Origin of the sequence: Streptomyces netropsis (genome assembly GCF_014203545.1) — a bacterium.
Taxonomy (GTDB): domain Bacteria; phylum Actinomycetota; class Actinomycetes; order Streptomycetales; family Streptomycetaceae; genus Streptomyces; species Streptomyces netropsis.
This window is the reverse complement of sequence record NZ_JACHJG010000003.1, coordinates 341,424-455,633: the sequence shown is the minus strand read 5'-3', so window position 1 is coordinate 455,633 and position 114,210 is coordinate 341,424. Positions and strand designations below refer to the sequence as shown.

General features: G+C 72.2%; 105 protein-coding genes, 2 tRNA genes and 1 riboswitch (2 of these 108 running past the window's edge). Of the genes, 64 read left to right on the top strand and 43 right to left on the bottom strand.

Translation table 11 applies throughout. The features are described from left to right. From FHS38_RS09850 to FHS38_RS09840, 3 genes are all read left to right on the top strand, one after another. On the top strand, positions 1–341 hold the 3' portion of the coding sequence (locus tag FHS38_RS09850) for a DUF6758 family protein (RefSeq protein ID WP_184732903.1). 310 nt of this gene lie to the left of the window's left edge; the window shows 341 of its 651 coding nt (coding positions 311–651); its start codon lies beyond the left edge, outside the window; its stop codon occupies positions 339–341. Between the two features lie 173 nt (positions 342–514). After that, positions 515–1,390 carry a PHP domain-containing protein gene (locus tag FHS38_RS09845; protein WP_184732901.1) on the top strand — a complete coding sequence of 292 codons (876 nt, stop codon included), beginning with the start codon at positions 515–517 and terminating at the stop codon, positions 1,388–1,390. A 165-nt stretch (positions 1,391–1,555) separates the two neighbouring features. After that, complete coding sequence (locus FHS38_RS09840; RefSeq protein WP_184732899.1) at positions 1,556–2,161, top strand: MarC family protein; 606 nt, start codon at positions 1,556–1,558, stop codon at positions 2,159–2,161. Between the two features lie 86 nt (positions 2,162–2,247). Here FHS38_RS09840 and FHS38_RS09835 read toward each other — a convergent pair whose 3' ends face one another. After that, positions 2,248–2,400 carry a DUF8834 family protein gene (locus tag FHS38_RS09835; RefSeq protein ID WP_184732897.1) on the bottom strand — a complete coding sequence of 51 codons (153 nt, stop codon included), beginning with the start codon at positions 2,398–2,400 and terminating at the stop codon, positions 2,248–2,250. A gap of 206 nt (positions 2,401–2,606) precedes the next feature. On the opposite strand from FHS38_RS09835, the gene FHS38_RS09830 reads away from it, so the two are divergent. After that, on the top strand, positions 2,607–3,557 hold the full coding sequence (locus tag FHS38_RS09830) for an NYN domain-containing protein (protein ID WP_184732895.1): 951 nt from the start codon (positions 2,607–2,609) through the stop codon (positions 3,555–3,557). A gap of 193 nt (positions 3,558–3,750) precedes the next feature. Then, positions 3,751–4,533 carry a VOC family protein gene (locus tag FHS38_RS09825; protein ID WP_184732893.1) on the top strand — a complete coding sequence of 261 codons (783 nt, stop codon included), beginning with the start codon at positions 3,751–3,753 and terminating at the stop codon, positions 4,531–4,533. A 256-nt stretch (positions 4,534–4,789) separates the two neighbouring features. On the opposite strand, the gene FHS38_RS09820 is transcribed toward FHS38_RS09825, so the two are convergent. Then, positions 4,790–5,644 carry an alpha/beta fold hydrolase gene (locus FHS38_RS09820; RefSeq protein ID WP_184732891.1) on the bottom strand — a complete coding sequence of 285 codons (855 nt, stop codon included), beginning with the start codon at positions 5,642–5,644 and terminating at the stop codon, positions 4,790–4,792. A 67-nt stretch (positions 5,645–5,711) separates the two neighbouring features. Between FHS38_RS09820 and FHS38_RS09815 the strand changes: the two genes are divergently transcribed. Further along, on the top strand, positions 5,712–6,512 hold the full coding sequence (locus tag FHS38_RS09815; RefSeq protein WP_184732889.1) for a 3-oxoacyl-ACP reductase family protein: 801 nt from the start codon (positions 5,712–5,714) through the stop codon (positions 6,510–6,512). Positions 6,513–6,622: 110 nt separating this feature from the next. Here FHS38_RS09815 and FHS38_RS09810 read toward each other — a convergent pair whose 3' ends face one another. Next, positions 6,623–9,289 (bottom strand): DEAD/DEAH box helicase, encoded by a 2,667-nt coding sequence (locus FHS38_RS09810; RefSeq protein WP_184733392.1) that lies wholly within the window; start codon positions 9,287–9,289, stop codon positions 6,623–6,625. 518 nt (positions 9,290–9,807) lie between these two features. Between FHS38_RS09810 and FHS38_RS09805 the strand changes: the two genes are divergently transcribed. Then, a complete protein-coding gene (locus tag FHS38_RS09805; protein ID WP_184732887.1) occupies positions 9,808–10,548 on the top strand; it encodes a ferritin-like fold-containing protein in 741 nt (246 codons plus the stop codon). A gap of 66 nt (positions 10,549–10,614) precedes the next feature. Here the strand turns inward: FHS38_RS09805 and FHS38_RS09800 are convergent, their stop codons facing one another. The 4 genes from FHS38_RS09800 to FHS38_RS09785 all read right to left on the bottom strand — a co-directional run bounded on the left by FHS38_RS09800 (position 10,615) and on the right by FHS38_RS09785 (position 12,521). Further along, complete coding sequence (locus tag FHS38_RS09800) at positions 10,615–10,896, bottom strand: hypothetical protein (protein ID WP_184732885.1); 282 nt, start codon at positions 10,894–10,896, stop codon at positions 10,615–10,617. Between the two features lie 179 nt (positions 10,897–11,075). Beyond that, the gene (locus FHS38_RS09795) at positions 11,076–11,303 is read right to left on the bottom strand and encodes a DUF3107 domain-containing protein (RefSeq protein ID WP_130879759.1); all 228 of its coding nucleotides are present in this window, start codon (positions 11,301–11,303) and stop codon (positions 11,076–11,078) included. A gap of 173 nt (positions 11,304–11,476) precedes the next feature. Next, a complete protein-coding gene (locus FHS38_RS09790) occupies positions 11,477–12,112 on the bottom strand; it encodes a TetR/AcrR family transcriptional regulator (RefSeq protein ID WP_184732883.1) in 636 nt (211 codons plus the stop codon). 190 nt (positions 12,113–12,302) lie between these two features. Continuing rightward, the gene (locus FHS38_RS09785) at positions 12,303–12,521 is read right to left on the bottom strand and encodes an Rv3202a family protein (RefSeq protein WP_184732882.1); all 219 of its coding nucleotides are present in this window, start codon (positions 12,519–12,521) and stop codon (positions 12,303–12,305) included. Between the two features lie 257 nt (positions 12,522–12,778). Here FHS38_RS09785 and FHS38_RS09780 point away from each other — a divergent pair, with 257 nt between their 5' ends. The 12 genes from FHS38_RS09780 to moeZ all read left to right on the top strand — a co-directional run bounded on the left by FHS38_RS09780 (position 12,779) and on the right by moeZ (position 26,968). Next, positions 12,779–13,765 (top strand): alpha/beta fold hydrolase, encoded by a 987-nt coding sequence (locus FHS38_RS09780; RefSeq protein ID WP_184732880.1) that lies wholly within the window; start codon positions 12,779–12,781, stop codon positions 13,763–13,765. Between the two features lie 37 nt (positions 13,766–13,802). After that, the gene (locus FHS38_RS35210) at positions 13,803–15,167 is read left to right on the top strand and encodes a DUF3152 domain-containing protein (protein ID WP_422399171.1); all 1,365 of its coding nucleotides are present in this window, start codon (positions 13,803–13,805) and stop codon (positions 15,165–15,167) included. Between the two features lie 125 nt (positions 15,168–15,292). Beyond that, positions 15,293–15,385 (top strand): Ms4533A family Cys-rich leader peptide, encoded by a 93-nt coding sequence (locus FHS38_RS36035; RefSeq protein WP_311775271.1) that lies wholly within the window; start codon positions 15,293–15,295, stop codon positions 15,383–15,385. A 148-nt stretch (positions 15,386–15,533) separates the two neighbouring features. Then, a complete protein-coding gene (locus tag FHS38_RS09770) occupies positions 15,534–17,261 on the top strand; it encodes an ABC transporter substrate-binding protein (protein WP_184732879.1) in 1,728 nt (575 codons plus the stop codon). After that, positions 17,258–18,259: an ABC transporter permease gene (locus FHS38_RS09765; protein ID WP_184732877.1), complete on the top strand. Its 1,002-nt coding sequence runs from the start codon at positions 17,258–17,260 to the stop codon at positions 18,257–18,259. The genes FHS38_RS09770 and FHS38_RS09765 overlap by 4 nt, the downstream gene beginning before the upstream one ends. Further along, positions 18,256–19,245: an ABC transporter permease gene (locus FHS38_RS09760; protein ID WP_184732875.1), complete on the top strand. Its 990-nt coding sequence runs from the start codon at positions 18,256–18,258 to the stop codon at positions 19,243–19,245. The genes FHS38_RS09765 and FHS38_RS09760 overlap by 4 nt, the downstream gene beginning before the upstream one ends. Next, on the top strand, positions 19,242–20,900 hold the full coding sequence (locus tag FHS38_RS09755; RefSeq protein WP_184732873.1) for a dipeptide ABC transporter ATP-binding protein: 1,659 nt from the start codon (positions 19,242–19,244) through the stop codon (positions 20,898–20,900). Before FHS38_RS09760 ends, FHS38_RS09755 begins: the two co-directional genes overlap by 4 nt. Before the next feature lie 162 nt (positions 20,901–21,062). Then, positions 21,063–22,730 carry a DUF3492 domain-containing protein gene (locus FHS38_RS09750; protein ID WP_184732871.1) on the top strand — a complete coding sequence of 556 codons (1,668 nt, stop codon included), beginning with the start codon at positions 21,063–21,065 and terminating at the stop codon, positions 22,728–22,730. Continuing rightward, entirely contained in the window at positions 22,727–23,920 is a 1,194-nt protein-coding gene (locus FHS38_RS09745; protein ID WP_184732869.1) for a hypothetical protein, read from the top strand. Before FHS38_RS09750 ends, FHS38_RS09745 begins: the two co-directional genes overlap by 4 nt. A 127-nt stretch (positions 23,921–24,047) precedes the next feature. After that, positions 24,048–24,962, top strand: a complete 915-nt coding sequence (locus tag FHS38_RS09740) for an NAD-dependent epimerase/dehydratase family protein (RefSeq protein WP_130879769.1) — start codon at positions 24,048–24,050, stop codon at positions 24,960–24,962. Next, positions 24,950–25,702: a spherulation-specific family 4 protein gene (locus FHS38_RS09735; RefSeq protein ID WP_184732867.1), complete on the top strand. Its 753-nt coding sequence runs from the start codon at positions 24,950–24,952 to the stop codon at positions 25,700–25,702. Before FHS38_RS09740 ends, FHS38_RS09735 begins: the two co-directional genes overlap by 13 nt. A gap of 87 nt (positions 25,703–25,789) precedes the next feature. After that, positions 25,790–26,968, top strand: coding sequence for an adenylyltransferase/sulfurtransferase MoeZ (moeZ, locus tag FHS38_RS09730; RefSeq protein ID WP_184732865.1), 1,179 nt, complete (start codon positions 25,790–25,792; stop codon positions 26,966–26,968). A 62-nt stretch (positions 26,969–27,030) separates the two neighbouring features. Here the strand turns inward: moeZ and FHS38_RS09725 are convergent, their stop codons facing one another. The 7 genes from FHS38_RS09725 to FHS38_RS09695 form a co-directional block, all read right to left on the bottom strand. Continuing rightward, positions 27,031–28,566, bottom strand: a complete 1,536-nt coding sequence (locus tag FHS38_RS09725; protein WP_184732862.1) for an alpha/beta hydrolase — start codon at positions 28,564–28,566, stop codon at positions 27,031–27,033. A 92-nt stretch (positions 28,567–28,658) separates the two neighbouring features. Further along, positions 28,659–29,768, bottom strand: coding sequence for a hypothetical protein (locus tag FHS38_RS09720; RefSeq protein ID WP_184732860.1), 1,110 nt, complete (start codon positions 29,766–29,768; stop codon positions 28,659–28,661). Positions 29,769–29,889: 121 nt separating this feature from the next. After that, complete coding sequence (locus tag FHS38_RS09715; RefSeq protein WP_184732858.1) at positions 29,890–31,404, bottom strand: alpha/beta hydrolase; 1,515 nt, start codon at positions 31,402–31,404, stop codon at positions 29,890–29,892. Positions 31,405–31,532: 128 nt separating this feature from the next. After that, positions 31,533–33,458 (bottom strand): ABC transporter permease, encoded by a 1,926-nt coding sequence (locus FHS38_RS09710; protein ID WP_184733390.1) that lies wholly within the window; start codon positions 33,456–33,458, stop codon positions 31,533–31,535. An 11-nt stretch (positions 33,459–33,469) separates the two neighbouring features. Further along, entirely contained in the window at positions 33,470–34,261 is a 792-nt protein-coding gene (gene modA, locus FHS38_RS09705; protein ID WP_184732856.1) for a molybdate ABC transporter substrate-binding protein, read from the bottom strand. A gap of 25 nt (positions 34,262–34,286) precedes the next feature. Beyond that, positions 34,287–34,688: a TOBE domain-containing protein gene (locus FHS38_RS09700; RefSeq protein ID WP_184732854.1), complete on the bottom strand. Its 402-nt coding sequence runs from the start codon at positions 34,686–34,688 to the stop codon at positions 34,287–34,289. A 281-nt stretch (positions 34,689–34,969) separates the two neighbouring features. After that, the gene (locus tag FHS38_RS09695) at positions 34,970–37,759 is read right to left on the bottom strand and encodes a lysylphosphatidylglycerol synthase transmembrane domain-containing protein (RefSeq protein WP_184732851.1); all 2,790 of its coding nucleotides are present in this window, start codon (positions 37,757–37,759) and stop codon (positions 34,970–34,972) included. 187 nt (positions 37,760–37,946) lie between these two features. Here FHS38_RS09695 and FHS38_RS09690 point away from each other — a divergent pair, with 187 nt between their 5' ends. The 5 genes from FHS38_RS09690 (at position 37,947) to nudC (ending at position 48,029) form a co-directional block, all read left to right on the top strand. Further along, positions 37,947–38,342 (top strand): MGMT family protein, encoded by a 396-nt coding sequence (locus FHS38_RS09690; RefSeq protein WP_184732849.1) that lies wholly within the window; start codon positions 37,947–37,949, stop codon positions 38,340–38,342. Positions 38,343–38,581: 239 nt separating this feature from the next. Continuing rightward, on the top strand, positions 38,582–41,896 hold the full coding sequence (locus FHS38_RS09685) for an ATP-dependent helicase (RefSeq protein ID WP_184732847.1): 3,315 nt from the start codon (positions 38,582–38,584) through the stop codon (positions 41,894–41,896). A 73-nt stretch (positions 41,897–41,969) separates the two neighbouring features. Then, complete coding sequence (locus FHS38_RS09680) at positions 41,970–45,578, top strand: UvrD-helicase domain-containing protein (protein WP_184732845.1); 3,609 nt, start codon at positions 41,970–41,972, stop codon at positions 45,576–45,578. Between the two features lie 46 nt (positions 45,579–45,624). Then, entirely contained in the window at positions 45,625–47,025 is a 1,401-nt protein-coding gene (locus FHS38_RS09675) for a dipeptidase (RefSeq protein WP_184732843.1), read from the top strand. A 62-nt stretch (positions 47,026–47,087) separates the two neighbouring features. After that, complete coding sequence (gene nudC, locus FHS38_RS09670) at positions 47,088–48,029, top strand: NAD(+) diphosphatase (RefSeq protein WP_184732841.1); 942 nt, start codon at positions 47,088–47,090, stop codon at positions 48,027–48,029. A gap of 11 nt (positions 48,030–48,040) precedes the next feature. On the opposite strand, the gene FHS38_RS09665 is transcribed toward nudC, so the two are convergent. After that, complete coding sequence (locus tag FHS38_RS09665) at positions 48,041–48,298, bottom strand: glutaredoxin family protein (protein ID WP_130879783.1); 258 nt, start codon at positions 48,296–48,298, stop codon at positions 48,041–48,043. A gap of 146 nt (positions 48,299–48,444) precedes the next feature. Between FHS38_RS09665 and FHS38_RS09660 the strand changes: the two genes are divergently transcribed. The 5 genes from FHS38_RS09660 (at position 48,445) to FHS38_RS09640 (ending at position 52,245) form a co-directional block, all read left to right on the top strand. Further along, positions 48,445–50,652, top strand: coding sequence for an ATP-dependent DNA helicase UvrD2 (locus FHS38_RS09660; RefSeq protein ID WP_184732839.1), 2,208 nt, complete (start codon positions 48,445–48,447; stop codon positions 50,650–50,652). A gap of 143 nt (positions 50,653–50,795) precedes the next feature. Then, positions 50,796–51,089, top strand: coding sequence for a hypothetical protein (locus tag FHS38_RS09655; protein WP_184732837.1), 294 nt, complete (start codon positions 50,796–50,798; stop codon positions 51,087–51,089). A gap of 128 nt (positions 51,090–51,217) precedes the next feature. After that, complete coding sequence (locus FHS38_RS09650; protein WP_130879785.1) at positions 51,218–51,580, top strand: WhiB family transcriptional regulator; 363 nt, start codon at positions 51,218–51,220, stop codon at positions 51,578–51,580. Continuing rightward, positions 51,577–51,903, top strand: coding sequence for a putative WhiB-interacting protein (locus tag FHS38_RS09645; RefSeq protein WP_184732835.1), 327 nt, complete (start codon positions 51,577–51,579; stop codon positions 51,901–51,903). The genes FHS38_RS09650 and FHS38_RS09645 overlap by 4 nt, the downstream gene beginning before the upstream one ends. Positions 51,904–52,035: 132 nt before the next feature. Then, the gene (locus FHS38_RS09640; RefSeq protein WP_221494890.1) at positions 52,036–52,245 is read left to right on the top strand and encodes a hypothetical protein; all 210 of its coding nucleotides are present in this window, start codon (positions 52,036–52,038) and stop codon (positions 52,243–52,245) included. A 39-nt stretch (positions 52,246–52,284) separates the two neighbouring features. On the opposite strand, the gene FHS38_RS09635 is transcribed toward FHS38_RS09640, so the two are convergent. Then, positions 52,285–53,649: an ABC1 kinase family protein gene (locus FHS38_RS09635; RefSeq protein ID WP_184732833.1), complete on the bottom strand. Its 1,365-nt coding sequence runs from the start codon at positions 53,647–53,649 to the stop codon at positions 52,285–52,287. A gap of 42 nt (positions 53,650–53,691) precedes the next feature. Next, on the bottom strand, positions 53,692–54,864 hold the full coding sequence (locus tag FHS38_RS09630; RefSeq protein ID WP_184733388.1) for a ThiF family adenylyltransferase: 1,173 nt from the start codon (positions 54,862–54,864) through the stop codon (positions 53,692–53,694). A 301-nt stretch (positions 54,865–55,165) separates the two neighbouring features. Between FHS38_RS09630 and FHS38_RS09625 the strand changes: the two genes are divergently transcribed. The 4 genes from FHS38_RS09625 to FHS38_RS09610 all read left to right on the top strand — a co-directional run bounded on the left by FHS38_RS09625 (position 55,166) and on the right by FHS38_RS09610 (position 59,169). Then, on the top strand, positions 55,166–55,762 hold the full coding sequence (locus FHS38_RS09625) for a M48 metallopeptidase family protein (RefSeq protein WP_184732831.1): 597 nt from the start codon (positions 55,166–55,168) through the stop codon (positions 55,760–55,762). A 182-nt stretch (positions 55,763–55,944) separates the two neighbouring features. Further along, on the top strand, positions 55,945–57,690 hold the full coding sequence (locus tag FHS38_RS09620; RefSeq protein ID WP_184732829.1) for a TerD family protein: 1,746 nt from the start codon (positions 55,945–55,947) through the stop codon (positions 57,688–57,690). A 17-nt stretch (positions 57,691–57,707) separates the two neighbouring features. After that, on the top strand, positions 57,708–58,391 hold the full coding sequence (locus FHS38_RS09615; RefSeq protein WP_184733387.1) for an AIM24 family protein: 684 nt from the start codon (positions 57,708–57,710) through the stop codon (positions 58,389–58,391). A gap of 16 nt (positions 58,392–58,407) precedes the next feature. Further along, positions 58,408–59,169 (top strand): AIM24 family protein, encoded by a 762-nt coding sequence (locus FHS38_RS09610; protein ID WP_184732827.1) that lies wholly within the window; start codon positions 58,408–58,410, stop codon positions 59,167–59,169. 52 nt (positions 59,170–59,221) lie between these two features. Here FHS38_RS09610 and FHS38_RS09605 read toward each other — a convergent pair whose 3' ends face one another. Together FHS38_RS09605 and FHS38_RS09600 are read right to left on the bottom strand one after the other, a co-directional pair. Beyond that, complete coding sequence (locus FHS38_RS09605) at positions 59,222–59,743, bottom strand: NUDIX hydrolase (protein WP_184732825.1); 522 nt, start codon at positions 59,741–59,743, stop codon at positions 59,222–59,224. After that, positions 59,740–61,188 (bottom strand): zinc-dependent metalloprotease, encoded by a 1,449-nt coding sequence (locus FHS38_RS09600; RefSeq protein ID WP_184732823.1) that lies wholly within the window; start codon positions 61,186–61,188, stop codon positions 59,740–59,742. Before FHS38_RS09600 ends, FHS38_RS09605 begins: the two co-directional genes overlap by 4 nt. A 192-nt stretch (positions 61,189–61,380) precedes the next feature. Here FHS38_RS09600 and FHS38_RS09595 point away from each other — a divergent pair, with 192 nt between their 5' ends. The 4 genes from FHS38_RS09595 to FHS38_RS09580 all read left to right on the top strand — a co-directional run bounded on the left by FHS38_RS09595 (position 61,381) and on the right by FHS38_RS09580 (position 64,584). Next, positions 61,381–62,505: an SDR family oxidoreductase gene (locus FHS38_RS09595; RefSeq protein ID WP_130879793.1), complete on the top strand. Its 1,125-nt coding sequence runs from the start codon at positions 61,381–61,383 to the stop codon at positions 62,503–62,505. 90 nt (positions 62,506–62,595) lie between these two features. Beyond that, complete coding sequence (locus tag FHS38_RS09590) at positions 62,596–63,075, top strand: molybdenum cofactor biosynthesis protein MoaE (RefSeq protein ID WP_184732821.1); 480 nt, start codon at positions 62,596–62,598, stop codon at positions 63,073–63,075. 172 nt (positions 63,076–63,247) lie between these two features. Beyond that, positions 63,248–63,430, top strand: a complete 183-nt coding sequence (locus tag FHS38_RS09585; protein ID WP_184732819.1) for a hypothetical protein — start codon at positions 63,248–63,250, stop codon at positions 63,428–63,430. Between the two features lie 65 nt (positions 63,431–63,495). Beyond that, positions 63,496–64,584 (top strand): YlbL family protein, encoded by a 1,089-nt coding sequence (locus FHS38_RS09580; protein WP_184732817.1) that lies wholly within the window; start codon positions 63,496–63,498, stop codon positions 64,582–64,584. Positions 64,585–64,651: 67 nt separating this feature from the next. On the opposite strand, the gene FHS38_RS09575 is transcribed toward FHS38_RS09580, so the two are convergent. Next, the gene (locus tag FHS38_RS09575) at positions 64,652–65,230 is read right to left on the bottom strand and encodes a PPA1309 family protein (RefSeq protein ID WP_130879797.1); all 579 of its coding nucleotides are present in this window, start codon (positions 65,228–65,230) and stop codon (positions 64,652–64,654) included. A 179-nt stretch (positions 65,231–65,409) separates the two neighbouring features. Between FHS38_RS09575 and FHS38_RS09570 the strand changes: the two genes are divergently transcribed. The 4 genes from FHS38_RS09570 to FHS38_RS09555 all read left to right on the top strand — a co-directional run bounded on the left by FHS38_RS09570 (position 65,410) and on the right by FHS38_RS09555 (position 70,800). Beyond that, positions 65,410–68,256, top strand: coding sequence for a UPF0182 family membrane protein (locus FHS38_RS09570; protein ID WP_229822301.1), 2,847 nt, complete (start codon positions 65,410–65,412; stop codon positions 68,254–68,256). A 51-nt stretch (positions 68,257–68,307) separates the two neighbouring features. Further along, a tRNA-Met gene (locus FHS38_RS09565) sits at positions 68,308–68,381 on the top strand. A gap of 240 nt (positions 68,382–68,621) precedes the next feature. After that, complete coding sequence (locus FHS38_RS09560) at positions 68,622–70,589, top strand: tetratricopeptide repeat protein (RefSeq protein ID WP_184732815.1); 1,968 nt, start codon at positions 68,622–68,624, stop codon at positions 70,587–70,589. 137 nt (positions 70,590–70,726) lie between these two features. Beyond that, positions 70,727–70,800, top strand: a tRNA-Met gene (locus FHS38_RS09555). A 167-nt stretch (positions 70,801–70,967) separates the two neighbouring features. On the opposite strand, the gene FHS38_RS09550 is transcribed toward FHS38_RS09555, so the two are convergent. Further along, positions 70,968–71,384, bottom strand: a complete 417-nt coding sequence (locus FHS38_RS09550) for a Fur family transcriptional regulator (RefSeq protein ID WP_184732813.1) — start codon at positions 71,382–71,384, stop codon at positions 70,968–70,970. A gap of 181 nt (positions 71,385–71,565) precedes the next feature. Between FHS38_RS09550 and FHS38_RS09545 the strand changes: the two genes are divergently transcribed. Next, positions 71,566–73,041, top strand: a complete 1,476-nt coding sequence (locus FHS38_RS09545; RefSeq protein ID WP_184732811.1) for a catalase — start codon at positions 71,566–71,568, stop codon at positions 73,039–73,041. A 105-nt stretch (positions 73,042–73,146) separates the two neighbouring features. Here the strand turns inward: FHS38_RS09545 and FHS38_RS09540 are convergent, their stop codons facing one another. Then, the gene (locus FHS38_RS09540) at positions 73,147–73,557 is read right to left on the bottom strand and encodes a CBS domain-containing protein (RefSeq protein WP_184732809.1); all 411 of its coding nucleotides are present in this window, start codon (positions 73,555–73,557) and stop codon (positions 73,147–73,149) included. 199 nt (positions 73,558–73,756) lie between these two features. Beyond that, a complete protein-coding gene (hisN, locus tag FHS38_RS09535; protein ID WP_184732807.1) occupies positions 73,757–74,551 on the bottom strand; it encodes a histidinol-phosphatase in 795 nt (264 codons plus the stop codon). 123 nt (positions 74,552–74,674) lie between these two features. Here hisN and FHS38_RS09530 point away from each other — a divergent pair, with 123 nt between their 5' ends. After that, a complete protein-coding gene (locus tag FHS38_RS09530) occupies positions 74,675–75,289 on the top strand; it encodes a TetR/AcrR family transcriptional regulator (RefSeq protein WP_184732805.1) in 615 nt (204 codons plus the stop codon). 28 nt (positions 75,290–75,317) lie between these two features. Here the strand turns inward: FHS38_RS09530 and FHS38_RS09525 are convergent, their stop codons facing one another. The 4 genes from FHS38_RS09525 to FHS38_RS09510 form a co-directional block, all read right to left on the bottom strand. Continuing rightward, positions 75,318–75,641, bottom strand: coding sequence for a DMT family transporter (locus FHS38_RS09525; protein WP_184732802.1), 324 nt, complete (start codon positions 75,639–75,641; stop codon positions 75,318–75,320). A gap of 88 nt (positions 75,642–75,729) precedes the next feature. After that, positions 75,730–76,734: a ribosome small subunit-dependent GTPase A gene (gene rsgA / locus FHS38_RS09520; protein ID WP_184732800.1), complete on the bottom strand. Its 1,005-nt coding sequence runs from the start codon at positions 76,732–76,734 to the stop codon at positions 75,730–75,732. 17 nt (positions 76,735–76,751) lie between these two features. Beyond that, complete coding sequence (gene aroA, locus FHS38_RS09515; protein WP_184732798.1) at positions 76,752–78,107, bottom strand: 3-phosphoshikimate 1-carboxyvinyltransferase; 1,356 nt, start codon at positions 78,105–78,107, stop codon at positions 76,752–76,754. A gap of 26 nt (positions 78,108–78,133) precedes the next feature. Further along, positions 78,134–78,847, bottom strand: a complete 714-nt coding sequence (locus FHS38_RS09510; RefSeq protein ID WP_184732796.1) for a M50 family metallopeptidase — start codon at positions 78,845–78,847, stop codon at positions 78,134–78,136. A gap of 41 nt (positions 78,848–78,888) precedes the next feature. Here FHS38_RS09510 and FHS38_RS09505 point away from each other — a divergent pair, with 41 nt between their 5' ends. The 8 genes from FHS38_RS09505 to def all read left to right on the top strand — a co-directional run bounded on the left by FHS38_RS09505 (position 78,889) and on the right by def (position 87,037). Beyond that, positions 78,889–79,713, top strand: a complete 825-nt coding sequence (locus FHS38_RS09505; RefSeq protein WP_184732794.1) for an SOS response-associated peptidase — start codon at positions 78,889–78,891, stop codon at positions 79,711–79,713. Between the two features lie 196 nt (positions 79,714–79,909). Beyond that, a complete protein-coding gene (locus FHS38_RS09500; protein ID WP_229822304.1) occupies positions 79,910–80,548 on the top strand; it encodes an alpha/beta hydrolase family protein in 639 nt (212 codons plus the stop codon). A 323-nt stretch (positions 80,549–80,871) separates the two neighbouring features. Continuing rightward, positions 80,872–81,558, top strand: coding sequence for a sigma-70 family RNA polymerase sigma factor (locus FHS38_RS09495; RefSeq protein WP_184733384.1), 687 nt, complete (start codon positions 80,872–80,874; stop codon positions 81,556–81,558). Continuing rightward, on the top strand, positions 81,555–81,887 hold the full coding sequence (rsrA, locus tag FHS38_RS09490; protein WP_184732789.1) for a mycothiol system anti-sigma-R factor: 333 nt from the start codon (positions 81,555–81,557) through the stop codon (positions 81,885–81,887). Before FHS38_RS09495 ends, rsrA begins: the two co-directional genes overlap by 4 nt. 195 nt (positions 81,888–82,082) lie before the next feature. Then, positions 82,083–83,393 carry an HD-GYP domain-containing protein gene (locus FHS38_RS09485; protein WP_184732787.1) on the top strand — a complete coding sequence of 437 codons (1,311 nt, stop codon included), beginning with the start codon at positions 82,083–82,085 and terminating at the stop codon, positions 83,391–83,393. After that, entirely contained in the window at positions 83,390–85,066 is a 1,677-nt protein-coding gene (locus FHS38_RS09480; protein WP_229822305.1) for an HD-GYP domain-containing protein, read from the top strand. The genes FHS38_RS09485 and FHS38_RS09480 overlap by 4 nt, the downstream gene beginning before the upstream one ends. Before the next feature lie 249 nt (positions 85,067–85,315). Continuing rightward, positions 85,316–86,302 carry a tetratricopeptide repeat protein gene (locus FHS38_RS09475; protein ID WP_184732785.1) on the top strand — a complete coding sequence of 329 codons (987 nt, stop codon included), beginning with the start codon at positions 85,316–85,318 and terminating at the stop codon, positions 86,300–86,302. Between the two features lie 105 nt (positions 86,303–86,407). Then, positions 86,408–87,037, top strand: coding sequence for a peptide deformylase (gene def, locus FHS38_RS09470; protein WP_184732783.1), 630 nt, complete (start codon positions 86,408–86,410; stop codon positions 87,035–87,037). Between the two features lie 114 nt (positions 87,038–87,151). Here the strand turns inward: def and FHS38_RS09465 are convergent, their stop codons facing one another. The 5 genes from FHS38_RS09465 to FHS38_RS09445 form a co-directional block, all read right to left on the bottom strand. Beyond that, complete coding sequence (locus FHS38_RS09465; RefSeq protein ID WP_373301795.1) at positions 87,152–88,174, bottom strand: ribonucleotide-diphosphate reductase subunit beta; 1,023 nt, start codon at positions 88,172–88,174, stop codon at positions 87,152–87,154. Beyond that, positions 88,165–90,546 (bottom strand): ribonucleoside-diphosphate reductase subunit alpha, encoded by a 2,382-nt coding sequence (locus FHS38_RS09460; protein ID WP_184732779.1) that lies wholly within the window; start codon positions 90,544–90,546, stop codon positions 88,165–88,167. Before FHS38_RS09460 ends, FHS38_RS09465 begins: the two co-directional genes overlap by 10 nt. Before the next feature lie 169 nt (positions 90,547–90,715). After that, positions 90,716–90,813, bottom strand: a riboswitch (adenosylcobalamin-variant (AdoCbl-variant) riboswitch). Positions 90,814–91,088: 275 nt separating this feature from the next. Continuing rightward, a complete protein-coding gene (gene mctP, locus FHS38_RS09455; RefSeq protein ID WP_184732776.1) occupies positions 91,089–92,714 on the bottom strand; it encodes a monocarboxylate uptake permease MctP in 1,626 nt (541 codons plus the stop codon). Beyond that, entirely contained in the window at positions 92,711–93,055 is a 345-nt protein-coding gene (locus FHS38_RS36305; RefSeq protein ID WP_373301796.1) for a DUF3311 domain-containing protein, read from the bottom strand. Before FHS38_RS36305 ends, mctP begins: the two co-directional genes overlap by 4 nt. A gap of 471 nt (positions 93,056–93,526) precedes the next feature. After that, a complete protein-coding gene (locus FHS38_RS09445; protein ID WP_184733429.1) occupies positions 93,527–93,733 on the bottom strand; it encodes a hypothetical protein in 207 nt (68 codons plus the stop codon). A 313-nt stretch (positions 93,734–94,046) separates the two neighbouring features. On the opposite strand from FHS38_RS09445, the gene FHS38_RS09440 reads away from it, so the two are divergent. Both FHS38_RS09440 and FHS38_RS09435 read left to right on the top strand, forming a co-directional pair. Beyond that, positions 94,047–94,385 carry a MerR family transcriptional regulator gene (locus FHS38_RS09440; protein ID WP_130879818.1) on the top strand — a complete coding sequence of 113 codons (339 nt, stop codon included), beginning with the start codon at positions 94,047–94,049 and terminating at the stop codon, positions 94,383–94,385. A 338-nt stretch (positions 94,386–94,723) separates the two neighbouring features. After that, on the top strand, positions 94,724–94,927 hold the full coding sequence (locus FHS38_RS09435) for a cold-shock protein (protein ID WP_184732774.1): 204 nt from the start codon (positions 94,724–94,726) through the stop codon (positions 94,925–94,927). Between the two features lie 446 nt (positions 94,928–95,373). On the opposite strand, the gene FHS38_RS09430 is transcribed toward FHS38_RS09435, so the two are convergent. After that, entirely contained in the window at positions 95,374–96,912 is a 1,539-nt protein-coding gene (locus FHS38_RS09430; protein WP_184732772.1) for a glycoside hydrolase family 3 protein, read from the bottom strand. A gap of 238 nt (positions 96,913–97,150) precedes the next feature. Here FHS38_RS09430 and FHS38_RS09425 point away from each other — a divergent pair, with 238 nt between their 5' ends. The 4 genes from FHS38_RS09425 to FHS38_RS09410 all read left to right on the top strand — a co-directional run bounded on the left by FHS38_RS09425 (position 97,151) and on the right by FHS38_RS09410 (position 101,142). Continuing rightward, a complete protein-coding gene (locus FHS38_RS09425) occupies positions 97,151–98,563 on the top strand; it encodes an MFS transporter (RefSeq protein WP_184732770.1) in 1,413 nt (470 codons plus the stop codon). Continuing rightward, positions 98,550–99,551, top strand: coding sequence for a zinc-dependent alcohol dehydrogenase (locus FHS38_RS09420; RefSeq protein WP_184732768.1), 1,002 nt, complete (start codon positions 98,550–98,552; stop codon positions 99,549–99,551). The genes FHS38_RS09425 and FHS38_RS09420 overlap by 14 nt, the downstream gene beginning before the upstream one ends. Continuing rightward, positions 99,548–100,429, top strand: coding sequence for a Gfo/Idh/MocA family protein (locus FHS38_RS09415; protein ID WP_184732766.1), 882 nt, complete (start codon positions 99,548–99,550; stop codon positions 100,427–100,429). Before FHS38_RS09420 ends, FHS38_RS09415 begins: the two co-directional genes overlap by 4 nt. A 149-nt stretch (positions 100,430–100,578) precedes the next feature. Next, a complete protein-coding gene (locus FHS38_RS09410; RefSeq protein WP_229822308.1) occupies positions 100,579–101,142 on the top strand; it encodes a hypothetical protein in 564 nt (187 codons plus the stop codon). Here the strand turns inward: FHS38_RS09410 and FHS38_RS09405 are convergent. Then, positions 101,137–101,493: a DUF6191 domain-containing protein gene (locus tag FHS38_RS09405; protein WP_184732764.1), complete on the bottom strand. Its 357-nt coding sequence runs from the start codon at positions 101,491–101,493 to the stop codon at positions 101,137–101,139. The genes FHS38_RS09410 and FHS38_RS09405 overlap by 6 nt on opposite strands. Positions 101,494–102,185: 692 nt before the next feature. Between FHS38_RS09405 and FHS38_RS09400 the strand changes: the two genes are divergently transcribed. The 4 genes from FHS38_RS09400 to FHS38_RS09385 all read left to right on the top strand — a co-directional run bounded on the left by FHS38_RS09400 (position 102,186) and on the right by FHS38_RS09385 (position 105,100). Beyond that, positions 102,186–102,527 (top strand): hypothetical protein, encoded by a 342-nt coding sequence (locus FHS38_RS09400; protein WP_184732762.1) that lies wholly within the window; start codon positions 102,186–102,188, stop codon positions 102,525–102,527. Between the two features lie 23 nt (positions 102,528–102,550). Further along, positions 102,551–103,162: a DUF5819 family protein gene (locus FHS38_RS09395; RefSeq protein WP_184732760.1), complete on the top strand. Its 612-nt coding sequence runs from the start codon at positions 102,551–102,553 to the stop codon at positions 103,160–103,162. Next, positions 103,159–104,187: an HTTM domain-containing protein gene (locus FHS38_RS09390; protein ID WP_184732758.1), complete on the top strand. Its 1,029-nt coding sequence runs from the start codon at positions 103,159–103,161 to the stop codon at positions 104,185–104,187. The genes FHS38_RS09395 and FHS38_RS09390 overlap by 4 nt, the downstream gene beginning before the upstream one ends. 82 nt (positions 104,188–104,269) lie before the next feature. Next, a complete protein-coding gene (locus tag FHS38_RS09385; protein ID WP_229822309.1) occupies positions 104,270–105,100 on the top strand; it encodes a serine hydrolase domain-containing protein in 831 nt (276 codons plus the stop codon). A gap of 179 nt (positions 105,101–105,279) precedes the next feature. On the opposite strand, the gene FHS38_RS09380 is transcribed toward FHS38_RS09385, so the two are convergent. The 5 genes from FHS38_RS09380 to FHS38_RS09355 form a co-directional block, all read right to left on the bottom strand. Beyond that, on the bottom strand, positions 105,280–106,089 hold the full coding sequence (locus FHS38_RS09380; RefSeq protein ID WP_184732756.1) for an ABC transporter permease: 810 nt from the start codon (positions 106,087–106,089) through the stop codon (positions 105,280–105,282). Beyond that, entirely contained in the window at positions 106,086–107,078 is a 993-nt protein-coding gene (locus tag FHS38_RS09375; protein WP_184732754.1) for an efflux ABC transporter ATPase subunit, DrrA-related, read from the bottom strand. Before FHS38_RS09375 ends, FHS38_RS09380 begins: the two co-directional genes overlap by 4 nt. Positions 107,079–107,244: 166 nt before the next feature. Then, positions 107,245–107,895 carry a hypothetical protein gene (locus FHS38_RS09370; RefSeq protein WP_184732752.1) on the bottom strand — a complete coding sequence of 217 codons (651 nt, stop codon included), beginning with the start codon at positions 107,893–107,895 and terminating at the stop codon, positions 107,245–107,247. A gap of 574 nt (positions 107,896–108,469) precedes the next feature. Then, a complete protein-coding gene (locus tag FHS38_RS09360; protein WP_184732751.1) occupies positions 108,470–109,345 on the bottom strand; it encodes a hypothetical protein in 876 nt (291 codons plus the stop codon). Between the two features lie 228 nt (positions 109,346–109,573). Then, entirely contained in the window at positions 109,574–110,113 is a 540-nt protein-coding gene (locus FHS38_RS09355) for a flavoprotein (RefSeq protein WP_184732749.1), read from the bottom strand. Positions 110,114–110,283: 170 nt separating this feature from the next. Between FHS38_RS09355 and FHS38_RS09350 the strand changes: the two genes are divergently transcribed. Both FHS38_RS09350 and FHS38_RS09345 read left to right on the top strand, forming a co-directional pair. Then, a complete protein-coding gene (locus FHS38_RS09350; protein ID WP_184732747.1) occupies positions 110,284–110,502 on the top strand; it encodes a hypothetical protein in 219 nt (72 codons plus the stop codon). Positions 110,503–110,710: 208 nt separating this feature from the next. Continuing rightward, a complete protein-coding gene (locus tag FHS38_RS09345) occupies positions 110,711–111,253 on the top strand; it encodes a hypothetical protein (protein WP_184732745.1) in 543 nt (180 codons plus the stop codon). Between the two features lie 64 nt (positions 111,254–111,317). Here FHS38_RS09345 and FHS38_RS09340 read toward each other — a convergent pair whose 3' ends face one another. Together FHS38_RS09340 and FHS38_RS09335 are read right to left on the bottom strand one after the other, a co-directional pair. Then, the gene (locus FHS38_RS09340) at positions 111,318–111,644 is read right to left on the bottom strand and encodes a hypothetical protein (protein WP_184732743.1); all 327 of its coding nucleotides are present in this window, start codon (positions 111,642–111,644) and stop codon (positions 111,318–111,320) included. Between the two features lie 53 nt (positions 111,645–111,697). Further along, entirely contained in the window at positions 111,698–112,045 is a 348-nt protein-coding gene (locus tag FHS38_RS09335) for a hypothetical protein (protein ID WP_184732740.1), read from the bottom strand. Positions 112,046–112,249: 204 nt separating this feature from the next. Between FHS38_RS09335 and FHS38_RS09330 the strand changes: the two genes are divergently transcribed. Further along, positions 112,250–112,780, top strand: coding sequence for a GNAT family N-acetyltransferase (locus FHS38_RS09330; protein WP_184732738.1), 531 nt, complete (start codon positions 112,250–112,252; stop codon positions 112,778–112,780). Here FHS38_RS09330 and FHS38_RS09325 read toward each other — a convergent pair. Further along, the gene (locus FHS38_RS09325) at positions 112,767–113,534 is read right to left on the bottom strand and encodes a nucleotidyltransferase family protein (RefSeq protein WP_184732736.1); all 768 of its coding nucleotides are present in this window, start codon (positions 113,532–113,534) and stop codon (positions 112,767–112,769) included. The genes FHS38_RS09330 and FHS38_RS09325 overlap by 14 nt on opposite strands. A gap of 10 nt (positions 113,535–113,544) precedes the next feature. Continuing rightward, a protein-coding gene (locus FHS38_RS36030; RefSeq protein ID WP_184732734.1) for a glycosyltransferase family 2 protein crosses the window boundary here: on the bottom strand, positions 113,545–114,210 show its 3' portion. The gene runs 516 nt beyond the window's last position; only the last 666 of its 1,182 coding nucleotides appear in the window; its start codon lies off the right edge, out of view; the stop codon is at positions 113,545–113,547.

Here is a 114,210-nt window from a genome sequence, read left to right as displayed (position 1 = left end):
TCGCCGAGGAGCTGGGCGTCGGCCTCGGCGCGCGTTACGCGGGCATCGACGGCCCGGACCCCGGCCCCCACATGTGCGTGGACCGCCCGCCGGACGCCAAGGTGCACGCCGCCGGCCGTCCCACCGCCCTCTGGCACGTCGAGGGCGCGCCGCACGACCGGGCCGTGTTCGCGGGCGAGGCGCGCGGGCTGTGGCTGTGGGCCGTCGTCTGGCCGGAGCGGTCGGGGCTGCTGATGTACGACGAGCTGGTGCTCACCGATCTGCGGGACGCGGGCGCGGAGGTCGATCTGCTGCCGTGCGGCGCGCTCTCGCCGCGCATCCTGTCACCGGGCCCCCGCTGAGGCCCGTCCGGGCCGCGCCGAGGCGGTCCGGACGGTCGAGGCGCGCGTCAAGCGTCCGCAAGTGATCGCGCATGCCCCTTGACCGGGCCGGACCCGGTCGTATTCAGGCCGTATTCAAACGACGGCTATCCTGAACCGGTCCTGTCCGTACCGCTTGCCTGGGGAGCCGTGTCGTGCGCATCGATCTGCACACCCACTCCACGGCCTCGGACGGTACGGACACCCCCGCCGAGCTGGTCCGCAACGCGGCCGCCGCCGGGCTGGACGTCGTCGCGCTGACCGACCACGACGGTGTCGGCGGACACGCGGAGGCCATCGCGGCCCTCCCCGCGGGGCTGACCCTGGTCACCGGCGCCGAGCTCTCCTGCCGCCTGGCTCCCTCCCCGTCCGGGGAAGCCGCCGTCGGCCTGCACATGCTGGCCTACCTCTTCGACCCGCTGGAGCCGGAGCTGGCCCGCGAGCGCGAGCTGGTGCGCGACGACCGGGTGCCCCGGGCGCGCGGCATGGTCGCCAAGCTCCGTGAGCTGGGCGTGCCGGTCACCTGGGAGCGGGTGGCGGAGCTCGCCGCCGGCGGAGCCGTGGGCCGCCCGCACGTGGCCACCGCCATGGTCGAGCTCGGTGTGATCGACACCGTCTCGGACGCCTTCACCGCCGACTGGCTCGCCAATGACGGCCGCGCCTACGTCGACAAGCACGAACTCGACCCCTTCGAGGCCATCCGGCTGGTCAAGGCCGCCGGCGGGGTCACCGTCCTCGCGCACCCGCTGGCCGTCAAGCGCGGCCGGTGCGTGTCGGAGAGCGCGATAGCCGCCCTCGCCTCGGCGGGGCTGGACGGCATCGAGGTGGACCACATGGACCACGACGAGCCGACCCGCGCCCGGTTGCGCGGCCTCGCCGCCGACCTCGATCTGCTGACCACCGGTTCCAGCGACTACCACGGCAGCCGCAAGACCTGCCGGCTCGGCGAGTACACGACCGACCCGGAAATCTACGGCGAGATCACGCGCCGCGCGACGGGCGCGTTCCCCGTCCCCGGCGCGGGCGGCTGACCCACCCCGGGCTGCGCCGGTACCCCCGGCCCGCTTTCCTCCCCTCCGGGTTCCCGTACGGACGACCGTGCCCGTACGCCCGTACCCACCCCTACGCCCACCGGCACCCGCGCTCCTCCGCGCTCCCCACCTCCCCGCTCGCACCACTCCTGCAAGGCCCTCACTGTGTTCGACATCGCTGTCTTCGGATCCCTCTTTCTCACGCTTTTTGTGATCATGGACCCGCCCGGCATCACGCCGATCTTCCTCGCCCTCACCTCCGGCCGTCCCGCCAAGATCCAGCGGAAGATGGCCTGGCAGGCGGCGGCGGTCGCGTTCTGCGTCATCGCCGTGTTCGGCATCTGCGGTCAGCAGATCCTGGACTATCTGCACATCACGACGCCCGCGCTGATGATCGCCGGTGGTCTGCTCCTGCTGCTCATCGCCCTGGACCTGCTCACGGGCAAGTCGGAGGAGCCGACGCAGACCAAGGACGTCAACGTCGCGCTCGTGCCGCTGGGCATGCCGCTGCTCGCCGGCCCCGGTGCGATCGTCTCGGTGATCCTCGCGGTGCAGCACGCGGACGGCTTCGCCGCGCAGGTGTCGGTGTGGACCGCGATCGCGGCGATGCACCTCGTGCTCTGGCTCGTGATGCGCTACTCGCTGCTGATCATCCGCGTCATCAAGGACGGCGGCGTGGTGCTCGTGACGCGGCTCGCGGGCATGATGCTCTCCGCGCTCGCCGTGCAGCAGATCATCAACGGCATCACCCAGGTCATCCACGGCACCTGACGTCACGGCCGAACCGCCCCGGGCATACGAAACGCCCCCGTACGATCGAGCGTACGGGGGCGTCGGCCGTTGCCGAACGTAAAGCGTTACCGGACCGAGGTGTCGGCCGGGCGGATGTAGATGCGCTGGCCGATCTGGGCGGCCTGCTGCACGATCCGGTTGACGGAGGCGGCGTCCACGACGGTGCTGTCCACGGCGGAGCCGTCGACGTCGTCCAGGCGCATGATCTCGAAGCGCAAGGCTTCTCCCTTCGTCTGATCCTCCTGAGGAGAACTTCAGTGAGTAGTGACGCGCGCAGCGACAGTGCGGCGCGTTCCATATGTGTCCAACGAGGTGGTGCCTGCAAACATTCCCTACGCTAAGGAAATTTTTAACTTGGCTAATTACCGGTCAGTAGTGTGACGGCTTGTGTCCGCTGTGTGACCGCTACGACAATGAGATGTGTATGAATGACACGCAGGGCCTCACCGGCCCCCAAGAGCACCCCGGCCCCCTGGACCTCGCCACGATCGCCGCCGGCGTCGAGCGCACCAACGAGCTGCTCACCCGGGTGCTGGCCGAGGTCGCGACGACCCCGTCCACCCACGCGATCTTCGTCGATGCCGGCTACGTCTACGCCGCGGCGGGGCGGCTCGTCACCGGCACCGAGGACCGCCGCACCTTCGACCTCGACGCGGAAGGGCTGATCGAGGCCTTCATCGACCGGGCGCGCACGATCTTCCCCGACAGCCGACTGTTGCGGGTCTACTGGTACGACGGCGCCCGTCGCCGGATCCACACCACCGAGCAGCAGAGCATCGCCGAGCTCCCCGACGTCAAGGTCCGGCTCGGCAACCTCAACGCCAACAACCAGCAGAAGGGCGTCGACTCCCTCATCCGCACCGACCTCGAATCCCTCGCCCGGCACCGCGCCATCAGCGACGCGGCACTCATCGGCGGCGACGAGGACCTCGTCTCGGCGGTCGAGGCCGCACAGGGCTACGGCGCGCGCGTCCACCTCTGGGGCATCGAGGCCGTCGGCGGCCGGAACCAGGCCGAGCCGCTGCTGTGGGAGGTCGACAGCCAGCGCACCTTCGACCTCGACTTCTGCAAGCCGTACGTCACCCGGCGCGCCGTCTACGAACCCTTCGGCGACGCCCCCGTCCACCAGGGGCCCGCCCCCACCCGCGACGACGTACGGTTCGTCGGCGCCCGCGTCGCCGCCCAGTGGCTCGGCTCGCGCGGCCGCGCCTCGCTCGCCGAGCTGCTGCCCGGCCACCCCTATCTGCCGGGACCCGTCGACCAGGAGCTGCTGGTCGAGGCGGAGGCGCTGCTCGGCCTGTCGCTACGCGGCCACGCGGATCTGCGACGGGCGCTGCGGGACGGCTTCTGGGACCACCTGCGCACCCAGTACTGAACCGCGGCCGCCGGGAGACAGTCGTACGGTCGTACGTAGGGCCCCACGGCTCGATGACATCACTGTGTGTGTCCGCGCGTGCCGGAATGCGCGTGGGGGAAGCGAGTGGAACCCTGACTAGGGGCGTGGTCGCGGACGTCGCGGCCGCCCATGACCGTCGGCGAAGTGCGGAAGAGAAACGAGGCGATCGGCCATGTCGGCCTCCGACCGTGCCGGGCGCGGGGCGCCCTGCTGGGTGAGCCTGCTGACCAGCAACCTCACCGCGGCGCAGGACTTCTACAGTGCGGTGATGGGCTGGACCTTCCGGCCCGGCAGCCTGGGCGAGGCCTTCTCCGTGGCGCTCGCCGACGGGAAGCCGGTCGCCGGCATCGGCAACGTCGCCAAGTCCATGGGTGTCCCCGTCTCCTGGACCTCCTACTTCGCCGTCGACGACGCCGACGTCGTCGCGGCGCGGATCCGCGAGCGCGGCGCGACCGTCGCGGTCGGGCCGATCGCCGTCGGCCGCGGCCGCGCCGCGCTGGCGGCGGACCCGGCGGGCGCCGTGTTCGGCTTCTGGGAGGGCAAGCTCCTGCCCGGGTGGCACATCGGCAGCGGCGGCGCGCCCGCCTGGCTGGAGCTGCGCACCCGGGACGCCTTCGCCTCCGCCATGTTCTACGGCGAGGTCTTCGAATGGGCCACGGACCGGCCGGGCCGCATCGAGGTCCGCTACGAGGACGACGCGGTCATGGTGCTGACCGGCGGGCAGACGGTGGCCTGCCTGCGCGGCGGCGGCGTCGAGGCCGCCCCCGACCCCCGGGTGCGGCCGCGCTGGCACGTCTACTTCTGCGTCGACGACGTCGAGAAGGCCGTGGAGGCGGCCCTCGCGGCGGGCGGTACGGTCGCCGCCGAGCCGGGCCGGTCGCCGGTGGGCCGCGAGGCGACCCTGCGCGATCCCGAGGGCGGGCTCTTCACCGTGACGGCCCAGGCCGAGTGCTAGGGCCTGTCCGGCGGCTCTTCACGGGCTCCCGACGCCGGGCGCCGGGGGCGCCTCAGCGGTAGCCGGGGGGCTCGCCGCGCCTTGCGGTCGTACGTGCCGGACGCCGCTCGCCGATCCACGAGGGTCCGCCGGACAGGTCGCCCTGGCGCCGACCGCGGGATCGGTCCTGGGGCGCGGCGTGTCCGTGAAGCCGCGCCCGGCCCCGCGACGCGGGACACGCCGCGCCCGGTACGAGAGCCGCCCCTCCGCCGCGCTTTCAGCCCGCCAGGTCCCAGAAGCGGGTGAGGGCCTCCGCCGTGGCGGCCGGGCGTTCGGCGTTGGGGGAGTGGCCCGCGCCCTGGACGACCGTGCGCACCGCCGACAGCTCCTTCGCCATCGCGTCGATCGACGGCACCGGCCAGGCGTAGTCCAGCGCCCCGGAGATCACGTGCTTGGGCAGCGCCACCCCGGCCAGCTCCGATGTGCGGTCCGGCTCGCAGATCAACTGCCGCCCCGTCACGATGAGTTGCTCCGGCGTCGTGCCCATCCAGCGCCGGTGCAGGAACGCGTCCAGCTCCGGGGCCGCGTCCTCGGCGGGACCGTTCTCCGCGTCCACCCGCCGCATCTCCTGCCAGACGGCCTCCATGTCCAGCGTGGTCAGCGCGTGGATCAGCATCCGGGTCCGGTCCTGCTGCACCGCGGAGATCGCGGCGGGACCACAGCTCATGACGGTCAGTGAGCGGAACGGCGTCGCGTCCGCGAGCACGGTGGCGCGCGTGATCAGCCCGCCGAGGGAGTGGCCGAGCAAATGGACGTCACCGCCCAGGGCGGCTGTCTGCGCGAGGACGTCCCGGGCCAGCTCGCCCTGCTCGTACGCGCTCTCCTCACGCGGCCCGCCGCTCTCGTGCTGCCCCCGGCCGTCGACGGCGACGGCCCGGTACCCGGCGGCCGCGAGGGGCTCCAGCAGCGCGACGAAGTCCTCTTTGCTGCCCGTGAATCCGGGGACGAGCAACGCCGTGCCGCGCGTCCCCGAGGTGGGTCGCGCATCGTGTACGGCGAACTCTCCACGCGAGGTGGCGAGGCGGTACGCGCGTGCGCACGCGGGCAGGGTGAGGAAGGGCGGACGGCTCATGGCACGAGGCTAACGTGATGTCCGATGACCGCTGGACCTGTGGGCCTGGAGGGACGACGATCGAGTCATGTCCTTAGAAGCCACATCATTGGAGACCGCGGTGAACACGGTGGAGACGGCGAACACGGCACGCCCGCTCGACGGCAAGGTGGCCCTCGTGACCGGCGGCAGCCGGGGCATCGGCGCGGCCGTCGCGCTGCGGCTCGCGGAGGACGGGGCCGATGTCGCGATCACCTACCAGCACGGCGTGGAGCCGGCGGCGGAGATCGTCGCCAAGATCACCGCAATGGGCCGCCGGGCCACGGCCGTACGGGCCGAGGCCGCGGACGCGACGGCGGTGCGGGAGGCCGTGGAGACGGTCGTCGCGGAGCTCGGGCGGCTGGACATCCTGGTCAACAACGCGGGCACGGGGGCCATGGGCCCCATCGGGGAGTTGAGCCTGGAGGACGTCGACCGTGTCCTCGCGGTCAACGTCCGGGGTTCTTTCCTGGCGGCCCAGGCCGCGGTCGCCCACCTGGGCGAGGGCGGGCGGATCGTGACGATCGGCAGCTGCATCGCCGAACGGGTCGCGTTCCCCGGCGGCACGCTGTACGCGACGAGCAAGGCGGCCCTCACGGGGCTGACCAAGGCCCTCGCCCGTGAACTCGGGCCCCAGGGCATCACGGCCAACATCGTGCACCCCGGCCCCATCGACACCGACATGAACCCGGCCGACGGGCCGTTCGCCGCCGGGCAGGCCGCCTTCACCGCGGTGGGCCGCTACGGCCGACCCGAGGAAGTGGCCGACACGGTCGCCCACTTGGTGGGGCCGTCCGGCGCGTACATCACGGGGGCGTCCGTCGCGGTGGACGGGGGACTCACGGCCTGATCGCCGAGTGCGCCTGATTCCGGATACGCCTGGTTCCGGATAGGCCTGATTCCGGATACGCCGACGGCCGGCCACCCCGCGTGGGGTGACCGGCCGTCGGTGGTGGTGCGTCAGCCTTCGGTGGTGACCTTGGGCTTGGTGGTGCGCGTGCGCTTCGGCTTGGCCGGGGCCTCGTCCGTCACCTCGGCAGCGGGCTTCGCGGCACGGGTGCGCTTCGGCTTCGCCTCGGCGGCCGGGGCGGCCTCGGGCTCGGCGGCGACGGCCTTCTTCGCACGGGTGCGCTTCGGCTTCACCTCGGCGGCCTCGGCCGTGTCGACCACGGCTTCGGCGGCCGGGGCGACGGCCTTCTTCGCACGGGTCCGCTTGGGCTTGGCCTCGACCGCCTCGGCGGTCTCCACGGCGGCTTCCGCCTTCGCGGCGGCGGCCTTCGTGGTGCGCGTGCGCTTCGGCTTCTCCTCGACGACCGGGGCCGTCTCCAGGACGGGCTCGGCGGCGACGGCCTTCTTCGCACGGGTGCGCTTCGGCTTCACCTCGGCGGCCTCGACCGTCTCGACGACGGCTTCGGCGGCCGGGGCGACGGCCTTCTTGGCGCGGGTCCGCTTGGGCTTGACCTCGGCGGTCTCCTCGGCCACAGGGGCCTCGGTGACAGCAGCGGCCTCGACCGGGGCGACGGCCTTCTTGGCACGGGTGCGGCGGACCGGCTTGGCCTCCGCGACCTCGACGGCCGGGGCAGCGACGGTCTCCACCGCGGCCACGGCCTTCTTGGCCGTGCGGGTGCGCTTCGGCTTGGCCTCGGCGACCTCGGCGACCTCGGCGACCTCGACGGCCGGGGCCGTCTCCAGGACGGGCTCGGCGGCGACGGCCTTCTTCGCACGGGTGCGCTTCGGCTTGACCTCGACGGTCTCCACGACCGCGGGGGCCTCGACGACCTCGGCGACAGCCACGGTCTCCACCGCGGCGACAGCCTTCTTCGCACGGGTGCGACGGACCGGCTTGGACGGGGCGGTCTCGACGACCGGGGCCGGTGCGACCGTCTGGAAGTCGGCCTCGGGCTCGGCCACGACCGTCTTACGGGCGCGGGTCCGCTTCGGGGCGACCGGAGCCGCCTCGGTGGCCTGGGCCGGGATGACCGTGGTGGCGGCCGCCGCGACGACGGTCTGGACCGTCTGGAAGTCGGGCTCGGGGGCCTTCCGCACGGCCTCCAGCGGCGCGAGGGGCGCGAGCGCGCCCTGCGGCCGTGCGCCACGCGTACGACGACGGCGCGGCTGACGGTCGCCCTGCTGCTCCGACGCCGGGGCCTGGGCGGCCGGGGCCTCGGTGGACGGGGCCTCGGTCGTCACGGGCGTGACGGCGGGCGCGGAGCCGGAGCCGTTACGGGTGCGACGGCGACGGCGCGGCTTCGCGGGCGTCTCCGGAGCGGACTGCTCCGTACCGGTCGAGGTCGGCGTCGGGGCAGCCGTCTCGGCGACCGGGTCCGAGCCACCGCGGGTACGACGGCGCTGACGGGGGGTGCGGGTACGGGCCGGGCGCTCCTCCGCCACCGGCGCGGACGCCTGCTTCGGGCCGCGGCCGCGACCACGGCCACCGGTCTCGCCGAGGTCCTCGATCTCCTCGGCCGCGAGCCCGGCGCGCGTCCGCTCGGAACGCGGCAGGATGCCCTTGGTGCCGGCCGGGATGCCCAGCAGCTCGTAGAGGTGCGGGGAGGTGGAGTACGTCTCCTCCGGCTCGTCGAACGGCAGGTCGAGCGCCTTGTTGATCAGCTTCCAGCGCGGGATGTCGTCCCAGTCGACCAGCGTGACGGCCGTACCCGACTTGCCCGCGCGGCCGGTGCGACCGATGCGGTGCAGGTAGGTCTTCTCGTCCTCGGGGGTCTGGTAATTGATCACGTGGGTGACGTTGTCGACGTCGATACCGCGGGCGGCGACGTCGGTGCAGACCAGGACGTCGACCTTGCCGTTGCGGAACGCGCGCAGCGCCTGCTCACGGGCGCCCTGGCCGAGGTCGCCGTGGACGGCGCCGGAGGCGAAGCCGCGACGCGCGAGCTGGTCGGCGATGTCCGCCGCCGTCCGCTTCGTCCGACAGAAGATCATCGCGAGCGCGCGGCCCTCCGACTGGAGGATGCGCGAGACCATCTCCGGCTTGTCCATGTTGTGGGCGCGGAAGACGTGCTGCGTGATGTTGGCGACGGTCTGGCCCTCGTCGTCCGGCGCGGTGGCGCGGATGTGCGTGGGCTGCGACATGTAGCGGCGCGCGAGGTTGATGACCGCGCCCGGCATGGTCGCCGAGAACAGCATGGTCTGGCGCTTGGCCGGCAGCATCGTGATGATCCGCTCGACGTCGGGCAGGAAGCCCAGGTCGAGCATCTCGTCGGCCTCGTCCAGGACGAGGGCCTTCACGTGCGAGAGGTCGAGCTTGCGCTGGCCGGCGAGGTCGAGCAGTCGGCCGGGCGTACCGACGATCACGTCGACGCCCTTCTTGAGCGCCTCGACCTGCGGCTCGTAGGCCCGGCCGCCGTAGATCGCCAGGACCCGCACATTGCGGACCTTGCCGGCGGTGAGGAGGTCGTTGGTGACCTGCTGGCACAGCTCGCGGGTGGGGACGACCACGAGGGCCTGCGGGGCGTCGGTCAGCTGCTCGGGCTTGGCCCGGCCCGACTCGATGTCGGCGGGGACGACGACGCGCTCCAGCAGGGGCAGGCCGAAGCCCAGCGTCTTGCCGGTGCCGGTCTTGGCCTGGCCGATGACGTCGGAGCCCGAGAGGGCCACCGGGAGCGTCATCTCCTGGATCGGGAAGGGGTGCACGATGCCGACGGCTTCGAGGGCTTCGGCGATTTCGGGGAGAATCCCGAGGTCTCGGAAAGTGGGCTGAGATGTCAGCGGATTGCCTCTTCTGTGAGACGCGGCGCGAGGCGGCGAAGGGGGTCGTACGTACCGCGCCGGGGTACTGTCCGGCCTGGGGAAGCCGGAAGGCGCGGGACCACTGCCTTCGCTCGAGCTCTCGTGCCGCGAGCGGATCCCTCCAGATGTGCGTACGTCTCGTACGCACCGCGCGGAGGGCGGTCGGTTTTGTGGAAGCCGATCGGGCCACCGACCGGGCATCCGCTGGAACTCTGGGGACTGATGAGTGGCGTCTCCAGAAGACACAGCATTGGAACAGCCCACCGAATACTCGGCAGGCGCTTTACCACTGTACCCCGGAAACGCGCATGTGTGTCCGGACAATCCTTCGGACGGATGGGGATGAAGTGGCTGACCAGGGCCTTCCCCCTGTCGCGGGGCGGGCTAGGGTGCCTTTCATGGAGACGCCCGACAAGGCCAACGAGCCCGCCGACGAAGCACTGACCGGAATCGCCGCCCAGGACTGGGCCCAGGCCTCCGCCGACCCGCAGTACCGCGCCGCGGTGGTGGACCTGCTGGGCGCCCTCGCCTACGGCGAGCTGGCCGCCTTCGAGCGGCTCGCGGAGGACGCCAAGCTGGCGCCGACGCTCGACGACAAGGCCGAGCTGGCCAAGATGGCCGCCGCCGAGTTCCAGCACTTCCAGCGGCTGCGTGACCGGCTGGCCGCGATCGACGTGGAGCCGACCGGCGCGATGCAGCCCTTCGCGGCGGCGCTGGACGAGTTCCACCGCCAGACGGCGCCCTCGGACTGGCTGGAGGGCCTGGTCAAGGCCTACGTCGGCGACTCGATCGCCAGTGACTTCTACCGCGAGGTGGCGGCCCGGCTGGACTCCGACACCCGCGCCCTGGTGCTGACCGTGCTGGACGACACCGGCCACGCGACCTTCGCGGTCGAGAAGGTCCGGGCCGCGATCGAGGCCGAGCCGCGGGTCGGCGGCCGGCTGGCGCTGTGGGCCCGGCGGCTGATGGGCGAGGCGCTCTCGCAGGCGCAGCGCGTGGTCGCCGAGCGCGACTCGCTCTCCACGATGCTGGTCGGCGGGGTGGCCGACGGCTTCGACCTCGCGGAGGTCGGGAAGATGTTCTCCCGCATCACCGAGGCGCACACCAAGCGGATGGCCGCGCTCGGCCTCGCGGCGTAGCGGCGGCTTCGCGCACCACCGGCGCCCGCGCGCCGACCGGCGCGCGGGGATCCGGGCGGGCCCGCTTCAAGCGGTGGCTGATCGGCGGGGCGCCCGGTTCGCCGGGCGCAGCAGCAGGGACTGCAGCGCGACGGCCACGCAGAGGGAGGCGACCAGGGTGGCCACCGCGTGGCCGGACCCGAGGACCGAATGGGTCAGCAGGGCGCCGAACAGCGCGGAGACCGGTCCGGTGGTCAGCGCCAGGAGCCGGGAGCGGAACTGCCCGTAGCGCTCGGGCAGCCAGCGCAGGGCTCCGTAGGAGACGGCGAGGCCGATGAGGACCGAGCCGAGCGCTTCCCAGAGGATCATGGTCACTTCCCTCCCGAGCGGGGGCCGAGGAGCAGGTGCAAATCGGTCGTAGCGGTCTTACCCCATGCCCGTCCGCGGCAACCCTCGTCCCTGTAGCCGCGTCGGGTACGACGACGGCGGGGCCCCGGTGAATTCCGCACCGGGGCCCCGCCGTTCGTCACTGTCGTCCGACTGCGGACTCAGAGCGCGCTGAAACCGACCCTACGGGCGGTCGGCTCGCCGAGCTCCACGTACGCCAGTCGCTCGGAGGGCACCAGGACCTTGCGGCCGTGGTCGTCCACCAGGCTCAGCAGCGGCGTCTTGCCACCGAGTGCGTCGGCGACCAGGCGCTCGACCTCTTCGGCGGACTGCCCGCTCTCCAGAACGATCTCGCGGGGTGCGTGCTGCACGCCGATCTTGACCTCCACGGCTTATGTCCCTCCGAAGATGTGGGGTCCCCCATGGCGAAGCCCGGGGGACGGGTGCGCGGCCAGCCGCGCCGTACCTTCCACACACTAGCCCGGTACGGGGACGAGCCGAGCCGGTCTCCGCTCGCTCGCAGCGAACAGGGGCGGATCGCCGGAGACCGGCCGGAGCCGCCTCAGAGCTCGGGGGCGTTCTTCGGGAAGCCCGCGATGCCGCGCCATGCCAGCGAGGTGAGGAGCTGGACGGCCGTCTCGCGCGGGACCGTGCTCTCGCTGGAGAGCCAGTAGCGGGCGACGACCTGGGAGACGCCGCCGAGGCCCACGGCCAGCAGCATGGCCTCGTCCTTCGACAGGCCGGTGTCCTCGGCGATGACCTCGCTGATGGCCGTCGCGCACTCCAGGGAGACCTTGTCGACCCGCTCGCGCACGGCCGGCTCGTTGGTCAGGTCGGACTCGAAGACGAGCCGGAAGGCGCCGCCCTCGTCCTCCACGTACGCGAAGTAGGCGTCCATGGTGGCCGCCACGCGCAGCTTGTTGTCCGAGGTGGAGGCGAGCGCGGTGCGCACCGCGTGCAGCAGGGCCTCGCAGTGCTGGTCCAGCAGGGCGAGATAGAGGTCCAGCTTGCCGGGGAAGTGCTGGTACAGGACCGGCTTGCTGACGCCGGCGCGCTCGGCGATGTCGTCCATCGCCGCCGCGTGGTACCCCTGCGCCACGAAGACCTCCTGGGCCGCGCCCAGGAGCTGATTGCGTCGGGCTCGGCGCGGCAGGCGCGTGCCTCGCGGGCGCGCCTCGGTCTGCTCGATGGCTGTCACGCCGCCTCCCATGATTGTTCCGTGCACGGTGTGCACCGCGCCCGCCATCGTACTTTTGGGTAACCGGGCCGTGCGTGGTCGGAGCGGAGAATTTCACGTACCGGACGCTGTGGGAAGCCGACAAATACCCGACAATCGGTGCAGGTCACCCCATGTGTCCCCGGGTTACCTGGCGGTATCGCGGTTTCGGTCACCGGTAGTCGTCCTCGTCCTCCTCCACGATCCGGGCCTGCTCCAGGAGGTCCGCCTCGTCGGCGGACTCGGGGTCGGAGGGCGGCTGCGGTTCCTCCCGGCGGGGCGCGATGTCCGCGTGCTGTTCCGCGGCGTCGGCCTCCGGTGCCTCGACATCGAATTCCGTGACGTCCTCGTCGTCCTCGAACGTCGCGGGGTCGGACGGGTCGATGGTCATAGGGAGCCTCTTTCCCGGTCTGACTGATCGAGCCTTGTCGTTCGTGGTGTCCCGTGTGATGTTCCGCGCTGATCCGTGCTGTGCCGTTCCCGTGTTCTCCCGCGTTCTCCCGTGATTCTCCCGTGCATTTCCGGGCGTTTTCCGGGCCCCTCACACCCTTGTGGTTATGAGCCTAGGAGAGGCGGCTTCCCGCCGCCAGGCGATCTGTGACGGCCGCCATAGAGGGTCGGGCGTGATCGTCTCGTAACATTGCCCGCATGTCATCGACCCAGTCGCCGGACGCCCGCGCCGTACCCGTGGTGCCACCCACGCGGTCCTCGCAGGTCAGCGAGGGCGAGGAACTGCGCACGGTGACCCTGCCCGGGGTCACGCTCGCGGTGCGCTCCCGCCCCGCCGCGCGGCCGGGCCTGCCGCCCGCGCTCTACGTCCACGGACTCGGCGGTTCCTCGCAGAACTGGTCCGCGCTCATGGAGCGGCTCGCGGACACGGTCGACGGCGAGGCGCTGGACCTGCCGGGCTTCGGGGACTCGCCCCCGCCGGACGACGGCGACTACTCCATCACCGGGTACGCGCGCGTGGTCATCCGCCACCTCGACGCGGCCGGCCGCGGCCCGGTGCACCTGATCGGCAATTCGATGGGCGGCGCGATCGCCACCCGCGTCGCCGCGGTCCGGCCGGACCTCGTCCGCACGCTCACGCTCGTCTCGCCCGCCCTGCCCGAGCTCCGCCCGCAGCGCACGGCCGTGCCGACCGGGCTGCTCGCGGTGCCGGGCATCGTCTCGCTCTTCGCCCGGATGACCAAGGACTGGACACCCGAGCGACGTACCCGCGAGGTGCTGGCGCTCTGTTACGGCGACCCCGCGCGGGTGACGCCGGAAGGGTTCGCCCTGGCGGTCGCGGAGTACGAGCGCCGACTGGAGCTGCCGTACTTCTGGGACGTCATGGCGCGCTCGGCGCGCGGCATCGTCGACGCGTACACCCTGGGCGGCCAGCACTCGCTGTGGCGCCAGGCGGAGAAGGTCCTTGCCCCTACGCTGCTCGTGTACGGAACGCGCGACCAGCTCGTCTCCTACCGCATGGCTCACCGCGCGGGCAAGGCTTTCCGTGACTCGCGGTTGCTGACGCTGCTGGACGCGGGCCACGTCGCCATGATGGAGGATCCGGACGCGGTGGCCCGTGCCTTCCGCGAACTCCTCGCGGCCCCCGCGAACACCTCTGAACGGAGCGCCCCGCCCCGTGGGTAAACACAGTGCACGCGCCCCCCAGGCCGCACAGGAGCCCGTGGCGCCGACCGCCCCCGGTACGGGGCGCAGGCGCGCACCCGCCGGCCAGGGCCCGCCGGCCCAGCGCTCGGCGGCGCCGTCACCGGACCAGGTGCGCCACCGTGCCGTTCCCGGCCAGGACGGCCCGGGCGGCCGGCGCGATCAGGACGGCCAGGGTTACGCCGCGGGTGTGGCGGACCACGTCGGGGGCCCGGCGGGTGAGGCCATTCGGCCGTCCGCCAGGAGCGGGCATCCCGTTCCGGCGGAGCCGGGGCTCGGCTGGGGATTCATCGGCCCGCAGCGCGGAGAGAGCACCCGGAGCACGGGGCACGGCCATGCGCCTCCCGGGCACGGCGCCACTGTGTTCGACGGCCATGGCCATGGATCTTCCGGGCATGATCCAGATGTGTATGAGAATTCCGGGTCCGGCCCCTCCGGCCAGGCACCCGCTCCCGCCGCGTACGTCCCCCCGGTGTACGTCCCTTCCGGGGACTACGGCTCCGACGACCCCGACCGGACGCCGCTGCCCACGCCGCGCGGTACGGGCGGCGGTGGCAACCGGCGGGTCGCCGTACCGAGATCCGGCGGACCGGCGCGGACCGTGACCGGCGTGGCCGCCGCCGTGGTGACGGCCGTGCTGGCCGTCGTCGTCGGGGGACAGGTCGAGGACACCGCGGAGGGCAAGGCCCAGGCGCGGTCCGCGGACGTCGAGCGGCACAGATCCGACGCCGCCTCGCGTTCCGACAGCCGGCCCACGCCGAACGGCGGTGCGGCCGTCCCCCTCACGTACGACCAGAAGATGGCGAAGAAGTACCCGCTGGACGCCAAGGCGAAGGCGTCCGGCACGTTCGAGTCCGTGGGCGGCCACGACCGGGGCCCCGGTAAGGGTGAAGTCCTGCGCTACCGCGTTGACGTGGAGAAGGGGCTGCCGCTCGACGGGGCGCTCTTCGCCGAGGCCGTGCACAAGACCCTCAACGACGACCGCAGCTGGGGCCACGGCGGCAAGCGGACGTTCGAGCGCGTGCCCTCCGGGGACGCCGATTTCGTGGTCACCCTGGCCAGCCCCGGCACGACGCACACGTGGTGTGCCAAGTCGGGTCTGGACACCACCCAGGACAACGTCTCCTGCGACTCCGCCGCGACCGACCGCGTGATGATCAACGCCTATCGGTGGGCGCAGGGCGCGCAGACGTACGGCGACCAGATGCACGCCTACCGGCAGATGCTGATCAACCACGAGGTCGGTCACCGCCTCGGGCGCGACCACGAGTCCTGCGAGAAGCAGGGCGCCCTCGCGCCGGTGATGATGCAGCAGACCAAGTTCCTGACCACGGACGGCGTGACGTGCCGTCCCAACGCCTGGCCCTTCCCCAAGGGCGGGTGACGGGCCGGGAGCGATCGGGCGTACGCGGGTATACCGTCCCGTTATTTTCTCGCTCCGTGAGACATTCGGTCTCTGATTCTGAGACACCTTTGCCAGGGGCCGAAAATTCGTTCAATGTTCTGGCCATGTCGCACCACCACGCCTCCGAGATCGCCGGCTTCGAGCTGGCGCTGATCGGCGTGGCCGCGCACGCAGTCGCCGACATCCTCTGTCGCTGAGACCGCCCTTCCCCCGCGTACTTCCGCGTTGCCCTCCGGGGCCGCGCCCGCCGGGGGCGGTCCGCGCGCTCCGCTGCGCTCTTCCGACCGCCTTCCGTGGGTGCATTCCGCTCTCCTCTTCTCGCTTCCGCGAAAGGCGTACCCCGTCATGCGTCACATGTCCGTCATATCCCGCCGCGTGGCCGCGGCCGCCGTCAGTGTGGTCCTGATCGGAGGCGCGGCGGCGTGCGGCCCGGAGGGCAACGACGACGCCGCGGGCGACGGCGGAGCCCAGGGCTCCGCGAAGAAGGGCGGCACCCTTACCGTCCTCAACCGGCAGCCGCAGAAGCAGTTCGACCCCGCCCGCCTCTACACCTCCGGCGGCGGCAACATCCCCTCGCTCGTCTACCGCACCCTCACCACCCGCAACCGTGAGGACGGCGCCGAGGGCACCAAGGTCGTCCCCGACCTCGCCACGGACACCGGCACGCCGAGCGACGACGCGAAGTCGTGGACGTACAAGCTCAAGGACGGGCTGAAGTACGAGGACGGCTCGCCCATCACCTCCGCCGACGTGAAGTACGGCGTCGAGCGCTCCTTCGCGGCCGAACTCTCCGGCAGCGCGCCCTACTTGCGCGACTGGCTGATCGGCGGCGACACCTACCAGGGCCCGTACAAGGAGAAGAAGGGCCTCGACTCGATCGAGACGCCCGACGCGAGGACCATCGTCTTCAAGCTGAAGAAGTCCGAGGGCGACTTCCCCTACTTCGCCACCTCCACCCAGTTCGCGCCCGTGCCCAAGGCGAAGGACACCGGCGTCAAGTACGCCGAGCACCCGGTCTCCTCCGGCCCCTACAGGGTCGTGAAGAACGCCAACGACGGCGAGCAGATGGTGCTGGAGCGCAACACCCACTGGTCGGAGGAGACCGACAAGGAACGGCACGCCTACCCCGATCGGATCGAGGTCAAGTCCGGCCTCTCCTCGGCGGTCATCAACCAGCGCCTCTCCAGCGGCCAGGGCGCGGACGCCGCCGCCGTGACCACCGACACCAACCTCGGCCCCGCCGAACTCGCCCAGGTCACCGGCGACAAGAAGCTCGCCGGCCGGGTCGGCACCGGCCACTTCGGCTACACCAACTACCTGGCCTTCAACCCCAAGGCGAAGCACTTCGACGACCCGAAGGTGCGCGAGGCCATCTCCTACGCGATCAACCGCACGAGCGTGGTGAACGCGGCGGGCGGCTCCTCGCTGGCCGAGCCGGCGACGACCTTCCTGCCGAACCAGAAGTCCTTCGGCTTCACGCCGTACGACCACTTCCCGGCGGGGAAGACCGGCAACGCGGCCAAGGCCAAGGAGCTGCTGAAGGAGGCCGGTCACGAGGACGGCCTGGAGATCACGCTGACGCACTCCACCGCCCAGGACTTCGAGACCAGCCCCGAGATCGCCACCGCCGTCCAGGCGGCGCTCAAGGAGGCCGGGATCAAGGTCAAGCTCGAGGGCCTGGAGATCAACGACTACGACGAGAAGACCCACAGCCTCGACAAGCAGCCGGACCTCTTCCTCGCCCACTGGGGTGCCGACTGGCCCTCCGGCGGCCCCTTCCTCGCGCCGATCTTCGACGGCCGGCAGATCGTCAAGGAGGGCGCGGGCAACTACAACGCCTCCCGCCTCGACGACTCCAAGGTCAACGACGAGATCGACGAGATCAACAAGGTCACCGACCACGACGCCGCCGCCAAGCGCTGGGGCGCCCTCGACCGCAAGATCGGCGAGCAGTCGCTGACCGTGCCGCTCTTCCACCCGGTCTACAAGCGCCTCTACGGCAAGAGCGTCAAGAACGTCGTCATCAGCGACTGGACCGGCGTCCTCGACGTCTCGCAGGTCGCGGTCAAGTGACGGACCTCCTCATCACCCAGGAACCGGTGGCGGGAGACGCTCCCGCCACCGGCGCCCGGCAGGTCTGGCGGCGGCTGACAGCGCGCAAGTCCGCTGTCGCGGCCGCCGCCGTGCTGGGTCTCCTCGTCCTCCTCGCCCTCGCCGCGCCGCTGCTGGCCGCGCTGGAGGGCCAGGACCCGAACACTTACCACGACACGCTCGTCGACTCCGCACGCGGCGGAGTGCCGCTCGGCGACTTCGGCGGCATCAGCGCCGAGCACTGGCTCGGTGTCGAACCGGGCACCGGCCGCGACATGTTCGTACGGCTCCTCTACGGCGCCCGGGTCTCCCTGCTCGTCGCCCTCGGCGCCACCGTCGTCCAGGTGCTCATCGGCCTCGCGGTGGGCCTGACAGCCGCGCTCGGCAACCGGTTCGTCGACAGTGCGCTCAGCCACCTCACCGATGTCATGGTCGCGATGCCGCTGCTCGTCTTCGCCATCGCGCTGATGGCCGTCGTGCCCGCGGACTTCCCGCGGCCGCTGCTGCTCGTCTTCGCGATCGGCCTGCTCGCCTGGGGCCCCATGGCGCGGCTCGTGCGCGGTCAGACACTGAGCCTGAAGAAGCTCGACTACGTCTCGGCCGCCCGGCTGACCGGCGGTTCGTCCTGGCGGGTCGCACGGCGCGAGCTGCTGCCCGCGCTCGCCGCGCCCGTGATCACCTATGCGGCCATCCTGCTGCCGAGCAACATCGTCATCGAGGCGAGCATGTCCTTCCTCGGCGTGGGCGTGAAGCCGCCGACGCCCTCCTGGGGGCAGATGCTCTCGACGGCCACCACGTGGTTCCGCGCGGACCCCACGTACGTACTGCTGCCGGCGCTGCTGCTGTTCGTCACCACGCTCGCCTTCACCGTGCTCGCGGACGGGGTGCGCGTCGCGCTCGACCCGCGCGAGGCGTCCCGGCTGCGGGTCGGCAGAGGCGGCCGCGAATCCCGCAAGTCCCGTCCGGGAGGCACGGCGTGACCACCTACTTCCTGCGCCGCGCGCTGGGCGCGGTCGCCGTCGTCCTCGTGCTCTCGGCCGTCGTCTACGTGACGTTCTACGTCGCGCCCGGCGACCCCGCGCGCCTGGCGTGCGGCCCGCGCTGCAACCCCGAGCAGATCCGGCAGGTCCGCGAGCAGCTCGCGCTGGACGACCCCCTCCTGGTGCAGTACTGGCACTTCCTGCAGGGCGTGTTCACCGGACAGGACTACTCCGCCGGCACCGCCGTGCTGCACTGCGACGCGCCCTGCTTCGGCCTCTCGTACCAGAACAACCAGCAGGTCACCGACATGCTCGTCGAGCGCCTGCCCGCCACGGCCTCGCTGGCCGTCGGCGCCATGGTCGTCTGGCTCGCGGTGGGCATCGGCACCGGTCTGCTGTCCGCGCTGCGGCGCGGCGGGGCGACCGAGCGGGTCCTCACCTGGCTCACCCTCGCCGGCACCGCCACCCCGGTCTTCATCAGCGGCCTGGTGCTGCTGATGGTCTTCTGCGCGTACCTGGAATGGCTGCCCTTCCCGTCCTACGTACCGCTGACCGAGGACCCCGAGCAGTGGGCCTGGAACATGCTGCTGCCCTGGGTGGCGCTCGGCCTGCTCGAATCCGCCAAATACGCGCGCCTCACCCGCAGCTCCACGCTGGAGACGCTGGCCGAGGACCACATCCGCACCTTCCGCGCCTACGGTGTGCCCGAGCGGTCGCTGGTCGCGCGGCACGCCCTGCGGGGCGCGCTGGCCCCGGTCATCGCCCTGACCGCCGCCGACTTCGGGTCGATCTTCGGCGGCGCGGTGCTGACCGAGATGATGTTCGGCCTGCCCGGCATCGGCCAGCTGCTGGTGCGCTCCACACAGACCATCGACCTGCCGGTCGTCGTGGCCGTCGTGGTGATCACCGGTGCCGCCGTCGTGATCGCCAACATCGTGGCGGACGTGCTCTACGCCGTCGCCGACCGAAGGGTGGCCCTGCGATGACCGCCGACCTCCAGCCGCTGGTGTCCGTGACCGACCTGTCCGTCGCCTTCCCCTCCGAGGGCGGCGTCGTACGGGCCGTCGACGGTCTCTCCTTCGAGCTCGCCCCCGGCGGGGCGCTCGCCATCGTCGGCGAGTCCGGTTCGGGCAAGAGCACGGCCGCGTACGCGCTGCTCGGTCTGCACCGCGGTACGGGCGCCGAGGTCACCGGTTCGGTGCGGGTCGCCGGCCACGACGTGTCGGCCGCGGACGACGCCGAACTGCGCCGGGTGCGGGGCGGGGCGGCGGCCATGGTCTTCCAGGACCCGCTCTCCTCCCTCGACCCGTACCAGGCCATCGGCGACCAGATCGCCGAGGTCCACCGCGTCCACCGCCCGGGCGCCTCCCGGCGGGACGCCCGGGCGCGGGCGGTCGAGGTGCTGGGCCGGGTCGGCATCCCGGACGCGGCCCGCCGCGCCCGCTCCCGACCGCACGAGTTCAGCGGCGGCATGCGCCAGCGCGCCCTCATCGCCATGGCGCTCGCCTGCGAGCCCCGCCTCCTCGTCGCCGACGAGCCCACCACCGCCCTCGACGTCACCGTCCAGGCCCAGATCCTCGACCTGCTGCGCGAGCTGCGCGCGGAGACCGGCATGGGCCTGATCCTGGTCACCCACGACCTGGGCGTGGCGGCCGGCAGCGTCGACGACCTGCTGGTGATGAAGGACGGCCGCGCGGTCGAACGCGGCCCGGTCCGCACGGTGCTGGACGCCCCGGACGAGACGTACACGCGCGACCTGTTGGCGGCCGTGCCCCGGGTGAACGTACGGCGGACGGTCCTCCGCAAGCCGACCGGCGTCGGCTCTTCCGGCGGCCCTTCCGGCGGCCCTTCCGACAACACAGCCCTGCTCGAAGCCACCGGTCTGCGCCGGGAGTTCGGACGCGGCAAGCGGGCCGTCACCGCCGTGGACGGCGTGTCGCTGACCGTGCGGGCCGGGGAGACGGTCGGCGTCGTCGGCGAGTCCGGGAGCGGGAAGACGACGCTCGGCCGGATGCTGGTGCGGCTCCTGGAGCCCACCGGCGGGGAGCTGCGCTACCGGGGCCGTGACATCGGGACACTGCGCGAGCGGGAGCTGCGGGCCTTCCGCAGCGAGCTGCAGATGGTCTTCCAGGACCCGGTCTCCTCGCTCAACCCCCGGCGCAGCATCGGCGAGTCGATCGCCGACCCGCTGCGGGCCGCCGGGAAGCTGGGCGACGCCGAGATCGTCGCGCGGGTGCGGGAACTGCTGGAGCGGGTTGGGCTCGACCCCGGCGCGTACCACCGCTATCCGCACGAGTTCAGCGGCGGCCAGCGCCAGCGCGTGGGCATCGCCCGGGCGCTGGCGCCCGAGCCCAGGCTGATCGTCTGCGACGAGCCCGTCTCCGCCCTGGACGTCACCACCCAGGCACAGGTCGTACGGCTGCTCGGCGAGTTGCAGCGCGACCTGGGGCTGGCGCTCGTCTTCATCGCGCACGACCTCGCCGTGGTGCGGCAGGTCAGCGACCGGCTGGTCGTGATGCGCGGCGGGCGGATCGTCGAGGAGGGGCCCGCCGACTCCGTCTACGAGCAGCCCCGGGACCCCTACACCCAGGGTCTGCTGGCGGCCGTACCCCTGCTCGAACCGGCGGGAGCCGCCGCATAGCGCGGAGTAACGCCGCATCTCCCGGAAAGTCACGTGCGTTCACCCCTTCCGGTGGCGCGACGGACAACCGTCCATCGCGCCACCGGGGACCGCGCATAGCGTGCTCCCGCTGCCGTTCGGCGGTTGCCGACGTGGCCATCAGGGAGAGACGGGGGTGCACTCGTGCGCGTTGGACTGCTTACCGAGGGTGGGTACCCGTACACCGCGGGCGAGGGAGGCCGGTGGTGCGAGCGACTGGTCCGCGGGCTCGACCGGCACGACTTCGAGATCTACGCACTGAGCCGAGGCGCCGGTCAGGAGCGGGGCGGGCAGTGCGAACTCCCGGGCCATGTGCGGCGGGTGCGCACGGCCCCGCTGTGGGGCGAACCGGCCGCCCGGGCCGGGGCGCGCGCGTACGGCGCGTACGGTCGGCGTGAACGGCGCGCGTTCGACGAGCACTTCGGTGAACTGGTCGCGGCGATCAGCTCGCCGGGGCCGCTCGCGTCGACGGACCTGGCGTACCGTTTCGCCGACGGTCTGTACGGGCTCGCCGAGCTGGCCCGCGACATCGGCGGCCTGGCGGGCGCGCTCCGCTCCGAACAGGCCCTCCGTGCCCTGGAGCGAGCCTGCCGGGCACCGGGCGCGCACCCCGCCGCCTACGGCACCCGGGTCGCCGACCTCCTCCTCGTCTCCGCGCTCCTGGAGCGGGCGCTGCGCCCGCTGTCCCTGGACTGGTACGGCGCGTCCGGTGGCGCCACCGCCGGCGACGACCGGGGTCTGGCCGGCGTCGACCTGTGCCACGCGACCTCGGGCGGCGCCGCCGCGCTGCCGGGACTGCTGGCCAAACGCTTCTTCGGGACACCGCTCCTCGTCACCGAGTACGGGGTGCGGCTGCGGGCGCATTACCTGCTGGAGGGCGGTGCGGGGCTCGCCGCGGACAGGACGGGCGAGCCCGGCGGGGCAGTCGGTGCGGGTCTGTCCCTGGCCGTCCGCACGCTGCTCTCCGCCTTCCACCGGCGGCTGGCCGCCGAGATCTACGACCGGGCCGCGCTCGTCACCCACGGCGACGCCCGGGACCGGCGCTGGCAGGAGCGCTGCGGCGCGGACCACAAGCGGCTGCGCACGGTCCACCCCGGCATCGACCCGAGCCGCTACGACACGGTGGGCGAGGGCGTGGACCGGGCCGGTGCGGCCCGCACGGACGACGGCCGCACCCTGGTGTGGGTGGGCGGCCGCCCCGAACCCGCCCTGTGGCAGGCGCTCGCCGAGCTCCGCGAGGCCGAGCCCGATGTCCGCCTCCGTGTCGTCGGCCCCCCGGACCCGGGGCCGCCACCGGACTCCGGGCCCGCCGCGGACCTCGCCCCGGCCGTGTCGTTCGAGGAGACCGTCTCGTTCGAGGAAGCCGGCGACCCGGACGTCTACGCCTCGGCCAGCGTCGTGGTCCTCGCCGGGTCCGTGGACGGCTTTCCCGCCCCGCTCGTGGAGGCGATGCTCTGCGGCAGGGCCACGGTGTCGCCCGACGTCGGCGTGGTGCGGGACGTCATCGGCGGGACCGGCCCGGTCGTCGCGCCGGGTGACGCCAAGGCGCTCGCCGAGGCCTGTCTCGCGCTGCTGCGCGACCCCGAGCGGCGGGCACGGCTCGGGGCCGCCGCCCGGGCGCGGGCGCTCGAACTCTTCACCGTCGGGCAGAACGTGGCCGCGTACCACGGGATCTACCTCGAAGTCCTCTCCCGCGCCCCGGTGCGGCAGGAGCCCCCGGACCCCTCCGTGCCGTTCGCCCACGCCGCCGACGCCCACCCGCCGCTGCCCTGGAGCCGTTCCACCGCACCCACCTGGGCGGGCCGCCCATGACGACTTCCCTCACCGACGACAGCGCCCCGACCGCCGCCGCCGGCATACCCGCAGCCTCCGCGGATCCCGCCGGTCCCGCCGATCCGGTGAAGACCCTCATCCAACGGCACCACCTCCTGTGCGCCCGCGCCGCGGACCCCTTCGAGCTCGCCGCCGCCCTGGAGGCGCGCGGCATCACGGACCGGGTGGCGGCGGAGTGCCGGCACCGTGACGTGTTCTCCCTGGCGGAAGAGATCCACGCGCGCGTGGAGCGCGCGGACGGGCCGCTGCCGATCGAGCCCGCGGTCCCGGCCGCCGACGGATCGGACGCGCACGGGCCCGGTGCGTTCGACCTGCGGGCGTACGACCGCAGCCCGTACGGCTGGGGCCTCGTGGGCTGGCTCTGCTGCCTCTGGCTGGTCGCCTACGGCCTCGTCGGCGACCGCCTGCTCGTCGAACTGCTCGGCGGCCGCCAGGGGCTCGCCCTGCCCACCGTCACCGCGGCCGTCGCGCCGACCGCCGTCGCGCTGGCCTGCGCCGTCGCCCCGGCCGCCTGGTGCGGCTACTGGTTCGGCACGCGGGCGTGCCGCGCGCTCGCGACCAGCCGGGGACTCGCGGAATTCGGGGCGCGGGTACGGCCACTGCTCCTCGCCGCGGTCGGTCTGTTCCTCGCCCTGCTGCTCGCGCTCCTGTGGGCCGCGCGCACGGCGGTGTCCTCGGGAGCCCCGCCCACCCCGCCCGGCACCCGGCTGGGAGGCCCCTTCGCCGCCGCCCTGGAGTCCGCGGGCCAGCTCGCCGCCGCCCCGGCGCCCACCACACCACCCGTCCTCGCCTACGCCACCGTGGCGGCCCTCGGCGCGCTCCTCTTCGTCGGCCGGCTGCTGGCGGCGCACGGCTTCGGCAAGGCGGCCGTCACCGCCGTGCTCACCGCCTGCGCGGCGGAGGCGGCACCCCTCGGCGTGCTCCTCGCGGCACGGCTGCCCGGGTGCGGGGGCCTGGAGCGGCCCGTCGCCCGGGCGGCCGAGGCGTACGGGGCCGCCGCCCTCCCCCTCGTGGCGTGCGCCGTCCCCGCGCTCGCCCTGCTGGCCTACTCCCTCCCCGCCCTGTCCCGCGCCTGCGCCCATGGCCGCGGGGACCTCGCGTACGCGCCGGGTCACATCCGCCCAGGCCCCTCTCCCTGCGCCCCCTACGCCCCCGCGCCGGAGGCATAGGGGGAGGAGCCCTCGCCCGGTGACCACGATCCGCCGCCACGCGGCACGCCGCACACCCCGTTAGAGGAGCAAGAAAGATGACCGTTCACCCCCTCAGCACCGCCGGGCGAGAGCGAGGGCGCGACCGATGAGGGTCCTTCTCCTCGGCGCCAACGGCTACCTCGGCCGCTATGTGGCCGACCGGCTGCTCGCCGACCCCGCCGTCCAGCTCACCGCCCTCGGCCGGGGCGACGAAGCGGACGTCCGCTTCGACCTGGCCACCGGTAGCCCCGGTGCGCTCACCCGGTTCCTGAACGCCGTCCACCCCGGCGTGGTGATCAACTGCGCGGGCGCGACCCGCGGCGGCGCCCGCGACCTGGCGCGGCACAACACCGTCGCCGTCGCCACGGTCTGTGAGTCGCTGCGCCGCAGCGGCTGCGGCGCCCGCCTGGTGCAGGTGGGCTGCTCCTCGGAGTACGGGCCCTCGCAGCCCGGCTCCTCCACGGCCGAGGACGCCGTGCCGCGCCCCGGCGGCCCGTACGGGGTGAGCAAGCTCGCCGCCACCGAGCTGGTGCTCGGATCCGGTCTGGACGCGATCGTGCTGCGGGTCTTCTCCCCGGTGGGGCCCGGCACGCCCGCCGGCTCGCCCCTCGGCCGGCTCGCCGAGTCCATGCGCCGCGCGATGCAGAGCGGCGACAACGAACTCAAGCTCAGCGGCCTCGGCGTCCAGCGCGACTTCGTCGACGTGCGCGACATCGCCCGGGCCGTCCACGCGGCCTCCCTCTCGGCGGCCCAGGGCGCCGTCAACATCGGCACCGGCCGCGCCGTCCGGCTGCGGGACGCCGCGTCGCTCCTGGCCCGGGTCGCGGGCTTCGGCGGCGCCCTGCACGAGCTGGACGACCCGCACCTGGGCAGCCCGCCCGCGTACCCCTACCCCGACGGCTGCGGCACCTGGCAGCAGGCCGACGTGCGGACCGCCCGCGACCGGCTCGGCTGGCGGCCCCGCATCGGCCTGGAGGAGTCGCTCGCCGACATCTGGATGGAGGCGGCGTGTCGCATCTGATCTCCTCGGGGCGCCGCCGGTCCGCGCCGCCGGGGGAATCGCCGCTCCGCTTCGGCGTCCCCGGCTTCGCCCACCCCCTGGTCGCCCCCCTCGAATGGGGTGAACTGGCCCGCGCCGAAGTCCCCTTGGACTGGACCGTGCTCAACGTCGCGAGCGGCCCCGGCAGCCGCCCCGACCCGTACTGTCTGACCGCCGCCACCCGGCTGCGCGAGGCGGGGGTCCGCATCCTCGGTCACCTGGACGTGGGGTTCGGCTCGCGCCCCTTCGGTGAACTGGTGTCGGAGGCGCAGCGCTTCCTGAACTGGTACAAGGTCGACGGCTTCTCACTGGTCCGCGCCCCGACCGAGGCCGGCGCCCTCCCCGGGATCAGGCGGGTGGTCGCCACGCTGCGCACCCTGCGGGAGCACGCGTACGTCGTGCTCGTCCACGGCACGCACCCGTGCTCCGGCTACGCCACCCTCGCCGACCAACTCGTCACCTTCGCCGGGCCCTGGTCCCGCTACCGCTGGTCCCAGGTCGCCGAGTGGACCGCCGACCACCCGCCGGAGCGCTTCTGCCACCTCGTGCACGGCGTACCGCGCCCCCATCTGGACGAGGCCCTGCGCATCGCCCGCTGGCAGGGCGCGGGCACGGTCTACTTCACGGACCGGACGGATCGCGACGAAGCGGACCCCTGGGAGTCCATGCCCGGCTACTGGGACGAAATCGTCTCGCGCATCGGACCGGGTGTCTCGGAATGAGACGGGGCGTGGCAGTGTTACCGGGGAGAGCGCCCCGCATCAGCGGGGATGATCCGTGCATGTCCCCGATTGACCTACGGAGACCCCGTGTCGCTGCCACCCCTAGTTGAGCCGGCCGCCGAGCTCACCGTCGACGAGGTTCGCAGGTACTCCCGCCACCTGATCATCCCGGACGTCGGGATGGACGGGCAGAAGCGCCTCAAGAACGCCAAGGTGCTCTGCGTGGGCGCGGGCGGCCTCGGCTCGCCCGCCCTCATGTACCTCGCCGCGGCCGGTGTCGGCACGCTGGGCATCGTGGAGTTCGACGAGGTCGACGAGTCGAACCTGCAGCGCCAGATCATCCACAGCCAGGCGGACATCGGCCGTTCCAAGGCGGAGTCGGCCCGCGACTCGGTCCTCGGCATCAACCCGTACGTGAACGTCGTCCTCCACCAGGAGCGCCTGGAGGCGGAGAACGTCAAGGAGATCTTCTCCCAGTACGACCTGATCGTGGACGGCACCGACAACTTCGCCACCCGCTATCTCGTCAACGACGCGTGCGTGCTGCTGAACAAGCCGTACGTGTGGGGCTCGATCTACCGCTTCGACGGCCAGGCGTCGGTGTTCTGGAGCGAGCACGGCCCCTGCTACCGCTGCCTCTACCCGGAGCCCCCGCCGCCGGGCATGGTGCCCTCCTGCGCCGAGGGCGGTGTGCTCGGTGTGCTCTGCGCCTCGATCGGCTCCATCCAGGTCAACGAGGCCATCAAGCTGCTCGCGGGCATCGGCGAGCCGCTGGTCGGCCGACTGATGATCTACGACGCCCTGGAGATGAGCTACCGCCAGGTCAAGATCCGCAAGGACCCCGACTGCGCGGTCTGCGGGGAGACCCCGACGGTCACCGAACTCATCGACTACGAGGCTTTCTGCGGCGTCGTCTCGGAGGAGGCCCAGGAGGCCGCCGCCGGGTCCACGATCACTCCCAAGCAGCTCAAGGAGTGGATCGACGACGGTGACGACATCGACATCATCGACGTCCGCGAGCCGAACGAGTACGAGATCGTCTCCATCCCCGGTGCGCGGCTGATCCCGAAGAACGAGTTCCTGATGGGCAGCGCCCTCCAGGGCCTCCCGCAGGACAAGAAGATCGTCCTGCACTGCAAGACGGGTGTCCGTTCCGCGGAGGTCCTCGCGGTCCTCAAGGCCGCGGGCTTCGCCGACGCGGTCCACGTCGGCGGCGGCGTGATCGGCTGGGTCCACCAGATCGAGCCCGGGAAGCCGGTCTACTAGACGTTTTCACGGCGAAGGGCCGGTTCCGCGGACGCGGAACCGGCCCTTCGCCTGCGTCCGCCCTAGGAACAGCTCGTCCCGACGGCCGGGACCTTGCCGTCGAGCAGATAGGCGTCGACCGCGCGCGTCATGCAGGCGTTGCCGCTGTTGTACGCGCCGTGGCCCTCGCCGCGGTACGTCACCTCGATGCCGACCCCCTCGCCGAGCTGCCGCGCCATCTTCCGCGCGCCCTCGTACGGGGTGGCCGGGTCGCCCGTGTTGCCGATCACGACGATCGGGGCAGCGCCCTCGGCGCGCACGTCCGGTGCCTTCCACTGCCCCTTGACCGGCCAGTCCGTGCAGCCGAGCAGGGACCAGGCCGCCGACTCGCCGAAGACCGGCGACGCCTTGCGGAACTCCGCCAGGTTCGCCTTCACGTCGTCCACGCTGTAGCGCTGCTCGGCGTCGGCGCACGAGATGGCCCTGTTGGCCGCCTGGAGGTTGCTGTAGCGGCCGTCGGGGTTGCGGCCGGCGAGGGAGTCGAAGAGCAGCAGCAGGGTGTCGCCGGTGCCCTTGCCCATGGCCTCCTGGAGCCCGACCGTCAGGTACTTCCAGGTGTCCTTGGAGTACAGCGCGGCCGCGATGCCGTTCACCGCCTCGTCCTGGGTGAGCCTGCGGCCGCCCTGGGAGGTGGGCAGCGGCTTCACGTCGAGCTGCTTCAGCAGGTCGGTGATCCGGTCCTGCGTCGGGCAGCCCGCCGCGCCCTGGGAGGCGCAGTCCTTCAGGTAATTGCCGAGGGCGAGCTGGAAGCCCTTGGTCTGGCCGAGGCCGCCCCGCAGGGGGTCCTGCGTCGGGTCGACGACGGCGTCCAGGACGGCGCGGCCGACCTTCTTCGGGAACAAGTGGGCGTAGACGCCGCCCAGTTCCGTGCCGTAGGAGATGCCGAAGTAGTGGAGCTTGGCGTCACCGAGGGCGGCCCGCAGGCGGTCCAGGTCGCGGGCGGTGTTCGTCGTGGTCACATGGGGGAGCACCTTGGCCGCATTGCGTCGGCAGGCGTCCACGTACGCCTTGTTGGAGGCCAGGGCCGTGCGGAGCTCGGCGTCGTCGTCCGGTGTCATGTCGAGCTGCGCGGAGGCGTCCAGCTCCGCGTCGCTCTGGCACCGCACGCCCGCGCTCTCGCCGACGCCGCGCGGATCGAAGCTCACGAGGTCGTAGCGACCGCGCAGTTTCTCGTAGCTTTCGGCGAAACCCGGCAGGGTCGCCACGCCGGAGCCGCCGGGGCCGCCGAAGTTGAAGACGAGTGAGCCGATACGGCGCGACGTGTCCTGGGCCTTGAGGCGGATGAGCGCGAGGTCGATCTTCTCGCCGTCCGGTTGGGCGTAGTCCAGCGGTACGGGCAGTGTCGCGCACTCCCACGCCCTGCCGGGCGCCTTGCCGTCGCCGCCCTGAGCGGCGGTGGGGGCGGAGCACTTCTTCCAGCGCAGGGAGCCGTTGCCGGAGGCGCGGTCCGAGCCGTTCTTGCCGTCGATGGGCCTGCCGTCCTCGCACCCCGTGGCGGCGAGGACGATCGCGAGGGCGGCGGAGGCGAGGGCAGTGGCCCGTAGCCGTAGGGGACTCATGGCCCAAACTCTACGGACCGGCCGCGGGGGAGGTGGCGGGGCCGGTCGGAAACGCCCGGAGTGAGGGAGCGCGGCGCCGCCGGCGAGCCGGGTCAGGTGCGCAGGCGTGCGCAGCCCGCCCTGCGTGCCACCTCGTCGACCAAGGCCGGGAAGGCGACGCGCGCGTCGTCGAGCCGGGTGTGGGTGCGGCCCGGGCCGGTGCGCAGGGCGAAGACCGTGGGGCGGCCGGCGCAGTCGGCGCGCACGAGGGCTCGCGTCGCCTCGATGCGGCCGTGGGCCCGCCAGCCGGGCGCGGGCGGCCGGTCGCCCGTGAGGCCGTCGAAGAGGGCGACGAGCCGGGGTATGCCGATCGCCGCGAACCGGATCGCCGGCCGGCCGTCGGCGGAGGGGACGGCGCAGGTCCGCAGGGTGCCGCGGGAGCTGCGCGCGGCCGTGGCGGGATGCCCGGTGCCCTTGGCCTCGCCGGCCGCGAGCGCGGGTATCGCGCAGTCGTCGCCCGCCCGTCCGTCCACCCCTTCGTCCGTGCCGTCCCGGCCGTCTCCCACGGGGGCGCGGGGGATCCGCAGGGGTGGCCCGGAAGCGCAACTGCTCACGTTTATCGCTCGATTGGCTATTTCTATCAGCAGTTTTCCGGTTATCTCCGGTGTCGAGCCCTGCGGGAAGCCGGGGTGGCCGGCACGGGCGGTGGAGTCGGTGAACGTGCCGGTCAGGGACACGACGGAGGGGCGGCCGTCCACATCGCAGCTCTCGGGCAGGACCAGCGCGCCGGACCCGGCCGCGACGAACCCGGGGAGCCCGCCGGGCAGGGCCGTGCCGCCGCCCGCGAACAGCCCGTCCAGCCAGCTCCGCCGCTGGTCGGCGCCGCGCGGACCGGTGTCCAGGCGGACCGTGACGCGCTGGTGGTACGCCTGCGGGCCCCGGCCGCCGCGCCAGCTCAAGGCGCAGTGGCCGCTGGGTCGTTCGGGCGTGGGGGCGCGCTCGTCGGCGGTACGGTGGCGGACGCCGCGCTGGAAGAGGCCGCCGTCCCGGGTGTCGCCCCCGGGCCAGGTGCCCCAGCAGTACCCGGGCGGTGTGAGCGGTCTGAACTGGGTCTGCCACAGGGCCACCAGGGCGGCCACCAGGGCCGCGATGGCCAGGGCCCCGGTGAGCAGCCGTGTCGTGCGCCCGGTGTGCCCGGTGGTTCGTGACGTGCTGTACGACACCTCGTCACCCCGCTCTTCGACTCGCCTGCCCAGTGCGGAACTTCTGTGCGGGGAATCGTAGTGCGGGCCACTGACATTCGATCCGGTGTGTCCGAACCGCCGGTGTGATGTGCTATGTGTGCTATGAGCAGACCGTGTCCGACTTGGGCACCGTGCCGTCCAGCAGATACGCGTCGACCACCCGCGTGACGCACGCGTTGCCGCTGTCGTAGGCGCCGTGCCCCTGGCCGCGGAAGGTCATCTCCACGCCGACGCCCGCGCCCAGTTCGCGCGCCATCTCGCGGGCTCCCTCGTACGGCGTGGCCGGGTCACCGGTGTTGCCGACGACAAGGATGGGGGCGGACCCCTTGGCGCTCACGTCGGGGTTCTGCCAGGCCCCCTTGACGGGCCAGCCGGTGCACTGGGTGAGGCTCCACGCCATGAAGTCCCCGAAGACGGGGGACGCCTTGCGGAACTCCGGCACCTTCTCCTCGATCTCGGCGGCCGTGTAGCGCTGCGCGAAGTCGGCGCAGTTGACGGCGGCGAGGGAGGACTGGAGCGTGCTGTAGCGGCCGTCCTCGCCCCGGCCGTTCATGGAGTCGCCGAGGGCGAGCAGGAGCTTGCCGTCGCCGTTCTCGGCGTCCTCGATGCCTTCCGTGAGGTAGTCCCAGAAGTCCTTGGAGTACAGCGCCTGGGCGATGCCGCCGGTGGCGAGGGACTCGGTCAGCTCGCGGGTGTCGCCGGCGGGCACCGGATCGCTGTCGAGGCGCTTGAGCAGATCGGTGACCTGCTCCTCGGTGGGGCAGTTGTCGGAGGTCTCCGCGCAGGCGTCCATGTAGTTGTCGAGGGCCATCTGGAAGCCCCTCGCCTGGCCGAGGGCGCCCTGCACGGGGTCGTCGGACGGGTCCACGACGGCGTCGAGGACGACCCGGCCGACCTTCTTTGGGAACAAGTGCGCGTAGACGCCGCCCAGTTCGGTCCCGTAGGAGATGCCGAAGTAGTGCAGTTTGTCGTCCCCGAGCACCTGGCGCATCAGGTCCATGTCGCGGGCCGCGTTCTGCGTCCCCACATGGGGCAGGACCTTCCCGGATTTCTTCTCGCAGCCGGAGGCGTATCTCCCGACCCGCTCCACCAGGGCCTTTTCCTCGTCCTTGCCGTCGGGTGTGCCGTCGGCCGCGTAGTGGACGTCGAGGTCCTTGTCGCCCATGCAGGTCACACCGTCGCTGCGGCCGACGCCGCGCGGGTCGAAGCTGACCAGGTCGTAGCGGGTGCGCAGCGACTTGTAGTCGTCGGCGAAGGCCGGGAGGGAGGCGACACCGGAGCTGCCGGGGCCGCCGAAGTTGAAGACGAGCGAGCCGATGCGGCCGGCCGGGTCGGTGGCCTTGGCGCGGATCATGGCGATGCCGACGCTGTTCCCGTCGGGGCGGCCGTAGTCCAAGGGGGCGCGCAGCGTCGCGCACTCCCAGTCGCGGCCCGGTGCCTTGCCGCTGCCCTGGCCGGTGCTGGGCGCCGGACAGGTCTTCCAGTCCAGCCGCTGCCCGGCCGAGGCGGAGGACGCGGCTTCCGCCCGGTCGGCGGCGCCGCCGTCGCAGCCGGCCACCGCGCCCGTCAGGAGCACCGCGCAGAGCAGGGCGCCGGCCCGTAGCGATCTGGACACGGTGGCACTCCCGGAGCTCGGCGGAACTGGGCGCTTCCATCCTCCGGCCGGGGGTGAGAGGGGCGCGCGGCGTGCGGGGCGTACGGGTTAGGCCCCGGCCCCCGGGCCGCCCCCGCGAACGCGCGGGCTCACAGCGCGACGAACGTGACCTCGGTCGCCTTGACGCTCACCCACACCGGCACGCCTTCGGCCAGCGACAGGTCGGCGGCGGCGGACGGGGTGATCTCGGCGACCACTTCCGGCTCGCCGTCCACCAGGACGCGCAGCCGGCCGCCCTGCGCGGTGATCTCACGGACCGTGCCCTGCCAGACGTTACGGGGGCTGCCCGTGGGCCGGGTGGTGTGCAGGGACACCGCCTCGGGACCCACGACGGCCAGCCCGGCGCCGGCCTCCCCGGGCAGCGGGTCCGCGACGACAAGGCCCGCGCCGCCGTCGAGCAGCAGCGTCCGTCCGCCCGTGGTCCTGCCCGGCCAGGCGTTGCGCCCCAGCATGCGGGCCACCCAGGGGGAGCGGGGATGCCGGGTCAGCTCGGCCGGTGACGCGTACTGGACCGTACGGCCGTCCTCCAGCACGAGGATCCGGTCGGCGAGCGACACGGCCTCCACGGGGTCGTGGGTGACGATCAGGCAGACGCCGGGGAAGTCCGCGAGGTGGGTGCGCAGGGTGTGCCGGACATGGGCCCGCGTCGACTGGTCGAGGGCGGCCAGCGGCTCGTCGAGCAGCAGCAGTCGGGGGCGCGCGGCAAGGGCCCGCGCCAGGGCCACGCGCTGCGCCTGGCCGCCGCTGAGCCGGCCGGGCTTGCGGTGGGCGAACTGCCCGACGCCCAGCCGGTCGAGCCAGCGCCGCGCCTCGCGGCGCGCCTCGTCCTTGGGCACGCCCTGGGCGCGCAGACCGTACGCGGTGTTGGCGAGAGCGGTCAGATGCGGGAAGAGGGCGCCGTCCTGGGGGACCCAGGCGATGCGGCGCCGGTGCGCGGGGACGTCGGACACGTCCGTGTCGCCGAGGGTCAACGTGGCCGCGGTGGCACGGGGGGTGAGGCCGAGGAGGGCCCGCAGGAGCGTGGTCTTGCCCGCGCCGTTGGGGCCGACGACGGCGATGGTGGTGCCGGCGGGCGCGTCGAGGTCCGCGGCGGTCGCACCGGTCACGGTGGCGCGCAGGGGGAGTGGCTCGGACGCCGGGCCGGACGGGCCCGCCGGTACCGCCGCGGCCACCGCCGGCTCGCCCGGTGCCGTGGGCTCGGGGAGCCCGGCCGCCTGCCCCGCCTCGCCCCGTCCGGCCGTCAGCCAGCGCCCGCGCAGCGCCAGCAGGACCGTCGTGGCGATGGCCAGCAGGAGCAGCGAGACCGCCGTCGCCCCCTCGGGGTCCTCCTGCAGCAGCAGATAGACCTGGAGCGGGAGGGTCTGCGTCGTCCCCGGCAGATTGCCCGCGAAGGTGATCGTCGCGCCGAACTCGCCGAGGGCGCGGGCCCAGCACAGGGCCGCGCCCGCGATCAGCCCGGGCCCGACCATGGGCAGGGTGATCGTGCGGAACACCCGCAAGGGGGCGGCGCCGAGTGACGTCGCCGTCTCCTCGTAGCGCGGGTGGAGCCCGGCGAGCGCCCCCTCCAGGCTGATGACGAGGAACGGCATCGACACGAACGCGGACGCCAGCACGGCCCCCGCCGTGGAGAACGGCAGGGTCACCCCGAACCACGCCTCCAGCCACGGCCCGAGGATGCCCCGCCGCCCGAAGCCCTGGAGCAGCGCGACGCCCGCGACCGTCGGTGGCAGCACCATCGGCAGCATCACCAGGCACCGCACCGCCGCCTTGCCGGGGAAGTCGACCCGGGCCAGCAGCCACGCGAGCGGCACGCCGAGCACCAGGGAGAGCAGCAGCGCCCAGCCGGAGACGAGCAGCGAGAGCCCGAGCGCCTCGGTGACCTCGTGCGATCCGAGGCGGGAGGGGAGGGTGCCCCAAGGGGTACGGGCGAGGATGCCCGCCAGCGGCAGCAGCAGGAAGGTCACCGCCAGCGCGGCGGGCAGCCCGAGCGCCAAGGGCGTGCGCCCCCGGCGCATGCGGGCTCCGGTCACGGCTGCTGGAATCCGGCCGTACGCAGCAGCTTCTGCGCCTCGTCCGAGCTCAGCCACTTCACGAAGTCACCGGCCTTCTCGGCGTTCTTGGAGCCCTTGAGCGTCGCGGCGGGGTAGGAGGCGACCGCGTTCTGCGCGTCGGGGACGGTGACGGTGGCGACCTTGTCCTTGGCCGAGGCGGCGTCGGTGAGGTACACGATCCCGGCGTCGGCCTCGCCGAGCGTGACCTTGCTGAGCACCGCCCGCACGTTCGGCTCCTGGGAGACCGGCTTCACCGTGACGTGCTGCTGGTCGAGGACCTTGCGGCTGTAGCGGCCGACGGGCACCTCGGGGGCGGCCAGGACGACCTTGAGATCGCTCTTGGCGAGGTCCGCGAGCCCCTTGACGTTCTTGGGGTTGCCCTTGGCGGTGGCGATCGTGAGCCGGTTCTTCGCGATGACGGTGGGGGCGCCGGTGTCGGCCTTGAGGCCGTCCATGGTCTTGGTGTCGGCGGTGACGAGCGCGTCGGCGGGCACGCCCTGGCGCACCTGTGCCGCCAGTTCCTGGGACCCGGCGAAGGAGAACCGCACCTTCGTGCCCGGGTGCTCCTTCTCGTAGGCGGCTCCGGCCTTCTTGAAGACGTCGGTGAGGGAGGCGGCGGCCAGCACGGTCAGCGTCGTCGACTGCTTCTTGCCGGCGTTCTCGTCGTTGCCCTTCTTGTCGTCGCTGCCGCAGGCCGTGACCAGAGGGGCGAGCAGCGCGGCGGCCAGGACGGGCAGGGCGGCGCGGCGTACGAAGGTGCGGTGCATCGGGACTCTCCAGGTGGGCCGGTGGTCAGACGCGGTCGATGTGCACATTGGTGGCCTTCACCCTCGCCACGGCCTCCATGCCGACGGCGAGCCCCAGCTCCTCCACGGCCTCGCGCGTCAGCAGCGAGACGAGGCGGTGCGGTCCCGCCTGGACCTCGACCTGGGCGGCGACGTCGCCGAGCTTGACGGCGGTGATGATGCCGGGGAAGGCGTTACGGGCGGTGGTGTACGTCCCCTCGTCGCCCTCGGCGCCGTTCGCCTCGGCGGCGAGCGCGACGGAGAACGCGGCGAGGTCGGGCCCGTCGATGATCCGCTTGCCCGCGTCGTCCCTCCGGGTGGGAATCCGCCCGGCGTCCGCCCAGCGGCGGACGGTGTCGGAACTGACGCCGAGAAGCCGGGCTGCCCGCCCGATGGTGTAAGACCGCATGCGCGGCACGGTATGGCCATGCGGCCCGCAGATGCAAGGTGGGGGGTGGGGTTTGCCTGGCAGGTGCGACGCCCTGGCCCGGCCGGGCTTGCTAGGTCCCCGGGCGGGCCGGCTCGGCGGGCCGGTGTTGCTTGTGCCCTTGAGCGCCGTGCGGGTTGCGGTACCTGTGCCCTCAATCGCCGGGCGGGCTGGATATGCCCGCGTTCCCGCCGGTGGGCGCACCGGTGGCGGCCTGCGGTCGGCCGCAGGCCGCCACCCCCGGTGGTAGGGGCAGCAGCCTGCTAAATCGCTCCCTTGCGGGTCAGGTGCGAGAACGACACCCACCCCGGCAGTACCGGCAGCCACAGCGTCATCAGTCGGAACAGCAGCACCGCAGGGGCCGCCTGTTCCGCCGGGAGGCCGGCGAAGGTCAGTGCGCCGGTGAGGGCGAACTCCACCGCGCCGACGCCGCCGGGCGTCGGGGCCGCCGAGCCCAGGGCGTTGGCCGTCAGGAAGACCACCGCGATGCTCGCGTAGCTCAGCTCGCCGCCGAAGGCACGGATCGAGGCGTCCAGGCACATCACGTTCGCCGCCGTCAGCAGCAGCATCCCGCCGATGCCCGAGGCGAGCTTCTGCGGGCGCTGGAGCACGTCCAGCATGCGCGGTACGACACCCGCGAACAGCGACCGCACCCGCGTCGCCACGAACTTCCGCAGCACCGGGATCGCGGCCACGACGAGCACCAGCACCGCCGCCGTCAGCAGCCCGCCGATCACCGTCCGGGAGGGGCCGATCGACGAGCTCCGCTCGGTGCCGGTCACATAGCCGAAGGACAGCAGCAGCATGATGTGGCAGGCCAGGCCGAAGAGCTGGGACGCGCCGACGCTCGCCACGGCCAGGCCCGGCCGGACCCCCGAGCGCTGCAGGAAGCGTGTGTTCAGGGCCACGCCGCCGACCGCCGCCGGGGCGACGAGCTTCACGAACGAGCCCGCGACCTGCGCGAGGACCGTCCGCCCGAACGTCACCTTCTCCGGTACGAAGCCCAGCAGGCTCAGCGCGGCGGCGACGTAGGTGAGGGCCTGGAAGGCCACCGCGACCGCCACCCACGCCCAGTTGGCCTTGTCGACGAGATCGCCGAACTTGATGTGCGTGAGCTGGGAGAGCAGGAAGTACGCGGCGAACGCGCCCGCCACGAAGGTGACCAGCGTGCGCGGCTTGATCCGCTCCAGCTGCACGGGCTCTATCGGCGCCTGCGGGCGGATCAGCAGCACCTGTTGGCGGATCTGCGAGAGCAGGTCCTCCTCGCGGGCCTCCTCCAGCGCCTCGTCGATCGCCTTCTTCTCCGCCTGCCGCTCGGCCTTGAGCGCCTTGCGGCCCGCACTGTCGGGCTCGGGGGTCTCGGCCTCGCCCCCGTTCGCGGCGTTCTCCCTGGCGGCGTTCTCCTTGGCGGCGCGTGCCGCTTCCAGGACCTTCTCGCGCTCCCGCTGGGCGCGTTCGCGCGCCAGCTGCCGCAAGGTGGCGCGGCTGACACGGGTGAGGGCGAGCGGCTGGAGCAGCGGCAGGCTGTTCGCCACGGCGTCCGGGCCGAGGACGGCCACGCCCGCGGCCACCGCCCGCTCGGCGCCGACCCGCAGGCCGAGCGTGACGAGCAGCTGTGCCACGTCCATGCGCAGCACCAGGTCCCCGGCCGCGATCTCGCCGCCGCGCAGGTCCGTCAGGACGACGTTGCCGGAACGATCCACCAGGAGGGCGTCACCGTCCAGGCGCCGGTGCGCGATCCGCCGCGACTGCAGCGCCCGGACCTGCCGCCAGGCCCCGGCCATCAGCTCGTCGGTGATCTCCTCGGTCGGGATGGCGTCGAGGGTGCGGCCGCCGATGTGCTCGTAGACGAGCATCACGGCGTCCGGGCCGAGTTCGGAGGTGGCGATGAGCTTGGGGGCGTTGGCGCCGGCGGCGATGGCCGCGTAGGCGAGCAGCGCCTCCTGTTCGAGGGCCTGGCGCAGGGACTGGAGGCTGCGGCGCTGGTTGATGCCGCGCAGCGCGAGCCGTCTCCACAGGCGGTAGAAGAAGCCCTGCGCCTGCTGCTCGCGGTCGACGACCGTGACGTCGAGGGGCGGACCGTCCTCCAGAGTGACGATGTAGCGGCGCCCCCGGTCGTGGTGGCGGTCCGGCTCGGCGTCCGCCGGGTCCTCGGAGCGCAGCGCGGTGACCGGCTTGAAGCCGACGCGCCGCAGCCCGGCGAGGAGGTTCTGGCCGGTGGGGCGGACGTTCGGCGAGCCCACGGCGTAGAGCGTGCCGTAGGCGACGGTCCAGCCGATCAGCACGGTGGTGACGATCGAGAACGGCGTGGTGTAGCCGTTGACCAGCACCGCGAAGGCGTCCAGCAGCAGCACGGCCCACATCGCGACCCGCCAGCGCGGCCGGCGGGACATCCCGACGGCCGTCATATAGGCGATCACGGGGGCCAGATAGCCGTGCACGGGGTCGGTGAGACCGCCGGTGGGGGCGGTCTTGGTGAGGGCGTCGCGGATGGTCTCCGGGGCGGTCCCGGCGACCCACAGGTCGGTCGCGAGGGAGACGCCGTGCGCGAGGACGGCCGCGAGGACGCCGTCGGCGATGCGCAGTCCGTCCCGTTTGATGAGCCGTTCGATGGCGAAGGCCACCGGGACGATGAAGATGGCGATGTTGGCGGCGAGCCCCGCGAAGTTCGCCAGCAGCTGCGGCGCCCGGCCGGTGCTGTCACCGATGTCCTTCGACAGGCCGGCGGTGGTGCCGTGGGCGAAGGCCGCGAGGGCGAGCACGAGGGCGATGCCGAGGATGCCGAGGAAGAGCCGGACGAGGTCGGCGGGCCGGTGCACCCGGGCGGGCAGCAGCGGTTCGTCGCCGGAGACCTGGTCGATGTGTGCCTCGCAGCCGTCGCCGGCCTCGCCGCTCTCGCAGCCGTGGGGGCCGGAGGACGGCGATTTGCCGAGGTCCACACCGGGGGGATCACCGGGGTCGCCGCCGTGGCGGGGCAGCTCTCTGGGAGCGCGGGCCCCGTCGGGAGGCTGCGCGCCCTGCTGCTGGTCCGTCTCTTCTTGGTCTCGTATCACCAGTTCACCGCCCGGAAGATGGTGGCATGACCCCGCCGGGCAAGGGGGCATCAGGGTGCATTTCGGGGGCGCGGACTCCGGATCGTACGCCCTGTAGTGCAAAGACGCACTCTCGGTGATCTTGTGGGGTGTGCGCAAGAGGGCCACAGCCCGGGCGTTGTCGGTGCGGTGCGGCAGTATGGACCGGATGAGCGAGGACGTGACGACGGACGGCGGGCCGGCCGACGGGCTTCCCGAGTACGCGGAGCGGGTGCTGGCCGTCGCCGAGCTGATCCCGCCCGGCCGGGTGATGACCTATGGGGACGTCGCCGAGTGGCTCGGGGACGGCGGGCCACGGCAGGTGGGGCGGGTCATGGCGCTCTACGGCGGCCCCGTGCCCTGGTGGCGGGTGGTCCGCGCCGACGGCGCGCTGCTGCCCGGCCACGAGCTGCGCGCCCTGGACCACTACCGCGACGAGGGCACCCCGCTGCGGGGGGCCGGCCGCTCCGCCGACGGTCATCTGCCCCGGCTCGACATGCGCCGGGCCCGCTGGGACGGCACCGGCGCCGACGACGCCGCCCCGGATGTGAATCCGCACACCTGACGGCCTCGGCCGCCCGGGCACTGCCCGACCCCGCCGGAGCCCATGGAGCCTGGGCGTAATCCGAACGGATGAGGTGGCTGCGGCGGTTCCAAGGCACCCGGGACGCCCTGCGCCCGGGGTGCCTCCTGGCGTAGCGTCGGGGACCGCCCTCCGTCGTCTGCCCCGCCTCACCCCCAGGCCGCTTCCCGGCCCGTACGGCCGTACGTCACCCCGCACCTCCACCAGGACCGGCAACCCACGTGAGCTCCTCCGTATCGTCCCGCTCGCAGCAGCAGCAGCTGCGGCGGCCCTCTTCGGGCGCGTACCGCCTCGTGCGTACCCGGCCGGGCCCGGTGGGCCCTCCTGAGCTGGACGCACGACAGCGCGCCGTGGTTGACCACCGGGACGGCCCGCTGCTGGTGCTCGCCGGGCCGGGCACGGGCAAGACGACGACGCTCGTCGAGGCGGTCGCCGAGCGGGTGCGGCGGGGCACCGACCCCGAGCGGATCCTCGTCCTCACCTTCAGCCGCAAGGCCGCGGTCGAACTCCGGGACCGGATGGCCGCCCGGCTGGGCGCCGCCCACGGCCTGCGGGCCACGACATTCCACTCGTACTGCTACGCCCTGGTCCGCGCCCACCAGGACGTGGACCTCTTCATCGACCCCCTGCGGCTGCTGTCCGGACCCGAGCAGGACGTCGTCGTGCGCGAGCTGCTCGCCGGACAGGCCGAGCTGGAGCGCGCCGGGCGCGAGGCGGTGGGCTGGCCCGACGAGCTGCGCGCGTGCCTGACCACGCGCGGCTTCGCCGACGAGGTCCGCGCGGTCCTCGCGCGCAGCCGCGAGCTGGGGCTCGGCCCCGGGGCCCTCGGCGCCTTCGCCGCCCGCACCGGCCGCCCCGACTGGCGTGCCGCCGCGTCCTTCCTCGCCGAGTACCTCGACGTGCTCGACATGCGCGGAGTGCTCGACTACGCCGAACTCGTCCACCGGGCCGTGCTGCTCGCGGAGCAGCCCGACGTCGCCGCCGAGCTGGCCCTGCGCTACGACGCGGTCTTCGTGGACGAGTACCAGGACACCGACGCCGCCCAGGTGCGCCTGCTGCGCGCGCTCGCGGGCGGCGGGCGCACCCTGGTCGCCTTCGGCGACCCCGACCAGTCGATCTACGCCTTCCGGGGCGCCGACGTGAACGGCATCCTCGACTTCCCCGACGCCTTCCCCCGCCGGGACGGCTCCGCCGCCCCGGTCGAGGTCCTCACCGTCTCCCGCCGCTCCGGCGCCGGCCTCCTCGCCGCGACCCGGCTGCTCACCCGCCGGATGCCGCTCACCCGCCTCCCGGCGCGGGCCGTGCGCGCCCACCGGGAGCTGACGGCCGTCCGCGAAGGCGGCCGGGTGGAGGCGTACACCTACCCGACGCCGGGCGCCGAGGTCGACAACATCGCCGACATCCTGCGCCGCGCCCACCTGGAGGACGGCGTCCCCTGGCACGACATGGCCGTCCTCGTCCGCGCGGGCGCCCGCTCCATACCGGGCCTGCGCCGCGCCCTGACCTCGGCGGGCGTCCCCGTGGAGGTCGACGGCGACGACCTGCCGCTGCGCCACGAACCGGCGGTCTCCCCGCTGCTGACGGCACTGCGGGCGGTGGCCGAACCGTCGGGACCGTCCGGCCCCGTCGACCCGTCCGGTCCCTCCCCCCAGGCGGCCCCGCTCGACCCCGAGACCGCACTCACCCTGCTCACCTCGCCGCTCGGCGGCATGGACGCCGCCGACCTGCGCAAGCTGGGCCGCGCCCTGCGGGACGAGGAACGCGCCGCGGGCCACGCCGTGCCGCGCCCCTCGGACGTACTGATCGCGGAGGCCCTCGCGGAACCGGAGCGCCTCGTGGCGCACGACCCGTCCTACGCGCGGGGCGCGCAGCGCCTGGGCGCCCTCCTGCGCACCGCCCGCGCGCTCCTCGAAGGCGGCGGCACCGCCGAAGAGGCGCTCTGGGAGCTGTGGAACGGCACCACCTGGCCGGAGCGGCTGGAGCGAGCCGCCCGCCGCGGCGGAGCCGGCGGGCGGAACGCGGACCGGGACCTGGACGCGGTGTGCGCGCTGTTCGAGACGGCCGCCCGCGCGGAGGAGCGCACCGGCGGCCGGGGCGCCCTGAACTTCCTGGACGAGCTCGACGCCCAGGACATCGCCGCCGACACCCTCACCCGCAGGGCCCTGCGACCCGACGCCGTACGCCTCATGACCGCGCACCGTTCCAAGGGCCTGGAGTGGCGGTTGGTCGTCGTCGCGGGCGTCCAGGAAGGCCTCTGGCCGGACCTGCGGCGCCGGGGCTCGCTCCTGGAGGCCGACCGCATCGGACGCGACGGCCTCGCCGAGCCGCTCAGCCCCGGCGCGCTGCTCGCCGAGGAGCGCCGCCTGTTCTACGTGGCCGCCACGCGTGCGCGCGAGCGCGTGGTCGTCACCGCCGTCAAGGCTGCCGCGGAGGACGGCGACCAGCCCTCCCGGTTCCTGGCCGAGCTGGGCACCGAGCCCGTCGACGTCACCCAGCGGCCGCGCCGCCCCCTGGCCGTCGCCGCGCTCGTCGCCGAACTGCGCGCCACCACCGTCGACCCCGACGCCTCGGACGCCCTACGGGCCGCGGCGGCCGAGCGGCTCGCCCGGCTCGCGGCGCTGAGCGACGACGAGGGCCAGCCCCTCGTCCCCGCCGCCCACCCCTACCGCTGGTGGGGCCTGGACGAGCCGACGCACAGCGAGGCACCGCTGCGCGACCGGGAACACCCCGTCGCCCTGTCCGGCTCCGCCCTCGACCAACTGGCCAACACCTGCTCGCTCCAGTGGTTCCTCGGCCGCGAGGTGAAGGCGGACGCCCCCGCCACCGCCGCCCAGGGCTTCGGCAACGTCGTGCACGTGCTCGCCGACGAGGTCGCCTCCGGGCGCACCCCGGCCGACCTCGCCGTCCTCATGGAACGCCTCGACTCCGTGTGGGACGCGCTGGCCTTCGACGCGCCCTGGAAGTCGACGCAGGAGAAGGAGAACGCCCGCGCGGCCCTGGAGCGGTTCCTGCGCTGGCACGTGATGGAGCGCGGCGGCCGCACCCCCGTGGCGACCGAGCACTCCTTCGACGTCACCCTGACCGCCACCGGGGACTACCGGGTGCGCGTCCGGGGCTCCATGGACCGGGTGGAGACGGACGCCCACGGCCGCGCCTACGTCGTCGACTTCAAGACCGGCAAGGGCGCGGTCTCCGCGAACGACGTGGCCCACCACCCCCAGCTCGCCGTCTACCAGCTCGCGGTCGAGCAGGGCGCCGTCGACGACCTCTTCGGCGGGGAGCGCCCGACGGCGGGCGGCGCGGAACTCGTACAGCTGCGGCAGGGGGCCGCGAAGAAGGAGGGCGGCGACGCCGTCCCCAAGGTGCAGGCGCAGGACCCGCTGGGGGAGGGCGAGTGGATCAGCGGTCTCCTCGCCGAGGCGGCCGGCCGTGTCCTGGAGGAGCGCTTCGCCCCGCGCCCGGGCCGGCACTGCACCCACTGCTCCTTCCGCGCCTCCTGTACGGCCCGGCCGGAGGGCCGCCAGGTCGTGGAGTGATCCGTTGCGTGCAGGGCGAGGGGTCTGACCTGCGGAGTTCAACGATGTCAGTGCGGGCCGTTAGCGTTTTCGTGTGACCCCGCGCCTGACCGACCCCGAGCAGCTCAAGGAGCTGCTCGGCATTCCGTTCACCCCGGAGCAGACGGCCTGCATCACCGCGCCGCCCGCCCCGCAGGTCATCGTGGCCGGAGCCGGTTCGGGCAAGACCACCGTCATGGCCGCCCGCGTGGTCTGGCTCGTCGGCACCGGGCAGGTCGCGCCCGAGCAGGTCCTCGGCCTCACCTTCACCAACAAGGCGGCGGGCGAGCTGTCCGAGCGGGTGCGCAAGGCCCTCGTCGAGGCGGGCGTCACCGACCCCGAGCCGAGCGACCCCGACCGGGCGCCCGGCGACCCGCAGATCTCCACGTACCACGCCTTCGCCGGCCGGCTCCTGAAGGAGCACGGCCTGCGCATCGGCCTGGAGCCCACCTCCCGGCTGCTCGCCGACGCCACCCGCTTCCAGCTCGCCGCCCGCGTGCTGCGCACCTCGCCCGGCCCCCATCCCGCGCTCACCCGCTCCTTCGGCGACCTCGTCTCCGACCTCCTCGCCCTCGACGGCGAACTCGCCGAGCACCTCGTACGCCCCGAGGACCTCCGGGCGTACGACACCGAGCTGCTGACCGCCCTCGAGAGCGCCAAGCTCTCCAACGCCGAGCTGCGCCAGGTGCCCGAGACCGCCCGCGCCCGCCGCGAACTCCTCGGCCTGGTCGCCGCCTACCGCAAGGAGAAGCGGGCACGGGACCTCCTCGACTTCGGCGACCAGATCGCCCTGTCCGCCGAGCTGGCCGGCAGCCGGCCGGAGGTCGGGCGGATCCTGCGCGAGCAGTTCGCGGTCGTCCTCCTCGACGAATACCAGGACACCTCCGTGGCCCAGCGGCTGCTGCTCGCTGGCCTCTTCGGCGGGGGCACGGGGCACGCCGTCACCGCCGTCGGCGACCCCTGCCAGGCCATCTACGGCTGGCGCGGGGCCTCCGTGGCCAACCTCGACGACTTCCCGCACCACTTCCCGTACGCCGACGGGCGCCCCGCCCAGCGCTTCGCGCTCAGCGAGAACCGCCGCAGCGGCGGCCGGCTCCTGGAGCTGGCCAACGGCCTGGCCGCCCCGCTGCGGGAGCGCCACGAAGGGGCCCGGGCCCTGCGGCCCGCCCCCGGCGCCGAGCGCGACGGCGTGGTGCGCTGCGCCCTGCTGCCCACCCACGCCGAGGAGCTGGACTGGCTCGCGGACTCCCTCGCCCACCTGGTGCGTACGGGCACCCGGCCCGGTGACATCGCGGTGCTGTGCCGCACCGCCGTCGACTTCGCGCAGATCCAGGGCGCGCTCGTCGAGCGGGACGTCCCGGTGGAGGTCGTCGGCCTGTCCGGGCTGCTGCACCTGCCGGAGATCGCCGACCTCGTCGCCGTCTGCGAGGTGCTCCAGGACCCCACGGCCAACGCCGCGCTCGTCCGGCTGCTGGTCGGCCCCCGCTGGCGCATCGGCCCCCGTGACCTGGCGCTGCTCGGGCGCCGCGCGCGGACGCTCGTGCCCTACGGCAGCGCGGGCTCGGACCCCGACCGGCGCCTCGCCGAGGCGGTCGAAGGCGTCGACCCGGCCGAGGCCGTGTCGCTCGCCGACGCCCTCGACACGTTCCTGACCGCCGGCCCGGACGACGGGCTGCCGTTCTCCGCCGCGGCCCGCGTCCGCTTCGCCCGGCTCGCCAGGGAGCTGCGCGAGCTGCGGCGCTCGCTGGCCGACCCGCTCATGGACGTGCTCCACCGGGTGCTCGCCACCACCGGCCTGGAGGTCGAACTCTCCGCTTCGCCGCACGCGCTGGCCGCCCGCCGCCGCGAGACGCTCTCCTCGTTCCTGGACATCGCCGCGGGGTTCGCCGCCCTCGACGGCGAGGCCACCCTGCTCGCCTTCCTCGGCTTCCTGCGCACCGCCGCCCAGTACGAGAAGGGTCTCGACAGCTCCTTGCCCGGTGGGGAGAACACCGTCAAGGTGCTCACCGCCCACAAGTCCAAGGGCCTGGAGTGGGACGTGGTCGCGGTCCCCGGCCTCGTCACGAAGACCTTCCCCAGCGAGCAGTCCCGCGAGTCCTGGACGGCCCAGGCGAAGGTGCTGCCGCACGCGCTGCGGGGCGACGCGGACACCCTCCCCGACGTCCGTGCCTGGGACGCCAAGGGGCTCGCCGCCTTCAAGGCGGCCATGAAGGAACACCAGCGCATCGAGGAGCTCCGCCTCGGCTACGTCACCTTCACCCGGCCCCGGTCGCTGCTCCTCGCCTCCGGCCACTGGTGGGGACCGAGCCAGAAGAAGCCGCGCGGCCCGTCCGCGTTCCTCGAGGCCCTGCGCGAGCACTGCGAGGCGGGCCACGGCGAGATCGAGGCATGGGCGCAGGCGCCGGAGGAGGGCGAGGAGAACCCGGCCCTGGAGGAGTCGGCCGCGGAGCGGTCCTGGCCGCTGCCCCTGGATTCCGCGTCCCTCGCCCGCCGCCGGACCGCGGCGGACGCGGTCCTGGCCCACCTCGCCCGCCTGGCGGACCACCCGGAGGACCACCCCGCCGCGACCGTCCACGACGCCCCGCACCCGGCCGCCACCGCCCACGACCCGGACTGGCCACCGCCGCCGGAGGACGAGGCGTTCGACGAGTCGTTCGACGAGGCTGCTTTCGGCGAGGCGTACGAGGCCGAGGCGTACGAGGACGACCTCGCGGCGTGGGACACCCTGCCCACCACGCGCCCGGCGGAGGAGCCGACCGGGACCGAAGGCACCGAAGACACCGGGGGCCCGGCCGCCCCCGCCGCCGCGCTGCCCGCGCCCCGCCGTGCGCCGGGCGACCCTGACCACGCGGCCTCCCGCCCGGACCCGGCCGGAGGCCGCCCGCACCCGGAACCGGCCGAGGACGCCCCGTCCGAGCCGGTGCCGGACGGCGGACCGCCACGGCTGCTGCCCGAGGAGGCCCGCCTCGTCGGGTCCTGGGACCGGGACCTGGACGCGCTCGCGGGCGAGCTGCGGCGGGCCCGCGCGAGCGTGCGGGACGTGGTCGTCCCGTCGTCGCTGAGCGCCTCGCAGTTGGTCAGACTGGCCGCCGACCCGGACGGGTTCGCGCGGGAGCTGGCCCGCCCCATGCCGCGCCCGCCGCAGCCCGCCGCGCGCCGCGGCACCCGGTTCCACGCCTGGGTGGAGTCCCGCTTCGAAGAGCTGCCGCTCCCGCTGCTCGGCCCCGAGGAACTGCCGGGCGGCGCCGACGACGAAGACGCCGACGGCCTCGCCCCGGAGATCGCCGACGAGCGGGACCTCGCCGAGCTCAAGGAGGCGTTCGAGCGCACCGCCTACGCCCGGCGCACCCCCTACCGGGTGGAGGTGCCCGTCCAGCTCACTCTCGCGGGCCGAGTGATCCGCGGCCGGATTGACGCGGTGTACCGCGAGCGCGGCCCGCAGGGCGACACCTACGAGATCGTCGACTGGAAGACGAACCGCGACCACGACGCCGACCCGCTCCAGCTCGCGATCTACCGCCTCGCCTGGGCCGAACAGCACGGTCTGCCGCTGTCCGCCGTCGCCGCCGCCTTCGTGTACGTCCGCGACGGCGAGACCGTCCGCCCCGGGGGCCTCCCGGACCGCGCGGGCCTGGAGCGGCTCCTCCTCGGGGAGGACGGGTGAGAAACCCGGTCATGGTCACACCGTGTGGCCGGTTAGGCTCGATGCCATGAGCTACACCCCGGACAACGCCGTCCGCGCGTACATCGAAGGTCACCGCGCCGCCTTCCTCGACGACCTCGTCGAATGGCTGCGCATCCCCTCGGTGTCGGCCGACCCCGGCCGTGCCGCCGACGTCCGCCGCAGCGCGGACTGGCTGGCCGCGAAGCTCACCGAGACCGGCTTCCCCACCGCCGAGGTCTGGGAGACCGACGGCGCCCCGGCGGTCTACGCCGAGTGGCCCTCCGGTGACGAGGGCGCCCCGACGGTCCTGGTCTACGGCCACCACGACGTCCAGCCCGCCGCCCTCGAGGACGGCTGGCACACCGAGCCCTTCGAGCCCGTCGTCAAGGACGGCAGGCTGTACGCGCGCGGCGCCGCCGACGACAAGGGCCAGGTCTTCTTCCACACCCTGGGCGTCCGCGCCCACCTGGCGGCGACCGGCCGTACCGCGCCGGCCGTCAACCTCAAGCTCCTGATCGAGGGCGAGGAGGAGTCGGGTTCGGCGCACTTCCCCGACCTCATCCGCGCCCACGCGGACCGTCTCGCCTGCGACGCCGTGATCGTCTCCGACACCGGCATGTGGTCCGAGGACACCCCGACCGTCTGCACCGGCATGCGCGGCCTCACGGACTGCCAGATCGACCTCCACGGACCGGACCAGGACATCCACTCCGGTTCCTTCGGCGGCGCCGTGCCCAACCCGGCCACCGAGGCCGCCCGACTGGTCGCCGCCCTGCACGACGAGGACCGCCGCGTGGCGATCCCCGGCTTCTACGACGGCGTCGTGGAGCTCACCGACCGCGAGCGCGAGCTCTTCGCCGAGCTGCCCTTCGACGAGAAGCAGTGGCTGCGCACCGCCCACTCGCACGGCGCCCTCGGCGAGAGCGGCTACACCACGCTGGAGCGGATCTGGGCCCGGCCCACCGCCGAGGTCAACGGCATCGGCGGCGGCTACCAGGGCCCCGGCGGAAAGACCATCGTGCCGTCCGCCGCGCAGCTCAAGCTGTCCTTCCGGCTCGTCGCCGGCCAGGACTCCGACCGCGTCCAGCAGTCCGTGCGGGACTGGGTCGCGAGCCGGCTGCCGGAGGGGATCCGGCACGAGATCACTTTCTGGGGCGCGACCCGCCCCTGCCTGACACCGCTCGACCACCCGGCTCTGCAGTCGGTCGCCCGGGCCATGGGCCGCGCCTTCGGGCAGCAGGTCCGTTTCACGCGCGAGGGCGGCTCCGGACCGGCCGCCGACCTCCAGGACGTGCTCGGCGTCCCGGTGCTGTTCCTCGGCATCTCGGTGCCTTCGGACGGCTGGCACGCGCCGAACGAGAAGGTCGAGCTGGACCTGCTCATGAAGGGCGTCGAGACCGCCGCTTACCTGTGGGGCGACCTCGCCGAGCACGGGCGCGCGCGTTAGCTCCGGCTTTCGCTCGCGTCCGTGATGCAAACCACCATTCGTAGGGGGAGTTGGAAGCAGCAGTGACCACCTGGACCGATCTCTCAGCCGTCCGGCCCATCACGCTCAGTGGTGCGAGCGGCATCGACCGCGCCGCGCACCACCGGCTGGACGAGGCGTGGCTCTCCGCCGCGTGGAGCCACCCCTCCACGCGGGTCTTCGTGGTCTCCGGCGGCCAGGTCCTCGTCGACGACACCCCGGACGGCCGCACCGAGCTGGTGATGACCCCGGCCTTCGAGGCGCCGGTCACCGAGACGCACCGCTACTTCCTCGGCCAGGACGACAAGGGCGTGGCCTACTTCGCCCTGCAGAAGGACAGCCTGCCGGGCCGGATGGACCAGTCGGCGCGCGCCGCGGGGCTGCGCGAGGCGGGCCTGCTGCTGTCGCAGCGCGATGCCGGGCTGCTGGTGCACGCGGTGGCCCTGGAGAACTGGCAGCGGCTGCACCGCTTCTGCTCGCGCTGCGGCGAGCGCACGGTCGTCGCGGCCGCGGGCCACATCCGCCGCTGCCCGGCCTGTGGTGCCGAGCACTACCCGCGCACCGACCCGGCCGTGATCATGCTGGTCACGGACCATGAGGACAGGGCGCTGCTGGGCCGGCAGATGCACTGGCCCGAGGGCCGCTTCTCGACGCTCGCGGGCTTCGTCGAGCCGGGCGAGTCCATCGAGGAGGCCGTGCGCCGCGAGGTCGCCGAGGAGGCGGGCGTGGTGGTCGGTGACGTGGAGTACGTCGCCAGCCAGCCGTGGCCGTTCCCGTCCAGTCTGATGCTGGGCTTCATGGCCCGGGCCACCTCCTCCGACATCCAGGTGGACGGCGAGGAGATCCACGAGGCCCGCTGGTTCTCACGGGCGGACCTGCGGGCCGCGTTCGAGTCCGGGGAGGTGCTGCCTCCGACGGGCATCTCGATCGCGGCCCGCCTGATCGAGCTCTGGTACGGCGAACCGCTGCCGCAGAGCCAGAGCTGACGCGGGAAGCGTCAGACCGCGAGGGCCTGCTTCACCTGGGCGAGGCTCGGGTTCGTCATGACGATGTGATCGCCACCGTTCGGGGGGACGACCAGAACGGTGGGGACCGTCTGGTTGCCGCCGTTCGCCTTCTCCACGAAGGCCGCCGAGTCGGCGTCGAGCTCGATGTTGACCTCGTTGTAGGTGATCCCCTCGCGGTCCATCTGGCTCTTCAGCCGGCGGCAGTAGCCGCACCAGGTGGTGCTGTACATCGTCACGGTGCCCGACATTCGACCTCGCGCTCCTTCGTTCATGGGTGCTTTTCCGGTGGTAGAACGCGCACCTACCCGCGACCATTCCCGCATTAGTACGACTGCCAGGCCACGCCTGTGGACGACATTCCCGGTCGCCTCCGCCGACCTGGCAGCATGGCGGGGTGACAGCAGCAACGCACTCCTCCCTCTTCCCGCAGGTCCCTGACTCTGCCGACGCGGTGCTCGACGGGCTCGACCCCGAGCAGCGCGAGGTGGCCACGGCCCTGAGCGGACCGGTGTGCGTGCTGGCCGGAGCCGGTACGGGCAAGACCCGGGCGATCACCCATCGCATCGCGTACGGCGTCCGGTCCGGGCTGCTCCAGCCGTCCAGTGTGCTCGCGGTCACCTTCACCAACCGCGCGGCGGGCGAGATGCGCGGCCGGCTGCGCCAGCTCGGCGCGGGCGGCGTCCAGGCCCGCACGTTCCACTCGGCCGCCCTGCGGCAGCTCCAGTACTTCTGGCCGAAGGCCGTCGGCGGTGAGGTGCCCCGCCTCGTCGAGCGCAAGATCCAGCTCGTGGCGGAGTCCGCCGCCCGCTGCCGGGTCCGCCTCGACCGCAACGAGCTGCGCGATGTGACGGGCGAGATCGAGTGGTCGAAGGTCACCCAGACGGTCCCCGAGGACTATCCGGCCGCCGCCGCCAAGACCGGCCGCGAGGCCCCCCGCGATCCCGCCGAGATCGCCCGGATCTACGGCATGTACGAGCAGCTCAAGCGCGACCGCGGAGTGATCGACTTCGAGGACGTGCTGCTGCTGACCGTCGGCGTCCTCCAGGACCGGCACGACATCGCCGAGACGGTCCGCCGCCAGTACCAGCACTTCGTCGTCGACGAGTACCAGGACGTCAGCCCGCTCCAGCAGCGGCTGCTGGAGCTGTGGCTCGGGGACCGGGACAATCTGTGCGTCGTCGGCGACGCCAGCCAGACCATCTACTCCTTCACCGGCGCCACCCCGGACTATCTGCTCGACTTCCGCACCCGCCATCCGCGCGCCACGGTCGTGAAGCTGATCCGCGACTACCGCTCCACCCCCCAGGTGGTGCGCCTCGCCAACGGCCTGCTGTCCCAGGCGCGCGGCCGGGCCGCGGAGCACCGCCTGGAGCTGGTCTCCCAGCGCGAGTCCGGCCCCGAGCCCCATTACTGCGCGTACGGGGACGAGCCCGCCGAGGCCGAGGGCACCGCCCGCCGGGTCCGGGATCTGATCGACTCCGGGGTGCCCGCGAGCGAGATCGCGATCCTCTACCGCATCAACGCCCAGTCCGAGGTCTACGAGCAGGCCCTCGCCGACGCCGGGGTGCCCTATCAGCTGCGCGGCGCCGAGCGGTTCTTCGAGCGGCCCGAGGTGCGCGAGGCCGGGCTGCTGCTGCGGGGCGCGGCCCGCGCCGGCGGTGCGGACGCACAGCTCGCCGACGCCGACGACGTGCCCTCCCAGGTGCGCGCCGTGCTCGGCACCCGTGGGTGGACGGCCGAGCCGCCCGCCGGTTCGGGCGCGGTCCGCGACCGCTGGGAGTCCCTCGCGGCCCTGGTGCGGCTCGCCGAGGACTTCGTTCGGGCCAAGCCGGCCGCCACCCTCGCCGATCTCGTCGCCGAGCTGGACGAGCGGGCCTCCGCCCAGCACGCGCCGACCGTGGAGGGTGTGACTCTCGCCTCACTTCACGCGGCCAAGGGCCTGGAGTGGGACGCCGTCTTCCTGGTCGGGCTCACCGAAGGCATGATGCCGATCACTTACGCCAAGACCGATGAGCAGGTCGAGGAGGAGCGCCGTCTCCTCTATGTCGGCGTCACCCGGGCCCGCCGTCATCTCTCCCTCTCCTGGGCGCTCTCCCGCGCTCCCGGCGGCCGTGCGTCCCGGCGCCCCAGCCGTTTCCTGAACGGGCTGCGGCCGGGCTCCGCCGCGCCCCGCCCGGGAACCGCCGGCGCGGTCGGCCAGGGTGGCGTGGAGCGCGGTGCCGCCGCCCGGCGCAAGCGGCGCGGACCCGCCCTGTGCCGGGTCTGCGGGCGGACGTTGACCGACGCGGGCGAGATCAAACTGATGCGCTGCGAGGACTGCCCCTCGGAGCTTGACGAGGCGCTCTACGAACGACTGCGCGACTGGCGGGCCGGACAGGCCGAGCGGCTGGGCCAGCCCGCCTACTGCGTCTTCACCGACAAGACACTGCTCGCGATTGCCGAGGCCGTACCGGGAACCGAATCGGAGCTTTCCTGCATCTCAGGTGTCGGAGGACGGAAGCTCGACAAGTTCGGTGCCGACGTCCTGGCTCTCTGCTCCGGCCGTGAGCCGAGCTCGTCGGACGTGCCACAGGACACGACCGAAGACTCTCCCGAAAAATAGTTTGCGCGCGCGGACGGCATACCCATAGCCTTCCGAGCAGGGAAACCGCGGTTCTTCCAAGAGCCGCTGGTTCCGTGCTGTACTGAACTGTCCCGGACTGGTTTCGACCGGTCCCCCGAGACGCCGAGAGGAGGCGGAGACCAATGATCAGCTTCATGAGCTTCAACAAAATGACCGATCGCTCGGTCGTCGCCACCTGCCCGCTCGGCGGTTCTTTCGGTTCCCTCCGGGGCACCGGTCTGCCCTTCGGCGGCGCGGAACTCATCGAGGAGCGACCGAGCAAGGCGTCTGCGATTAAGGCAGCGGGGACGGCACAGGCCCAGGCCTATGCACCCGTAGTGACGATCAATGGCGCCGGATCCCTGAACGCGCAGCAGCACCAGCACCACACGATGTGGGCCTTCCGTGGGCTCGAACCCTGGAGAGATCCAGCCTGATCGGCATGATCAGGTCGGCACCTTCCAGGGCCGCGGAACCCACACCGGGATCCGCGGCCCTTTTGTTTGCCCCCAACCGGGGCGCCAGCCCGGCCACCAGCCGGAACAACAGACGAGGAAACAACACCGTGCAACTCAAGGCACACACCCCGTCCGTAGCGACCGACCTGATCCCCCCGCCTGTCCCCACGGAGGACACCTTGACTCCCCTCACCGCCCTCACCGAGCTCGACGACGCCATTGAGAACCTCGGCGTCCCGGTCCCGTGCCGCAGCTATGACCCCGAGGTCTTCTTCGCCGAGACCCCGGCCGACGTCGAGTACGCCAAGTCGCTCTGCCAGACCTGTCCGCTGCGTGAGGCCTGCCTGGCCGGCGCCAAGGACCGCCGTGAGCCGTGGGGCGTCTGGGGCGGCGAGCTGTTCGTCCAGGGCGTGGTCGTGGCCCGCAAGCGTCCGCGTGGGCGTCCGCGCAAGAACCCGGTCGCCGCATGAACACCCTCGGCACCATCGACCGCCCCACCACGCACGACCCCAAGAAGCAGGATCCGACGATGCAGCGCCCGTCCCACGAGCCGGCCGGCTCGAAGACCCCCACCCGTGACACCTCCAGTGCGACCGCGTCGCGCCAGAACAGGAACCTCGAAATGCAACTCATCCCAGAAGCCCTGGCCCGTGCCCATATGCATGAACGCCTCCGGGAGGCCGAGTCCGAACGCAGCGCCGTTCGGCTGGCCGCCGCCCGGCGGATGCAGCGGCGCGCCGAGCGCGCCTCGCTGCGTGCCCGCCGGGCCCTGGCCATGGCCGTCATGCACTGAGCGACAGCTCGGTCGGCGGTAGTGGCCGCTTTACCACGAGACACCCGCGGGGCCGGTCCGTTCGGACCGGCCCCGCGCTGCGTTGGGTGCGTTGTGCCCTCACGGCCTGTTCGCGGGGATATCGTCTGGGAGGTGGACCAGAAGAACACGCATGAATCAGTGCAGTTGGACCCTGAGGCCACCGAGAAAGCCGTGTGCGCTCGCTGTGGCACCACCGCCGACGGTACGCCGCCGACCTGGACCTGCTCCGTCGAGAACGGCCGCCGCAGCTACTTCTGCGACGACTGTGCTCGCGCCAACATCAGATCGATCGAGAGCCGTCTCGACTCCTCCTGGTGGTGACCCCCACCTGACCCCGACCCCGACCCCGGCCCGGGGCCGTCAGGCGGGCGCTTCGCGGCTCTCGTCGACCGCCGCGAAGCCGGGCACCCACGCCTCCATCTCCTCCCGCAACCGCACGGTCGCACCCAGCTGACACAGCACGCCGATCGTGCTCATCGTCACCCGGTGTATCAACAGATACGCCGGGGGCAGATTGAGCTGCCGGGCCAGTTGATAGGCGGGGGAGCGGGGATCGGCGATCCGGGTCGCCTGGGCGCGCAACCAGCTCCGGGTGAAGGTGAACTCCTCCACCTGGGCCGGCTCGATGATCGGCAGCAGATAGTCCAGCACCGCACCGGGCTCCAGCTCGATCTCCGGCTTGACGAACCCCTCTCCCCGCAGCAGCTCGTGGACCGCCTCCGCCTCGCCGTCCAGCGTCAGCCGCAGCGCGGTGCCGATCTCCGGCGGCAGGCCCTGCGGCAGCCGGTCCACGGTGCCGAAGTCCAGCACGCCCAGCCGCCACTTCTCCGGCGGGCCGTCCGGGTGGTCCCCGGTGATCAGCCGGAAATTGCCCGGGTGCGGATCGGCGTGCAGCAGACCCGTCCGGGCGGCGCCCGAAAAGAGGAACCGTGCCAGCAGCTGGCCCGCCCGGTCCCGCTGCTCCGGAGTGCCGTCCGCTATCACCTCGGACAGCGGCACCCCCTCGAGCCACTCCGTCACCAGCACCTGGTCGCTCTGGTGCACCACGGCCGGCACCGTCACATCCGCGTCGCCCGCGAACTCCGACGCGTGCGCGTCCTGGGCCCGGGCCTCCAGCTCGTAGTCCAGCTCCTCGGACACCCGGTCGCGCAGCTCGGCGATGAGGGGCTTGATGTCCATACCGGGGATCAACGGCCCCAGCAGCCGGGCGAAGCGGCCCAGTTGCGTCAGATCGGAGAGCAGGGCCTCGCCCGCCCCCGGATACTGCACCTTGACCGCGACCTCGCGCCCGTCGTGCCAGACCGCCCGGTGCACCTGCCCGATCGACGCCGCCGCCGCGGGCTGGTCGTCGAACTTCTCGAACAGATCCCGCCAGTCCTCGCCGAGCCGCTCCGCCAGGGCCGCGTGCACCGACTTCGACGGCAGCGGTGGCGCGGCCTCCTGGAGCTTGGTGAGCGCCGCCCGGTAGGGACCGGCGATCTGCTCGGGGAGCGCCGACTCGAAGACGGACAGGGCCTGACCCAGCTTCATCGCACCCCCCTTGAGCTGACCGAGGGTCGCGAAGAGCTGTTCGGCCGTGCGCTGTTGCAACTCCGCCGCGATCAGCTCCGCGGGCCGTCCGCCGATGCGTTTTCCGAGTCCGAGCGCCGTGCGCCCCGCGAACCCCAGTGGCAGCGCGGCCAACTTGGCGGTACGGGTGACCGCCTTGCGGGGTAGATCAGACATGCGCCCCTCCAACTAGCTGAACAGCCACGCCGCGGACGGCGGTTACCCGTTCATTGTCCCGTGCGGTGCCCCCGCGGCCGAGGCATATCCGGGATACGAAGATCCCGCCGCGCCGCACGGGCACCGCGGATGCGGTTCGACGGGCCGGGGAGACCAGGCCGGACCCGGCAGAGCCAGCTCCAGACGGACCCCCGCGCTCGCCGGGGACCCACCGTCGAGAAAGGCCAGAGCCCTCGCCACGGTCAGCCCCGCCACCACCGTGGCCAGTGCCATGTCGCAAGACGGTACCCCCGCGCCCCGGCCCGACCTCCACTGGGCGAGCATCCGCGGCCACGCCGTGTCCCGCTCGGCGCGCCCCCGCTCGATGCAGCCCGCGCACGCCGACCCGCCCGGCAGCACCAGTGGCCCCACCAGCCCGGTGGCCTCCAGGACCCCGGCGTACAGATGCGGGGTCCCCGAGGCGATGAGCTCCTCCGCCGCGGCGGGGTCCGGTGCGTAGGCGGCGAGACCGTCGCGCGGAGCGAACACCACCAGCGCCAGCGGTGGCGGGCCGGTGTCCGGCGGACCGCCGTCCTCGGCCGCACCGGCGTCGCGGGCGCGTCCCTCGCCGCCGCGGGCCCGGGGGCGGGGGAGCGGGGCGGCCTGCCGCACCACCCGGCGGGCGGCGGCGTCCCGCCGCTCCCCGGCCCGCTCGGCGCCCACCCCGCCGGGCGCCACGTCCCACGGCTCGACACAGCCGCCGTCCAGCACATCGACCCTGCCCACCCCCGACGCCGACAGCAGCGCCGCGACGGCCGCCCCCACCCGCCCCGCGCCCCGCACCTGAACCCGCGTCGCCTGCCGTGCGCTCATCAGCCGTGCCGCCGCCCCCGGTTCGGGGTGCAGCACCGACAGCGAGGCCAGGTCCGGGCGCAGCCGCTCCAGGCCCGCGCCCCGGCCCCGCAGGGTGGCGGCGGCCTCCCCGCCACCCCGGGGGTCGTCGAGCAGCCCGGCCTGGCTCAGCCGCTCCACCAGGGCGTCCGTCCGCCCGTCCGGCAGTCCGAGATCGCGCGCCGCCTCACGGAGCAGCGGCAGACCGCGGGTCCCGTCGAGCAGACCCAGGAAGCTGCCGGTCGCGGTGTCGACCGGACCGACCACCACCGCGTGGGCCGGAGCCACCCCGAATTGCACCGTCTCGCGGTCGCGCCAGCTCCGGCGCAGTGCGGGCTTGAGCATCGGATGCGGGGAGCCGGGCGGCTCGCCGGCCGGGCGCGTGCGGGGACGTACGGCGAAAGGCCGCGGCCGTCCCGGGGGCGGGAATTCCTCGTCGTGACATTCGGCGGCTCGGTGCGCGGAGTTCGTCTGCATGGCTTCCCCCTCGGTCGGCCTTCAGCATGCGCGCCGCGCTCCCTCACCGTGCGAAGTTGTCCACAAGCACTGGGTGATTGTCATACAAGCCGTGCACTCTGCGGGTGTTTCCCCGACAACCGAGCGAGGGGCGGGACTTCACGCGCCGCCAACAGGTAACGTCGGGGCCGTGCCCGTCGACCCCCTGCACAGTGCCGCAAGACCATCGCGCAGCGCCCCGAGCCCGCTCTCCAGTGGCTCGGAGGCGTACGCGGTCGAGGTCCGCCGGAGTTCGCGCCGCCGCAGAACGGTCTCCGCCTACCGGGAGGGTGAGCGCACCGTCGTCCTCATCCCCGCCCGGATGTCGGAGGCGGAGGAGAAGCGCTGGGTGGGCGTGATGCTCGACAGACTCGCGGCGCAGGAGAGCAAGCGGATGCTCGGCGACGCCGAGCTGGCCGACCGGGCGCAGCGGCTCTCCGGCCAGTACCTCGACGGCCGCGCCCGCCCCGCCACGGTCCGCTGGGTCACCAATCAGAACACCCGATGGGGGTCGTGCACCCCCGCCGAGGGCAGCATCCGTCTCTCCCACCGGCTCCAGGGCATGCCCGAGTACGTCGTGGACTACGTCCTGCTTCACGAGTTGGCGCACCTCCTGGTCCCCGGGCACGGTCCGCGCTTCTGGGAGCTCCTCGACGCCTATCCCCGCACCGAGCGCGCCCGCGGATACCTCGAAGGTGTGGTCGCCGCCGACCGGCTGCCGCATCTGCCCGCGGCTCGCAGCGAATGACGTCGCCGAGTGCGTGACACCCCGGCCGCCCGGCGCCGCCCCCTGCCCGGGGCGGCGCGGGCCCGCACGCTCTCGCGCCTCCCCGGCCCCTCGCACGCCCCGGAATCGCTGGCTGTGAGGGTCAGCCGTTAGCCTGACGCAACGCATTCATCGCAGGTTCGGATGGGGGACGGTCGTAACGCATGGCCAGGGAATTCCAGCGCGGCCACAAGGCCAAGATCAGTGACCTGACAGCGGGGACCGATCTGTACATCGGTGTGCAGATCTCCGGACCCGGGCTGTCCTTCGACATCAGCTGCTTCGGGCTCGACGCCCAGGAGCGGCTGTCGGACGACCGGTACTTCATCTTCTTCAATCAGCCGAAGTCCCCCGAGGAGTCCATTCAGCAGCTCGGCGCGCAGGCCGGTGACACGGAGTCCTTCCGGGTCACCCTCGACCGCGTTCCGGCACACGTCCGGAAGCTCTCCTTCACGGCGACGGTCGACGGCGCGGGCCAGATGTCGCAGATCGGCCCCGGCTACGTCCGCATCGTCGCGGGCGGTGCGGAAGTCGCGCGGTACTCCTTCACCGGTGCGGAATTCAGCACCGAGCGCGCGGTGATGCTCGGCGACATCTATATGAAGGACGTATGGCGGTTCGCCGCCGTCGGGCAGGGTTTCGACGGCGGTCTGGAAGCGCTGCTCACCAACTTCGGCGGCGAGGTCCTGGAGGAGGAGCCCGAGCCGGCTTCGGCCCCCACCCCCGCCGCGGCCCCCGCCTTCGCGCCCCCGGCTGCGCAGGCGAGCGCGCCCCCGGCCTTCGCCGCGCCCCCGGCACCGCCGCAGACCCCGCAGCCCGCGCCCGCGGCGCCCACCCCGCCGCCCGCGCAGGGCTTCCCGCCCCCGCCCGGCAGCACCCCGCCGCCGGTCGCCCCCGCGGTGCACGCGGCCGCCACGATCGCCGCGCCGATCGCCCCGCCCGGCTTCTTCACCGGCCAGCCCGGCGTGGGCCAGCACACCCCGGCCGGCGGCACGATCCCGCCGCCGCCCGGCCAGCCCGGCGTGCCCGGTCAGCCGGGCCCGTACGGCCAGCAGCAGCCGGCCCCCTACGGACAGCCCGGTCAGCAGCAGCCCTACGGCCAGCCCGGCCAGCCGTTCCCCGGCCAGCAACCGCCGTACCCGGGCCAGCCCGGTCAGCCGGGGCCGTACGGCGGACCCCCGCCCGCGGCGCTGCACGGCACGCCCCCGCACGGCATGCCCCAGGGCACGCCCCCGCAGGGCGGCACCCCCGTGGGCGTCCAGGCGGCGCTCGAGAAGTACCGCGAGGCGCCCACCGGACAGCGGTGGACCCTGCAGAACCCCCGGCTCATCCGCGTCGACCTCGGCACCGACCCGCAGCCCGTGCTCGCCCGCCAGGGCAGCATGGTGCTCTACCAGGGCAAGGTCGACTTCGGCTACAAGGGCGCCGGATTCGCCGGCCGGATCATGGGCAACGCCACCGGCCAGGAGATGCAGCTCATGCGCTGCACCGGCCGGGGACAGGTGTTCCTGGCGGAGAACTCCGCCCACGTGCACCCGATCGAGCTCCAGGGCGACGCCATCTGCGTCTCCGCGGAGTCGGTGCTCGCCTTCGACGAGTCGCTCCAGCACGAGGTCCGCCGGATCGAGGGCCACGGCATCCCCGGCGGCGCGCTGTTCACCATGCAGTTCCAGGGGCACGGCACCGTCGTCGTCAAGACCAACGGCGTTCCCGTGGTCCTGCCGGTCACCCCGACCACCTACGCCGACAGCAACGCCATCGTCGCCTGGTCCGCCGCCGCCCAGGTGGTCATCTCCAGCCAGGTGCGGCTGCGCCGCAACTCCTACCCGGGCCACAGCGGAGAGACCGTGAACCTCCAATTCCGTGGCGCGCCCGGCAATTTCATCGTCGTCCAGCCCTACGAGGTCTGAGGGAGCCCGAAATGACCATGAACCAGACTCCGATCTCGGGCTACGCCCCGACCCCCGTCGCGGCCCGGATGGAGAACCACGGCAGCAGCATGCTCAAGGTGGCCATGCAGTCCGGCCACGACCTGTTCGCCCGCACGGGCTCGATGATCGCCTACGAGGGCTTCGTCCAGTACGAGGCGAACCCGCCCGCCATCCGTCAGATGGCGTCCCAGTGGGTCACCGGCGAGGGCATGCCGCTCATGAAGTGCCACGGCGACGGGCTGCTCTACCTCGCCGACTACGGGGCGGACGTCGTCTGCCTCCAGCTCAACGGCGACTCGCTCTCCGTCAACGGCACCAACATCCTCGCCTTCGACGCACACCTGCAGTGGGGTGTGCAGCGGGTGAAGGGCATGGCGAAGTTCGCGGGCCAGGGCCTGTTCAACGTGGCCATCTCCGGCACCGGTTGGGTCGCGCTCACCTCGCGCGGCACACCGATCGTCGTCGACTGCGGCAGCGGTGAGGACGAGACCTATGTGGACCCCGACGCCCTCGTGGCCTGGTCCACGGGCCTCAAGATGAAGGGGAAGCGCAGCTTCAAGGCTTCCTCGATGATCGGCCGGGGCAGCGGCGAGGCGTACCAGCTGGGCTTCTCCGGCCAGGGTTTCGTGGTCGTACAGCCCAGCGAGGACAGCACTGACCGGCTCCGGGCCCGGGGCTGAGGGGGAGCGAAGACACATGCAGAGCCCGCTTTTCGGCCACACCGAGGCCCAGTCCCAGGATCGCTACGCGCTCCAGAACCCGCAGTTGCTGCGGGTCTCCCTCACCGGCCACGACGACGTCCTCGCCCGCAAGGGCTCGATGGTCGCGTACCAGGGCATGATGGAGTTCGACGGCGAGTACCTGACGCGCGGCCAGCAGAACGCCCGTGCCCACACCGGTGAGGTTCTGGACCTGATGCGCTGCTCGGGGCAGGGCACGGTCTATTTCGCCAACCTCGCGCAGTACGTCCACATCGTGGACGTGGACCACAACGGCCTGACCGTGGACGCCGCCTACGTCCTCGCGATGGACTCCACCCTGCACTGGGACACCATCGCGGTGGACAGCCAGTTCGGGATCTCCGGCTCCGGCGCGTACAACCTCGTCATCTCCGGGCAGGGCAAGGTCGCGCTCATGACCTCCGGCCAGCCCCTGATGCTCCAGGTCACCCCGGACAAGTACGTCAACGCCGACGCGGACGCCGTCGTGGCGTGGTCGACGTCGCTCGTCGTCCAGATGCAGGCGCCGACGTCCTCGTCGAGCGTCTGGCGGCGGCGCGGCAGCACGGGCGAGGGCTGGGAGCTGAACTTCCAGGGCCACGGCTACGCCCTCGTGCAGCCCAGCGAGCTGCTCCCGCCCCAGGGCGCGGAGATCGGCCAGGGGGCGATGGCCCAGTACGGCTTCGGCCAGCACGGTGCGCACGGTCAGAACCAGGGCAACATCTGGTCCAACCGCTGAGCGATGGGTAAGGGGCGCCACTCAGGGCGTGGCGCCCCTTACCCGTGCGCTCTCAGAGGCGGGCGAGCGTCCGCTCCATCAGCCTCACGACCGACTCGTCGGCCACCGAGGCCACCTCGTCGTACGCGAACCAGCGCAGGTCCAGCGACTCGTCGCTGATGGCCTCCACCGCACCCTCCGGCACCAGCGCCGCGTACTGCACGTCGAGGTGCCAGTTGCAGGGCGAGGGGATCGGGTGCCGGTCCAGCCGGACCGGACCGACGGGCAGCAGGGTCAGACCCTCGATGCCGGACTCCTCGGTGGCCTCCCGCAGCGCCGCCGCCGCGAGCGTGGCGTCGCCGGGCTCGCAGTGGCCGCCCATCTGGAGCCACATCCGCAGCTTGCGGTGCAGCGTGAGCAGCACCTTGCCGCGCGCCGGGTCGATCACCAGCGCGCTCGCCGTGATGTGCCCGGCCTGGCAGGGCTTCCACGTGCCGTCCGGGTGCTCGGCCAGGTGATCCAGATAGAGATCGCGCAGCTCTTCCTGCTCCCCGTACTCCTTCAGTACGAGGACCGCGTTCTCATGAAGGCTCACTTGTCGTCTTCGCCCTTTTCCTCGCCCTTTTCGCCCTTTGCCTCGTCCCCGGCGGCGTCCTTCTTCAGGTCCGGCTTCGCGGACCCGCTCCCGGCCGCCTCGCCCAGCATCTTGTCCAGCTCGGAGAAGTCCAGGTGCTCGCGGTGCACGAAGCCGTCCGGGTCGTCCAGGTCGGCGGCCGTCGGCAGCATGTCGGGGTGCTCCCACAGGGCGTCGCGGCCCTCCAGCCCCCGTGCGTCGGTCAGCGACGCCCACAGCCGCGAGGCGTCCCGCAGGCGGCGCGGCCGCAGCTCCAGGCCGATCAGGGTGGCGAAGGTCTGCTCCGCCGGACCGCCGGACGCGCGACGGCGGCGCAGCGTCTCGCGCAGCGCGTCGGCCGACGGCAGGTGCGGCGAGGCTGCCGCGTGCACGACCGCGTCGACCCAGCCCTCGACCAGCGCGAGCGCGGTCTCCAGGCGGGCGAGCGCCGCCTTCTGCTCCGGGGTGTCCTCCGGCTGGAACATGCCCTGCTGAAGGGCGTCCTGCAGCTGCTCCGGGTGCGAGGGGTCGAGCTGGCCGACCACGTCCTCCAGCTTGGAGGTGTCGACCTTGATGCCCCGGGCGTAGCCCTCGACCGCGCCGAACAGGTGCGAGCGCAGCCACGGCACGTGGGCGAAGAGCCGCTGGTGGGCGGCTTCCCGCAGGGCCAGGTACAGCCGGACCTCGTCCTGCGGCACACCGAGCCCGGAGCCGAGCGACGCGATGTTCACCGGCAGCAGGGCGGCCTTGCCCGCGGGGCCGAGCGGCAGGCCGATATCGGTCGAACCGACCACCTCGCCGGCCAGCACGCCCACGGCCTGGCCGATCTGCTGGCCGAACATGGCCCCGCCCATCTGCCGCATCATCCCGAGCAGCGGGCCGGCCATGGCCTGCATCTCCTCGGGCAGTACGTCGCCCATGGCGGCGCCGACGCGCTCGGCGACCGGGTCGACCAGGTCCTTCCACACCGGGAGGGTCGCCTCGACCCACTCCGCGCGGCTCCAGGCGACCGCCGTGCCCGCGCCCGAGGGCAGCGAGGTCACGCCGTCCAGCCACAGGTCGGCCAGGCGCACGGCCTCCTCGACCGCGGCCCGCTCGCCCGACGTGACGCTGGCGTCCTTGCTGCCGTCGGCGGTGCCCTGCGCGACGGTCTGCCGTGCGATGTCCTTGGCCATGTCCCAGTTCACCGGGCCGCCCTCGTACGAGAGCATCTGGCCCAGCTGCTGGAACGCGGCGCCCAGATCGCCCGGGTTCATGGAGCCGAACATCGCGGCGAAGGGGTTGTCCCCGCCGCCCGCGGCCCCGCCGAACCCGAACGGATTCGCCGGTCCCTGGCCGCCGCCCTGGCTGCCGTCCTTCTTCTTGCCGTCGTCGCCGTTCTCCGGCTCCTCCGGCGGAAGACCGAATCCGAATGGGGTGTCACTCACGGGTTTCCTCGGCTCGTAGGGCCGCCGGCGTGGAACCGGCGGCGAATGCCCGACATCACTACCCAGCGTAGACACCTCTGCGGTATCCGGGCTTGGTGCTTCGCCGACCCGGGGCCTGCGGCAGGATGGACGTCACCTGGTACGTACGCGTCATCACACTTACGTACTGAAGACAACCGCTGGAGACGCCCGGTGAGTTCCCCCGACCGAGAAGTTCGCGCAGCGCGAAACGGTTCCGCGCGAGACAGTACGGCCCTGCCCGGCCGCCGACCCGTCGTCGCCGTCACCGGTGCCGCGAGCGGCGTCGGCGCGCTGCTCACGCAGCGGCTGGCCGCATCAGAAGAGATCAAGCAGGTAGTGGCGATAGACGAGCGCCGCGGCGACGTGACCGAGGCACAGTGGCATGTGCTGGACGTACGCGACCCGGCGATCGCGGAGAAGCTGCGCGGTGCCGACGTCGTCGTCCACCTCGCCCTGGACCTCGATCTGGAGACCGACCCCGCCGCCCGCACCGCCTACAACGTGCGCGGCACCCAGACCGTGCTGACCGCCGCCGCGGCCGCCGGGGTGCACCGCGTCGTGCTGTGCACCTCCGCGATGGTCTACGGGGCCCGGCCCGACAACGCCGTACCGCTCGCCGAGGACGCCGAGCTGCGCGCGACCGCCGAGGCCACCGGCGTCGGCGACCTGCTGGAGATCGAGCGGCTCGCCAAGCGCGCGCCCCGCGCGCACCCCGGCCTGAACGTCACCGTGCTGCGCCCCGCCGTCCTCGTCGGCGGCACCGACACCGCCCTCACCCGCTACTTCGAGTCGCCCCGCCTCCTGGTGGTCGCCGGATCCCGGCCGACCTGGCAGTTCTGCCATGTGGAGGACCTGGTGAGCGCCCTGGAGTTCGCCGCCCTGGAGAAGGCCGAGGGCGACCTCGCGGTGGGCTGCGACGGCTGGCTGGAGCAGGAGGAGGTCGAGGAGCTGACCGGTATCCGGCGTATGGAGCTGCCCTCGGCGGTCGCGCTGGGCGCGGCCTCCCGGCTGCACCGCCTGGGCCTGACGCCGTCGCCCGCGGGCGACCTCGAGTACACGATGCACCCGTGGGTGGTCAGCGGCAGCCGGCTGCACGACGCCGGCTGGCGGCCGCGCTGGACCAACGAGGAGGTCCTCGCGGAGCTGCTGGAGGAGGTCGCCGGCCGGCACACGGTCGCGGGCCGCCGGCTCGGCCGCAAGGACGCCACCACGCTGGGCGCCGCGGGGGCGACCGTCGCCCTGGTGGGCACCGCGGCGCTGGTCCGCCGCGCCCGCAAGGCGCGCCGCCGCCTGTAGGCCCCGCCGGCCCGCTGTAGGACCCTCCATACGGCGTTCCGGGCGGCCTGGTGAAACACCATTCACCACCGCCGCCCCGCGTGCGGCACGATGGACCGCATGGCCCGAACGTACGACCGCTCCGGCGGCCACCCCGGTGAGCTCGCCGCCCTGGACCCGATCCGCCTCCTCGCCGTCCGTGACACCCCGCTGTCGCTGGACGAGGTCTTCGCGGCGGTCGGCGACGACGCCGCGGGGGGCACCGCGCTCTTCGTGGGCACGGTGCGCGACCACGACGGCGGCGCGGACGTGGACGGGCTCGGCTACTCCGCGCACCCCACGGCCGAGGCCGAGCTGCGCCGCGTCGCCGAGAAGATCGTGGCGGACTTCCCCGTACGGGCGCTCGCCGCGGTGCACCGGGTGGGGGAGCTGGCCGTCGGCGACCTGGCGGTCGTGGTGGCCGTCTCCTGTCCGCACCGGGCCGAGGCCTTCGCGGCGTGCCGCCGTCTGATCGACGACCTCAAGGCGGAGGTCCCGATCTGGAAGCACCAGAAGTTCACGGACGGCACGGAAGAATGGGTCGGCGCGTAGCGCCGTCGGATCGGGGGTACCCCATCTCCTTGGGGGTACTCCATCTCCGCAGGCCAGACCACCAATGGCTCACCCCGGTTGCGTAACCGGGCCCCTGACGTAAGCGTTGTGACGGCGGACGTTTAATCTGCTCATCAGTCAGTTGCGCTTCGGAAGGGGTCGGGAGGCCGGCATGGCGGCACTTGCATGGTTGCTGATCCCCGTGGCCGCGGCCGTTGCCGCCGCCACGTGGGGGAGTTGGGCGGGCCGCAACCGCAAGGTCGGCGACGTCGCGGAACTGGCGGGCTACGAGCGGTTCCGCGCCGCCATGGAACGCCGGGATCCCGGCGCCTCGCCGGGCTCCGACGCGGCCTAGCGGGCCCTGCCCCGTACGGACCGCCCCGGGGGTGGACTGTCGGACCCGTCCCGTACTGTCGTTCCATGCCCCGCCGCACCGCGACGATGCTCGCCTCCCTCCTGATGCTGATCGCGCTGCTCTGCGCAGGCGTGCTGATCCCCGTGCCGTACGCGGAGATGTCGCCGGGGCCGACGTACAACACCCTCGGTGAGCACGGCGGTGAGCCGGTGCTCCAGATCTCCGGCCACAAGACGTATCCGACCAGCGGCAATCTCAATATGACGACGGTCCGCGTCACCGGCTCGCAGTACCGGATGAATCTGGTCGAAGCGGTCTACGGCTGGCTCGCGCACGACAATCTGGTGGTCCCGCACAGCACGCTCTATCCGGACGACAAGACCCCGGACCAGCTGAACCAGGAGACCGCCGAGGAGTTCAGCCAGTCCCAGGAGAGCGCCAAGGTGGCGGCGCTCAAGGAGCTGAAGATCCCGGTCGGCACGCGCGTCGTCGTGGCGTCGGTCGTCAAGGGCAGCCCGGCCGAGGGCGCCTTGCACGCGGGCGATGTGATCAAGGCCGTCGACGGTACGGAGATCAAGCAGCCCGGAGACGTGGCCAGGCTCGTCACCAAGCACCAGCCCGGCCAGGAGGTCTTGTTCCGGGTCGTCCCGGCCAAGGAGGCGGCCGCGGCGGAGAAGGAGAAGCGGGCGCCGAGGCAGGAGCAGACGGTCGGCCTCGTCACGGGCAAGGCCCCCGACAAGCGGGCCGTCGTCGGCATCCAGGCCGGGATCGACCACACCTTCCCGTTCTCGATCAACATCAAGCTGACGGACGTCGGCGGGCCGAGCGCCGGGCTGATGTTCGCCCTCGGGATAGTCGACAAGCTGACCCCGGAGGACCTCACCGGCGGCAAGTTCATCGCCGGTACGGGCACGATCGACGACACCGGCAAGGTCGGGCCGATCGGCGGGATCCAGATGAAGACGGTCGCCGCGCGGTCCAAGGGCGCCAGGTTCTTCCTCACGCCCAAGGACAATTGCGCGGCGGCCGCCAAGGACACCCCCAAGGGCCTCACGCTCGTCAAGGTCGACACCATAGGTGACGCGACGAAGGCCCTCGAGAAGATCCGCAAGGGTGACGCGGCGAACCTGCCGAGCTGCTCGACGGGTCGCTAGGGCCTGCTCCCGGATCTGAGAGACAGGCCCAGGCCCTAGGCGCCACCCCCGCGGACGCGGGCCGGCGTCAGCCCTCGAACGTGGCCGCGAGGGCCTCGGCCAGGCCCGGTACGAGGTCGGCCCCGGTCAGCACCTCGTTCGGCGAGTCCTTCTCGCGCAGACGCAGCGCCGACTCGCGCGCGCCGTCGCGCAGCACCGCGACGGTCATCCGGACCTCCTGCCGGTCCGGGTGCGCCGCGACCCACTTGGCGAGCTGCTTCTCGTTCATCCCGTTCGGCACGGTCCCCTCGGCGGACGGCGGCAGCATCAGCCGCTCCACGGTCAGGGCGCAGCCGACCACCGCGTCGGGCCAGGCGATGGTGCCGAGGAACTTGTCGAGGGCGGTGCCGCGCGGCAGCTCGTCCTGCTCGATGGGGGTGAGCGAGGTGGCGTTGCCGGGGGTTTCGTCGAGGCCGAGCTGGGCGGCCAGGCCGGGCTCCTGGGCGCGCAGTTTCGCGGTGTCGACCAGGGCGAAGAGACGGGCGGGCTGGTCCCAGCCGAGGCCGGAGGCGTACTCGTCGATTTCGAGCACGGCTCGGGTCAGCGGGCTGGCGGCCATCGGGGTGCCGGGTTCGGAGGGGCTGGGGAAGCTGGGAAAGCTGGACATGGTCACAATCGTGCCCTGAGAGTGACCAAAAACGGGAACTGAGTAAAGCCTCGGTAAGTTGCCACACTGGGTCCTACGATCGCTGGGCCTGATCGACAGCTTCATCGACAGCGAACTTCGAGGTGCGCACCTTGGCTTTCCAGATGCCGGACCGCGGCGGAGGCCCGACGAGGCCACGGATGAGAGTCGGCCGCCCGTCCCGGCGCGTCCGGACCCTGCTCATGACCTTGGGCGTGCTGGCCGTGCTGGCCATGCTCTTCGTCATGTTCGCCGGGTACTGGACGCAATGGCTCTGGTACCGCTCCGTGCACTACTCCTCCGTCTTCACCACCACCCTGGGCACCAAGATCGGTCTGTTCGCGGTCTTCGGACTGCTGATGGCCCTGGCGGTGGGATTCAACATCTGGCTCGCGCACCGGCTGCGGCCGCCGCTGAGCGCGATGTCGGGGGAGCAGGAGAGCCTCGACCGCTACCGGATGAGCATCGCGCCCTACAAGAAGTGGGTGCTGCTGGCCATCGCCTCGCTCGTCGGGCTGGTCGCCGGCGCGTCCGCGGCCGGGCAGTGGCGCACCTGGCTCATGTGGGTCAACGGCGTGTCCTTCGGTCAGACGGACCCGCAGTTCCACAAGGACATCGCGTTCTACACGTTCGATCTTCCCTGGTACCGCTTCCTGCTGAGCTTCGGCTTCGCGGCCGCGGTCCTGTCGCTGATCGCCGCGACCCTGGTGCACTACCTCTACAACGGTCTGCGGCCCACCAGCCCGGGCGCGCGGGCCTCCGCGGCGGCCACGGGACACCTGTCGGTGCTGCTCGGCATCTTCGTCACGCTCAAGGCCGTCGCGTACTGGCTCGACCGGTACGGCCTGGCGGTGAAGTCCAGCGGGCTGAAGTCCACCGAGGGCTGGACCGGCCTGCGGTACGTCGACGCCAACGCCTATCTGCCGGCCAAGACCATCCTCTTCATCATCGCGCTGATCTGCGCCGTGCTGTTCTTCGCGACGCTCTGGCGGCGCACCTGGCAGCTGCCGGTGATCGGCTTCGGTCTGATGGTGCTCTCGGCGGTCCTGATCGGCGGGCTCTACCCGGCGATCGTGCAGAAGTTCCAGGTCCAGCCGAACGAGCAGGCCAAGGAAGCCCCGTACATCAAGAAGAACATCACCGCGACGCGCGAGGCCTACGGCATCGACGGCTCGCAGGTGAAGGACTACGCGGGCACCAGCGACCTCAAGGCCAAGGACAAGCAGAAGCTGCGCGACGCGGCCAACTCGACCGCCAGCCTGCGGATGCTCGACCCGAACATCGTCTCGCCCACGTTCCAGCAGCTCCAGCAGGTCCGTGGGTACTACCAGTTCCCGTCCACCCTGGACGTCGACCGCTACAAGGTCGACGGCAAGGAGACGGACACGGTCGTCGGTCTGCGCGAGCTGAACATCAACGGCATCCCCGAGCGCAATTGGATCAACGACCACTTCAAGTACACCCACGGCTACGGCGCCATCACCGCGAAGGGCACCGCCACCGTCGGTGAGGGCGACCCGGACTTCACCGAGAAGAACCTGCCGACCACCGGCAAGCTCGGCTCGTACGAGCAGCGGGTGTACTACGGCGAGAAGACGACGCAGTACTCGATCGTCGGCGGGCCGCAGAAGGAGCTGGACTACTCCGGCGACAAGGGCGAGAAGAGCTACAGCTACCGGGGCAAGAGCGGTGTGAACCTCTCGAACCCGGTCAACCGGGCCGCTTACGCGGTGGCCTTCGGCGAGCCGCAGATCCTCTACTCGGGTGCCATCGGCGAGGGTTCGCGGATCCTGTACAACCGCACGCCCAAGGAGCGCGTCGAGGCGGTCGCCCCGTGGCTGACCATCGACGGCGACGCCTACCCGGCGGTCGTAGGCGGTCGCATCCAGTGGATCGTGGACGCCTACACCACGACCAACGGCTATCCGTACGCGTCCCGTACGACCCTCGGTGACACGACGGCGGACTCGCTGACGACCGGACAGCGGGCGGTGGTGGCCCAGCAGAACCAGGTCAACTACATCCGCAACTCCGTGAAGGCGACCGTGGACGCCTACGACGGCACGGTGAAGCTGTACCAGTGGGACACCAAGGACCCGGTGCTCAAGACCTGGATGAAGGCCTTCCCGGGAACGGTGAAGGCCAAGAGCCAGATCGACTCGGACCTGATGGACCACATGCGCTACCCGCAGGACCTCTTCAAGGTCCAGCGCGAGCTGCTCACCCGCTACCACGTCACCAACCCGGGCACGTTCTACACCGGCAGTGAGCGCTGGGAGGTGCCGAACGACCCGACCACCAAGTCGAAGAACGCGGTGCCGCCGTACTACCTCAGCATGAAGATGCCGGACCAGCAGGAGCAGTCGTTCTCGCTGACGACGACGCTGACGCCGAAGAGCCGGGAGAACCTCGGTGCCTTCATGGCCGTCGACGCCGACGCGAAGAGCCCCGACTACGGCAAGATCAGAATCCTGAAACTGCCGTCCGAGACCACGGTGTCGGGCCCCCAGCAGGTGCAGAGCAAGTTCAACGGTGACCCCGAGATCGCCAACAAGATCAATATCTTGAAGCGCGGGGACTCCGAGATCGAGTACGGCAATCTGCTGACCGTGCCGCTCGACGGCGGGCTGCTGTACGTCGAGCCGGTCTACGTGCGCGGCGCCGGCACGAACTTCCCCCGGCTGAAGAAGGTCCTGGTGACCTACGGGGAGAAGACCGCCTTCGAGGACGACCTCACCAAGGCGTTGGACGTGGTCTTCGGGGTCAAGAGCCCCGACAGCCCCACGAAGCCGCCGGGGGACACCCCCACGAAGCCGCCGTCCCAGGACCCCACGGTCAAGCAGGCCCTGAAGGACGCCCAGGACGCCTTCGACGCGAGCCAGAAGGCGCTCGACGACAAGGACTGGACGGCCTACGGCAAGGCCCAGCAGAGCCTGAAGGAGGCGCTGGACCGGGCCGCCAAGGCCGAGGCCGCGGCCGCCGAGAAGGCGGCCAAGCCGGGCAGCTGAGAAGTCCGGTGAGGCCCCACCCCGCGCCGTGGTACGGTTGTTTCACAACGGCGCGGGGTGGAGCAGCTCGGTAGCTCGCTGGGCTCATAACCCAGAGGTCGCAGGTTCAAATCCTGTCCCCGCTACTCAAAGACAAGGCCCGGAGTCCTCGGACTCCGGGCCTTGTCGTGTGCCCGGGGCAGGGCGTCCCGGAATTTTTGGTTACCCATACCCCGGCGCGCCGTGGCCTGTGGGGGTTGTGTGCGGGGCTTCTGAATAGAGTTTGCAGCACGGCCGTGTCGGGAAGTCGGGAAGTCGACAAAACGCTGAAGTGACCTCATCGGCTGCGGTATACCAGGTGTACGCGGGTTGCGGGTGGTGCGACGATGGGTCTTATGGGGGACAGGACGAGGTTGTTGGGGACACGTCGGCTTGTGGAGGCTCCCGGTGACGGGAGCGATCAGGAACCGCAGGCGTTCGGCTCGGAGGCGGCCGGCCCCGGCGAGAGCGCCGACGCGGGCGACCTCTCCACCGACGCCGCCGACCTCGAACTCGAAACCGCCCGGCGCCGGGCCGAGGAGTCCGGCGACCCCGCCGCCCTCAGCATGCTCGGCGCGCTGCTGCTGCGCCGCGGCGACCTCGACGGCGCCGAGCGCCACTTGAGGGCCGCGACCGCCGACGGCGACCGCTCCGCCGCCAACAACCTGGGTGTCCTGCTGCACCAGCGCGGCTACGCGGACGAGGCCGCCTCCTGGTGGCGCGTCGCCGCCGTCGCCGGTTCCGCCGCCGCGGCCCACGCCCTCGGCCGCTACCACCGGGAGCGCGGCGACGAGCCCGCCGCCGAGTACTGGCTGCGGCAGTCCGCCGAGTCCGGGCACGCCCTCGGCGCGTACGCCCTCGCGGATCTGCTGGAGCACCGCAGCGACGTGGGCGCCGAGCGCTGGTTCCGCTCCGCCGCCGAGCGCGGGCACCGCGAGGCCGCCTACCGCCTCGCGCGCATCCTCGACGGCCGGGCGCCGCGCCGCGGCACGGGCCCCGGCGGTCTCGCCGGGCTGGACGGGCTCGGGGACGGCCCCGGCGGCCTCGGCCCCTCCACCGGTACCCGCTACGCCTCGGCCGGCGGCGTCGACACCTCGGTCCGTGATCTGCGGGCCGCGGCGGCCGGCCGCCGCGACGAGAGCGCGGCCGGCGAGGCCGAGCAGTGGTACCGGCAGGCCGCCGCCCGCGGCCACCGGCGCGCCGCCCTGCACCTGGGCACCCTGCTGGAGGCGCGCGGCGAGATCCAGGAGGCCGGGCGCTGGTATCTGACGTCCGCCAAGGACGGGGAGTCGCGCGCCGCCTGTGCCCTCGGCTTCCTGCTGCGCGACGCCGGCGACACCGAGAGCGCCGCGATCTGGTGGCGCCGGGCCGCCCAGGACGGCGACGGCAACGCCGCCAACGCGCTGGGCGCCCTGCACGCCGACCGGGGCGAGTCGCAGCAGGCCGAGCGCTGGTACCGGGCCGCGCTCGACGCCGGCGACGTCAACGGCGCGTACAACCTCGGCCTGCTCTGCGCCGAGCAGGGCCGCACCGCGCAGGCCGAGCAGTGGTACCGCCGCGCCGCCTACGCCGGGCACCAGGAGGCCGCCAACGCGCTGGCCGTGCTGCTGCTGCAGGGCGGCGACTCCGCCGGGGCCGAGCCGTGGTTCTCCAAGGCCGCCGAGGCGGGCAGCGTCGACGCCGCGTTCAACCTGGGCATCCTCTACGCCGGGCGGGACGAGGAGCGCTCGGCCTTCGAGTGGTACGAGCGGGCCGCGGCCGCCGGGCACACCGACGCGGCCCTCCAGGTCGCCATGGTCCTGCTGCGGGACGGCGAGGACGAGGAGGCGGAGCGCCATCTCCGGGTCGCCGTGCGCGGCGGCAGCGCCGAGGCGGCCTTCCGGCTGGGCGCGCTGCTCGACCGCGACGACGAGGCGTGGGAGGAGTGCGAGAAGTGGTACGGGCACGCCGCCCGGCAGGGCCACCGGCGGGCCCAGGTCCGGCTCGGCATGCTCGTCGCCGCGCGGGGTGACGTGGTCGAGGCCGCGCACTGGTACCGCCAGGCCGCCGAGGCGGGCAGCCGTAACGGCGCCTTCAACCTCGGGCTGCTGCTGGCACGCGAGGGCAGCGAGCCGGAGGCGGCGCTGTGGTGGGCCAGGGCCGCCCAGGCCGGTCACGGGCGGGCCGCGCTGCGGCTCGCCCTGCTGGCCGCCCGGCGCGGCAATCTGGCCGAGGGGCAGCACTGGTGCGCCCGCGCCGTCGAGCTCGGCCCGGCGGAGGTCGCCGAGCGTGCGGCGCGGCTGCGGGACGCGTTGCAGCAGGAACTGTCGGCGTAGGGGCGGCGGGCGCTCGCGCCGGGCCCCAGGGCCGGGGCTGCGGCGTCCCGGCGGTGGCCGCCCGGAGGCTGTTCGCACGGGTGTTTGCACACGCGTTTGCCTGAAGCCCTACCGACGGGTTACAGTTAGGTCAACGACGCGGGGTGGAGCAGCTCGGTAGCTCGCTGGGCTCATAACCCAGAGGTCGCAGGTTCAAATCCTGTCCCCGCTACTCGAAGACAAGGCCCGGATCCTTCAAGGATCCGGGCCTTCGTCGTATGCCTGGACGTCTATGCCCGGACGTCTATGCCCGGAGCCCGGACGTCTATGCCCGGACGGGCGGAGCGGGGCGCGCGAACGGCGGCGGCCGTCGGCCGCCGCCGTGTCACGGGCTTCGCGTCACGCCGTCGAGCAGTTCGGGCAGATGCCGCGGTAGGTCACCTCGACCGCCGAGACCTGGAAGCCGAAGCGCTCGTGCGCCGGGAGGTCGGCGAGCAGGTCCCCGGAGGGGTGGACGTCCCGGATCGTGCCGCACCGCGAGCACACCAGGTGCTGGTGCGCGTGGTGGGCGTTCGGGTCGTAGCGCTTGGCGCGCCCGTCCGTGCTCACCTCGAGGATCTCGCCCAGGGACACCAGCTCCCCGAGGGTGTTGTACACCGTCGCGCGCGAGATCTCGGGCAGGAGGTCCGTCGCCTTGGCGTGCACCTCGTCGGCGGTGTAGTGCACGTGGTCCCCGTCGAGGACCTCGGCGACGACGCGTCGCTGTGCGGTCAGCCGCCAGCCGCGTCCCCGGAGCCGTTCCAGCAGGTCACTCATGCCATCACCTATCAGTCAGATAGGACCAGCGTAGCAGCGCCCCTTGTCCATCAATGGATCTCGTATTCATGTCTGATCCATCTTGACTTAGACAAAGTCCAATGTAGGATCGAGTTCGGCTCGGGCCTCCGGAGACGGTGGCGCAGGCCCGGTGACAGGGACGAAAAAGACGGAGGCGCACGTGTCGGTTCAGGGCGAGGCCATTTCGGGAACGGGTCCGCTGACCACGGAGTCCGGAGCTCCGGTCGCGGACAACCAGAACAGCGAGTCCGCGGGCTTCGGCGGCCCCGTCCTGGTGCAGGACCAGTCGCTGATCGAGAAGCTCGCGCACTTCAACCGCGAGCGGATCCCGGAGCGCGTGGTGCACGCCCGTGGCGCCGGGGCGTACGGCACCTTCACCGTGACGGCGGACGTCACCCGGTACACGCGGGCCGCGTTCCTCTCCCAGGTGGGCAAGCAGACCGAGACGTTCCTGCGCTTCTCCACCGTCGCGGGCAACCTCGGTTCGGCCGACGCGGTGCGCGACCCCCGCGGTTTCGCGCTGAAGTTCTACACCGAAGAGGGAAACTACGACCTCGTCGGCAACAACACCCCGGTGTTCTTCATCAAGGACGCCATCAAGTTCCCCGACTTCATCCACACCCAGAAGCGCGACCCGTACACCGGCTCGCAGGAGGCGGACAACGTCTGGGACTTCTGGGGTCTGTCGCCGGAGTCCACGCACCAGGTGACCTGGCTCTTCGGTGACCGCGGCATCCCGGCCACGCTGCGCCACATGAACGGCTACGGCTCGCACACCTACCAGTGGAACAACGAGGCCGGCGAGGTCTTCTGGGTCAAGTACCACTTCAAGACCGACCAGGGGATCAAGAACCTCGCCGCCGAAGAGGCCGCCAAGCTCGCGGGTGAGGACCCGGACAGCCACCAGCGCGATCTGCGCGAGTCCATCGAGCGCGGCGACTTCCCGAGCTGGACCGTGCAGGTGCAGATCATGCCGGCGGCCGACGCGGCGACCTACCGCTTCAACCCCTTCGACCTCACCAAGGTGTGGCCGCACGAGGACTACCCGCCGATCGAGATCGGCAAGCTGGAGCTCAACCGCAACCCGGAGAACATCTTCGCCGAGGTCGAGCAGTCGATCTTCTCTCCGGCGCACTTCGTGCCGGGCATCGGCCCGTCCCCGGACAAGATGCTCCAGGGCCGGCTCTTCGCCTACGGCGACGCCCACCGCTACCGCGTCGGCATCAACGCCGACCACCTGCCGGTGAACCGCCCGCACGCCACCGAGGCGCGGACGCACAGCCGTGACGGCTACGCCTACGACGGCCGGCACGGCCGCGCCAAGAACTACGAGCCCAACAGCTTCGGCGGGCCGCAGGAGACCGGCCGGCCGCTGTGGCAGCCCGTCGAGGTCACCGGCTACACGGGCAGCACCGCCGCCCCCACGCACGCCGAGGACAACGACTTCGTCCAGGCGGGCAACCTCTACCGGCTGATGTCGGAGGACGAGAAGGGCCGGCTGATCGACAACCTCGCCGGCTTCATCGCCAAGGTCTCCCGCGACGACATCGCCGAGCGTGCGATCGCCAACTTCCGCCAGGCGGACCCCGACTACGGCAAGCGGCTCGAAGCCGCGGTCCAGGCCCTGCGCGGCTGAGTCCCGCGGCGGTCCGACCGCCACGGGGCTGGTCCCAACAGCCGCTTGCCGTACCAACCGGAGGGACCGGACGCCAATGGGCTCCGGTCCCTCCGGCTTTTCCGCTCAGCCCGCCAGTACGCCCGTCTGCCGTCGCCCCGCGCGCAGGGGTGCCCAGCGGCGGATGATGTCGCGGACCGACACGATGCCGACGGGCTCGTGGTCGTCGAGGACGATCAGATGCCGGAAGCCGCCGTGTGCCATGGCGGACGCGGCTTCCTCCAGCGTCCATTCCGGGGCCGCGAAGACGACGTCCGTCGTCGTGTGGCCCTGCACGGTCTCCCGGTCCGGATCCTCGCCGGCGCCGACCGAGTTGAGGATGTCGCGTTCGGTGAGGATGCCGAGCCCGCTGGTGTCCGGATCGAGAACGATGGCCGCTCCTATCCGGCGCGCGGACATCATCCGCGCGGCCTGCCTGAGGGTATGGGCGGGACCGATGGTGAGGACCACTGTGCTCATGGCGTCGTGGACGAGCATGGTCGGAGCCACCTCCTTGGTGGACCGTGAATCCGAGAAAGGATTCACAAGTTCACAAGCGTGGGGGCTGTCATCGTCACACGCCCGCGTGGGCACAACAAGAGGGCGTGCGGAGGCGGAATCACCGACCCGCGCGCTTCGACGTCAAGGTTTGAACCGGGGGCGCCTCCTGACGGTGAACGGCCCCCGGTGGCGCGCCCTACTTGGTGAAGTAGCCCAGCAGTTCGTCGTGGAGCAGTCCGTTCGACGCGGCGGCGTTCCCGCTGTGCGGGCCGGGGCGACCGTCCAGACCGGTGAAGCGCCCGCCCGCCTCCTCGACGATGACGACGTTCGCCGCCATGTCCCACAGCGACAGCTCCGGCTCGGCGCACATGTCCACCGAGCCCTCGGCGACCATCATGTACGGCCAGAAGTCGCCGTAGCCGCGCGTCCGCCAGCAGTCCCGCGACAGGTCCAGGAAGCCCGGCAGCATGCCGCGCTCCTCCCAGCCCGACAGCGAGGAGTACGCGAACGACGCGTCCTCGATCCGGCCCACCCGCGAGGCCTGCAGCCGCGTCGCCGACAGCAGGCTGCGCCCGGTGAAGGCCCCCGAGCCCTTCGCCGCCCACCAGCGGCGGCCCAGCGCCGGCGCCGACACCACGCCGACGACCGGCTCGAAGCCGCCCTCGACCTGCACCATCAGCGAGATCAGCGTGGCCCAGACCGGCACCCCGCGGACGTAGTTCTTGGTCCCGTCGATCGGGTCGATCACCCAGCGGCGCGGACCCGTGCCCTCGGCCCCGAACTCCTCGCCCAGCACGGCGTCCCGCGGCCGGGCCCGCTGGAGATGGCCGCGGATCAGCTCCTCGGCGGCCTTGTCCGCCTCGCTCACCGGAGTCATGTCCGGTTTGGTCTCGACCTTGAGGTCGAGGGCCTTGAACCGGTCCATGGTCGCCGCGTCGGCGGCGTCCGCGAGGACGTGGGCCAGACGCAGATCATCGTGGTAGTCGGACATGACTGCACACTACCCGGGGGTGCCCCGCGGCCCCGTGCGGCCCGCCCGGGTCTTGACACCGTCTGGCGGTGCGTCAATTCTGAGCCCAGACCGTCGTGCGGCCGCACGGCCGGGGAGGCGACGATGCCCGCGGCACGAGAACTCTTGCTGGACGCGGCCTTCGTGGCGCTCGCCGCCCGGCCCTGGAGCGGGGTCCGGATGGTCGACGTCGCGGCCGCGGCCGGGGTGTCCCGGCAGACGCTGTACAACGAATTCGGCGGCAAGGACGGCCTCGGGCGCGCGCTGGTGCGCCGCGAGGCGGACGCGTTCCTCGCCGGTGTGGAGCGCACCCTCGCCGACGCCGCCGCCCGTGGCGTCGGCGATCCCGGCGACCACTGCGCCGCCGTGGCCCTGTGGACCCTGCGGACGGCCCGGACGAACCCGCTCGTACGGGCCGTGCTCACCGGCTGCCGTAGCGAGCGGCTCCCGGCCACCGCGCCCGCCGCCGTTCCGGCGCAGCGCGCCCGGCCCGAGACCCCGGTCCTGCGGGGCGCGCCCACGCCGACGGCGATGGCCGACCGGATCAGGGACCGGGTGGTCGGCGCGATCGCGCCGACCACCGCCCCGGAGGGGACCCGGCGGGCCTGCGCGGCCGCGGTCCGGCTGACGCTGTCCTATGTGCTCGCCCCGGGAGACTCCGACGAGGCGGTGGCGGTCGACGTCGCGCGACTCGTCCGCGCCCTCCTCGCCGACGGGTGAGCGCACCCGGCCCCGGACGGGCCGGGGCTCAGTGCGACGAGCCGGAGAGCTGGAGCCCGATCACGCCCACGATCACGAACGCGATCGAGACGAGCTTGAGGGTCGAGACCAGGTCGTCCAGGAAGACCATGCCGTAGATCGCCGTGCCGGCCGCGCCGATGCCCGTCCAGACGGCGTAGGCCGGGCCCACGTCGAGCCGTCTGAGCGCGAGCGTCAGCAGGCCGAAGCTGCCGAGCGCGAAGCAGGCGAAGGCGATCGTGGGCCACAGCCGGGTGAAGCCGTGGGAGAGCTTGAGGCAGACGGCGAAGCCGGTCTCCAGCAGCCCGGCGACCACGACCAGCAGCCACGCCATCAGATTGCCTCCCGTATTCGCGACCGCGCCGGCACTCCGGTGCTCTTGCATGCCTTTGCCACTGGCGGTCACTCGCAAACGTAGGCGATCAGTCGCCTTCGCGCCGCTCCCGGGTCGCGAGCAGCCGCCGCAGGGAGTAGAGCCGCTGCGGATCGGCGTGACCGTCCGTCACCCACTGGTCCAGCGCGCAGTCCGGCTCGTCGTGGCTGCACGCGCGCGGGCAGTCCTCCGTGCCGGTCACCAGGTCGGGGAAGGCGAGGATGACCCGCGAGGGGTCCACGTGGTGCAGCCCGAAGGACCGGACGCCCGGGGTGTCGATCACCCAGCCCGTATCGCCCGGGAGGGGCAGGGCCAGCGCCGACGTCGTCGTGTGCCGGCCGCGGCCGGTGACGGCGTTGACGTGGCCGGTGGCCCGCTGCCGCTCGACGAGCGCGTTGACGAGGGTGGTCTTGCCGACGCCCGAGTGCCCGACGAACGCGGTGACCCGGTCCGTCAGCCGCTCCCGGACCCGCTCGGCGGCGGCCCCGGCGGCCAGCTCCTCACGGCTGGTCACCACGTGGGGCACGCCCAGTGCCCCGTAGGACTCCAGGAGCTTGTCGGGCGAGGCCAGGTCCGACTTCGTCAGCACGAGCAGCGGCTCCAGCCCCGCGTCGTACGCCGCGACCAGACAGCGGTCGATGAGCCGGGGGCGCGGCTCGGGGTCGGCGAGGGCGGTGACGATCGCGAGCTGGTCGGCGTTGGCGACGACGACCCGCTCGAAGGGGTCGTCGTCGTCAGCCGTACGGCGCAGCACGGAGGAGCGCTCCTCGACCCGGACGATCCGCGCGAGGGTGTCCTTGGCGCCGCTCAGGTCGCCGACGACGGCGACCCGGTCGCCCACCACGGCCCCCTTGCGCCCCAGTTCGCGCGCCTTCATCGCGATGATGGTGCGGTCCTCGACGAGGACGTGCAGCCGGCCCCGGTCGACGGTGAGGACGAAGCCCTCGGAGGCGTCCTCGTGCTTGGGGCGGATGTTGGTGCGGGGACGGTTGCCCTTGCGGTTGGGGCGGACGCGGATGTCGTCCTCGTCGGGGTTCTTGCCGTAGCGGCGCATGGTGCTCTTCCGCTCTCTCAGACTCTGCCTGCCGGGGCCGCCCCGGCGACCGGCCCGAGCATGCCGGTCCACAGGGCCGGGAAGTCGGGGAGGGTCTTGGCGGTGGTGGCCACGTTCTCCACCTGGACGCCCTCGACGGCCAGGCCGATGACGGCGGCCGCGGTGGCGAGCCGGTGGTCCTCGTAGGTGTGGAAGACGCCGCCGTGCAGGGCGCGCGGGCGGATGTGCAGCCCGTCCTCGGTCTCGGTGACGTCGCCACCGAGCTCGTTGATCTCCTTGGCGAGGGCCGCGAGCCGGTCGGTCTCGTGCAGCCGCAGATGGGCGATGCCGCGCAGGACGGACTCGGAGTCGGCGAGGGCGGCGACCGCCGCGATCACCGGGGACAGCTCGCCGACCTCGTGCAGATCGGCGTCGATGCCGGTGATCCGGCCCGTACCGGTGAAGGTCAGACCGGCCTCGGTCAGCTCACAGCTACCGCCCATGGCGGTGAAGATGTCGCGCAGCGCGTCGCCCGGCTGGGTGGTGTGCTCGGGCCAGTCGGGGATGGTGACCTTGCCGCCGGTGACCAGGGCGGCCGCCAGGAACGGCGCCGCGTTGGACAGATCGGGCTCCACGACGATGTCCCGGCCGAGGAGGGCGCTGGGGGAGACCCGCCAGACGTCCGGCTCGCCACCGGACTCCGGGGTGTCCACCTGGGCACCGGCCATCCGCAGCATGTCCACGGTCATCCGGATGTGCGGCATCGAGGGCAGCACGCCACCGATGTGGCGCACCTCGACACCCTGGTTGAAGCGCGGCCCGGACAGCAGCAGCGCGCTCACGAACTGCGAGGACGAGGAGGCGTCGATCTCCACCGGGCCGCCGTCCAGGGCACCGCCGCCGTGCACGGTCAGCGGCAGCGCGCCGCGTTCGTTGTCGTCGATGCGGGCGCCGAGGGCGCGCAGCGCGTCGATCACGCCGTGCAGCGGGCGCTCGTAGCTGCGCGGGTCGCCGTCGAAGCGGATCGGGCCGTCGGCGAGGGCGGCGACGGGCGGCAGGAAACGCATGACCGTGCCGGCGTTGCCGACGTCGACGGTGGCCGGGCCGTGCAGCCGGGCGGGGATCACCCGCCAGGCCTCGCCCTCGGAGTCTGCGGAGGCGGAGGACACCGTCTCCTCGATGCCGACGCCCATGGCGCGCAGCGCCTCGGCCATCAGCAGGGTGTCCCGGGAGCGCAGCGGCCGGCGGACCCAGCCGGGCTCGGCGGCGAGGGCGGCCAGGACGAGGGCGCGGTTGGTGACCGACTTCGATCCGGGCACGGTGACGGTCGCGTCGACTGCTCCGGTCGCGGTCGGGGCGGGCCAGAGGTCGGTGTGCGCGGGGCTCTCGGTCATGCCTTTACCTTAGTGGCTCGTCAGGGTCACAGTCCGAGCAGCCAGCGCCCGCCGCCGGTCAGCGAGCACAGCGACACGACGTGGAAGAAGCCCAGCCAGACCACCGGCGGCACGTTCGTGAGCCGCGCCAACTGGTCCGCGTCGGAATCCGGCGCTCCGCCGTGCCGCCGCTTCCGCTGGAGCTCGAAGGCCGGCCGGACACCGCCCAGCAGCAGGAACCACACCACCCCGTACGCGAACGCCGCCTGCACCGCCGGGCCGGTCAGCCAGGAGACGAGGACGAACGCCGCCCCGGCGAGGACGACCGTCAGGACGCCGTAGGCGTTGCGGATCATCACCAGCATCGCGGCGAGCAGCGCGGTCGCGCCCCACAACAGCGCGGTGATGTGCCCGGCGGCCAGCAGCCAGGCGCCGAGGAGGCCGAGCAGGGAGGGCGCGGTGTAGCCGGCGGCGGCGGTCAGGATCATGCCGATGCCGGTCGGCTTGCCGCGCGAGACGGTCAGGCCCGAGGTGTCCGAGTGCAGCCGGATGCCGTCCAGCCGACGGCCGCTGAGCAGGGCCACGAGCCCGTGGCCGCCCTCGTGGGCGATGGTGATGGCGTTCCGGGTCACCCGCCACAGCCCGTAGGGGGCGACCGCCGCGAGCGCCAGGACAGCGGTGAGCACCACCAGCCACGTCGACGGGTCGGGCTGGGTGCCGACGACGCGGTCCCACAGGTCGGTGGCGTGCGTGCTGTCCATGTGTGAGCGGCTCCTTGGGTCTTCGTGGCAGTGTGGCACTCATGTGCGGGCGATATGCGGCGAGCCGGCGGCCGGAGGATCTGGTCGGGCTCTTCGGGGTGGAGAAGTGGGAACCGACGGAGACGCTGGCTCCGGACTGGAACGTGGCGCCGACCAAGAGCGTCCACGCGGTGCTCGAGCGTCCTTTGAAAGACGCTGCTGACCGGCGTCCGGTTCGGCAGCTGCGGGCGATGCGGTGGGGCCTGGTGCCGTCGTGGGCGAAGTCGCCCGAGGGCGCCGCGAAGATGATCAACGCGCGGTCGGAGACGGTCCACGAGAAGCCGTCCTTCCGACGGGCCTTCGAGTCACGGCGCTGTCTGCTCCCGGCCGACGGCTATTTCGAGTGGGTCACCGGGGCCGGTGAGCGCGAGCTGGAGGAGAAGGGCCGCAGGAAGCGCTCCCGCAAGCAGCCCTACTTCGTCACCCCGGCGGACGGCTCGGTCATGGCGATGGCGGGGCTGTACGAGTTCTGGCGCGACCCGACGCTGCCCGGCGACCATCCGCAGGCGTGGTGGGTGACCTGCTCGGTGCTCACGACCGAGGCCGAACCGGAGCCGTTCGCGACCGGCGGCGTCTCCGGCGAGGCCGGGCCGCGCTCGCTGGCGGAGATCCACCCGAGGATGCCGCTGGTGCTGCCGCCGGACCGGTGGGACGCGTGGCTGGACCCCGCCCGCACCGACCCCGCCGAGCTGCGCGCGCTGCTGGCGCTGCCGCCCGCCGGTCTCGTGCGGGCCTACCCGGTGGCGACGGCGGTCAGCGACGTCCGCAACAACGGGCCGGAGCTGCTCACCGAGCTCGAGGCGCCGGAGGAGACGACGCTGTTCTGAGGGGCTGTTCTGAGGCGCTGTTCGCACGGCGCGGTCGGGACGGGCGGGGGATGAGAGCGGGGACCGCGCCGTGGGGCGGCAGGATGGCCGGTGACCGATTCGGTGACCGATTCGGTGACCGCGGTGATCGACGGTCATCGGTTCAGCGCCGGATTCGCTGCCGGATTCGGTGATGGAAGAGACCACGGAGGGCCCAGTGGCCGAAGCGACTGTCGAGACGGTGCCGACCCCGGCCGGGGACGCCCGTATCCATTGGTACTCCGCGCCCCGGGCGCGGTTCACGCTCGCCCTCGGGCACGGCGCGGGCGGTGGCGTCGAGGCCCGTGACCTGCGGGCGCTCGCCGCCTCGCTGCCCGGCCGGGGGGTGAGCGTCGCGCTCGTCGAGCAGCCGTGGCGGGTCGCGGGCAAGAAGGTGGCCCCCGCGCCGAAGGCGCTCGACGCGGCCTGGGTCGCGCTGTGGCCCGCGCTCGTCGCGCCGGGTGCGGCCGTCGTCGCGGGCGGCCGGAGTGCCGGGGCCCGCGTCGCGTGCCGCACGGGTGCGGAGCTCGGCGCCGTCGCCGTCCTCGCGCTGAGCTTCCCCCTGCACCCGCCGGGCAAGCCGGAGAGGTCCCGCGCCGAGGAGCTGACGGGCGCCGGACTGCCGACGCTCGTCGTCCAGGGCGCCCGTGATCCCTTCGGGCGGCCCGAGGAATTCCCGCCGGGCACCGAGCCGGTCGCCGTGCCGTTCGGTGACCACGGCTTCGCCGTGCCGAAGAAGGCGGACGTCACGCAGGAGGACGCGCTCGCGGTGATCACTGATGCCGTCGGCGGGTGGCTGGACGGGCTGCCGCGCTGACGGCCGGCCGATCGATGACTGATCGTCGGCTGACGGGTCCACGGCCGATCGGCAAAGATCGATAAAGGGCAGGGCCCGTTGGGAATGCGACATCCGTTGCTGCTGTTGTGCCAGTCGTAGTCACGTACCGGTAGAGCAGAGGATTGGGAGTTCCCCGCATGGGTTCGATCGCTTGCCCGTCCCGCCCGCAGTCGGCCGACCTCGAATGGTCGGTGCTGCGCGTGGCCCGTCCGGCCCTGGCTGGAGCGGCGGGCGCACCGGATCGTCGTCTATTCTCCGATTCGAGCGGGTCCGTATCCGGTTCCGCCACTGTGCTGGAGGAGGTGGGTCCGGTCGCTGGGACCGACGCGGGGACGGATGACAGCCAGGAGCGGCAGCCCACGGAGAGCGTCGCTGAGCGGAATGCGCGCTTCGAGCGGGATGCGCTCACCTTCCTCGACCAGATGTACTCGGCCGCCCTGCGCATGACGCGCAATCCCGCTGACGCGGAGGACTTGGTCCAGGAGACGTACGCGAAGGCCTACGCGTCCTTCCACCAGTTCCGCGACGGTACGAACCTCAAGGCGTGGCTGTACCGCATTCTGACCAACACGTTCATCAATTCGTACCGCAAGAAGCAGCGTGAGCCGCTGCGCAGCGCCTCCGAGGAGATCGAGGACTGGCAGCTGGCGCGTGCCGAGTCGCATATGTCGACCGGACTGCGCTCCGCCGAGTCCCAGGCGCTCGACCATCTTCCCGACTCCGATGTCAAGGAGGCCCTCCAGGCCATCCCCGAGGAATTCCGCATAGCGGTCTACCTCGCGGACGTGGAGGGCTTTGCCTACAAGGAGATCGCGGACATCATGGGTACGCCCATCGGTACGGTCATGTCCCGACTGCACCGGGGCCGTCGTCAGCTGCGCGGAATGCTCGAGGACTACGCCCGCGAGCGGGGACTGGTTCCGGCTGGGGCCACCCCCGGAGCGAAGGGCTCCGACGAGTCGCACAATCGGAAAGGCTCGGACTCATGAGCTGCGGAGACCCGCACGAGACGGACTGCTCTGAAGTCCTCGACCATCTTTACGAGTTCCTCGATCACGAGATGCCCGACGGTGACTGCGCCAAATTCGAGGTGCACATCGACGAGTGCTCCCCGTGCCTGGAGAAGTACGGGCTGGAGCAGGCCGTGAAGAAGCTCGTCAAGCGCTGCTGCGGCCACGACGACGTCCCGGCCGACCTCCGGTCGAAGGTCATGGGCCGGATCGAGATGATCCGCGCCGGTGAGGCCCTGCCCGAGCAGGACGTCGTGGCCGAGGCCAGGGCGGCGGAGGCGGCGGCGGACGCGGTCTCCCGGGACTGAGTGGTCCCCGGGCGCTCTCCTTCCCGCGTCGCGCCCGGATCGGACCGAAGCAAACCACCGCGCCCGGGATCATCACCCGAAGGTGTGCATCCGGCAGATACGGGCCGGGCAATCCCTCGATGCGCCGTTCTCCGGCCGTATATGAGCCTATTCTCCCCATCCACGGGCAAGCCTGAGTGGACGGGAGGACGCGCCATGTGGGCACTTCCGGCGACGGCGCGCGCCCTGGTCGTGGGCGCCGTACTCGCCGCAGCGCTGTGCGCCGCCCCCGCGCTGCGGGCCGGTTCCGGCGTTTCCTGGGCGACGGTCGCCCTGCTCGCCGCGGTCTGCGCGGCCGCCGAGCGGCTGCCCCGCCGGTCCCTCGCCCTCCCCGTGCTGCTCACCGCCGCATTTCTGCTGCCACCTGCCGCCGCCGCGCTCGTCGCCGTGCCGGGCGCGTTCGTCGGCAGGGTCGAGCGGCCCCCGGTGGCCACGCGCCGTCTGTGGCACGCGGCCCAGCAGTCCCTGGCCGCGTGGGCCGCCTCGTACGTCTTCGCCGTGTTCCCGCCGCTCCCCGGCCTCCACGCGCTGCCTTCCGCCCTCGCCGCCGCCCTGGTCTGCGCTCTCCTCGTCGCCGTCCTCGACGGGGCGATCCAGGTCACCGCCGAACACCGCCCGCCCCACGAGGCCTGGCGCGGTCTGCCGACCGGCTCGCTCGTGCCCGCGCTCGTCCACGGACCGGCCGCGCTGCTGGCCGCGATCCTGTGGCGGGGGACGTACGGGCCGGCCGCGGCACTGCTCGTGCTGCTGCCCATGGCCCTGTCCGGCCGGCTCCTGGACAGCGGCAGGCGCGAGCGCGCCGCCCAGCAGGCCGCGGTCCGGGCGCTGGTGCAGGCCGTCGACCTCAAGGACCGCTACACCCGGGCCCACTGCGAGCGCGTCGGGCGGGCCTCGGTGCTGATCGCCCGCGAGCTGGGCATGACCGGGGAGCGGCTGGAGGCGATGCGCCTCGCGGGCGTGCTGCACGACATCGGCAAGATCGGCGTCCCCACCCGGCTGCTGCGCAAGGACGGGCCGCTCACCCCCGAGGAGCGCCGCGTCATCGAACTCCACCCGGAATACGGGCACGAGATCGTGCGCGGCATCGCCTTCCTGGACGAGGCGCGGGCGGCGATCCTGCACCACCACGAGCGGCTGGACGGCAAGGGCTACCCGCACGGACTGACGGGACATCAAATCCCGGAGTTCGCCCGCGTCGTCGCCGTCGCGGATGCCTTCGACGCCATGACCTCCAACCGCAGCTACAGCCGAGCGCGCCCGGTCCCCGTCGCCCTCGCCGAACTCCACCGGTGCGCGGGCTCCCATTTCGACCCCCGCATGGTCGCCGCCCTGACCCGCGCCCTGGACCACCGGGGCTGGGGCCCCGTGGCCCCGGCGGACGCATCCGACCTGGTCCTTTCCACCAGCCGAAACGTCCCTTCGGGCTGTAGTGCGGAAGCGGCCGTGGGCCGCGGGGGCGAGCGATGACCCACCGCGGCGGCGCCCGCGGCCCGAGCGCCGACGTCCACCCGGCCGACGCCGAGGGGACGAAGGCGCCGCCCGGCCACCCCGTGGCCTCGGGCCCCGGCTTCGACGACGAGGGGTGGCCCGGCGGCGAGCCGTGGCCGTCACCGTGGCCGCACGGGTACCGGTGGGCCCCCGACGCGGCCGACGGGTACGGGCGCCGCCCCGGCAAAGCGACCGACACCACCGACGCCCCGGCGGGCCTGACCGAGGGCGCCCGTGGCGCGTGGCCGGAATCGAGGGCGGTCGGAGCCCGGCCGGGCCGGGGGAATCTGCCGGGTGCGCCGCCGGCCGGGGCTGCCGGGCGTGATCCCGGCGAGAAGGCCGACGGGCCCTGGGGTCGGCCGCGGGCGTGGCCCGTCGCCCCTGCCGAATGGGACACCCCCGCCGGTCGTCGGTTCGTCCGGGGGGTGCATGCCGTCGCCGGGGCGGTCGCCGTGCTGGCGGTGGGGTGGACCGCGTGGCACGGGGTGGCGCAGCCGCAGGTGGCGCTCGCCTGGGGAGCGCTGATCGCGCTCGGTGAGGCGGTGTGGCGGTCGCACCCGGGCGGGAAGGCCGCCCAGCCCCGGCGGCCCGCGCCCGTCGGGGCCGCCGGGGCGCTCGCGTACGCGCTGCTCGGCGCGGTCGGGGGCCGGGCCGCCGCGCACGACGTGCCGCAGGTCGTCGCCGTCGTGCTCGCCGCCACCCTCGCGGGGGCGGCCGGGCGGCCGCCCGCGCTCGACGAACTGGCCCGCCGCGTGCTGACCACCGCCTTCGCCGCCGTCTGTTTCCAGCCACCGCACCACACCGGCGCACTGGACCGGTGGCCCGGCCACGGCCCGTACTACGTGCTCTACCTCCTGTCCCTCCTCGCGCTCAGCGCCCTGGGGGACGCGCTGCTCGCCGCCGCGCTCGCCCGGGCCCGCACCGGCGGCCGGTACGGGCCGGCACTCCGCACCGAGCTGCGGGCCGTGGAAGGCCCCGGGGCCGCGATCCACGCGGCCGGTGTGGTGATCGCACCGGCCGTCGGTGCCGCCGGGCTGTGGGCGCTGCCGGCCCTCGGCCTGCCGCTGCTGTTCGTCCAGCTCGGCGCCCGTCGCCAGGAGGCCGCCCGGGCCGTCCGCCACCAGACCGTCGCCGCCCTCGCCCGCGCCACGGAGATCGCGGGCCACGTCCCCGCCGGGCGGTCCCACCGTGTCGTGGCGCTCGGCCGGGCCGTCGGGCGCGAGCTCGGCCTGAGCGCGGCGGAGCTCGACGCGGTGGAGCAGACGGCCCTGCTCCGCGATGTCGGCCGGCTCGCCCTCCCCGACGCGGCTCCGCCCGCCGAGCGGCGGCGTGCCGCACTGCTCGCCGCGGCCGTGGCCCGGCGGGCCGAGGTGCCCGCCGGGGTCGTCGTGGCGGTGGAGCGGCAGGCGGAGCCGTACCGGGCCCAGCCGCTCGCCGCCAGGATCGTCGCCACCGTCCGTGCCTACGACGCCTACGACGAGCACGATGACTACGACGACTACGACGATCCGACCGGTGACGAGGCGCGCGGGCCCCTGCGCGCGCTGGAGCGGCTCCGGCTGGCCACCGCGTACGACCACGAGCCCCGGGTGGTGGAGGCGCTCGCCCGCGTGCTGTCCCGGTGCGCCCCTGCACCCGCCGACCTCCGATAGTCCGGGAAACGCTGACTAGCCCGCTGAACCCACGGGTAATGAGCGAGCGTCCAAAGGGGCATGGTTGGATGCGAGAGACGAAGAAAATGCGGGACCGGGGGGTGTCGTGCGCGCCGCCGTCGGCAAGGAGGTCTGGTGGGCGCCGCTCCCCGCAGCACATGAGGTGTGGCAGGTTGTCGTCAGGGAGGACGGCGGCCGCCACCAGGGCGATCCGGCGTGGTTGCACGCAGAAACCGGCAGGCGGGAATCGTGAGGATCTTCGGCAAGGTACGGCACCGGCCTTCCGCCTCGTGGCGGCAGGCCACTGACCGCGCGTTCACACTCATCGGCGACGGCCGGTACGAGGACGCGGGCGCGCTGCTGACGCGGGCCGCCGACATGGAGCCGTGGCTGTCCGAGTCCTGGTTCAACCTCGCGCTGCTCCACAAGTTCCGGCACGACTGGGAGCAGGCCCGTGCCGCCGGGCTGCGGGCCGTGGCGCTGCTCGACCGCGAGACGGGCGCTCCCGACTGGTGGAACGTGGGCATCGCCGCGACGGCGCTCCAGGACTGGCCGCTGGCCCGCCGCGCCTGGCAGGCGTACGGGCTGCGGGTGCCCGGCGAGGGCAGCCCGGCCGGTGAGCCGGTCGGCATGGAGCTGGGCAGCGCGGCCGTGCGGCTCTCCCCCGAGGGCGAGGCCGAGGTCGTCTGGGGCCGTCGGCTGGACCCGGCCCGGATGGAGGTCCTGTCGATCCCGCTGCCGTCCTCCGGCCGTCGCTGGGGCGAGGTCGTGCTGCACGACGGCGTCCCGCACGGCGAGCGCGTCACCGCGGCCGGGCCCTCCTACCCCGTCTTCGACGAGATCGAGCTGTGGGCCCCCTCGCCCGTCCCGACCTGGGTGGTGCTCCTGGAGGCCGCGACCGAGGCCGACCGGGACGCCCTGGAGCGGCTCGCGGCCGACGCGGGCTTCGCCGCGGAGGACTGGTCCTCCTCGGTGCGGCTGCTGTGCCGTACGTGTTCGGAGAGCCGGATGCCCAGTGACGAGGGCGACGGGGAGCACCTGGACCCGCACGACCACAGCGAGCCGGGCCACCCGGGCCCGCTGGGCCACCGCACGGCGGGCTCCGGTTCGCTGTGGGTGCCCGAGCGCGAGGCCGGGATCGCCGCGCCCGCCGGGCTGGTGCGGGGCCTGCTGGACGGCTGGGTCGCCGACAGCCCCGACTCCCGTGAGTGGCGGGATCTCGAAGAGGTCTGCTGAGCCGGAGGCCCGTAGTGGGCCTCTGGGGCCGCCGTGTCCCCCGTACTCTGTACAGATCCTGTGGGATATGAGTTTTCCGGGTTCTGAGAGAGGCATACGGCGGACATGGCGCAGCAAGAGAGCGAGCAGCCGGTGAACGGCGAGTTCATCGTGGACACCGAGGACTGCGAGGCGCGCGAGCTCGCGTACCGCGAGCGCGGTACCTCCCGTCCGATCACCGTCGTCGGCAACCCCGTTCTGCACCGGGAGTGCAAGGACGTCACGGAGTTCGACGACAAGCTCGCCCAGCTGATCGACGACATGTTCGCCAGCCAGCGGACCGCCGAGGGCGTGGGCCTCGCCGCGAACCAGATCGGCGTGGACCTCAAGGTCTTCGTCTACGACTGCCCCGACGACGAGGGCGTCCGGCACACCGGTGTGATCTGCAACCCGGTCCTCGACGAGCTGCCGGCCGACCGCCGCGTCCTCGACGACTCCAACGAGGGCTGCCTGTCGGTCCCCACCGCCTACGCCGCGCTGGCCCGCCCCGACTACGCGGTCGTGCGCGGCCAGGACGCGAAGGGCGACCCGATCGCGATCGAGGGCACCGGCTACTTCGCCCGCTGCCTCCAGCACGAGACCGACCACCTCTACGGCCGGCTCTACATCGACCGCCTCTCCAAGCGCGAGCGCAAGGACGCCCTCCAGCAGATGGCCGAGGGCACCCCGCGCTACGAGATCGTCCCCAACGACTGATCCCGTACCGCGATACGTACCCAATGTACGTATGACTGCGTACGACGAAGGGCCCCGCTCGATACGAGCGGGGCCCTTCGTTCACGCGGCCTTGCGGCTATCGCGTCGCGTCGATCAGAACTCGTCGTCGAAGGCGACCGAACCCTCGACCGCCACCTGGTACGCGGACGCGCGGCGCTCGAAGAAGTTGGTCAGCTCCTGGACGTTCTGCAGCTCCATGAAGGAGAAAGGGTTCTCCGAGCCGTAGACCGGTGCGAAGCCCAGACGCTGGAGGCGCTGGTCGGCGACGCACTGGAGGTACTCGCGCATGGACTCGGTGTTCATGCCCGGCAGGCCCTCGCCGCACAGGTCACGGCCGAACTGCAGCTCCGCCTCGACGGCTTCCCGCAGCATGTCGGTGACCTGCTGCTGGAGCTCGTCGTCGAAGAGTTCGGGCTCCTCCTGGCGGACGGTGTCCACGACCTCGAACGCGAAGTTCATGTGCATGGTCTCGTCGCGGAAGACCCAGTTGGTGCCGGTCGCCAGGCCGTGCAGCAGACCGCGCGAGCGGAACCAGTACACGTAGGCGAAGGCGCCGTAGAAGAACAGGCCCTCGATGCAGGCCGCGAAGCAGATCAGGTTCAGCAGGAAGCGACGGCGGTCGGCCTTCGTCTCCAGCCGGTCCAGCTTCTCGACCTCATTGATCCACTTGAAGCAGAACTGGGCCTTCTCACGGATCGAGGGGATGTTCTCGACCGCGTCGAAGGCGGCGGCACGGTCCTCCGGGTCGGGGAGGTACGTGTCCAGCAGCGTCAGATAGAACTGGACGTGCACGGCCTCCTCGAAGAGCTGCCGCGACAGGTACAGCCGCGCCTCGGGGGAGTTGATGTGCTTGTACAGCGTCAGGACGAGGTTGTTCGCCACGATCGAGTCGCCGGTCGCGAAGAACGCGACGAGACGGCCGATCATGTGCTGCTCACCCGGGGACAGCTTGGCGAGGTCGGCGACGTCCGAGTGGAGGTCGACCTCCTCGACGGTCCAGGTGTTCTTGATCGCGTCGCGGTAGCGGTCGTAGAAGTCCGGGTACCGCATCGGGCGCAGCGTCAGCTCGAACCCGGGGTCGAGCAGGTTCTTCTGTTCGGACGACATTACTGGCATGCCTCGCAGGACTCGGGGTTCTCAAGGGAGCAGGCGACGGCGTCGGCGTCCGGGGTCGCGACCTGCTGGACGGGGATGGTGGCGGCGGCGCCGGCCGAGCGGGCGATCCGGGTCGCCGGACGCGAGCGCAGGTAGTACGTCGTCTTGATGCCCTGCTTCCAGGCGTACGCGTACATCGAGCTGAGCTTGCCGATGGTGGGCGAGGCCATGAAGAGGTTCAGCGACTGGCTCTGGTCCAGGTACGGCGTACGGGCCGCGGCCATGTCGATCAGGGCGCGCTGCGGGATCTCCCAGGCGGTGCGGTAGAGGTCGCGCACCTCCTTGGGGATCCAGTTCATGTCCTGGATCGAACCGTTGGCGTCCGTCATCGCGTCACGCGTGGTGCGGTCCCACACGCCGAGCTGCTTCAGGTCCTCCACCAGGTAGGTGTTGACCTGGAGGAACTCACCGCTGAGCGTCTCGCGCTTGAAGAGGTTGGAGACCTGCGGCTCGATGCACTCGTACACACCCGCGATGGAGGCGATGGTGGCCGTCGGCGCGATGGCGAGCAGCAGCGAGTTGCGCATGCCCGTCTTCGCGATCCGGGCGCGCAGCGCGTCCCAGCGGTCGGCCCAGCGCTGCTCGGCGTTCGGGTAGTGGTCGGGGTGCAGCACGCCGCGCGCGGTGCGGGTCGCGGACCAGGCCGGGTGCGGGCCGTGCCGCTCGGCGAGGTCGGCGGACGCCTCGTACGCCGCGAGCATGATGCGCTCGGAGATCCGGGTGGACAGCTCCTTCGCCTCGGCGGAGTCGAAGGGCAGCCGCAGCCGGAAGAAGACGTCCTGGAGACCCATGAGGCCCAGGCCCACCGGGCGCCAGCGGCTGTTGGAGTTCCCGGCCTGCTCGGTCGGGTAGAAGTTGATGTCCACGACGCGGTCGAGGAAGGTCACGGCAGTGCGGACCGTGCGGTCCAGCTTCTCCCAGTCCATCTCGCCGTCGGTGCCCAGGTGCTGAGCCAGGTTGACCGAACCGAGGTTGCAGACGGCCGTCTCGCCGTCGTCGGTGACCTCGAGGATCTCGGTGCAGAGGTTCGAGGAGTGGACGACCTTGCCGGGCTCGGCGGTCTGGTTCGCGGTGCGGTTGGACGCGTCCTTGAAGGTCATCCAGCCGTTGCCGGTCTGCGCGAGGGTGCGCATCATCCGGGAGTACAGCACGCGCGCGGGGATCGTCTTGATCGCCTTGCCGTCGGCCTCGGCCTTGCGGTACGCGGCGTCGAACTCGTCGCCCCACAGGTCGACCAGCTCGGGGGTGTCGGCGGGGGAGAACAGCGACCAGTCGGCGTCCGCCTCGACGCGGCGCATGAACTCGTCCGGGATCCAGTGCGCGGTGTTGAGGTTGTGCGTGCGGCGGGCCTCCTCACCGGTGTTGTCGCGGAGCTCCAGGAACTCCTCGATGTCCGCGTGCCAGGTCTCCAGGTAGACACAGGCCGCGCCCTTGCGCCGGCCGCCCTGGTTGACGGCGGCGACGGAGGCGTCCAGCGTGCGCAGGAACGGCACGATGCCGTTGGAGTGGCCGTTGGTGCCGCGGATCAGCGAGCCGCGCGAGCGGATGCGCGAGTACGACAGGCCGATGCCGCCGGCGTGCTTCGACAGCCGCGCCACCTGGTGGTAGCGGTCGTAGATCGAGTCCAGCTCGTCCATCGGCGAGTCCAGCAGGTAGCACGAGGACATCTGCGGGTGGCGGGTGCCGGAGTTGAAGAGCGTGGGGGAGGACGGCAGGTAGGAGAGCGTGCTGGTCAGCCGGTACAGCTCGGCCACGTCGTCCAGGGCCCGCGTCGAGTGGTCCTCGGCGAGGCCGCAGGCCACGCGCAGCAGGAAGTGCTGCGGGGTCTCGACGACCTGGCGGGTGATGGGGTGGCGCAGCAGGTAGCGGCTGTGCAGGGTGCGCAGACCGAAGTAGCCGAAACGGTCGTCGGCGCCGTCGGCGAGCGCGGCGTCCACGAGGGCGTTCAGGCGCTCGGCGTGGGTCGCGACGAACGCGGCCGTCTCGTCGGCGATCAGACCCTCGCGGTGGCCGACCGCGACGGAGGCGGAGAAGGAGAGCGCGCCCTGTCCGGCTGCCTCGTCGGCGATCGCACGCGTGAGCAGTCGCGCGGCGAGCCGGGAGTACTCCGGCTCCTCGGCGATGAGCCCGGCGGCGGCCTCGGTGGCCAGGGACCGCAACTCGGCCTCGTCCGAGCCCGGGTGCCGGCCGCGCAGTGCGGCGGCGGCGACCTTGCCGGGGTCGGTGGCGGGCAGATCGGCGGTGAGGTCGGTCAGGGTGCGCAGCAGCGCGGTCCCGGGGCCGCCGGTCGCTTCCGCTGTCGCTGAGACCGGATCGGCGGGCGCGATGGTCACGTGGGGCTCTCCCTCGCTCGGCAGTGGGTGGGCCGGGCGGGCGGGCGCGACGGGCGCGTACGGGAACACCCCTGCACCAGGGCATGCCACGCAGCGTCCACCGGCCCAACCCGCGAGACCCGGACGATGTCGACGCCCTGTTCCGAGCGGAGGCTCGGAGGCGGGCGCGCTGTCGGCAGGTCCTCGGACTCTTGGGTACGTAAAACCGCACACATACACCGTTGCGGGACAGTTCCGGATTTCCACCGGATTCCCCTGCGGCGACAGCGAGGACGAGCATACATCTAGTGCTGCCACTCGTACGCGCCCCCACATGTTGTGTCGCGCGGTAATGAGCTGGGTGCGGAATGTGCTAGAGCGCCCGGGTGTTGGACCTCGAATCCCTTCTCGTTTGAGCCCCCGTCACACCCCTCGGAGGCCTCGCGCGAAGGCCCCGGAAGGGCCTCTGCGAGCGTCTCGGCGGCGCCCGCAAGGCGAAGGCCGCCGCCCCCCTGTTCGTCGGGGAGCGGCGGCCTCAGAGGCGCGGTCGGGGGGTTTGGGGGTCAGTGGCCGCCGGCGGCTCCCGCGGTGGCCGCCGGGAGCTTCTCCGCCACGCCGGGGTCACCCGCGTCGGCGGTGTAGTCCGACGCCTGCGTCTCGTCCACGCCGTCCGGGGCGCCGATCTTCCTGAGGACGAAGGTGAGGACGATCACCACGATGACGTTGAGGGCGAAGGCCGTGAGACCGATGTAACCCTTCTCACCGATGAGGGGGATGAGGTTCGTGTTGCCGAAGTGATCCTGCGTGGCGCTCGGCGTGTCGTACGCCCGCCAGGTGCCGTAGATCATTCCGGCCGCCCAGCCGCCGAGCAGCGCCCAGCGGTGGCACCAGCGCGTGAAGAGCCCGCCCACCAGGGCCGGGACGGTCTGCAGGATCCAGATGCCACCGAGCAGCTGGAAGTTGATCGCGACCGTCTTGTCCATGGTGAGCACGAAGACCAGCGCGCCGACCTTCACCAGCAGCGAGGAGAGCTTGGAGACCTTCGCCTCGTGCTCGGGCGTCGCGTCCGGCTTGATGAAGTCCTTGTAGATGTTGCGGGTGAACAGATTCGCGGCGGCAATCGACATGATGGCCGCCGGGACCAGCGCGCCGATCCCGATCGCGGCGAAGGCGACGCCCGTGAACCAGTCCGGGAACATGTTCTCGAAGAGTTGCGGGATGGCCAGCTGGCCGTTCTTGACCTTGACCCCGGCGGCGAGCGCCATGAAGCCGAGGATCGCCAGCAGCCCGAGCATCAGCGAGTACAGCGGCAGGATCGTGGTGTTCCGGCGGATGACGTTGCGGCTCCGGCTGGAGAGCACCGCCGTCACCGAGTGGGGATAGAGGAAGAGCGCCATCGCCGACCCGAGGGCGAGCGTCGCGTACGCCCACTGCGCCTCGGGTCCGGTCACCAGGGAGCCGCGCGGCTTGCCGGTCGCCGGGTTCTCGACCGCGAACGCCTCGCCCGCCTTCGCGAAGATGTCGTCGAAGCCGCCGAGCTTGATCGGGATGTAGATGATCGCCACGATGATCACGATGTAGATCAGCGCGTCCTTGACGAAGGCGATCAGCGCCGGCGCCCGCAGCCCGGAGGAATAGGTATAGGCCGCGAGCACGCCGAAGGCGATCAGCAGCGGCAGGTCCTTCATGAACCAGTTCGACCCGCCGCCGACGCCCATCACGTCCAGGACGGCCTGGATGCCGACCAGCTGGAGCGCGATGTACGGCATCGTCGCGAGGATGCCGGTGAGCGCGAGGGCCAGCGACAGCCCCTTGGACCCGAAGCGGCCGCGGACGAAGTCCGAGGAGGTGACGTAGCCGTGCTTGTGCGCGACCGACCACAGCCGGGGCAGGAAGGTGAACACCAGCGGGTAACAGAGGATCGTGTACGGCACCGCGAAGAACCCCGCCGCGCCGCCCGCGTAGATCGCCGCCGGGACGGCGACGAAGGTGTACGCGGTATAGAGGTCGCCGCCCAGCAGGAACCAGGTGACCCAGGTGCCGAACGAGCGCCCGCCCAGCCCCCACTCGTCGAGATTGTTCGCGTTCTCCGCGCGCCGCCACTTCGAGGCCAGGAACCCCATGACCGTGACGGCCAGGAAGAAGAAGATGAAGACGGCGAGCGCCACGCCGTTCACGCCGTCCTTCACCGCCGCTCACCACCCTTACGGGCGCGCTCCTGGCGCCTGACGATCATGTACGCGATGACGGTGAGCAGGGTCGAGAGGACCACCCACAGCATCTGGTACCAGTAGAAGAACGGCATGCCGATGAACGTGGGGGTGAGCCGGGAGTAGGAATCGACCCACAGCATCGCGCCGAAGGGGATCGCCAGGCACACCCCCGCGACGACCATGGGCACGGTGACGGCGGATGCCGTACGCCCGCCCTTGGGCCCGCCCTCCGACGACACCGTGGACGGTGACGTCGTCGACTGCTGCGGCAGCTGCGCGGCCGGCTCGGCAGGCGGTTCGGTCGGTGGTTCCGTCATGGTGGTGACTCCCCCCTGTGTGATCACTGCGTGATGCGCAGGAAATCTAGGGGAGGGTGCTACTGGGCGTCACCCCCTGTCCGCATATCGGTATGGCAATTTCAGGCCTGAGGGGCGATGCGGCAGGCGGTGATGTCGGGCCCGCACACGTTCGTATGCGGCCCCGAGGCCGGCGCAACGGCGCTGCTCGAAGCGGTGCCTCGGCTGAAGCGGTCGCCACGTGCCCCGTCTGTGATCGAAGGCGACTATCTCTCCGGCCAGCACACAAAAATCTATGTCGGTCAGAGTAGACATTGGGTGCTGGTGTGGTTATGGTTTCTCTTGTAGCCGAGATCGAGCAAGGCCCGGCAGAGATGAACTGCCGGGCAGCAGCACCGTAGTTCGCAGGACGGTGCGGTGGTGGAGTTTCGAAGCCAGGGCTGTTGCAGGACGGCGACGGGACTGACGACCGGACCGGGTGGCTCGCAGTGATCAGGGGCCGCCGTGGACAGGACCGCGGTAGCGGTTCAGTAAGTGCAGTTCGCAGTACCCAGCAGTGAAGTCAGTGAGCAGCACCTCGGTGAAGGCGTCGGCTGCGGACGCGCGCATCGGGCAGTTCGGCAGTGGGGTTCCGAGCCGGAGCAGATGCAGGACGGGCGACGGGGCCGGCTGTCGAAGAGTGGCGCTGTTCGAGGCCACGAGCAGGTCGAAGTATCAGCAGTACGCAGTTCCCGTTTGGTAAGTAGCTCGTACAGAGGGAAGAACGGAGGAGCCCCGCGCCATCAGGATCGCCCGGGCGGATCGCTGAGTCCGGGTACCGCAGGACATCGACAGTGAGGTGGTCTCCGGTCAAGCAACCGCGATCCCCGCACCCCCGACAGCATCTCGGTCGGGTCTGCGGAAACGGAAGGCCGACGCAGTACTAGGGTCGGCAGATGGTGTAGCAGTTCCTTCGGGGCCCTGGTGCCATATGGCACCAGGGCCCCTCCATGTGTTCCACGGAGAGGTGCAGATGACAGCAGACGACTCGTTCGGCCGTCTCGATGACGACGACTACCCCGCCTACACCATGGGCCGGGCCGCCGAGCTACTCGGCACCACCCAGGGCTTCCTTCGCGCCATCGGCGAAGCCCGCCTGATCACCCCGCTCCGCTCCAAGGGGGGCCACCGCCGCTACTCCCGCTACCAGCTGCGCATCGCCGCCCGCGCCCGCGAACTCGTCGACCAGGGCACCCCGATCGAGGCCGCCTGCCGCATCGTCATTCTCGAGGACCAGCTCGAGGAAGCCCAGCGCCTCAATGCGGAATACCGGCGTGCCGCTGAGTCGGTGAATCCACCACCCGCGGTCTGAGGCCGTGCGCGCCCGAAGAGCGACCGCACTTCCCGAGAGATTGCGCTTCGGGTGGGCCAATATCTATGGCCGCGAGGTGAGGGTTCAGCACGTCGCGCGCGGAGTGTTTTTACCGCAACTAACAGAGCGGAATTACGTACCTTACGTGGGCTGTTGCCGCATGCTACTGTCGAGCTCAGTTGCAGTTGTGTTCCCGAACTTCAAGCGCCTTCGTCGGCACTTTCAGCCACTGGAAAGCGCTTTCGTACTGCCGGTCATTTTTTGGGGCGGGCCTCATCGCGGCGACCCGGTATCCGCGCATCGCGGGTGCCGGCGTACTGCACCAAAGGAGATACGGCATGGCGTCAGGCACCGTGAAGTGGTTCAACGCGGCCAAGGGTTTCGGCTTCATCGAGCAGGACGGCGGCGGTGCCGACGTGTTCGCCCACTTCTCGAACATCGCAGCTCAGGACCTCCGTGAGCTGCTCGAAGGCCAAAAGGTCACCTTCGACATCGCGCCGAGCCGGAAGGGTCCGACGGCCGAGAACATCGTTCTCGCCTGACGCTGACGCGTACTTTATAGCTGGGGCCCGCATCCCTCGGGGTGCGGGCCGCTGCTACGGGAGATTCCCGGAGTGGTGTCACCCTTTCGGAGTCGCGCCCGACGGAATCCGGGATTTCGCGTCCGCATGGCGTCAGCCATTTCATCGCCTGTACTCTGCACCGGATTCACGGCAGTCGGATTCGAATTCCATTCGACCCTTTCCCGTAATTCCCCCCCTGCTCTCCGCTGCGGGAATTCCTTGGTACGTTCCGCATCGAGGAAGGTTCTCATTGAACCCATAACGACCGGTCCAGCTGCGCGACATGCTCGGCGACCGCGGGTCGCTCACCTCGCCCGCACCCCCCCGGTGGCATCCTCACCTCGTTCCAACAGGCTTCCGCGATGCTCGGCGCCCCCACGGTCGTCTGACCGACGGACAGGCACGGTCCGGGCGGCCGGACCGGGTCAATTCGCCGGGGGCGTCAAATCGGCTACTCCGGCGAGGAGTTCCGCCGCGGCCTGGCCCGAGACGCGGGTCGCGCCGTGGGTCGCGAGGTGGACGGCGCCGGGGGACGTGCTGCCGGGGACGCCCATTTCGATCACGACGGCGTCCGGGCGCCCGGCCAGCAGGCGGGTCAGCGCCTCCGACATCCACGCGTGCCGGGCGGCGTCGCGGACCACGACGACGAGCGGGCGGCCGGTGGCGGGGGTCAGGGCGGTGCGGTCCAGGACGTCCGCGTCGGCGGCGAGGTCGGGCTGGGCCAGCCGGACGGAGGTGGCGCCGGGGCGCAGTGCGCGCAGGGGGCCCGCCACGCCCCACGGGGTCTGCCGGTCTATGGCCAGGGTCGAGGTGGGGACCAGCTCGACCACATGCGGGTCGGCCGGCAGCGGAAGGGCGCCGTCCGGGCGGCCGACGACGCGCAGGGCGCGCCGGGCCGCCACCAGGCCGATGTCGGAGCGCACCCCGTCGGCGGCCGTGCGGGACCGGGAGTTCCGGCCGGACCAGGCGGCGAACTCCGCGACCCGGGACGCCGCCTCCGCCAGTCGTTCCTCCGGCAGCGTGCCGTCGTGCACGGCCTTGGCCAGTGCGGCCGTCAGGAGTTCGGTGGTGGTCTCGTCCGCGCTCTCACCGCCGACGCACACGGCGTCGGCGCCACCCGCCACGGCCCGTACGGTCGCGCCGTCGATGCCGTAGCGGCCGGTCACCGCGCTCATCTCGATGCCGTCGGTGACCACCAGGCCGTCGAAACCGAGCGTGCCGCGGAGCAGGTCGACCAGGATGCGGCGGCTGAGGGTCGCCGGGAGCTCCGGGTCGAGGGCGGGGACGAGCAGGTGGCCGGTCATCACGACCCGGACGCCCGCCTCCATCGCGGCGGTGAAGGGCGGCAGGGCGGTCGCGGCGATCTCCTCGGCGGAGGCCGTGACGCGGGGCAGGTCGTGGTGGGAGTCGACGGCGGTGTCGCCGTGGCCGGGGAAGTGCTTGGCGCAGGCGGCGACACCGGCGGACTGCAGACCCCGGACCCAGGCGGCGGTGTGCCGGGCGACCAGATCGGTGGCGGACCCGAAGGACCGTACGCCGATGACGGGGTTGCGGGGGTTGGAGTTGACGTCGGCGCTCGGCGCGTAGTTGAGGGAGATACCGGCCGCGTGCAGCTCGCGGCCGATGTCGTGGGCGACGGACTCGGTCAGCGCCGGGTCGTCCACCGCGCCGAGGGCCAGATTGCCGGGGCGCGAGGCGCCCGTCCACGCCTCCATGCGGGTGACGTCCCCCGCCTCCTCGTCGATCGCGATGATCAGATCCGGGTTCTCCGCGCGCAGCGCCGAGGTCAGCCGGGCGACCTGCTCGGGGCCGCGGATGTTGCGGCCGAACAGCACGACGGCGGCCAGGCCCTCCTCGGCGATCCGGCGACGGACCCAGTCCGGGGCCTCGGTGCCCTCGAAGCCGGGCTGGAGCACCGCGTGCGTCAGCCGGGTCAGTGGCTCGCCGCGACCGTGGGACAGCATGGGTGGGTACCTCCGATGGTGCCGGTGCCCGCGGGAACGGGACGGGACAATCGGGATGTTGGACTGTACCAATGGGGGTGTCAAGGCCGTACTGCGTGCCTGAGCTGTTCTAATAGGCCGTTCTGGAACCGCAGTTGGAGATCGCTGGAGGTCATCCCGCCGTCGGTCAAAGGCGGTTGACGGCCCCCGAAGGGCTGTGCGAGTCTCCGATTGGTCTGATCCAACGGGGGTGGGGTGCGTGGACGGCCTCTTCTCCCGGCCGCACCGGGCCCGTACGACCGCCGTCGCCGGCACCTTCGTGCTCGTGGCCTTCGCCGGGCTCGCCCTCGGCACCGCCATGCCCGTCGCCGTGCAGGAACTGGACGGGCTCTCCCTCTACGCCCTCGCGTTCGGCGGCTTCCTCGCCGCGTCCGTCGTCGGCACGGTCGTCGGCGGCGGCCACGCCGACCGCCGCGGCCCGGGCCCCGCCCTCTTCGCCGGGCTGCTCTGCTTCGCCGCCGGCACGCTGCTCGCCGGAACCGCCGGTTCGATGCCGCCCTTCCTGCTGGGCCGCTGCGTCCAGGGGCTCGGCGGCGGCGCCGTGACCGTCGCGCTGTACGTGGTGGTCGGCCGGGCCTACCCGGCGCCGCTGCGGCCGAGGATGTTCTCGCTGATCACCGCCTGCTGGATCCTGCCGTCCATGCTCGGCCCGCCCGTCGCGGGCGCCGTCACCGAACGGCTGTCGTGGCGCTGGGTGTTCCACGCGATCGCCGTGCTCTCCGTGGTGGTCATGGTGGTGCTGCTGCGGCCACTGCGGAAGGTAGGGCCGCCAGAGGCCGTGGGGACGCCGGAGGCTGCGGGGACGCCCGTGGGGGAGACCGCGACCCGACGGGCCCGGGCCGCCGTCACCGTCGCCGTCGGCGCGGGGCTGATCGGCTACGCCGGTTCGGCCAAGGGACGGCAGGCCCTGCCCCTCGCCGCGCTCGGCCTCACGCTCCTCGCCCTGAGCGTGCGGACCCTCCTGCCGCCCGGCACCCTGCGCGCCCGGCGCGGGCTCCCGTCGCTGGTGCTGCTGCGCGGGGTGGCGGCGGCCGCGTACTTCACCGTCGAGTCGTTCATCCCGCTGATGCTCGTCAACGAGCGCGGCATCTCGCCCACCGCCGCCGGGATGTCCCTCACCGGCGCCGCCCTCAGCTGGGCCGGTGCCTCCTGGCTCCAGGGCCGCCCCGACCTGCCGGTGACGCGCGAGCGCGTCGTCCTCATCGGCGCGCTCGTCCACTTCTGCGCGGCCGCCCTCACCATCGCCGGCGTGCTGCGCGCCCTGCCCGCCGCGACCGCCGCCGTGGGCCTGGTCGTCGCCGGGTTCGGGATGGGGCTGCTGCTGCCCGGCGTGGGCGTCCTCACCCTGGACCGCTCCGCGCCCGACCGGCAGGGCGCCGACTCGGCGGCCCTGCAACTGGCCGACAACCTGTGCAGCGTCCTGCTCGTCGGCGCCTGCGGGGCCGCGTTCAACGCCGCGCACACCCGGGCCGGACACGACGCGGGCGCCTTCGCCCTCGTCTTCGCGGTCGCCGCGACCGTGGCCGGGGGCGCGTGCCTGCTCGCCGGCCGGGTCACCGCAGTGAACACCTCGGATCCCCGTGCGGAGGAGAAGGAGCATGCGCCGCTATGACCTGGTCGGCCGCCGGGAGATCCGGCTCGCCGACGACGTCCCCGTACCCGTCCCCGGGCCGCTGGAAGTGCTCGTCCAGGTGCGCGCCTGCACGGTCTGCAACCGCAGCGACCTCGCCTACTTCCACTACTACGGGCTGCGCGACCACTGCGCCCAAGGCTGCTTCGGACACGAGATCGCCGGGGTCGTGGAGCGCGTCGGCCCCGGCGTCACCCGGGTGCGCCCCGGGCAGCGCGTCTTCGTCCGCACCCCCCTGACCACGGGATACGCCGACTACGCCGTGGCCCGCGAGGTGAGCGTCGGCGCGCTGCCGGACGCGATCCCCTTCGAGCAGGGCGCCATCCTGCAACTGCTGCCGCTGGCCGTCCACGCCACCCGTGGCGTCACCCTCGGCGACCGGGTCGCCGTCGTCGGCCAGGGACCGGTGGGCCTCATGGCACTCCGCATGGCCGCCGCGCGCGGGGCGGCCGCCCTGACCGCCGTCGACCTCGACGACTGGCGGCTGGAGCGGTCCCGGCTGCTGGGCGCGGACGCGTGCCGGCGGGTGGACGGCGGCGCGGGGGAACTGGCCGGGGTGGGGGAGGGCTTCGACGTCGCCATCGACGCCGTCGGCACGCCCACGACGCTGAACGCCTGCGTCGGGCTGGTCCGGCAGAACGGGCTGGTCGTCATGCTCGGCACGCACCACGTCGACACGAAGGTCACCGTGGACCTGGTGACGTGGGAGCGGAAGGGGCTGCGGGTACACAGCTCCGCCGAACCCACGGACACCGCGCGGGCCGGTGCGATGGCCGTCGCCGAGCGGCTGGCCGCAGAGCGCGCCGACGAGCTGCGCTTGGACAAGATCCTCACCCACGTCCTGCCGCTCACCGAACTGCCCCGGGCCGTCGAACTCCTCTCCGCGAGCCGAGCCTTGTACCCGGACGGCGAGCCCGCGCCGTATGCCGGGCCGCCGCCGAAGGTCCTCAAGGTGGCGATCCGCCCGTGAGGTGGGGCGTCGCCGGGTACGGGGACGTGGTGACGCGCCGGGTCCTGCCCGCGCTGGCCGAGTCGGGTGAGGTGGTCGCGTACGTATGGGGGCGCGACGCGGGGCGGGCGGCCCGTACGGCCGCCGCTCACGGCGCGGCGGGAGGCGGCGACGACACCGACCGGCTCTTCACGGGCGTCGACGCGGTGTACGTGGCGACGCCCGTGATCGCCCACCTACCGCTGGCGGCGCGGGCGCTCGGGGCCGGCCGTCACGTGCTGGTCGAGAAGCCCCTCGCCGGTGCGCTGGGCGGTGGCGCGGTGCTGGCGGCGCAGGCGCTCGCGGCGCGGCGGTGCGCGGGCGTGGCGTACTACCGGCGGCTGGGACCGGCGGCCCGGTGGTTGAGGTCGGCCCTGCGGGACGGCGCCTCGCGGATACGGGTCGACTTCCGCGCCCCCTTCGACCCGGGGCCGGAGCACCCCATGCGCTGGCGCACCGACCCGGCCGTCGCCGGGGGCGGAGTCCTCGCGGACGCGGGCAGCCACCGGTTGGACCTGCTGCTCGGGGCGTTGGGGCGCCCGACGCGGGTCGGGAGCCGGGTGGACCGCCGGTTCGCGGCGGGCTGCGAGCGGCGGGCCCGGCTGACGCTCGAATGGCCGTCGGGGGTGACGGCCGAGTGCCGCTTCGAGTGGGCGGAGGGGGCGGTGCGGGACCGGTTCGAGGCCGTGGCCGCCGGGCGGTCGTACGCGCGCGACCCGCTGGACGCCGGTGCGGTGCCCAATCCGCACGTACCGCTGATCGCCGACTTCGTCACGGCGGCGGGGGAGGGGCGGGCACCGGTCTGCCCGGTGGCGGAGGCGGCCCTGGTGGACGAGGTCATCGCGGCCGCGCTGGCGTGATCGACGCATCGGGGCCCCAACGCATGGCTGAGACCAGGGCTTTCGGCGGGACCTCTGCTCCCGCGGGGTGATCGGGTCCGCCATATGGGGGAGGCGGATCGCCTGCGGAGCCGACGCCCGGCCGGTGGAGATCGAAGAGGCTGGTTCCCGTGACCACCACCACGATCAGCGAACTGGAGCCGGCCGGGACCCCCCTCCGCACCGAGCGGCCCGTCCCGAGATGGGCGAACCTCACCGCCCACGCGATCCCTCTCCTCCTGCTTCCCCAGTGCCTGTGGCGGCTGCCGTTCGCCTTCCACTTCGAAATGGGGCTGAACGTCGAAGGGGAGATGCCGTCGTCGCCGTGGGTGTCCACCCCCTACGTCTTCGGGCTCAGCATGCTCACGGAAGGGCTGGCGCTGCTCTGCTTCGGCCTGGTGCGCGGCTGGGGCGAGGTCGCCCCCTCGTGGCTCCCGGTCATCGGTGGCAAGCACCTCCCGCCCCGCGTCGTGATCACTATCGCCACCATCGGCGGCCTGTGCGCGACGATCTTCTGGGCGCCGACGCTGCTCTCCTGGTTCGGCGCCTTCGGCCTGGAGCCCGCGGGGTACGCCAACGACTGGTGGGGGACGCTTGCGAAGGTGTGCATCACCCCGGGGATGCTGTGGGGCCCGCTGGTCCTGGTGCTGACCTACGCCTACTACGTACGCCGCTGCCGCCCCAACGGTTCATGACCCGCGGTTTTCCACCGCCCGGCTGCCGTACACGGCCCGCTGTTCTATACGGACGGTGCCCGCGTCGAGGTCCACTCCGGTCCTCGGCGGGGCACCGTCCTCTTCGTCGTCCCGCAGGACCAGCTCGATCCGGCGCTGTTCCAACTGGACGCGTTTGCTCGGGTAGATCAGGGCGTGCAGCTCCTCCGTGGCCGTCGCGCCCACGCCACGAGAACCGAACCGGGTCCCGGCGAGGCGGCCCGGCAACCAGCCCCGGTCCTGAGCCAGCTGGGCGCACTTGCGCAGTGCGGCCAGCAGGAACAGCGGGATGACGATCAAGAGGGCCACGGCGGGACCCGTCAGCAGACTCACCATGTGAAGTGAACGGGCGGCAGTAGCACGGTAGTTCCCCTCCACTCGGGCTGTGCCGCCTGCGACCGGTAGGGGTGGGGGGCGGCAACTCGCTGTCCATGAAGGCGAGTTCAGTCATTTATTGACGTGTTCAAGTGGAGTGGCGATATCAAGTCACCTTGATCAAGGTGGAGTTGGCCGGATCGCGGGGGATCCAGGGGCGAGCTTCCGTCGCGACGTCGCCGCCTCCTTCGGTCGCCCTCTGTGACACCCCCAGGTCGACAGGAAGCGGGAGCCCCGGATGCCGCGACACGGTCGCGCCCTGCCGGTCGGTATGCGGCTGCCGCATGGGTGTTTTCAGGTCTGCGTCCGACGTTACCTTTCCTTTGCTCAACCATGGACGAACGGACGTTCGCGTGAAACTGTCCATACGTAATCCGCAAGGAGGCCCCGCAAGGGGGTCGCGGAAAACGGGGGCGATTATTTTGCGTGCAGCACCGGAGTAATTCTGTGCGCGTTCTCGGGTGAAGTCGGGGCGAGCGTCAACGCGTCGCCACCGTTCCTTCCGGCCCGGTGCCCCGTCTGTCATCGAACGGACCGGGCCGCCCTTTGCGGACTCATGCTGCCACCTTTCGTCCCGGCGGCAGTGAAGTTTTCTTGCCATGAATTCCCGCGCTTCATCCCATGTGTGGCGCAGTGACCAAGGAGAGAAAATGAAGAAGGTAATCGCAGCGGTAGGCGTGGCCCTCGGTGGAGCCGCGCTCGTCCTCACCAGCCAGGGGTCGGCGCAGGCCTCGGCCACTCCGGTGGCGCCCGTCGAGACCGTGTCCGCCCAGGACTCGGGCAAGGGTCCGGAGGCGATCGGGGGCCTGGGCAAGCTCGCCGGAAAGGCCGGTAAGGCTGTCGGCAAGGCGGCCGGAAAGGCTTACGTCCACGCCAAGGCGGCTTGCCCGTCGGTTGCCAACGCGGCCCTGGAGGCGGCGGGCAACGTCGGCACCGTGCGTTCGGCCAACGTCCCCGAAGCGGCCTCCGTCGAGACGGTTTTCGACAAGTGAGGGATCACCTTGTAGCCAGGAGGGTGGCGCTGCTCGTCGGCGCCGCCCTTCTGGGCCTTCATTTCATCGCGGCGTCCTTCTCCCAGATGCCGCTCAACCCGGTGAAGCTGCGGCACTGGGACAAGGTCAGCGGCTACCTCGACCCCTACTTCACCCAGAACTGGATGCTTTTCGCCCCGGATCCACTGTCCGACAACCGCGGCATCCTGGCCCGGGCCAAGTGCGCGGACGGTTCCACCACCGAGTACTACGACGTGACGACGAAATACGTCGAGCAGGCCCAGAACAGTCGTTTCTTCCCGTCCCGCATGTCGCGGCTGGTCACCGGCAACGTTCAGCAGATCAACGGCGGGGACCCGGTGTTGACCAGACTGCGCGAGGCCGAGAAGGAAAAGAAGAAGAAGGAAATTCCGCTCATGCCCTTCGAGAAGACCTCGCAGGAGGAAGCCGTCCGGTTCCTGTCCAGGTATTCCCTGACGCAGATGCCCGGCGTCTGCGGTGGAAAGCCGGACCAGGTCCAGGTCCGGGTGTACGTCCAGGAGTTGCCGCCCTGGTCCAAGCGGAAGGACCCGAAGGCCGAGGACAAGGTCAGTGTCCAGGACCTGAAGTGGTTGAAGGCGGGATCGCTGCTGTGAGTGCTGCTGTGAGGAAACTCGTCGATGTGCTGGACGGTGCGGCCGGCCGGCACATCAGCGTGCTCGGGGTGAGCGGGACCCGACTCCTGCTGGGGTTCGTGGGTTTCATGTACTACGCGAGCCAGTACGGTGACCGAAGGTATCTGTTCGGCCCCGACGGCGTCCTCCCGTGGGGCGAATTCACGAGCAAGGTCCACGAGGCGGGGACGTTCAGTCTCTATACGGTCAGCAACTCCGGTGCGTGGTTCGAGTTCGTCTTCCACGCGGGAATGCTGGCCGCCCTGGCGGTCACCCTCGGAGTGGGAGGCCGGCTCGGCCTGGCCGTCCACTGGGTCTTCCTGTGGTCGGTCTACCAGCGCCAGCCCGTTCTCCTCGACGGCGGGGACAACCTGGCCTACCTGGTGATCCCCATGCTCCTGCTGACCCGCTGCTACGACCGGTTCGCCATTTCCGGCGGCTTCGCCAAGAAGGTCTCATCGCGCGTTCCGTCGGTACTGCGGTCGCTGTCGGCGCCCCTGCACAACCTGGGCGTCGTCGCCATCGCCCTGCAGATCTGCCTGGTGTACGTGGTCAGCGGCCTGTGCAAGGTGCAGGGGAAGATGTGGCAGGACGGAACCGCCCTGTTCTACATCCTCAGGGTCTCCGAGTTCAGCCTTCCCGGAGTTTCCGATCTGGTCTATGAAAACGACCTGTTGGTGTTCCTGGGGACGTACTCCACCACGATTTTCCTCGTGTACTTCCCGCTGGGCGTCCTCGTGCCACAACTGCGGCCCTGGGCCGCCGTGGCATCCATCGGATTCCACGTCTCCATCGGGGTTCTCATGGGGCTGACGGGTTTCGCCCTGACCATGGTGGCCTGCGACCTCATCTTCCTGAGCGGCGCCCTCGGCGTCGCCATGGCCAAAACCGCGCCGTTGGTCCGTCGACTCCAGTCCTACGGACGACCCGGCCGGGGGCGGCCGGAAAAGCTTCCCGGTGCGGCAACTGCCGCCGTGGGTAAGGAGAATGTCCCCGAAAAGGTGTGACCCTTCCCGCCCGAAGCGGCCACAGGTGCGGCAGGCCCTCGGGCGCGACGCCGCCACCCCGTTCCCGAAAGGACGCCCGACCTTGTTCCGCACGCCGATGTGTGTCCTCAGCAGCGCCGGCCCCCCACGTGCCGTCCATGGTCATGACCCCGACCGCTTCGTCCAGATCGGCTCCCTCACCAAGGTCCTCACCGGCACCGCACTGATGCGCATGTCCCATGCCGGAGTGCTCGACGCGGACGACCCGTTGGAGCGTTGGCTCGATGTCCCGTCGGGTACGGGCATCACCTTGCGGCACCTGGCGGACCACACCTCCGGCCTGCCCGGGCAACCCACCGGCCTGCCCCGCAGGGACCCCTATCTGTCCTTCGACGACGCCGCCCTCCACGCACACCTGCGACGCCTCGAACAGCTCACCACCACCCCCGCCGGGCAGTCGGAGGAATACTCCAACCTCGGATACGCGGTGCTCGGTGCCGCGCTGTCGGCCGCCGCGGGAAAACCCTGCGCGGAGCTGATCCACGAGTACGTCCTCGCGCCCTTGAACATCCAGGACGTCACGGCCGATCCGCCCGCCGAGAGGCGCCTGCACGCCACCGGACTGCTCGGGCGGCAGCGGAAGCCATGGACCATGAACACGGCGATCATGCCCGCCGGCGGGATGTGGGCCACCCCCCGCGCCGCCGCCGAAGTGGTCACCAAACTGGTCGTCGACCGCGAGCTCGGCCCGCCGGCGCCCTCCTGGCAGACCATCGGCCGGCTCGTCTGGCACAACGGCGCGACCAAGAACGCCTCGGTCTTCGCCGGTGTGCTGCCCGACGGCAGATGGCTGCTGATCCACCGGCTGGGTGGTTCCCCCGACCGGACCGACAAGATGGGGGCCCAGCTGCTGGCGCAGCTCCCGCGCGGCTGAACCGTGCTGCTCGCCGGGGCCTGTCCGGCGGATCCTCGCGGACCCGCGGCGCCCGGCAGGCGCGCTCGCCGCGTTGTGGGAAGCTCGGCCGAGTCCGCCCGGCGCGAAGGCGTCTTCCGTCTTGCGACCGCAGGCACCGGACACCGCCCGTCGATCGACGAAGATCCGCCGGACGGGCCCTAGGCGCGCGAGCGGTACGAGCGCATGGCCAGCGGTATGAAGACCGCCGCGATGCCCGCCGCCCACACCAGGGACCACAGCACCGGCCCGGCCACCTCGCCACCGAGCAGCAGGCCGCGGAAGGCATCGGACAGATGGGTCACCGGGTTCACGTTCACCCACGCCTGCAACCAGCCCGGCATGGTGTCGACACGGACGAACGCGCTGCTGGTGAACGTGAGCGGGAAGATCAGCACGAACGCGAAGACCTGCACCTTCTCGACGTCGCCCGCGAGCATGCCGATCAGCACCGCCGTCCACGCCACCGCCGCAGCGAAGATCATCAACATCAGGGTGGCACCCAGGAAGCCGCCCAGCCCGCCGGTGATCCGGAACCCCAGCGCGGCGCCCAGCCCGAGCATGAGCAGCATCGCCCAGAGCTGCTTGGCGAGGTCCGCCGCGATCCGGCCGAACAGTGGGGCCGAGCGGGCGATAGGAAGGCTGCGCAGCCGGTCGAAGACGCCCTTGGTGAGGTCCGTGTTCAGCGACATCGCGGTGTACATGCTCATGAACAGCGTGTTCTGGACGATGATCCCCGAGAGGGCGTACTGGAGATACGCCTGGGGTGTCCCCGCCATCTGCCCGCCGAAGACATAGGTGAACAGGAACACGAACATGATCGGCGTGACGCTGTAGTCCACGAGCTCAAGCGGGTTGTGCTTGACGGACACCAGGCTGCGCCACGCCATCGTGCCGGTCTGCCGGAGCGCGGCCAGCGGCTGGACCTTGCCCTTCCTGCCCAGGGGTGCGGTGACGGTCGCGGCGGTCATGACGGGGTCCCCACCTTTTCCTGCTCGCCCACGTCCGGGGCGTCGTCTTCCGGCTGCTCCGGCTCGGCGCGGTGGCCCGTCAGGACGAGGAACACCTCGTCGAGGGAGGAGCGGCGCAGCGTCAGCTCGCCGACCGGGATCGCCGCCTGGTCCAGGCGGCGCACCACGGACGGCAGCAGCTCCAGGTCGTTGACCGGGGCGGTGATCTCCTCGCCCTCGATCCTGGCGCGCCCCGCCGCCTCCCTGACCAGCGCATGGGCCTTGGTCAGATCCGCCGGGTGCACCGGCCGCAGTTGCAGCACCTGCCCGCCGACCTGCGACTTCAGCTGGTCGGGCGTGCCCTCGGCGATGACCCGGCCCTTGTCGATCACGACGATCTCGTCGGCGAGCTGATCGGCCTCGTTCAGATACTGCGTGGTGAGCAGGGCCGTCACGCCCTCCGCCACCAGGCCGCGCAGCATGTCCCACAGCTCGCCCCTGCTGTGCGGGTCGAGGCCGGTGGTCGGCTCGTCGAGGAAGAGGATCTGCGGCCGGCCCACGAGGCTCGCCGCGAGGTCGAGGCGCCGCCGCATGCCGCCCGAGTACGTCTTGGCGGCGCGGCCCGCCGCCTCCTCCAGATGGAACCGCTCCAGCAGCTCGGCGGCCCGGGCCCGGGCCTCGGCCCGCCCCATGCCGAGCAGTCGGCCGATCATCAGCAGATTCTCGGTGCCGGTCAGCTTCTCGTCGACCGCGGCGTACTGCCCGGTCAGCCCGATCATGGCCCTGACCAGGCCCGCTTCCCGTACGACGTCGTGGCCGCCGACCCGCGCCCATCCGCTGTCGGGCGTGAGCAGCGTCGCGAAGATGCGTACTGCGGTGGTCTTGCCCGCGCCGTTGGGACCCAGCAGGCCGAGCACCGTGCCGGTACGGGCGGCGAGATCCACGCCGGCCAGGGCGTGGGTCTCCTTGAAGCTCTTCGCCAGGCCTTCCGCCTGGATCGCGAATTCCATGGGGCGTCCCCTTGATGCCGCGGCCGCCGCGTGCGCCCACGTCTCCTGACTACTGTGACCCACACCACTGACATTCCGCGCGGCGAGCTTGGGCCTGAGCTTTGGGCCCGCGCGGCTCCCCGGTGGTCCCGGTGCATGTGTGGCAGTGGGCGGCACGGCTGCGGGCTCACCAGGCGATGACGACCACACCGTCGTGGCCGTTGCCACCTGTGACACCAGGGGAGCCGTTGCCGCCCGATTTGCTGCCCGCGGCGCCGGCATCGATCCCTCCGCCTCCGCCGTGGCCGCCCGCGCCGCCATCGCCGCCGGCTCCGCCGCTTCCGGTGCCGGTCGGGGGCGTGTACTGCGTGCCGTCGGGCAGGTCGACGGCGGCGATGTCCAGGGTTCCCCCGGCGCCGCCGTGGCCGCCGTACAGACCCACCCCCGGCGGCGCGGCCCCTGTCGCGCCCGCTGTCCCAACCTTGAGGGACGTGCAGTCGCTGAAGCCGTCACTGCCGTCGGTGGTGCCGACGGAGGTCTGGGGGCCGGCGGCGGTGGCGGCCGGGGCGTTGGTGTGGCCCTCGTCGCCGCCGTATCCGCCCCCGCCGCTGTGCCCGCCGCCCCCGCCTCGACCGCTCTCGACCCAGATCAGAGGGAGCGTCACCCCACTGCCGGTCGTCTGGGAGATCTCCGTCATCCCGCCCTGGTTGCCTGCCTCTGCCTGGGTTCCCGCGGTACCGGGGGAGCCGTCGCCCCCGAAGAAGTCAATGCCGCCCTTGCCACCGGAGCCCGGCCGTCCGGGGCCGCCACCGCTGCCGCCGCGCCCCACATGGATCACGAGAGGGCCACGCTGTTCGTCCCCGGGGGAGGGCCGGCCGTCAACGATGGGGACGAGGGGCGACAGCGGGCACGTGACCAAGGAGCCGGCGCCCCCGCCGGCCCCGCCCCCTCCGCCTGACCCCGGACTCCCGTTACCACCGTGCCGATTCTGTTGGCCGGGCCCCTTCGTAGCCGAGCCTTCGCCTCCGCCCCCACCACCGCCGCCCCCGCCACCCCCACCGCCGCCACCGGCATCCCACACGTAGACGGTGAACTGCTTGGCGCCGTCGGGCGGTAGCCATACCTCATCCGTGGTGAAGACCTTGTGGCCGTGCGGCTCGACGGCGGACGCCTGGGCCGGAGCGGTGACGGCTGCGGCCAGCGAAGCTATGGAGACGCCCACGGTGGCCCACCGTCTGCGTGAGGAACGTCGGTTCATGCGTCAACTCCTGCGATGGACTCCGGGCTGGTTCTGCACCCATTCCCGGGCCCGCTCGCGTTCCTCCTGCCGTTTCCGTGAAGTCGCCCGACTGGCCCATGCGGCCTTGTCGGTGTCCGGCCGGGAAACGCGAGGGCCGGAGCCCCGCTGTCGGTCAGAATGCCGGACGGGCCGAGTCGGGCGGGTACGTGGTGGTGCCTCGCAGTTTCTGCGCTTGTGTGGCCTCCGCATCGTCCTGGCGGCAGTCCCGGCATGTGGTCTCGTCCGCGACGGGCCGGAACACGCGGTCGCAGGTGCCCGCGCAGGTGCGTAGTGGCTGTGGGGCGGCGGGGGTGGGGTCCGCGAAGGGCGGGGCCTCGGGCATTTTGCGGGTGAGGCGGTTGCGGGCGAGGGCCGCGGGGGAGTGGACGCGGTCGGGCAGCCCGTCCGTCAGGGCCTCACGGAGGTCCTTCGCCGTTGCGCCGCGCAGGAGCCATTCGCCCGCCAGGGCGGCGAGGTGTTGGATGTCGCGGCCGTTGAGGCGGAGCCTTCGTTCTTTGTGGGAGACGGAGGCGAGGATCAGTCCCCCTCGCTCGATCAGCGGTTCGGGTACGTGGGAGGGCTGGGAGGGAGGGTTCTCTTTCTTCCCCTCTGTGTTTGTTGGGTAATGGCCGACGGACGGGGTGGTCGGTTCACCGACGGCCGGTTCCGGAGCGGTCGGTCGGAAGCCGTCGCGTAACGCCAGCGCTTCCTCATCCGTGAGGACCACGTTGGAGACCATCTGTGTCGTCCCCCACCGGCCGCGCTCGTTCTGGTGGCGCCACTCGTGGAAGTAGCCCTCCGCGATCAGTTGGCGCTTGGCGTTGATGAACGCGGTCTTCTTGATCCCCGCGTCCCTCGCCGTCTCCGACAGCGGCTGCTTCACGCTGTCCGGGAGCGACAACTGCCAGGTCAGCAGCCGCACGGCTGCCGCCGACAGGCGTGGGTGGCGGATGATCTCGTTCGGTACCTGGGTGAAGAAACGCTCGGGAGCGATAGCATGCCGAAGCATCTTGGGGACTCCTTCGAAGTCCTCGCGGGTGTAGGCCTCCGGCCGGTGTTGGTAGCACCGCCGGGGGCCGCTTTGTTTTCGCCACCGTAGCGCACGGATGGTGAACTCCCGTGTGGATTAGTGCCAGTTGACCCCCTTCTGGTAATGGCCTACTCGTAGAGGCGCGCTCCCCGCCGCGTCGTTGGACAGGAGGTCGTGCCCAGGCCCCCGTTGAGGTTGTCCGTCGGCTTATGGCAGGGCGTCGATCGCGGCCTGCCAGGGGTAGGCGTCCAGATTGCCGTGGCGGGGTTTGTGGGGTGCGAACCCGTGTTCGCCGAGCAGGATGGTGACTCCGGCTGCGCGCAGGGTCTCGATGCTGCGGGAGACGGCCGGGTGCGCGGCTTGGGCGTCGTTCCAGTGCGGTAGGGCGACGATGGGAAGGCCCAGACCGATGCCCTCGGTGATCAGTCCCAGGGCGAGCGTGTCACTGATCCCCGCGGCCCATTTGTTGAGGGTGTTGGAGGTGAGCGGAGCAACAAGGATGGCGTCGGGCGGGGGCAGGACGTCGGCCTGGCTCGGGAGTTTGTACGTCCAGCGGACGGGGTGGCCGGTGAGCTCGGTAAGGGCCTTGATCTCGCCCTCGGCGTCTTCGTCGGCCCACCGGTACGCGGAGGGCGTCAGGATCACGCAGACGTCCCATCCGGCCTGCTGGGCAGATCGGATGGGGATGTGGAGGCGGCGAGCGGGCGGGGCGGCGCACGCGATCAGGTACAGAATGCGATGGGTCACCGGTGCAGTCCACAGCGATCAGCCAGCGCCCGCAACCGTCCCTCCGCGTCCCGCCGGGCCGCCCCGGCAGTCGACACCGGACATCCCCGCCGGCGAAGCGTGGGCTTCCAGCCCGCTGCCGCCGACGGAACACTGAACCTTGCTCCATCAACACCAAGGAGACGATCGTCATGGGACGCAAGGACGACCAGCAGCAGGAACCGGACGACGACGACCGCGCCTGGAACCCCGACGACGATTTCGGCCGCCCCAGTGACCCCACCGACCCGTCCACCGACGACGGCGACGCACCCCAGCCGGACCTGACCAGCCTGGGCGTGACCGTACGGCCGGACGAGGAACGCCTATGGGCCGGACGCAGTGACGGGCCCTCCTGGTCCATCACCTGACGGCGTGACGGGCCGCGGCCGTCGGGCCAACCGTGGGCGGACGGTGGCGCGGCTCGCGCCGGAAAGGCCCAGGCGCGTACCCCTCGGCGGTACCGTTGGTGTGCGAAATCCGTGAACACGGCCCGGTGCGGCGCCACTTCAGCCAACGCGCCCCGCGCGAACGGCCGGGCCAGGCCATGCGACTTCCACCGAACGTGAGGACGGTCTCGTGTTCTACGCATACGGCTTCGAGACGGTCGGGGTAGTGGTGAGCGACCTCTACTTCGTCGATCCCCACCCGGAACCCGGGCAGGAAGGCGCCGAACGGGGGGTGCGGCTGGAGCTGCGGCTCTTCGAGCGCGGCAGTCTGAAGGGGTCGATCTACTCCGCGCGGCCCATCGAGGTCGACCGACCGCTGTGGCGGGTGGACCTGCTGGAATCGGCGGCCGGTCCGGCCGGAAGCTTCGACCGGACCCATCACCACCCCCGGTTCCAGGGCTGGGAGCCCGGCGCGCGGGTCTTCGACGAGAAGCTGTCCGCCGACCCCCTGGGGTGGTTGGCCGAGCGGCTCTGTGACCTCGACGGCGTGCTCGCCGAGGCGGGTGCGGCCCGCGAGGACGCCGGGGCGACGGACGCGGCCGCTCTGCGGCGTGCCGTCCCGGAGATCATGGACGGCGTCAGCCGGCTGCTGGCCGGGGTACGGGCCGGTGAACTCGGCAGGCAGCCGGCCGGTGACGAGCCGGTCACCGACGCCCGCGTCAGCTGGCTTTAGCCAGGGCGCGGTGAGCCCCGCTGAGGCGCATGCATCGGTTCGCCTCAGCGGGAGGTTCAGCCGATCAGCGGGTGCAGTTGATCGCGGCGTCGCCCGCGTAGTACCCGGGGGCGAGCCGGGAGGAGTTGGCGTAGAGCAGCACGCACTGCTCGTTGAGGAATCCGCTGATCAGCGCGTTCTGGCGGGCCCTCTTCTCGGCTTCCCGCTTCGCTTCCTTGGGGCTGTTCTCGTACGCGAAGCCCGTGAACACCCGCGTCTCCTGCACGCCGGCGTCGGCGCGCACGCCGGCGCCCGCGTGCACGCCTGCGTCGGCGTGCGCGACGGTCGGCGCGAGCACGGCGAGGCCCGCGAGAACAATGGCAGCCCCACTCCGGATGAGCATCGAGGTCATGTCGGTATCCCCCTCATGGTGGAAAGCGTGGAAAGCGTGGAAAGCGGTGTGATTCAGCGCTGGCAGAACAAGCTGGCGACCGCGGCGTACACGCCACCGCCGACCGATCTGACGTCGGTGGCGCGGACGTGGCACTGGTTCGCCTGCCAACCGGCCGACTGGGCGAACGTGTGGGCCATCCGGACCGCGCCGTCCACCGCCTGGGACGGCGAGGTGCCGGACCCGCTGCCGGTGAACGTCCTCACCTCAGGCGCGACGAGCTCCTGGTTCAGGCCACCTGCCGGGACGGCTTCGGCTCCGGCCGGAGCCGCCTGGGCGGCGGTGACACCTCCGATGAGACACGCCGAGGCGGCAAGGGCCACGGCGGTGGAACGCAGACGTAACGCGGACGAGCGGCCCACAGGGACTCCTCGAAAGTCGCTTCGTTGGTCACCAAACGGTCAGCGCACATGACAGGGGCCCATGTCGAACCCCCGTACGGCTCACATCCCACCGGAGTCCGAACCATCCCACTATGGAAGAACCGGCCATTCCTGCCTCATAAGACGAGCCAGTGCCCGAAATCGGGTGGACGTTTCCGCCACCGCTCGCGTCTCCTGGGGCCCATGACCGAAATGCGTACCGCGCGCCTCACGCTCCGCCCCTGGCAGGACGCCGACCTCGCCCCGTGGGCGGCCATGAACGCCGATCCCGAGGTCCGCGAACACCTGGGCGGGCCCCTCACTCGGGAGCGGTCCGATGCCGCGGTGGCGGCCTTCCAGGCCGAGTTCGCGGAACGGGGCTACGGGTGGTGGGCCGTCGAGGTGACCGCCACCGGTGAGTTCATCGGCTTCGCCGGCCTCGACGACGTGGAGGACGGCACGCCGTTCACCGGAGTGGAGATCGGCTGGCGGCTCGCCCGCCCGGCCTGGGGGCACGGGTACGCCACCGAGGCCGCCCGGGCCGTCCTGGCGTTCGGCTTCGAGACGCTCGGGCTCGCCGAGATCCTCGCGGTGACGACCGCCACCAACGTCCGCTCCCAGGCGGTGATGGACCGGATCGGCATGACCCGGGAACCCGCCTACGACTTCGACGACCTCGACTTCCCCGAAGGGCCGCTGCGCCCGAACGTCGTGTACCGGCTCAGGAAGCCCTGACGGCCTTCTCCAGCAGCGCCGTCGCCTCGTCGACCGCCTTCGTCAGAGCTTCCGGCTGGGGCGCCAGGCCGCCGAGCACACGGTCGAGGCCCCGGAGCCCCGCCCGCTCCAACAGCCGCTTCTCATTGGTGACCCACTCGCCCTTCGCCGCCAGCACCGCGTGTGCCGCCTGGCAGGCGGCCGTGGCGATCGCCCCGGCGGTGTCGACGAGGTGTCCGCGTTCGGCGTGGGCGGAACGGGCGTAGGCGAGGGTGAGCCGGGCGTCGCCCCACCAGCGCTCCGGGGCCTGCCGCGTCAGGGCCTCGGGGTACTCGGGACGCGGCAGCACCCCGTGGAGCACCCGGTTGACGGCCAGCTCCGCGAGGACGATGTAGGTCGGGATGCCCGCCAGGTGGCACAGCAACCGCTCGACGCGGAAGCGGCCCTCCCGGGCCTCGGCGAGGTGGTGTTCGACGTCGTCCAGGTCCCGGTAGTGCACGTCGATGCGCCGGCCGTCGACCTGCAGCCAGGCACCGCCGTTGAACACCCCGCCGCCCCACCCACCGATCTCCGAGACCTCGCCCGGCCAGCCGAGTGCGCGCACGTCCTCGGGATCGAACGCGCCCCGGTAGTAGACGGCGAAGTCCCAATCGCTGTCGGGCCCGTGCGTTCCCGTGGCCCGCGAGCCCCCCAGGGCGACCGCGTGCACACCCGGCAACGCCGCGAGTCGCTTCGTGACGTGGGCGAGGAAGGATTCGTCATCGTGTGCCTGCATGGACCGGAGACTAGGCGGGGTGGCCGCCCGGGTGCAGATCTTTTCGGCCGGCGAACGCCGACGGATCCCCGTAGCCCGTCGCCGCCGTCCAGCTCAGCGGCTCGATGTGGGCGTTGAACGGCGCCCCCTCCCGCGTCATCTGCGGGCGCGGATGGTTCAGGTGCAGCAGCGGGTCCTCGAAGCGGACGACCCCGGCGGCGGCCGTGAGACGGGCGATGACGTCGTCGTCCTCGCCGCCCCAGCCCTCGTAGCGCTCGTCGAAGCCGCCGACGCGGTGGAAGACCTCGGTGCGGACCCAGACGCAGCCGCCCGGCGGCTCCCGCAGGAGCAGGCCGCGCAGTGTGCTCTCCGGTACGTCGGGCAGGCCGGCGACCGTACGGGCGTGGATGGCCCGCAGGCTGGACGGCTCGTCCAGGGACAGCGACCAGCGGAACGGCAGGTGCGTGCCGTGCGCGCCGGTGGCGATCCGGTCGACGTTGCGGCGGACGAAGGACCGGTCCACGAGGATGTCGGCGTCCAGGACGCACAGGTACGGGACGGAGTCCGGGACGGTGCGGGCGCCGACGTTCACCGCCCAGGACTTGTTGAACAGCCCCGGATTCTCCGCGAAGACGTACGCGTCCACGAGCGGTTCCAGCAGTGCGCGCGAGCGCGGGCGGTCGTCCGTCTCGACCAC

Bases quoted from the DNA above. Each gene is read 5' to 3' on its own strand.
- FHS38_RS09830 (WP_184732895.1), top strand. From the start codon at position 2,607: ATGAATGACACGCAGGGCCTCACCGGCCCCCAAGAGCACCCCGGCCCC.
- FHS38_RS09825 (WP_184732893.1), top strand. From the start codon at position 3,751: ATGTCGGCCTCCGACCGTGCCGGGCGCGGGGCGCCCTGCTGGGTGAGC.
- FHS38_RS09820 (WP_184732891.1), bottom strand. From the start codon at position 5,644: ATGAGCCGTCCGCCCTTCCTCACCCTGCCCGCGTGCGCACGCGCGTAC.
- FHS38_RS09815 (WP_184732889.1), top strand. From the start codon at position 5,712: ATGTCCTTAGAAGCCACATCATTGGAGACCGCGGTGAACACGGTGGAG.
- FHS38_RS09810 (WP_184733392.1), bottom strand. From the start codon at position 9,289: ATGACGCTCCCGGTGGCCCTCTCGGGCTCCGACGTCATCGGCCAGGCC.
- FHS38_RS09805 (WP_184732887.1), top strand. From the start codon at position 9,808: ATGGAGACGCCCGACAAGGCCAACGAGCCCGCCGACGAAGCACTGACC.
- FHS38_RS09800 (WP_184732885.1), bottom strand. From the start codon at position 10,896: ATGATCCTCTGGGAAGCGCTCGGCTCGGTCCTCATCGGCCTCGCCGTC.
- FHS38_RS09785 (WP_184732882.1), bottom strand. From the start codon at position 12,521: ATGACCATCGACCCGTCCGACCCCGCGACGTTCGAGGACGACGAGGAC.
- FHS38_RS09780 (WP_184732880.1), top strand. From the start codon at position 12,779: ATGTCATCGACCCAGTCGCCGGACGCCCGCGCCGTACCCGTGGTGCCA.
- FHS38_RS36035 (WP_311775271.1), top strand. From the start codon at position 15,293: ATGTCGCACCACCACGCCTCCGAGATCGCCGGCTTCGAGCTGGCGCTG.
- FHS38_RS09770 (WP_184732879.1), top strand. From the start codon at position 15,534: ATGCGTCACATGTCCGTCATATCCCGCCGCGTGGCCGCGGCCGCCGTC.
- FHS38_RS09755 (WP_184732873.1), top strand. From the start codon at position 19,242: ATGACCGCCGACCTCCAGCCGCTGGTGTCCGTGACCGACCTGTCCGTC.
- FHS38_RS09745 (WP_184732869.1), top strand. From the start codon at position 22,727: ATGACGACTTCCCTCACCGACGACAGCGCCCCGACCGCCGCCGCCGGC.
- FHS38_RS09740 (WP_130879769.1), top strand. From the start codon at position 24,048: ATGAGGGTCCTTCTCCTCGGCGCCAACGGCTACCTCGGCCGCTATGTG.
- FHS38_RS09725 (WP_184732862.1), bottom strand. From the start codon at position 28,566: ATGAGTCCCCTACGGCTACGGGCCACTGCCCTCGCCTCCGCCGCCCTC.
- FHS38_RS09710 (WP_184733390.1), bottom strand. From the start codon at position 33,458: ATGCGCCGGGGGCGCACGCCCTTGGCGCTCGGGCTGCCCGCCGCGCTG.
- modA (WP_184732856.1), bottom strand. From the start codon at position 34,261: ATGCACCGCACCTTCGTACGCCGCGCCGCCCTGCCCGTCCTGGCCGCC.
- FHS38_RS09700 (WP_184732854.1), bottom strand. From the start codon at position 34,688: ATGCGGTCTTACACCATCGGGCGGGCAGCCCGGCTTCTCGGCGTCAGT.
- FHS38_RS09690 (WP_184732849.1), top strand. From the start codon at position 37,947: ATGAGCGAGGACGTGACGACGGACGGCGGGCCGGCCGACGGGCTTCCC.
- FHS38_RS09675 (WP_184732843.1), top strand. From the start codon at position 45,625: ATGAGCTACACCCCGGACAACGCCGTCCGCGCGTACATCGAAGGTCAC.
- FHS38_RS09665 (WP_130879783.1), bottom strand. From the start codon at position 48,298: ATGTCGGGCACCGTGACGATGTACAGCACCACCTGGTGCGGCTACTGC.
- FHS38_RS09655 (WP_184732837.1), top strand. From the start codon at position 50,796: ATGATCAGCTTCATGAGCTTCAACAAAATGACCGATCGCTCGGTCGTC.
- FHS38_RS09645 (WP_184732835.1), top strand. From the start codon at position 51,577: ATGAACACCCTCGGCACCATCGACCGCCCCACCACGCACGACCCCAAG.
- FHS38_RS09635 (WP_184732833.1), bottom strand. From the start codon at position 53,649: ATGTCTGATCTACCCCGCAAGGCGGTCACCCGTACCGCCAAGTTGGCC.
- FHS38_RS09630 (WP_184733388.1), bottom strand. From the start codon at position 54,864: ATGCTCAAGCCCGCACTGCGCCGGAGCTGGCGCGACCGCGAGACGGTG.
- FHS38_RS09620 (WP_184732829.1), top strand. From the start codon at position 55,945: ATGGCCAGGGAATTCCAGCGCGGCCACAAGGCCAAGATCAGTGACCTG.
- FHS38_RS09615 (WP_184733387.1), top strand. From the start codon at position 57,708: ATGAACCAGACTCCGATCTCGGGCTACGCCCCGACCCCCGTCGCGGCC.
- FHS38_RS09610 (WP_184732827.1), top strand. From the start codon at position 58,408: ATGCAGAGCCCGCTTTTCGGCCACACCGAGGCCCAGTCCCAGGATCGC.
- FHS38_RS09590 (WP_184732821.1), top strand. From the start codon at position 62,596: ATGGACCGCATGGCCCGAACGTACGACCGCTCCGGCGGCCACCCCGGT.
- FHS38_RS09585 (WP_184732819.1), top strand. From the start codon at position 63,248: ATGGCGGCACTTGCATGGTTGCTGATCCCCGTGGCCGCGGCCGTTGCC.
- FHS38_RS09580 (WP_184732817.1), top strand. From the start codon at position 63,496: ATGCCCCGCCGCACCGCGACGATGCTCGCCTCCCTCCTGATGCTGATC.
- FHS38_RS09575 (WP_130879797.1), bottom strand. From the start codon at position 65,230: ATGTCCAGCTTTCCCAGCTTCCCCAGCCCCTCCGAACCCGGCACCCCG.
- FHS38_RS09570 (WP_229822301.1), top strand. From the start codon at position 65,410: ATGAGAGTCGGCCGCCCGTCCCGGCGCGTCCGGACCCTGCTCATGACC.
- FHS38_RS09560 (WP_184732815.1), top strand. From the start codon at position 68,622: ATGGGTCTTATGGGGGACAGGACGAGGTTGTTGGGGACACGTCGGCTT.
- FHS38_RS09550 (WP_184732813.1), bottom strand. From the start codon at position 71,384: ATGAGTGACCTGCTGGAACGGCTCCGGGGACGCGGCTGGCGGCTGACC.
- FHS38_RS09540 (WP_184732809.1), bottom strand. From the start codon at position 73,557: ATGCTCGTCCACGACGCCATGAGCACAGTGGTCCTCACCATCGGTCCC.
- hisN (WP_184732807.1), bottom strand. From the start codon at position 74,551: ATGTCCGACTACCACGATGATCTGCGTCTGGCCCACGTCCTCGCGGAC.
- FHS38_RS09530 (WP_184732805.1), top strand. From the start codon at position 74,675: ATGCCCGCGGCACGAGAACTCTTGCTGGACGCGGCCTTCGTGGCGCTC.
- FHS38_RS09525 (WP_184732802.1), bottom strand. From the start codon at position 75,641: ATGGCGTGGCTGCTGGTCGTGGTCGCCGGGCTGCTGGAGACCGGCTTC.
- rsgA (WP_184732800.1), bottom strand. From the start codon at position 76,734: ATGCGCCGCTACGGCAAGAACCCCGACGAGGACGACATCCGCGTCCGC.
- aroA (WP_184732798.1), bottom strand. From the start codon at position 78,107: ATGACCGAGAGCCCCGCGCACACCGACCTCTGGCCCGCCCCGACCGCG.
- FHS38_RS09510 (WP_184732796.1), bottom strand. From the start codon at position 78,847: ATGGACAGCACGCACGCCACCGACCTGTGGGACCGCGTCGTCGGCACC.
- FHS38_RS09505 (WP_184732794.1), top strand. From the start codon at position 78,889: ATGTGCGGGCGATATGCGGCGAGCCGGCGGCCGGAGGATCTGGTCGGG.
- rsrA (WP_184732789.1), top strand. From the start codon at position 81,555: ATGAGCTGCGGAGACCCGCACGAGACGGACTGCTCTGAAGTCCTCGAC.
- FHS38_RS09485 (WP_184732787.1), top strand. From the start codon at position 82,083: ATGTGGGCACTTCCGGCGACGGCGCGCGCCCTGGTCGTGGGCGCCGTA.
- FHS38_RS09480 (WP_229822305.1), top strand. From the start codon at position 83,390: ATGACCCACCGCGGCGGCGCCCGCGGCCCGAGCGCCGACGTCCACCCG.
- def (WP_184732783.1), top strand. From the start codon at position 86,408: ATGGCGCAGCAAGAGAGCGAGCAGCCGGTGAACGGCGAGTTCATCGTG.
- FHS38_RS09465 (WP_373301795.1), bottom strand. From the start codon at position 88,174: ATGCCAGTAATGTCGTCCGAACAGAAGAACCTGCTCGACCCCGGGTTC.
- FHS38_RS36305 (WP_373301796.1), bottom strand. From the start codon at position 93,055: ATGACGGAACCACCGACCGAACCGCCTGCCGAGCCGGCCGCGCAGCTG.
- FHS38_RS09440 (WP_130879818.1), top strand. From the start codon at position 94,047: ATGACAGCAGACGACTCGTTCGGCCGTCTCGATGACGACGACTACCCC.
- FHS38_RS09435 (WP_184732774.1), top strand. From the start codon at position 94,724: ATGGCGTCAGGCACCGTGAAGTGGTTCAACGCGGCCAAGGGTTTCGGC.
- FHS38_RS09430 (WP_184732772.1), bottom strand. From the start codon at position 96,912: ATGCTGTCCCACGGTCGCGGCGAGCCACTGACCCGGCTGACGCACGCG.
- FHS38_RS09420 (WP_184732768.1), top strand. From the start codon at position 98,550: ATGCGCCGCTATGACCTGGTCGGCCGCCGGGAGATCCGGCTCGCCGAC.
- FHS38_RS09400 (WP_184732762.1), top strand. From the start codon at position 102,186: ATGAAGAAGGTAATCGCAGCGGTAGGCGTGGCCCTCGGTGGAGCCGCG.
- FHS38_RS09380 (WP_184732756.1), bottom strand. From the start codon at position 106,089: ATGACCGCCGCGACCGTCACCGCACCCCTGGGCAGGAAGGGCAAGGTC.
- FHS38_RS09375 (WP_184732754.1), bottom strand. From the start codon at position 107,078: ATGGAATTCGCGATCCAGGCGGAAGGCCTGGCGAAGAGCTTCAAGGAG.
- FHS38_RS09360 (WP_184732751.1), bottom strand. From the start codon at position 109,345: ATGCTTCGGCATGCTATCGCTCCCGAGCGTTTCTTCACCCAGGTACCG.
- FHS38_RS09350 (WP_184732747.1), top strand. From the start codon at position 110,284: ATGGGACGCAAGGACGACCAGCAGCAGGAACCGGACGACGACGACCGC.
- FHS38_RS09340 (WP_184732743.1), bottom strand. From the start codon at position 111,644: ATGACCTCGATGCTCATCCGGAGTGGGGCTGCCATTGTTCTCGCGGGC.
- FHS38_RS09330 (WP_184732738.1), top strand. From the start codon at position 112,250: ATGACCGAAATGCGTACCGCGCGCCTCACGCTCCGCCCCTGGCAGGAC.
- FHS38_RS09325 (WP_184732736.1), bottom strand. From the start codon at position 113,534: ATGCAGGCACACGATGACGAATCCTTCCTCGCCCACGTCACGAAGCGA.